This is a genomic window from Ornithinibacillus xuwenensis (assembly GCF_039614845.1).
In the GTDB taxonomy this organism is placed as follows: Bacteria; Bacillota; Bacilli; order Bacillales; family Amphibacillaceae; genus Ornithinibacillus; species Ornithinibacillus xuwenensis.
Genome location: NZ_JBDIML010000002.1, coordinates 1 through 115,343, shown reverse-complemented (window position 1 = coordinate 115,343; position 115,343 = coordinate 1). Strand labels below are relative to the sequence as shown.

The window sequence follows — 115,343 nt, the reverse complement described above, 5'->3', positions numbered from 1 at the left end:
TCATTTCCTAATTATGAAAGAAAGCTGACTCAACATGATACACTCTTGAGCCAGCTTCTTCTATCTTTTGTTATTTATTATTAGTTTAAATAATCAAGTGGGTTCTGCAATTGACCATTCTTGTATACTTCAAAATGCAAGTGAATTCCAGTAGAATTTCCGGTTGAACCCATAATTCCAATTTGTTGTCCTTGTTGAACGGTTTGACCAACACTTACATTAATAGAAGAAAGATGTGCATAGATTGTTTTCATTCCATTGTTATGGTTAATTTCAATCTTATTACCAAATCCACCTTGGTATCCAGCAAAGACTACTGTTCCATTATCTGCAGCCTTTATAGTACGATTGGATGGACCTGCAATATCAATTCCCTTATGGAAGGAGCCCCAACGATAGCCAACATGACTTGAGATATATCCTCCAACCGCTGGCCAGCTTAATGTTCCTGTTCCACGTGATGGGATGACCTTAGTTCCTTTTACAATCACTTTATTAACAGGCTCTTTCACAACTTCCTCTTCTACTACATTTCGTTCGGTGACTTGTCCATTGCGAATTTCGATTGCATAATGGACAACCTTCTCACCATCTGATCCTTCTTGTGTAACCTCTTGGTCACCTTTAAATAATTCATCTGATTCCACAACCTCTGTTTCATATGTGATGGTTTCTTCTTTCTTTTCTTCCTTCTTCACCACAACATCAACAAAAGGCTTTAATTCGGTTACGTTTAATTCCTGACCGATTTGGATTAGCGTATCCTCATCAATAGAAGGGTTTAATTCTAGTAACGTATCGAGGGATAAGTCATACTGAGATGCAATAGCACCCAAGACTTCTCCTTCTTTAACAGTATGCTTCTCTTCTTCAAGCGTACCTTTTTCTAATAATTCAAGTCCCGCTTCTACATCTAGTAGTTCCTTTGGATCTACTTTTTTCTCGGAAAATGAAACTTCCTCTGATAATACAACGTCTAATATAACAGAGTCACCAACTGCAAGATCTGCTGGTTGAACTGGAGCATCAGCGACTTGGGGATCGTCTGATTCTTCTTCAGTAGATTTTGCAGATTCTACTAATTCCAATGTCTTACTATCGACATATTTTAATTTATAGTCCTGAATTACTTTTTCGGCTTCTTCTTGGCTTTCAAAGTATCCAACTACTTTATCACCTATTGTTAATTCAATTGCTTGTGCTTGGACAGCAAGGTTATCTTGTAAGTAATCACTAATATAAGAATTATCATATGTAGGATTAAATACGACCTCTGATACATAATCAACTTTTTGATTGATTGTTAGATTAACATCCTCATACTGTTCTCCTGATTCACGAAGCTTGGATTCGATAATTTGATCAACAACCTCTTGATCATTTACCTGACCAATATGCTTTCCGTCAACATATACGTGGTACACCGTCTCCACATTATTCGATTCTTCAGCAAAAACAATTCCTGTAGTCAATATCGTTACAAGTCCTGTACTAATTATCGTTCTTTTAAGCAGGTTCTTGTTGTCTTTAACTTGTTGTGCTTCCTTAGCTTTCCAAAAGACCACTTGCTTCCCCCCTATTACCAATTTTATATATGATAGAAATGATTATGTTCATAGATTAAAAGACCTATTTAGGTCCTCTATAAATCTACCATAATTTAATTTGGTTAGGAACAGAATCCGTGCTTTTGTAAACAAAATGTATAATAAGTAACATTTTTTTACGAAAAACCGTTGTTTCACATGAAAATAAGTGAAAAATATGTAGTTTTTCAGTTATTTATTCCAATTTTATACAATTATTTTACATTCATGTAACAACAATGTAATTCAATGACGAAAAAAGAGAGCAGAAATATTCTGCTCTCCTATCATTTTTAGTTACTATAGACACTTCTTACCACATTTGTTTGTGATCTGTCTGGTCCAACGGAAAATACGGATAATGGAATTTGTGTTAATTGAGCGATTCGCTCTAAATAATGACGCGCATTTTCTGGCAGTTCATTTAAGCTTTTTACATTTGTAATATCCTCAGTCCAACCAGGCATTTCCTCATATACTGGCTCACATTCAGCTAGTGACTTTAGACTAGCTGGAAATTCTTCTATGATGTTGCCCTTATACTTATAAGCTACACAAATTTTTAATGTTTCAATTCCCGTTAATACATCTAGTGAGTTAAGTGATAAATCCGTAATCCCACTAACTCTTCTCGCATGTCGAACCACAACGCTGTCGAACCAACCTACACGACGAGGTCTTCCTGTGGTCGTACCATATTCACGACCAACCTCACGAATTTGATGGCCGATTTCATCGTGAAGCTCTGTAGGGAAGGGACCATCACCAACTCTTGTTGTATATGCTTTTGATACACCCACAACGTGCTTGATTTTCGTTGGCCCAACACCAGAACCGATGGTCACGCCACCTGCAATTGGATTGGATGATGTAACAAAAGGATATGTCCCTTGGTCAATGTCTAGCATAACACCCTGTGCACCTTCAAATAATACTCGTCTTCCTTCATCGAGAGCATCATTTAAGACCACAGATGTATCACATACATATTTCGCCATTGCTTGTCCATACTCATAATATTCCTCTAGTATATCCTCAACATTTAATGGTTCCACTTCATATACCTTTTCAAAAAGGCGATTTTTCTCTTTTAAATTCTGTTCTAGTTTTTGTCGGAAAACATCCTTGTCTAATAAATCCGCAATACGAATTCCCGATCTTGCTGCTTTATCCATATAAGCCGGCCCAATACCTTTTTTGGTTGTGCCGATTTTGTTTTCGCCCTTTTCTTCTTCCTGCAATATATCTAATTTTAAGTGGTATGGTAGGATGACATGTGCTCTGTTACTTATTTTCAAATTATCAGTCGAGACATTTCTTTCATGTAGGTAAGCAATCTCCTCTATAAATGCTTTTGGATCAATTACCATTCCATTACCTAATACACAAATCTTTTCTTGAAAAAATATTCCCGATGGGATTAAATGCAACTTATAGGTTACACCATCAAATTTAATCGTGTGCCCTGCATTATTACCACCTTGATAGCGAGCAACTACTTCTGCGTTTTGCGAAAGAAAGTCCGTTATCTTTCCTTTACCTTCATCGCCCCATTGCGTTCCAACTACTACTACTGAGGACATTGTGCACCTCCAAGATTATTTCAATCATTATATGTTTTTTATATATTACCCTTCGTTAGTTTATCAGTATTTATGTAAATAGTCAACGTAAACACGAATATTAAATTGTAATGCAATCTAATTGTTCGTTATTTTGCTATTTTCATAGATTCGTATTTCAAACCAAACAAAAAAACAACCTGATAAAAACTATCAGGCTGTTTTTGCTATGCGTGAACTGGTTCAGGTGGCACATCGCTTTGTTGATAACGATGATCTAAATCAACGAATTTATTATATTCCTTCACAAAGGCTAATTCGACAGTTCCAACTGGACCATTACGTTGTTTTGCTAGAATGATTTCTATAATATTTTGTTTCTCTGATTCTTTATCATAATAGTCATCACGGTATAAGAACCCAACAATATCAGCATCCTGCTCAATACTTCCAGATTCACGAAGGTCGGACATCATTGGTCGCTTGTCCTGACGTTGTTCAACACCACGTGAAAGCTGTGATAAAGCAATTAGTGGAACATTCAGCTCACGAGCTAGTCCTTTTAAGGAACGGGAAATCTCTGAAACTTCCTGCTGACGGTTTTCACCAGATTTGCCACTACCTTGAATTAACTGAAGATAATCAATTAAGATCATTCCTAAGCCATGCTCCTGCTTCAATCTTCTACATTTTGAACGGATTTCATTGACACGAATTCCAGGTGTGTCATCGATATAAATTCCTGCATTTGAAAGGCTTCCCATTGCCATGGTTAGCTTACTCCAGTCATCTGCCTCTAATTTTCCGCTACGTAAACGCTGTGCATCGATATTTCCCTCTGCACATAGAATACGTTGGACGAGCTGGTCAGCACCCATCTCCAAACTAAATATCGCTACATTCTCATCTGTATTGACGGCAACATTTTGCGCTATATTTAAGGCAAATGCCGTTTTACCTACTGACGGACGAGCCGCTACAATAATGAGGTCATTGCGTTGAAATCCAGATGTAATCCGATCTAAATCACGGTAACCAGTTGGAATACCTGTTACATCGGCACTACTTTGGTGAAGCAATTCGATTTTATCGTACACATCAATTAAGACGTCTTTGATTACTTTAAAGCTTCCGGTATTTTTCCGTCCAGAAACATCTAAGATACTTTTTTCCGCTTCATTTAGGACATCCTCTATTTCATCTTCTCTCGTAAAGGTTTCTGTCACAATGTCTGTAGCGGTACGAATTAAACGACGGAGAATTGCTTTTTCTTCCACAATCTTACTATAGTATTCTATATTTGCAGCAGTAGGCACACTCTCCGCTAATTGCGTTAAGTATGATACTCCCCCTGCTTCTTCTAAATGCTTGCTATTGGAAAGATCAGACGTTACGGTTACTAAGTCAATCGGTTCTCCTCGATCAGCAAGCTTTAACATCGTTTCAAAAATTCGTTGGTGACTTGCTCGATAAAAATCACCTGGCATCAATAGTTCTGATGCTGTTGAAAATGCCTCTGGTTCAAGAAAGATAGCACCGATAACGGCTTGTTCAGCTTCAATATTATGTGGTGGAGTTCTATCATTCCATTCACTCATGATCTAGTTTCCCCCTTTTACTTCAGAGACGCGAAATTGCTTATTGTTCAACAACATGTACTTTTACCATCCCGGTAACCTCAACATGAAGTTTAATTGGAACATTCGTATAGCCTAAAGCACGTATTGGCTGGTCTAATTCAATCTTGCGTTTATCAATCTTTATTCCGTGATCTTTATTTAAAGCATCTGCAATTTGTTTGCTAGTAATAGAGCCAAATAATCTACCACCATCACCAGACTTAGCCTTTAAGGTAACCTCTAGGCTTTCAATTTTATTTTTCAATTGAACAGCTTCGTCCTTCTCTTCTTGTTCTAGCTGCTTATCTTTACGTTGTTTCGCTTCTAACGCCTTCATATTTCCTGCTGTTGCTTCTTCTGCTAAATTATTTTTTAATAAAAAGTTTCTAGCATAACCGTCCGAAACGTTCTTTACTTCACCTTTTTTACCTTTTCCTTTAACATCCTTTAAGAATATTACTCTCATTCTGTTTCTCTCCCCTCATAGTACTCATCCAGTATTTCTTTTAATAATAGTTCTGCTTCTTCTATAGTCTTACCTTCTATTTGTGTGGCAGCATTTGTCAAATGACCTCCGCCATCCATTTTCTCCATAATAATTTGGACATTGATCTCGCCTAATGATCGAGCACTAATGCCAACTTTTCCATCACTTCGCTCCGCAATAACAAATGAGGCAGAAATGCCTGTCATCGTTAATAACGTATCAGCTGTCTGAGCGATTAATACAGGACTGCAGATATCACCAGGGTCAGCTTTTGAAATAGCAATGGAGTGACGATAGAGCTGAGTCTTTTCAATAAGTTTACTACGTTTTATATATAAGTCTAGGTCTTCTTTTAAGAATTGTTGAACTAACACCGTATCAGCACCTTTGGCACGTAAATAGGATGCTGCATCAAATGTACGTGATCCGGTTCTTAAGGTGAAGCTCTTCGTATCGACAATGATACCAGCTAATAATGCCGTTGCTTCCAGCATTTTTAGCTTTTGACCTTTTGGTTGGTATTCCAATAATTCCGTGACTAATTCAGCAGTAGATGATGCATATGGTTCCATATAAACCAAGGTAGGATTTTCAATAAATTCTTCTGCACGTCTATGATGATCAATCACGACCTTATATTCTGTTTTGCTTAATAGTCGTTTACTTACCACCATCGTTGGCTTATGTGTATCAACGACTACAATTAAACTACGACCTGTTATCAAATCTTCAGCCGCTTCTGGGTCAATAAAGTGCTGCCATATACTAGATTCCGTTTTGATTGCGTCTACTAATCTGTGCACACCAGTACTCACATCATCTGGATCAAATACAATATAACCATCAACACCATTTGTTTGCGCTATATTTAAAATACCAATAGCAGAACCGATTGAATCCATATCAGGCGCTTGGTGCCCCATAATAATAACTCGGTCACTAGCTTTTACTAAATCTTTTAATGCATGAGAAATAACTCTGGCTCTAACACGGGTACGTTTTTCCATTGGATTTGATTTTCCACCGTAGAAACGAACCTTTCCAGAGTCATCCTTAATGGCAACCTGATCGCCACCTCTACCTAATGCTAAATCTAAGCTTGATTGTGCCAAAACACCTAATTCTGGTAAAGGTGAATCACCTACACCAACTCCAATACTTAAAGTAATTGGAATATCTAGTTCTGAGTTGAGCTCATGCATTTCATCTAATATATCAAACTTCGTCCGTTCTAATTGATCTAAGATCTCTCTAGTTCCAACAGCTAAAAATCTATCTTGAGAAGTACGTTTTAAATATAAACCATTATCATGGGACCACTGATTTAAAAACGACGTCACTTCTGAGTTAAGCTGGCTTTTTAACGTATCATCCATGTTTTGGGTGATTTCATCATAATTATCGAGAAATATAATGAATAACACTGTTTTATCATTCTTATAGAGCGTTTCAAGTTCTCCTTGTTCCGTTCTATCAAATAGATAAATTAGTCTTTCTTCTTTTCGTATCATTGCTTGAAATTCATATTCCCCGAGGACAATACGAAATTCATCATTATTTTCCCTAATCATCGGAATCAATTCTTCCGATATAATATTTAAGGATTGCCCAACAATCGTATCTTCTTCTGCGAACTGATTCATATATTGGTTTGTCCATTCTACATTATAATCTTCACTAAATAGGACAATACCAATTGGCATTTCAAGAAGGGCTTCTTCTCCAACCTTTTTAACACGATAAGATAAAGTTGAAATATATTGTTCCGTTTCATCGGTTAATTTTCTTTCTACCTGTACGGTATAGTAAAAAGACACCGCTAATAATACTGTCATAATACTACCGAGAATCCATTCGAAATACCATAGAAATCCAAGGAGTATGATGGCTACCATGTAGATAAACAATAAATGTTTACTTAGCTTTGGTCTTTTAAAAATATCTGACATTAAATATTCAGCTCCTACTGCTAGATACTATCAACCATTCCATTATTTGAAAAGACAGTATCTCTCTTGTCCCTTAGGATCAATCGCAATTGATAACTTATGTTTTTGGACAATACGGTTTTTCAATTCCAAAATGATTCATGACTACCTATATCCGATTTTTGTACCCACTTTATTCGCAGAGGCTTTAATTGTACGTCTTCAATCGGATAACGTTCGATTATTTCTTGATTAGACTTCTGAGTCCAAACCCTATATCAATTATACCTAAGATTCGCACCAATGGAAGGAGTATTGGTGCAAAAAACACAGTTAATACAATAGCAATAACTGGTATTGCTTTTGATAAATGTTTATGATGCACATAAAAGAAAATGAATGAAAAGCCTTGAATAATCATGAAAAGACCAACAAGTGTTAAAATATTTTGTAGCGCAATGACAACAGGTTCATTTAAATCGGCTTGAAATAATGAAATAATAATAGCTAATAAATAGATCCATATTAATCCTGTTGGAAAACGCAAATTGCGGAACCTTGGAAAGTGTAATTGCTTTCTCTCCAAACGATTTAATAATTTATAGCTTAACCACTGATTTAGTAATGCTAATAGAATAGATGCCAAAACAATTCCAAATGGTACTAGGTTTTTAAACATCTCCACTTGCTGTTCTAATAAAGTAAATTGCGCTTCATATTCTTCATCCATCCCTAAATCCATTATCATCTCATGGCTCATATCCATAATTTGATCAATTTGTTCATTAAATACATCTAAATAATTCACATCTACTACATATAGATTAAATACAAAAGAGAATAGAATACCAAGAACAAACCCTACTGTTCCTCTGGCCCATGTTTCATATGGAGAGTAATCGTGATAGATTGCCGAGCCTATCATAATTCCCCCTAATGCTGCCATAATTGGCACTGGTAAAGCGATTAGCGATCCAAATAACATCGATAAAGTAGCTGCAACTACTAACATAATTAAAGAAGATTTCCAGTCATATTTAGCTGAGAACAGGATAAATGGAACAGCTAATAGTAATGCTGTAAATAGTGATATTCCTGGAACATACATAGAAACAAGAAAAAGCACGATAAATACTGCTGTTAATAATGCTCCATCGATTAGTTGTTTCGAATTATTCATTAAATTGCACCTCATAACATTGTAAAGAGCTTATTATATTATGATAACATGATTAATTGGGTTGATGGTATTAGAATGAGTACGTGTTTTCAAGTAAACCATTCTATGGAGGAAGCCTAGGAAAAAGATAGAAGTATGGAAGAAGCTGATGATTAGAGAGATTCTTAAAGCTTTATCGACTAATTTCCATTATAATATAAATGAATTGTTAATAAAAGGATTGAAAAATATGGTTTTTTGGCAGACATTTTTATTAAGTATCAAGCTACCATCAAAACAAGCAGTATTTAAATTGAATCGAATTGCAATGGATACGACCATCTTCTATATGTTTCTATTATTATTGATTGTTTCCATTCCTTCATTAGTTGATCAGTTATCAAATACTACTGGTATAGGTTCTGATATGAACATTGTTTTTCAGTTAATCTATTTCTTTATGTTTTATTATTTAATATTAACCATTATGGTATTTGTCATGATTACCGTATTGGCATATATTTTCACATGGATTGCAAAGGTGATGCACCGTAAATTAAAGCTACAAATCCTATGGAAGATGATTGCATATACAGCAACAATCCCATTCATGTTGTATGCGATCTTTGCTATTTTCTTCCCAATTTCAGATGCATATTTATTAATGACCATGGTCTATACCATTATTGTTCTGACACGAATAATCGTTGTATATCCAAAACGAAACTAATTCTGTAAAAAGATGTTATGGATGTTCTGTAGCTATATTACAGTTATTTCCAAGAATGGTGTTATCCATTACATGTTAATCGTATTATATGATTCGCAATTAGTAGTATTACCTCACTAGATGAGTTTACTTATTCATACCTGCTACGTTCTTGAACCAGAAGATAAAAAAGAGGTTATCTTGATTAAGATAACCTCTTTTCATATTACTCAGCAACATATGGCAATAATGCCATTTGACGAGCACGTTTAATAGCAATTGTAAGTTTGCGTTGATATTTCGCAGAAGTTCCAGTTACACGACGAGGAAGAATTTTTCCACGTTCAGAAACGAAACGTTTTAGAAGATCAACGTCTTTGTAATCGATGTGTGTAATTCCATTTGCTGTGAAGAAACACACTTTACGACGCTTAGCGCGTCCACGACGAGCTGCCACACGAATCCCTCCTTACTTATTTTATTTTATATTTTTCAAGTTCAATTATATTAAAATGGTAAATCATCATCAGAGATATCAATTGGTTGACCATTATCTTTAAATGGATCATCCTCAAATTGATTCTGATTTTGGTTTTGGTTCTGATTTTGTTGGAATCCTGGTGAATATGAGTCTTGTCCTCCTCTATTTTGAGAAGAGCCTTTTGACTCTAGGAATTGTACACTATCAGCAACAACTTCAGTGACATATACCATTTTTCCATCCTGACCTTCAAATGAACGTGTTTGAATGCGTCCATCAACACCGATCAACCCGCCTTTTTTCATGAAATTAGCAAGGTTTTCTGCTGGTCGTCTCCAAATTACACAGTTAATAAAGTCAGCTTCTCTATTACCTTGTTGGTTAGAAAAAGGACGATTAACCGCAACTGTAAAATTGGCTACTGCTACTCCATTTGGTGTATAACGTAAATCAGGATCCTTCGTTAACCTGCCGACAAGAACGACACGATTTAACATCAGAACCACTCCTTATTATTATTCATCTTCTCGAACTGCAATGTGACGAATAATATCTTCAGAAAACTTAGCTAAACGATCAAATTCATTAATTGATTTTTCATCGCCTGTAAAGTTAATCACAACATAATATCCATCACGGTAATCGTTGATTTCATAAGCTAGGCGTTTTTTGCCCTTTTCGTCAACTTTTTGAATCTCCGCCCCATTATCAGTTAAGATACCATTGAAACGCTCGATTAAGCTAGTTTGCGCTTCCTCTTCCATGTCTGGGCGGATGATGTACATGATTTCATACTTTCTCATCCGTTACACCTCCTTTTGGTCTTAGCGGCCCCTATTTATTGAAAGCAAGCTTTCACAACAAGAGCAAGGAGTAATTTAAATTCATTACTCACAATAGTGTATTATAACAAACATTATATGAAATAACAAGTCTTCGAGAGATCCTTTTTACGTTATGCTACCGTAATTTAGTTGTAGTAGCAGTTTTTTTTAAACCCTTATACATTAAAACGGAAGTGAATGACATCGCCATCTTTTACAATGTATTCTTTTCCTTCTAATCGCACCTTACCTTTTTCACGAGCTTGTACCATCGAACCAGCTTCCACTAAATCATCATATGATACTGTTTCAGCACGAATAAATCCTCTTTCAAAATCAGTATGAATAATTCCAGCTGCTTGTGGTGCTTTAATTCCTTTTCGGAAAGTCCAGGCACGAACCTCTTGTTCACCTGCTGTGAAATATGTAGCAAGACCTAAAAGGCTGTAAGAGGCTTTAATAAGTTTATCAAGACCAGATTCAGCGATGCCTAATTCTTCTAGGAACATCTCTTTTTCCTCTTGATCGAGCTCAGCTATCTCTTCTTCAATTCTCGCACAAATGACAATGACCTCTGCACCTTCATTTTCTGCGTATTCTTTTACTTTTTGTACATTAGGATTATTTTCTGGTTCTACAACCTCATCTTCACCAACATTGGCAACATATAACATTGGTTTGCTCGTTAATAGATGTAATCCTTTTACTATTTTTTGCTGTTCATCACTAAATTCAATCGCACGTACTGGTTTTTCTTCTTCTAATCCAGATTTTAGCTTCGATAGAATATCAAATTCAACTAAAGCTTCTTTATCCTTTTGCTTTGCAAGCTTTTCAACTCGTTGGTAACGCTTATTGACGGTTTCTAAGTCTGCTAGAATTAATTCTAAATTGATGATTTCTATATCATCAATTGGATCAACTTTACCAGATACATGTGTAATATTTTCATCTACGAAGCAACGAACAACCTGACAAATTGCATCTACCTGACGAATATGTGAAAGGAATTGGTTTCCTAATCCTTCCCCTTTACTTGCACCTTTTACAATCCCAGCAATATCTGTAAATTCAAATGTAGTTGGTACTGTTTTCTTCGGATTAACTAATGCTGTTAATTTATTTAATCGTTCGTCTGGCACTTCCACCATACCGACATTCGGATCAATCGTAGCAAATGGATAATTTGCTGCCTCTGCTCCTGCCTGTGTAATTGCATTAAATAAAGTAGACTTACCTACGTTTGGAAGTCCGACGATTCCTGCTGTTAAAGCCATTCATTTCCACTCCTTAAGGATTCCATTCAACTCTGAACGCGTTCAATATACCAATTATAGATTTTAGAAAAGAAAAAGACAAGCAAGCAAAAAGTAAAAATAGGCATCATAATGAGGCCTATTTTTACTTTTTTACCCTATTATTTTTTGTTCTCTCTCTCTATCTATTACTAATTTTACCATTTTATTACAATTCAGTCTATTATAAAATCTTACTCTGACGCTTTTTCTAAAACCTTTTTTAGCTTTTTCGTAAAGTCTTTACGAGGTATCATAACGCTATGATCACACCCTAAGCATTTAATTCGAATATCCATTCCCATTCTGATTATTTTCCAACGATTTTCCCCGCATGGATGAGGCTTTTTCATTTGAACAACATCATGTAATTGAAATTCCTTATCTACCATTGTCTGTTCCCCTTATCCTTTATTTAATTGTTATTTTTCCATATTATTCCAAATAGGGAATAGTAATAGTCTTGTTAATACGTATAAATTCAGTAACCCATATAATGGATATAATATACTAATTAAGGTTGAAAATCCTACTGTTGTTAATGGTATCATTGTAGCTAAAATAAGGATGACTAGCAACCAAAATGGTAGCTTAAAATAGTCCCGAATTCTAGTTGTAATCCCTAGTATTCCGGATGCTGCCGTTGTAAAAATTGCAAACCATAGTAACACAGACATAAATAATACCATATTAAATGGATAATTACTTAGTATTGCAAATAACGGAATCTCATATAGTAACAGCTCGTCTGCAATTTGAATCAAGCTATTATTATAGATATAAGTCACTACTCCAAGTATTAGCCCACTTCCAATACTGGCTACCCATATTTCTTTCTTTGAAGTTACCTTATTACCTACTGCTCCTAATACAGCAATTAAAGGAAGTATGTTTAAGGCTGTAAAAGGGAAAGCTGCTGTCCAATTATTTTGCTCGCGCCAATGCGAAAATAAGTCCAGTTTCTCATCAATTGTAAACGATAGTAAAACGTATAGTAATCCAATAATTAGAACCGGTAAGATAATCTGGTTAATGGAAAGTAAACCACTTATATCTCTTAAAAATAATATGATGAGCATTATAACAATAAACGCAATCCCCCACGAATAGGAGAAATTAAAGGCTTGTCCAGTAGCACCACTGCCCGACAACATCACTACTGTTGTTGTATACAGATATAATAGTACCATTAAATCATAGATTGGTAACAGCTTCTTCCCTACGATTACTTTTAACACGGGTCGGTATTCCGTTGTAGCTTTTTTATGACTAATCGTCATAATTACATTACAGGATACCGTGAAGAATAAAACAAATAGTACAATAGCTAGTCCACTTCCATGACCAAAAAACTCCCATAATTCTCTACCTGATGCATAGCCAGCTCCTATTGTTGTCCCTATTATTAAGAACATCCATTTGAATCCTGATTTCCACATTTGTTCTCCTCCATTAATGATCTATGTATAAAATCTATATTTAATCCGTATACTATTATCAATATGTATGTGGAGGAGAACCTATGAATCTAAAGAGTCGTTTAACGCCAAAAATTGAATCCTTTAGGATGCTTCATACGGACACAAACCTTTGTGAGTCGATGAGTGAGCAGCTTATTGCCTGGTTTCCAAATGTTCCAAAAGAATATGTAATTGTTTGTGTAGGAACTGACCGTTCTACCGGAGATGCTTTAGGTCCATTAACAGGTACATATTTACAAGATAAAAAGTTGAAGCATATGTCAGTCTATGGAACACTACAAGATCCTGTACATGCAACCAATTTACAGGACTATATACAATTAATTAATCAGCAGCATAAAAATCCTTTCATTATAGCTATTGATGCATGTTTGGGAAAGACAAGTTCCGTTGGACAAATCATCGCTTGTGAAGGTGCACTAAAGCCTGGGGCAGCATTAAATAAACCTTTACCTCCTATTGGTGACGTTCATATTACTGGCGTCGTTAATATTAGCGGATTTATGGAGTACTCTGTTTTACAAAACACACGCCTCTCCATTGTTGTTGAAATGGCTAAAAACATTGCAAACTTACTTGATTATGTTGATCAACAGCTTATCTCAAGTTATATGACACCTGCAATTGTCTTACCACAAATAAAAGAAAAATTATTATAAAAAGGATAGTGGTTCACGTCTCGGCTTGCCTGTATATAACGTAATTTACAAGTTCGGCTCTTTGGATGTGAATACAAGCTATTCTATCTGTTCATTCTAGTATTTTTAAGTGGTACAATCCTGTTTCCCAAATAAAAAAGAGCTTTGTGTGTTTACAAAGCTCCTTGTGTATTCCTTAGAATAATTGATAGATATAATAGACAAGTACCACTGTAAGGATAGAAGGTAATAGATTTCCAATCCTTATTTGGACAATCTTTAACATATTTAGCCCAATTGCAACAATTAATATTCCACCAACAGCAGTTAATTCTACAATTAAACCATTTAAAAAGGTATCAGGAATCCAATTTTCAATTTGTGTTGCTAATAAAGCAATTGATCCTTGATACAATACAACTGGTATAACAGAGAGAACAACACCAAAACCTAATGTAGTCGTTAATACAAGTGCTACAAATCCGTCTAGAATTCCTTTTGTAATCAGTACTTCATGATCTCCTCGAATTCCACTATCAAGGGCACCTATAATTGCCATTGCACCAACAACAAATATTAGAGAAGCTGTAACAAATCCCTGTGAAATTGATCCACTGTCCTCTGCTACTGTGAACTTGCTACCAATCCAATGTCCTAAGTCATTAAGCCGCTCTTCCACCCTTAATAACTCACCTACAATTGCGCCTAATAGCAAGCTTAATAATACGACAATGATGACCTTTGTTGAGAACGCCATTTGCAGCCCAATTAATATTACAGCAAGTCCAATTCCGTGCATCACTGTTTCTTTATATCGCTCCGGTATTTTCGTAAATAATAAGCCAAGTAAAGAACCAACTATTATTAACCCACCATTAACAAATGTTCCATATAAAGCCATATCCATTTCCCTCTCTATCTATCTCTAGCTATACTTTTCTCCAATGTTCCACGTGAAACATTCCCCTATTTGCTCTTCTCGATATTATCAGTAAAGAAAAAAGACTGGAGTATGAAAACTATCCAGCCCAATCATTAATTAACTATTGAATCATCCTTCTAAGACCTCAATGATTCGTTCTAAGTCATCGTCTGTGTAAAACTCAATCTCAATCTTACCTTTTCGTTTACCTCGTTGAATGTTAACTGCCGTTCCAAGTTTGTCCCTTAATACAGATTCTCTTTCCTGTAAAAAGATATCTTTCTTTGGCTTAACTTTTTTCTTAGATGGTTTTTCATTTAATAAAATTATTAATTTTTCAACCTGTCTTACATTTAACTTCTCGGAGCGAATTTTCTTCACTAAAGGATTTACCTTTTCTTTATCCTTCAGTCCTAAGAGTGCTCTCCCATGCCCCATTGATAATTCTCCATTATTAATATAGGCAATAATTGGCTCAGGAAGTCCAAGGAGTCTTACAAGATTGGCGATATGTGAACGACTTTTACCTAATCGTTTGGATAACTCTTCCTGTGTAATATTCAGCTCTTTCATGAGATTAGCATATGCTTGTGCTTCTTCAATTGGCGTTAAATCCTCGCGCTGAAGATTTTCTAACAATGCTAATTCCATCATTTTTTCATCTGTAAGCTCTTTTACAATTGCCGGGACTTCAGAAAGACCAGCTTCTTTAGCTGCACGAAAACGTCTTTCCCCTACTACTATTTCAAAGCCCTTTATACTTTTACGAACAATCAATGGCTGTATAATACCGAATTCTTGGATGGATTCCTTCAGTTCCTCAATAGCATCGGTGTGAAATGTTTTTCTAGGTTGATAAGGATTTGGTCTACATTCTTTTATCGGTATTTGTTGAACAACATCATCATCTTTTTCCTCTATTTCAGGGAAAAATGCATCAAGTCCTCTACCCAACCCTCGCGCCATTGGCCATCACTTCCTTCGCTAACTCTAAATATACTTCAGCACCCTTAGACTTTGGATCATACGTAATAATCGGTTGACCATGACTTGGTGCTTCACCTAAACGAATATTTCTTGGAATAACAGAATTATAGACTTTATCTTGGAAGTACTTTTTAACTTCTTCAATTACCTGAATACCTAAATTTGTTCTAGCATCAAGCATTGTAAGTAATACTCCCTCAATCATTAGGTCCTTATTCAAATGTTTTTGAACTAGACGTATCGTATTCAATAATTGACTTAAACCTTCAAGCGCATAATATTCACATTGAACTGGAATTAATACAGAATCCGATGAAGTAAGAGCATTTAATGTTAGTAAACCTAGTGAAGGAGGACAATCAATAATAATGTAGTCATACTTATTACGAACCTCTTCTAATGCCTTCTTCAAACGTATTTCACGTGAAATAGTTGGTACTAACTCAATTTCAGCACCTGCTAATTGAATTGTTGCTGGAATTATATCAAGATTATCAAGGCTAGTTGGAACACATACTTCACTCGCTGGAAGATCTTCTACTAGCACATCATAAACACATTTGCTCATATCTGCTTTATTTATACCGACTCCACTTGTTGCATTGCCTTGTGGGTCAATGTCCACTAACAATACTTTATTGCCTAAGTGAGCTAAACATGCACTTAGATTAACGGATGAAGTCGTTTTACCCACGCCACCTTTTTGGTTCGCGATGGACATAATCTTCCCCATGATTTCACCTACCTAAAACGATATACTATTTATTTTATCACTTTTTCTATTGTAAAAACTATTAAATTTGCTATTTTTTATAGAAATGAAATGTTTTTACGCGTAATTTCTACGAATACTAGCAAAAATCCATAATAATCCCCCATCGATGATGATGGGGGTAGCCAAATTTATCGTATTCTATTTTTTCTTCGGTATTTTAATGGTTATTTGATAATAGTCATCTAAGTCCTGTTCGTCAGACTCAATATCAATTCCAGTATCAGACACCATATTTAATGATTGCCTTATTGTATTCATTGCAATTCTAATGTCTTTATTAATCCCTTTTAATACTGGCTTTTTTCGCTTCGGTTTTTCATTTGTACTATTCAAGTTTTCAATACGTTCTTCCGTTTGCTTCACATTAAGCTCATGCTCAATTATTTCTTGAAGTAGTTTTAATTGTACGGGTTCTTCTTTTAATTTTATAAGTGCTCTCGCATGTCTTTCCGTAATCTGCTTGCTTAATAATGCTTGCTGGACTGGTTCAGGTAATTTAAGGAGACGAAGCTTATTTGCAATTGTAGATTGATTTTTTCCAAGCCTTTGCGCTAATGCTTCTTGTGTTAATCCTTGTAATTCTAGCAACTTCGCATAAGCAACAGCCTCTTCAATTACAGTTAACTCTTCTCGCTGTAAGTTTTCAATTAAAGCTACGGATGCAGTTTGCGTATCATTCATATCACGAACAATTGCTGATACATTCTCCCAGCCCAATAATTGAACTGCACGCCACCTACGTTCACCAGCAATAATCTCATAATGTTCATTATCTATTTTACGAACTACGATAGGCTGGATAATTCCATGCGTATTTATCGTTTTAGCAAGCTCCGTTATCTTCTCTTCATTAAAGATTGATCTTGGTTGATACCTATTTGGTTGTATTTGTTTAACTGGAAGCTGTATGACTTCATCTGGATGATAGGATTCTTCCTCGACTTCTCCATTTCCATTTTCTTTTTCACCAATACCAAAAATGCGGTTAAATGGACTTACCATCATCAGACACCACCTTTTATAATAAATAAATAGATTGATAGATGTTTCGTACACATATCTCTCTTTCTATTAAAATGTTTCACGTGAAACATTTTGAAAAACTGTTATGTAAAACACAGTAAAAATGCCTTAGTAAGCAAGCGCAATCTATTATAGTTTACCACAGATTTCACCTTAAGCCTATTTTATCATACTCCTGAATAGATGGATATGTTCTATTAAATAGAAATAAATAAAAAATAGGAAAAACGCTTGTTTTCCCTATTAGTATGTTATTCGATTGGCTCTTTATTTGGTGTTCCAGGTTTTCTTGGATACTTCTTAGGTGTTTGTCTCTTCTTATCAATGAGAATAATGGAACGTTCACTCTCTTCCTCTGGAAGCGTAAAAGTATGAATGGAATTCACCTGACCACCGAGAACTTCAATAGCTGTGCTAGCTACGTCTAACTCCTCTTTTGCTTGTGCACCCTTCATGGCAATAAATACACCATTTTTCTTTACAATTGGTAAACATAACTCACTTAATACCGACATTCTTGCAACAGCTCTTGCCATTACCGTATCATAGGATTCTCGGAACTTACTGTTCTTACCAAATGTTTCAGCACGATCATGGTAGAAAGCAACATCTGTAAGCTTTAGTTGTGCAGCAAGATTATTTAAGAAGCCAATACGCTTTTGTAACGAATCAACAATGGTAACCTTTAACTGTGGAAAACATATTTTGAGCGGAATACTTGGAAAACCTGCACCAGCACCAATATCACAGATATGCTGTTCTACTGTAAAATCATGATAGAACGCTGCAGATATCGAATCATAAAAATGCTTTAAATACACGTCTTCTTCAGCTGTTAATGCAGTAAGATTGATATTCTCATTCCATTCGACAAGTGTTTTGAAATATATATTAAATTGCTCTAATTGCCAATCTGTTAATTGGATACCCTTTTTCTCTAATTCAACTGCAAATTGCATGGCATTCATTTGATATCTCCTTCATCATCCGTTATGTATGTTCAAAAAGTCGACTACATAAGATGTCGACTTTTTGAAAACAACTTCAATTAATTCGCTACTTTAGCGATTTTTCCATGCTCAATATAAACAAGTAAAATGGATATATCTGCTGGATTAACGCCAGATATTCTAGATGCCTGCCCTACTGATAAAGGTCGTACTTGCTTAAGCTTTTCTTTCGCTTCTGTAGCAATACCACCGATTGCATCATAATCAATATCAGCAGGAATCTTCTTATCTTCCATCTTCTTCATACGGTCTACTTGTTCATTCGCTTTTTTAATATACCCTTCATACTTAATTTGTATTTCCACTTGTTCTTTCACATCTTCAGGTATACCAGCAGTTTCGATTACTTGTTCTAGAAGACGATAGGTTAGTTCTGGGCGTTTTAATAAATCATAAGCTTTCACTGCATCCTTTAATGGAGTAGCATTAGCACTCTCCAACATGCTTTGAACATCTTCAGTTGGCTTTAGAACAATTTTTTGGAGACGTTTCTTCTCTTCTTGTACAAAATCCTTCTTATCTAGAAACTTTTGATAACGCTCCTCCGAAATTAGTCCAAGCTCGTATCCGATATCAGTTAATCGTAAATCAGCATTATCATGACGTAGCAGAAGACGATATTCTGCTCGTGATGTTAACAGACGATATGGCTCTTTAGTACCTTTCGTCACGAGATCATCAATTAATACACCGATATATGCTTGCGAACGATCCAGAATAACAGGGTCTTTGCCAAGCACTTTTGCTGCTGCGTTAATACCTGCCATAATTCCCTGTGCAGCTGCTTCCTCATAACCAGAGGTACCGTTAATTTGGCCAGCAGTGTATAAGCCTGGCACCTTCTTCAGTTCTAGCGTTGGCCATAATTGCGTTGGAACAATGGAATCATATTCAATTGCGTAACCAGGTCGCATCATCTCAGCATTTTCTAATCCAGGAACAGAACGAAGCATTTCATGTTGAATCGATTCAGGCAATGATGTTGATAAGCCTTGTACATATACTTCTTCTGTATCTCTTCCTTCTGGTTCTAGGAAAATTTGATGACGAGGCTTATCATTAAACCGCACGATCTTATCCTCTATTGATGGACAATAACGTGGTCCAGTGCCTCGTTTCATACCAGAATACATTGCAGATAATCCTAAGTTCTCATTAATAATATTGTGCGTGAACTCATTCGTGTACGTTAACCAGCATGGAATCTGATCTGAAATAAATTCCGTAGTCTCATATGAAAATCCTTGTGGCTTATCATCGCCTGGTTGAATTTCTGTTTTGGAATAATCAATCGTATGACTATTCACACGTGGAGGTGTACCCGTTTTAAAACGCACCAATTCCACACCTAATGTCTCGAGATATTCAGAGAGTTTAATAGAAGGTCGTTGGTTATTTGGTCCACTTTCATATTCCAAATCACCCATTAAGACTTTTCCACGCATAAATGTTCCAGTTGTGATGATAACTGTTTCAGCATGATATGCTGCACCAGTTTCCGTTAACACACCTTTACAAACTCCGTCCTCCATAATTAAACTGTCAACCATCCCTTGACGAAGTGTGAGATTTTCTTGATTCTCTAGTGTTTGTTTCATTTCTTTAATATAAATAGGTTTATCTGCTTGTGCACGTAAAGCTTGAACAGCAGGACCTTTTCCTGTATTAAGCATGCGCATTTGAATATAGCTTTTATCGATTGTTTTAGCCATCTCGCCACCAAGGGCATCAATTTCACGAACAACAATACCTTTAGCTGGTCCACCAACTGAAGGATTACATGGCATAAAAGCAATCATATCAAGGTTTAATGTCAGCATTAAGGTTTTTGCACCCATTCTAGCTGCAGCAAGGCCGGCTTCTACACCTGCATGGCCTGCACCAACAACAATCGTGTCATAATGCCCTGCATTATATACCATAATTACTCATCCTTTCTATATCATTCATTTTATCTATTTTCCTAAACAAAATTGCGAGAATAATTGATCGATCAAACTATCACTAGCAGTATCGCCAATAATTTCACCTAGAAACTCCCATGTTCTCGTTACATCAATTTGCACGATATCTAGTGGCATTCCCATTTCAAGACTAGCAATTGCATCTTCAAGAGCTTGCTTCGCTTGTTTTAGTAACTGAATATGTCTTACATTTGATACATACGTTAAATCACCGGTATCAATATCACCTGAAAAGAATGATTTTGCAATAGCAGATTCTAATTCATCAATGCCTTCTTCCTTTAATAAGGAGGTTGAGACAATTGTATTGTCACCGACTAACCTTTGCACTTCATCAATATTTAATTTCTGTTCGAGGTCTGTCTTATTAATAATAACAATATACTCAAGACCTTTTATTGCTTCAAATAATCGTAAATCCTCTTCAGACAGCTGCTCATTATGATTGAGTACAAATAAGATAAGATTCGCTTCTTTTAACGCTTGTCGTGAACGCTCTACACCGATTCGTTCAACAATGTCCTCGGTATCACGGATTCCAGCTGTATCCACTAATCGTAAAGGAATACCTCGAACATTTACATATTCTTCAATAATATCCCTTGTCGTTCCAGGAATGTCCGTAACAATTGCTTTATTTTCCTGTACTAAAGCATTTAATAAGGAGGATTTCCCTACATTTGGACGACCAATAATGGCTGTGGCAATCCCTTCACGCAAAATCTTCCCTTGCTTCGCAATACTTAATAGCTCCTCGATTTCAGCAAGTACTTCTTTTGTTTTTTGTCGCATCATATCCTGTGACATTTCTTCTACATCATCATACTCTGGATAGTCGATATTTACTTCAACATGTGCAACCGTTTCAAGAAGCGATTGGCGATACTTTTTAATTAAATTTGATAACCGTCCATCCATTTGTTTTAAAGCAACATTCATTGCTTTATCCGTCTTTGCACGAATTAAGTCCATTACTGCCTCAGCTTGTGATAAATCAATTCGTCCATTGAGAAAAGCACGTTTTGTAAATTCTCCTGGCTCTGCTAGACGTGCGCCTTGACTAAGCACAATCTCTAACACTCTATTCACCGACACCAATCCACCATGGCAATTCACTTCTACGACATCTTCTCTTGTAAATGTTTTCGGACCACGCATTACCGTAACCATTACTTCTTCTGCCACTTCATTTGTTAATGGATCAATAATCTTTCCGTAATGAATCGTATGTGAGTCTACTTCAAGTAAGTTCTTTCCTTGAAATATTCTTGCTGTCATATCAATTGCATCAGGCCCGCTTAATCGAACAATTGATATCGCACCCTCACCTATTGGCGTTGATATAGCCGTAATTGTTTCTGTTTCCATTTCTGATTCACCTCCAACACATTGTTTACTTTATCTATTTATAACCATCATTAATTATCAATCAAAAGTAGCAACACATAATTTAGCGTCACTAACTTAATAGAATAACACAACTCATCACAAAAATAAACTTATCCACAATAATATTTTTTGAAACTTTATATAAGCAGTTATCCACATGTGCATAAGTTTATTTCACTCAATATTATTTCACTTATCCATAAAAAAAAGCCTTAACCAAGTTAAGACCTTTTTCATGTAATTACCTGTGTATATCTTCACCATTATGGCTCTTCAATTCACCTTGTTCATCTAATTCATCAATTTTCGCTTCAATTGTTCCTTCTGTATAGGCATCTGTAGCTTGTTCATGTGTAATGGCCATTCCTTTTTCTACCTGATTACTACTTTGGTAACCCGTCACATCATATTGCTTTTCTGCAACTTCATTTGCACCGCTATTTCTTTTCTTATCATTCATATTGGTTACTTCCTTTCCTTATTAAGATAAAATACTTACGATTGCTTTTAAATCTTGCAGCAAATGATTCATATCTTGCTCATTTAATAACATTGGGATTTGATCATTAACTGTTATCGTGCAGGATTCTTTTTGTGCATTCAAATATTCCGTAAGTTTGTTTATATGGTCAATTGATAAAGAAGAAGCGGTTGGAATATTCTTCACTTGTGTCAGATAGAAGCTACCTGGTTCGATTTCACCATTAAAAATTGCACCGGAAAATTGCTCCACGTCATCTTCTCCTTTTTACAACTAGCTATTCGTTAGTATGAGGCAGATTTTTAGAAACATACTTAAAAAACAATTGATTAGGAGCTCATACAAAAAAAACCTCTGGTTTTCCCAGAGGTTTTTAAAATTCTTACCATTATGGTTTTATGACGACATGTCGATGTGGCTCTTCTCCGTCAGAATAAGTTGAAATACCACTCTCATCCTGCAATACACTATGAATAATTTTCCGTTCATATGCAGGCATCGGCTCAAGCGCTACTTTCTTACGAATACGCTTTGCCTTTTCAGCCATTCTCATGGCAAGATTTTCCAGTGTTTCCTTACGGCGTTCACGGTATCCTTCTGCATCTACTGTTACCGTATGGTATTGATTACCTTCTTTATTCACAACAAGATGAACTAAATATTGCAATGCATTTAGAGTTTGACCGCGTTTGCCAATTAACAATGCAATCTTTTCACCACTTAAATTAATACTGACATGATTTCCTTCTACAGTTGTATCAATTTCAGCATCAACATTCATATTCTTGATGACATCACGTACAAACTTTTCAGCTTCTTGGATTGGATTTTTCGTGATTGCAACTTTGACAATAGCACGTTTTGCACCAAATACCCCAAGAATACCTTTTTTACCTTCATCTATAATCGTAACTTGCACTTGGTCCTTCGTCGTGTTTAACTGCTCTAAAGCTGATTGGACCGCCTCATCAACTGTTTGACCGGTAGCAGTTATTTCTCTCACTTTTTGTCTCCCCCAGTATTCGTATCCTTCATCATTGGCTTACGAATAAAAATGGTTTGTGCAATCATAAATAAGTTACCAATTACCCAATAAAGCGCTAATGCTGCTGGGAACATGAAAGCAAATACAGTAATCATGATAGGCATCATATAAAGCATCACTGTCATTTGTGGGTTATTTGCACCAGCACTTCCAGACATCATCAGCTTTTGCTGTAGGAATGTCGTTAAACCAGCAATAAATGGAAGGATTAAATCCTTTTCATCTAATGGGAACCATAAAAATGAATGGCCATCAATAGCATCTGTACGCATAATTGCATGATAGATCGCAAGTAGAATTGGCATTTGGATGAAAATCGGTAAACATCCAGCTAATGGGTTTACACCATGCTTTTGGAATAATGCCATTGTTTCCTGCTGTAGCTTTTGCTGTGTATTTGCATCCTTTGAGCTATATTTTTTTTGTATTTCCTTTAATTCTGGTTGGATATCTTGCATTGCTTTTTGACTTTTTAACTGCTTAATATTTAATGGAAGTAAAACTGTACGGATAATAACTGTTACGAGAATAATCGATAACCCAAAGTTTTCATTAAATAGTTCAGCAAAATACATGAGTAACTGTGATAATGGATATACAAAATATGTATTCCAAATCCCTTCACTTTCTGATGTTATCGGTTCATTGATTTCCGTACAACCAGATAAAATTGCAACCAAACCGATTAACATGACAATTAAAAATAACTTCTTTCGCAACTTTTGCTCCTCCTAACTAATCCAAAACAAATAAATCTTGTCCAAACTTCAACAAGTTACTTTCTTTATGCAAACCCTATATATAACACATATTTTACAATAAACCTCATACACATTCTATCCTAAACTTAGTTGAAATTACTTTTTTAACAGCCTTTCTTTCGATAACAAATGATTTAGGCTTTTTTTAATAGAGATTAGATCCATATCCTTGGTTGGTTGTCTAGCTATTACGATAATATCATATGGAGACTGAATCTTATCCTCTAGCTCGTGGAATGCTTCTCGTAAATATCGCTTAATACGATTTCTTACTACAGCGTTTCCAATTTTTTTCCCAACAGATAACCCTATTCGAAAATGTGCTTGATCCGGTTTTTTCATATAATAAATAACCAATTGTCTATTCGCAAAGGACTTTCCTTTTTTAAAAATCAATTGAAATTCTTTATTATCTTTCACACGAAATGCTTTCTTCATTTTCATCACCTTACGCCAAAAAGACACTTCTTTATGTAAATAAAAAGCAATGGACTCCTTTTATCTACCATTTTGAACCACTGCTTACAAGTTTATTCCATTTATTAAATTTATCCCTATAAAACAAGTTTATAGATTTAACCGGAAAAAAGACCACTGATATTTCAGTGGCCTATGCAGACAATACTTTTCTTCCTTTACGACGACGACGAGCTAAAACTTTACGACCGTTTTTTGTGCTCATACGTGCGCGAAAGCCATGTACTTTTTTACGTTTACGATTATTTGGTTGAAACGTTCTTTTCATTATGTTGCACCTCCCCGAGGGATCAATATTTTACGCTGCTATTCACTAATTAGCAAATACCATCGTTATACTTAAGCAGAGAAATCAAAAACTTTCTTATCTGCTAAATAAAACATCTAACCAATTAGACAGTCTTCGTAATTATACTTAAAAATCATGCTATCGTCAACATTCCATTTTAAATTAACTTATCCACACAACCTGTTTACACAATTTCTCACTTAAAATATTATCCACAGTATTTGTCGACAAGATAATCACAAAATATAGTAGTGTGAATAAAAATTGTCTACAATAGATGGATATTGTGGATAACTGTCGAAAAACCATTGCAGAACTGGGATTTTTTTGATATTATAGTTGTGTTTTAACATGTTAGTAAGTTCTATCACCATAAAACTTATACACAATTTGTGGATATCCTGTGGACATTTATTCACATGCCTGTTTTTAACGTTATCCACAAATTTTCGTAATCTGCGAATAACTCTATTGAATGCTTAGTAATTAAATGCTTAATTATCCACAGCAGCTCTTAATTATTTTTTTCTATTAGAATAAAAAAATATAATAGATTGCTTACCTTTCCATCTTTATGCTGCAGTTAACCAAAATATGCAACATCAAGATAGAGAGAGGTTTTTTATTCTTTAAATAGTCTATTCTATTAGGTTTCTTTTGAAAGGGGGGAAAATAAATTGGAAAATATTCATGATCTTTGGAAAGCTACTCTCGTTAAGATAGAAGAAAAAATTAGTAAGCCAAGCTTTGATACATGGTTAAAAAACACAAAGGCCGAGTCACTAGAAGGCAGCACATTAACCATTTCAGCTCCTAATGAATTTGCTAGAGATTGGCTAGAAGAACAATATACACAACTAATTTCCAATATCGTATTAGAAATTACAGGATCAAAACTTGCGATTAAATTTATTATTCCGGAATCCATTATTGAAGAGGATGATATAAAGCCTGAACCAAAACCAATTCCTCAAATCAATGATGCGCATGATGGAAAAACGATGTTAAATCCGAAATATACATTTGATACGTTTGTTATCGGTTCAGGAAACCGTTTTGCTCATGCTGCTTCACTTGCAGTTGCAGAAGCGCCGGCAAAGGCATATAATCCCCTATTTATATATGGTGGAGTTGGATTAGGAAAAACACACTTAATGCACGCGATTGGTCACTATGTATTGGAGCATAATAAAAATGCAAAAGTGGTCTATTTGTCATCGGAAAAATTTACGAATGAATTTATTAATGCCATTATGGACAATAAAACGATAAATTTTCGTAATAAATACCGAAATGTCGATGTGCTATTAATTGATGATATACAATTTATTGCTGGAAAAGAATCGACTCAAGAGGAATTTTTCCATACCTTTAATGCACTTCACGAAGAAAATAAGCAAATTATTATCTCAAGTGATCGTCCTCCAAAAGAAATACCAACCCTGGAAGACCGATTACGCTCTAGATTCGAATGGGGATTAATTACAGATATTACTCCTCCAGATTTAGAAACCAGGATTGCTATATTAACGAAAAAGGCTAAAGCAGAGGGGCTAGATATACCAAACGAAGTTATGCTTTATATAGCAAATCAAATCGATACCAATATTCGAGAGCTAGAGGGCGCTTTAATTCGAGTTGTCGCTTATTCATCACTAGTCAATCAGGATATCGATGCCGCACTTGCAGCAGATGCCTTAAAGGACATTATTCCAAACAATAAGCCTCGTATGATAACCATTCCTACTATTATGGAGGTTGTCGGGGAAAAGTATAATGTGAAAACAGACGATTTCATTGCTAAGAAACGTACAAAATCGATTGCGTTTCCTAGACAAATAGCGATGTATTTATCTAGGGAATTAACGGATTACTCCTTACCAAAAATCGGTGAAGAGTTTGGTGGACGTGATCATACAACCGTCATACATGCGCACGAGAAAATTAGCAAAATGATGGAGAATGATTCCCTTCTAAGTAAAGAAATTGAAGAAATTAAGCAGCAATTACATTCGCTATAAATGAAATTACCTGTTAATAACGTGGATAAGGCATACACACTTATATACAACTTATACACATGTGGATAACTAATAATCATCAAGCTTTTTCCTAGTTATCCACATAATCACAGCCCTTATTACTATTATTACTGTTTTTTTTTATAAATAAAATAAATATATATAACATCCTTTAGGAGGATTTTTTTCATGAAATTTATTATTCAACGTGATCAATTAATTGATAGTGTTCAGGATGTAATGAAAGCAATTTCTTCAAGAACAGCAATTCCAATACTAACTGGTATGAAAATTGAAGCGAAACAACATGGTATTACATTGACAGGTAGTGACTCTGATATTTCCATTGAATCCTATATACCTGCAGAGGAAAATGGAATTGTTAATGTGGAAGAGATTGAAGAAGGCAGTATTGTATTACAAGCGAAATACTTCCCGGATATTGTTCGTAAATTACCTGAGAAAACCGTTGAAATCGTTGCAGATGAAAATTTAAAAGTGACGATTCGTTCTGGTAAAGCAGAATTCAATTTAAATGGCCAGGATGCTGAAGAGTATCCACATTTACCAAAACTTCAAACAGATGATAGCTTTGAAATACCAACTGATATTTTAAAAAGTCTTATAAAGCAAACTGTATTCGCTGTATCAACAATGGAGACTAGACCAATTCTAACTGGAGTAAATATTTCACTTGAAGATGGTAAATTAACCTTCACTGCAACAGATAGTCACCGTTTAGCAGCGAGAGAGGTACCTGTTAACACATCAAATGTGAAGTTCTCTAGCATTGTCGTTCCAGGTAAAAGCTTAAATGAGTTGAATAAAATTCTGGATGATACAGAAGAAACGGTTGAAATTAGTGTGACGAGTAATCAAATTTTATTCCGTACCAAGCATCTAAACTTCTTATCTAGAATATTAGATGGCAACTATCCAGAAACTTCTCGATTAATTCCAGAGCAAAGTAAAACGGTATTACATGTAAAAACAAAGGAATTAATAAGCAGTATTGATCGTGCTTCTTTACTTGCACGAGAAGAACGAAACAATGTAGTAAGGTTATCCACAAAAGAAAATAATGAAGTAGAAATTACCAGTAATTCTCCAGAAGTAGGAAGAGTATCAGAGGAATTGACGGTTAAATCCATTGATGGAGAAGAGCTGAAGATATCTTTCAGTTCTAAATACATGTTGGATGCATTAAAGGTAATGGATGTTGAAGAGGTTAAAATTGATTTCACAGGAGCCATGAGACCATTTATCATTCGTCCTGAAAATGACCATTCTATCTTACAATTAATTCTACCTGTTAGAACGTATTAAATTTTAAAAAATGACTTTTACCATCTGTAGAAATGATAAAAGTCATTTTTTATGTCTATAGAAAGCATTTTTAAGTATGTAGAAACGTTTAAAATGCTTTTTTAGTATCTTACCTTTCCTAAAGCTAAAAACTTTAGTAAAATGGTTATTAGAGATAATTATTAAATACACAATGGAAAATTGGTGAGAAATTTGCATACATCCATCGAAATTAGCACGGACTATATTACACTAGGTCAATTTGTTAAGCTTTGCAATATATTGGAATCTGGTGGAATGGTAAAAGCATTTTTACAAGAGCAAGGTGTTCTTGTAAATGGCGAAATGGAACATCGGCGTGGAAGAAAGCTATACCATCATGATGTCGTTGAAATTGAGGGTGCAGGATCTTTTATTGTTGAAAAAAAAGACTAAGTTCCCAAAATGAGGAATTCTAAATGCATATTGAAGAATTAAAATTAAAGAATTACCGCAACTACCAAAATTTGGAAATTCGGTTTGATGATAAGGTCAATGTAATTATAGGTGAAAATGCTCAGGGTAAAACAAATCTTATGGAAGCAATCTATCTTCTTGCATTCACGAAGTCCCATCGAACATCAAAGGAAAAAGAATTAATCCGATGGGATGAGGAATATGCTAAAATAGAAGGTAGGGTTAAAAAGAGAAATCAAACAATTCCACTAGAATTTGTTATATCTACTAAAGGGAAAAAAGCCAAGTTAAATCATTTAGAACAACGAAGATTAAGTGATTACATTGGTAATTTAAATGTTGTGATGTTTGCACCAGAAGATTTAACTTTAGTCAAAGGACCTCCTCAAATACGCAGAAGATTTATTGATATGGAGTTAGGTCAAATACAGCCTCGGTATATCTATCATCTAGGGCAATACCAGAAAGTATTAAAACAACGAAATCATCTACTGAAACAAATGCAGCGAGACCGAACGATAAATCGGGTAATGCTTGGTGTCCTGACCGAGCAATTAGTTGAACATGCCAGTATAATACTAGAACGTCGCTTTGCCTTTTTAGAGCTATTAAGAAAGTGGGCAAAGCCAATTCATCATGGAATTAGTCATGAATTGGAAGAGCTTGAAATCGTGTATTCACCAACGATTGAAGTATTAGAAAGTACAACTAAGGAAAAAATAGAAAGTAATTATCAGGAGAAATTCAAGCAAATAGAAGAAAAAGAGATTGAACGTGGAACGTCTCTAATTGGACCACATCGAGATGATATTCTTTTCTATGTAAATGGTAAGGATGTCCAAACCTATGGTTCTCAAGGTCAACAACGTACAACTGCTTTATCGATAAAGCTCGCTGAAATTGATCTTATCTATAATGAGGTAGGTGAATATCCAATACTTCTACTTGATGATGTGTTAAGTGAATTAGATGATTTTCGACAATCGCATCTTTTAAATACCATCCAAGGAAAAGTTCAAACCTTTGTATCGACTACTAGTGTTGACGGAATTCATCATGAAACATTGGAAAAAGCTGAAATTTTCCGGGTTAAAAACGGAACAGTTACGTACTAAAATCGTTCTGTAAATGACAGAGGTTTTGAAAAATGGTGGGGGAATAAAATTTGTTTATTCATATTGGTAATGGAAATGTTATTCGTTCAAACGATATTGTCTCCATAATCGACTATAGTATCATTTCATCATCTACGATTATGGAGGAAATGATGGCCAATAATCATGAAAAGGTAATTGGACCTGAGATTGATGCAAAATCAGTCGTCATAACGAATGATTTATTATATATAAGCACGCTATCCGTAGCAACGCTAAAAAAGCGGGCAAGCATGATTTCAACAATAAGCAAACTTGATGATTATTCAGACGAGCTCGAAATAGAATAATTCAAGTAGAATGTAGGTGGAATAATGGCAATGGAAGAAAAATTACAATCAGAGCAATCATATAACGCCGATCAGATTCAGGTTCTTGAGGGCTTAGAAGCGGTACGTAAGAGACCAGGTATGTATATTGGATCAACTAGTGAGAAAGGTTTACATCACCTTGTATGGGAAATCGTAGACAACAGTATTGATGAAGCATTAGCTGGGTACTGTGACCATATTCAAGTTATTATCGAAGAAGATAATAGTATTACTGTTATTGATAACGGACGTGGTATTCCTGTTGATATCCAGAAAAAAACAGGGAAGCCTGCAGTAGAAGTTATTATGACTGTATTACATGCCGGAGGTAAATTCGGTGGTGGTGGATATAAAGTATCTGGAGGACTTCATGGAGTTGGTGCATCCGTTGTAAATGCATTATCTACTAATTTGGAAGTTCACGTTCACCGTGATGGAAAAGTTCATTATCTAGCATTTGAACGTGGTGTTCCAGTTGAAGAATTAAAAGTAGTCGGTGAAACAGACCATACCGGTACGACTACTCACTTTAAACCAGATCCTGAAATATTTACGGAAACAACTACTTATGATTTAGAAACACTCGTTCAACGTGTACGAGAACTAGCATTTCTTAATAAAGGTATTCGCATTTCCATTCAAGACAAGCGTACGGATGATGAGCCAATGTCATTCTTCTATGAAGGTGGAATTAGTGAATACGTTGAGTACATCAATCGTAATAAAGAAGTATTACATGAGCCGTTCTATGCTGAGGGTGAAGATCAAGGGATTGCTGTGGAAGTTGCTATTCAATATAATGAAGGATTTTCAAGCAGCATCTATTCCTTTGCCAATAACATCCATACGTATGAAGGTGGTACACATGAATCTGGCTTTAAGACCGGATTAACACGTGTCATTAATGATTATGCCCGCAAAAACAATTTAATTAAAGAAAGTGAAACGAATTTAACTGGAGACGATGTGCGAGAAGGAATTACCTCTATTATCTCCGTTAAACATCCAGATCCACAGTTTGAGGGACAAACCAAAACCAAATTAGGAAATAGTGAAGTCCGTACAATTACAGATTCTATCTTCAGTGAACTGTTTTATAAATTCTTATTAGAGAATCCTTCTGTTGGTAAAATTATTGTTGAGAAGGGCTTAATGGCGTCACGTGCACGAGCAGCTGCAAAGAAAGCCAGAGATTTAACAAGAAGAAAGAGTGCACTTGATATTTCGAACCTTCCGGGTAAGCTGGCGGATTGCTCTTCTAAAAATGCGGAAATCAGTGAATTATATATCGTTGAGGGTGACTCTGCGGGTGGGTCGGCAAAGCAGGGAAGAGATCGTCACTTCCAAGCAATTCTTCCATTACGTGGTAAAATTCTAAACGTTGAAAAAGCACGTTTAGATCGTATTTTATCGAATAACGAAGTACGTTCGATGATAACAGCACTTGGCGCTGGAATTGCAGATGACTTTGATATCTCGAAAGCTCGTTATCATAAAATCGTTATTATGACGGATGCGGATGTCGATGGCGCGCATATCCGTACGTTACTCTTAACATTTTTCTATCGTTTTATGCGTCCATTAATTGAACATGGGTATGTGTATATTGCACAACCACCACTCTATAAAGTTCAACAAGGGAAAGCCGTTCATTATGCTTATAATGATCAAGAGCTAGACAGAATCCTAGGAGAATTACCACAAGCTCCAAAGCCAGGAATTCAACGCTATAAAGGTCTTGGTGAAATGAATGCAGAGCAGCTTTGGGAGACTACTATGGATCCTGAAAATCGTACCTTGCTACAAGTTGAATTAACGGATGCAATGGACGCAGATCATGTATTTGATATGCTAATGGGAGATAAGGTTGAGCCTCGTCGTAACTTTATTGAAGAAAATGCCCGTTATGTTAAAAACTTAGATATTTAATATTCGATAACTGAATTTAAAATAAAACGTGATTTTTTGTTTTCAAGTGCTGGCATGTCTTAACGTCGCTTAAGGCTTGCCTACGCACGTTATTAGGAGGTTTAATCTATGGCGGATCAGGAACGTCGAAGTGTACAAGAAATTAATATAAGCCAGGAAGTTCGTACGTCCTTTCTTGACTATGCAATGAGTGTTATTGTCGCACGTGCTCTACCAGATGTCAGGGACGGAATGAAACCTGTACATCGAAGAATATTATATGCAATGAATGATTTAGGTATGCATTCGGATAAAGCATATAAAAAGTCAGCCCGTATCGTTGGGGAAGTTATCGGTAAATATCACCCACATGGTGACTCCGCAGTGTACGAGGCAATGGTACGTATGGCACAGGACTTTAGCTATCGAAATCCGTTAGTAGATGGTCATGGGAACTTTGGATCAGTGGATGGTGACTCCGCTGCCGCAATGCGTTATACGGAAGCAAGAATGTCAAAAATATCAATGGAATTATTGCGTGATATTAATAAAGATACGATTGACTATCAAGATAACTATGATGGATCAGAGAGAGAGCCAGTAGTTTTTCCAGCAAGATTTCCTAACCTACTAGTGAATGGTGCATCTGGTATTGCGGTTGGTATGGCTACTAATATTCCCCCACATAACCTTGGTGAAACAATTGATGCCGTATTAGCTGTGAGTAAAAATCCAGAAATCTCAATTGATGAGATTATGGAAGAGCATTTACCAGGACCAGACTTCCCTACTGCCGGACAAATTTTAGGCAGAAGCGGAATTAGAAGAGCCTATGAAACTGGTAAGGGGTCTATTACGGTTCGTGCGAAGGTGCAAATTGAAGAGCATGCAAATGGTAAATCAACGATACTTGTAACGGAATTGCCGTATCAGGTAAACAAAGCGAAGCTGATTGAAAAGATTGCAGAGCTAGTTCGTGATAAGCGAATCGAAGGAATTACAGATTTACGTGACGAGTCAGACCGTAATGGTATGCGTATTGTAATGGAGCTACGTCGTGACGTAAATGCAAATGTTTTACTAAACAATCTCTATAAATACACAGCACTACAAACAACATTTGGTGTGAATACATTAGCACTTGTTGATGGTGTGCCAAAAGTATTAAATATTAAACAATGTCTTGAATATTACTTAGAACATCAAAAAGTAATTATTAGACGTCGAACTGCTTTTGATCTCAAGAAAGCAGAAGCACGTGCACATATCTTAGAAGGCTTGCGAATTGCACTAGACCATTTGGATGAAGTGATTGCGTTGATTCGTAATTCCAAAACGGCTGATATTGCAAGAGAAGGTTTAATCGAACGCTTTAAGCTAACCGAAAAACAAGCACAAGCAATTTTAGATATGCGTCTGCAACGTTTAACGGGCTTAGAACGTGAAAAAATTGAAAATGAATATAGCGAGCTTTTAAAACTAATTGAAGAACTAAAAGCAATCCTAGCAGATGATGAAAAAGTATTAGAAATCATCCGTGAGGAATTAACCGAGATTAAGGAAAAGTATGGCGATAAGCGACGTACGGAAATCACGGTTGGTGGTGCAGACTTCTTCGAGGATGAAGACCTTATCCCGGAAGAAAATATTGTTATTACCTTAACCCATCAGGGCTATATAAAACGCCTTCCTTCGTCTACATACCGTACACAAAAACGTGGTGGACGAGGCATCCAAGGTATGGGAACAAATGAAGATGACTTCGTAGAGCATTTAGTATCTACCACAACACATGATACGATTTTATTCTTTACCAATAAAGGTAAGGCTTATAAAGTAAAAGGCTATGAAATTCCAGAATATAGTCGTACGGCTAAAGGAATTCCACTAATTAACCTCTTGCAAATTGAAAAAGGAGAATGGGTAAACGCAGTCATCTCTGTTAATGAGTTTAGTGATGATTGGAATTTCTTCTTTACAACAAGGCAAGGGATTTCCAAACGTACTCAATTATCACAGTTTGCGAATATACGTAAAGGTGGATTAATTGCGTTAGGGTTACGTGAGGATGATGAATTAATTTCAGTACGTTTAACAGATGGTACGAAAGATATTATGATTGCAACGAAGAATGGTTCTCTCATACGCTTCCCTGAAGAACAGGTTCGATTAATGGGTAGAACAGCAGCTGGTGTTCGTGGAATATCCTTACGTGATGACGATGTAGTTGTGTCAATGGAAATTTTAGAGCCAGGATTACAAATCTTACATGTAACGAATAAAGGTATTGGTAAACGTACACCGGAGGATCAGTACCGAATAACAAATCGTGGTGGTAAAGGTATCTTTACGGCTAAGTTAACAGAGGATACTGGCCATGTGGTATCGGTACAAGCGGTAACCGGTGAAGAAGATATTATGCTTATAACAGCAGCTGGTGTACTAATTCGAATTCCTGTAGAAGGAATCTCACAAACCGGAAGAAACACACAAGGGGTTCGTTTGATTCGTTTGCAAGAGGATGAGAGTGTGGCAACAGTAGCAAAAATAGATCATGAAGATGATGAGGAGCTTGATTCTGCTCAAGCTGATGAAGAAATTGATCAATCTATTGAAAATAGCAGCGATGTAGAATCAGAGTAAAAGAGAATGCTTATCTTGAGGTGACTCTAAAAATATCGGTAATCGATTTTTAGAGTCAGCTTACTCATGAAAGGGAGGGGAAGAAATGCGTGTTTCACCATCACAATTAGTCCCTGGTTGTGTCCTTTTACGAGATGTGAAAGGAAAAACGAACAAGCCAATTATCCCACAGAAAACAGTATTAACAGAAAAGCATATCATGATCTTATCCAAGTTTTTAATCGAAGAGGTCGATGTATCTGAAAGGCTTGCAGAAGGAACGGTCTTTAAACCAAAAGGAAAAAAAGAGGAAATCACCAAGACAGATCACAAGATTGAGGATTCTAATCAACCAATCACTAATCGATCATTTGAAGAACATTACTTATATGTGGTAGAGAATTTTAAGAAGCTGTTTAAGGGATGGCAAAATACAGTTCCAATTGATAACTTAGCTGTTCGAAATCTAATCTTACCGCTCATTGATCGTATGGATGATATCGGCTCCGCAGTATATGCATTGCATCAATATGCCGATAAAAAGGATTATTTTTACCATCATTGTGTATCTGTATCGATTTTAAGCGCATATTTGGGTAAAAAGATGGGCTATCAAAAAGGTGAATGGTACCAAATTGCATTAGCTGGATTATTAAGTGATGCTGGTATGGCAAGGCTAGAGGACTTTGCTTTCATAAAAGAGGGTATTCTAACCAAAGAAGAAAAGCTCGAGATTCGGAATCACCCAACCTATTCTTACCGAATGGTCGAAAATATTTCCTCTATTCCTTATACAGTAAAATTAGCGGTATTACAGCATCATGAGCGAATTGATGGTAGTGGATATCCACTAGGTTTATCCCATGAAAAAATACATGGATATGCGAGAATAATTGCTGTCAGTGATATTTATCATGCCATGACGAGTGATCGATATTATCGTAAAAAGCAATCCCCTTTTCAAGTTATTGAGGAGCTTCAAAAAGAGCAGTTTACAAAGCTTGATCCGAGAGTAGTACAGGTTTTTGTTGATTCCATTGCTAAATTCTCCATTGGAACAAGGGTCTCTCTATCCAATGAACAGGTTGGCGAAATTGTGTTTATTGAGCATAAACATCCAACAAGACCAATTGTACGTCTGGATAATGGAGAAATTATTACGCTTAGCAATAATAAAAATCTTTTTATTAATGAAATATTATCTACTTAAGGCCCAGCTAAGCTGGGTCTTTATTTATTTTGATAAAGAAGGTTACCAATTAAAAGTGGTATTTTTGATTGTGTAATGGAAAGAAACGCTTTGATAAGTGGATAATCTAAATCAGGCTTCGCTGTAAGTAAATCTCCCCACCACTCTGCTTCATAGCGTGAAAGCATACTTAGATTATATAGCAATAGATAATGAATCATAATTTCAGATAATGGATAAAAATATTCTCGATCTTTCGGAATATAAATAGATTGATTCGAATGGACAAAAAATGGCCCTTTCACATCCAAAAATGGCTCATTCAACTGAATGGTAATATCGTTTGCGTTACTCTTCATTGTTTCGATGGAAGGTAGATATCCTTCTAAACGCTTCATAAATGCATTCTCTGTTAAGTTTAAGTCATCACAGATCGATTTATGAATGGTAATCGTTGTATCCCCAATCTCTCCAATATGCATCAATGATTCATCTTGTTCAAATTGAAATAATACGATTAATTCGGGAATTAACTTTAATAATGCGTTCATTGTGATTTTTTCAAACGGAATGTTTTTCATCTTAAAAAGATGCTCAGAGAAGTATGGAAACAAACCATTATGCTGAATTTTCACTTCGTCCTCTAAAAAAGTATAATTTTTCTTTTTCCGTTTTCTCGTAGAAACACCATGTGCCAACACCGTTGTAGATTCTGGATAGTTTGGGCGTATGGTTAAAATACTAGCTTTCAACAGATGTGCCATCCCATAAAAAAACATAACAGGTTTAATGACCATATCCAGCTGTTTTCCTGCCTCATAATAGTGCCTACCATGCTCTAAGTAATAAAGAAACACATTACAATTTTCATAGCTCTTCACCTCTGCATCTACCCCATCTATCCGTTTATAACAATTCAATAAGTATTTTTGGGCAGTCTGCTGCGATTGTAAATAAGTATAAAAAGAATCTATGTCATGAAATTGCATTTAAAGTCCTCTTTTCTAAACATCCAAAAAACAATTAATAAATGTTTTACCCAATGAATAAACAGGTAGGAGAGCAGTTGTATTTTATTAGAAAAATTTGAATACATTTACTTTTTATTTCAATAAATAGGTTATTGAAAATATCCTATTGTTCACGTATTCTAGATAACAATAGATTTACCTACTAGCTTTTCCAGAAAGAGAAATGATTATTCTATTACATGTTTTTCCGGCTATTTATAAAAAGAGGAGGATTCATATGAGAGCTGATAAATTTGCAAAAGAAGGGTTAACATTTGATGATGTCTTATTGTTACCAGCAAAGTCGGAAGTATTACCTCGTGAGGTAAGCATCAGTACAGTATTAAGTCCAAACCTTACATTAAATGCACCGATAATTAGTGCTGGAATGGATACTGTTACAGAAGCACCGATGGCTATTGCGATGGCAAGACAAGGTGGTTTGGGAATTATTCACAAAAATATGTCGATAGAAGAGCAGGCAGAGCAAGTTGATCGTGTAAAACGCTCTGAAAGTGGCGTTATTACGAATCCATTCTTCTTAACACCAGAGCATCAAGTATATGATGCAGAGCATTTAATGGGTAAATACAGAATTTCTGGTGTGCCAATTGTTAATAATGAAGCGGAGCAAAAGCTTGTAGGTATTTTAACGAATCGTGATTTGCGTTTTATACAAGATTATTCCATCACTATTTCTGAGGTCATGACAAGTAAGAATTTAGTAACTGCACCAGTGGGTACAACCTTAGATGAGGCTGAAAAAATACTTCAGCAATATAAAATTGAAAAGTTACCATTAGTTGATGAAAATAATGTATTAAAAGGGCTTATAACCATTAAGGATATTGAAAAAGTTATCGAATTTCCAAATGCTGCAAAGGACAAACAAGGAAGACTGCTTGTTGGAGCGGCTGTTGGTGTAACGGGGGATTCATTAAAACGAATTGAATCCTTAGTACATGCTGGTGTGGATGTTATTGTAATTGATACAGCGCATGGCCATTCACAAGGTGTATTAGATCAAGTGAAGCATGTCCGTGAGGCATATCCTGCGTTAGATATTATTGCCGGTAATGTTGCAACTAAAGAAGCAACAAAGGCATTAATTGAAGCAGGTGCAACCATCGTAAAAGTGGGAATTGGACCAGGTTCAATTTGTACAACAAGGGTGGTTGCTGGTGTTGGTGTTCCACAAATAACAGCTGTATATGATTGTGCAGTAGCGGCTGCTGAATATGGCGTTCCGGTCATTGCAGATGGTGGAATTAAGTATTCTGGCGATATTGCCAAGGCTATCGCAGCTGGTGCACATGCGGTTATGTTAGGTAGTCTATTTGCTGGTGTATCGGAAAGCCCTGGGGAGACGGAAATTTATCAGGGTCGACGTTATAAAGTATATCGAGGAATGGGTTCAGTTGGTGCCATGAAAGCAGGCTCAAAGGATCGGTATTTCCAGGATGCAGAGGATACTAAAAAGCTAGTTCCAGAAGGTATCGAAGGAAGAGTAGCCTATAAGGGTCCACTAGTTGATACCGTACATCAATTACTTGGTGGTTTACGTTCAGGTATGGGATATTGTGGTACGCCAACGATTGAATCCCTTCGTACAGAGGCACAATTTGTTCGGATTACCAATGCAGGCCTAAGAGAGAGCCATCCACATGATGTCCAAATTACAAAAGAGGCTCCGAATTATTCAATAAAAGGTTAAATTATGAAAATAGATGGGCAATATTGCCCGTCTATTTTTTTAGCTGATTTTATGATAAAATACTAGAGGTGTACAACCAGTATAGATAAAATAAGTTTACTAGCATAAGGTGGAGGTAAAAACAGTGAAACAGATCTATTCAAAACTATTTATTTTGTTACTTGCTGTATTAGTAACGACAACAACGTTTATCACACAACCATTGACTACACATGCAGCAGGGTTGGAATTAGATGCTGAATCAGCTATTCTAGTTGATGCGCAGACAGGGAAAGTTTTATATGCAAAGGACCCTGATATCGCACTTCCACCAGCGAGCATGACAAAGATGATGACAGAGTATCTTGTCTTGGAAGCAATAGAAGAAGGGAACATTACTTGGGAAACAAAGACCCAAATTAATGACTACCCATACAGTATTTCTGCAAACAAAGAATTCTCAGGAATTGGTTTAACGCAGGATAAACAATATACTGTCAAGGAACTATATGAAGCAATGGCCATTTTCTCTGACAATGGAACAACGATTGCTTTAGCAGAATTAATTGCTGGTTCTGAAGGTGAATTTGTTAAATTAATGAATCAAAAAGCTGATGAAATGGGACTTCCAGATGCTACGTTTGTAAACAGTACAGGACTAGAAAATAGTTCACTTGGTGATAATTATCCAGAAGGTACGGATCCGGATGGAAGCAACTTATTATCAGCAAGATCATTAGCTTTACTAGCATACAATTTAGTAAATGATTTTCCTCATGCGTTAGATATTTCTAGTCGTATTGAAGATGATTTTGAAGGATATACGGTTGAAAACCTTAACTGGATGCTACCACATGAAGCATCCTATCTAAAGCAGTATTACTATGAAGGAATTGACGGTCTAAAAACTGGTTATACTGGTCTCGCTGGTTATACATTTACTGGTACTGCAGAACGTGATGGTAGAAGATTAATTTCGGTTGTTATGCGTACAGAAAGTAAAGAAGCACGTTTTGAACAAACTGCTATCCTGATGGACTATGGATTTAATCAATTTGAAACGAAAGAGCTTTTCCCTGCTGGTTATCAACTAGAGGATCAAAAAACACTTCCAGTAGCTAAAGGGAAAGAGGATACAGTTGAAATCTCAATTAGTGAAGGATTTACTGTTCCAATTGCAAAAGGTGAAGAGGAACAATATAGTATTGCATACAAAATTGATAAAGATTTGCTAAATGAAGATGGCGAGTTAGTTGCACCAATTAAAAAAGGTGAAAAAATTGGAACCGCTGAATTAGTTTACAACGGGGAAGATAACTTTGGGTATATCTTCAATGCAGAACATCTCAATGTTGATATCGTTGCAGACGAGTCTGTTGAAAAATCCAATTGGTTTATGCTTGCGTTAGGAGCAATTGGTGATTTCTTCAGTGGAATCTTCTCATCGATTGTTGATACAGTTAAAGGCTGGTTCTCTTAATAACTATTTTTAGAAGATAACTTGCATCGAACGAAAAAATTAGCTATGATATACAATAATTAAAGTGAAATGTCATGATAGGAAATAGTAACAATAACCCTTTCTTAAAGAGAGTCGATGGTTGGTGTGAATCGATGAAAGCTTATTGTGAATCCATCCTTGAACTGGTTTATGGAATATAAGCTAACCCTTATTAGTAAGTAAACCCGGTAGTGTACCGTTAACACATGTTGAGCCGGAAGAGGTAACTCTTCAATAAGGGTGGTATCGCGGGAATTTAAACTCTCGTCCCTATTATATAGGGATGAGGGTTTTTTTATATTTATAAACAATTAGGAGGTTATGTAGATGTTAGACATGAAGTATTTACGCAATAATTTTGAAGAAGTGAAAGCAAAATTAAATCATCGTGGAGAAGATTTATCCGAGTTAGACCGATTTGGGGAGTTGGATGAGCGACGTCGTGATTTAATTACTAAAACAGAACAACTTAAAGCAAAACGTAATGAAGTAACAAAGCAAATCTCTCAGCTCAAAAAGGAAAAGAAAGATGCAGACGCAGTGATTAAGGAAATGCGAGAAGTTGGCGATCAAATCAAAGAATATGATCAAGAGCTAAGAGAAATTGAAGAGACACTAGAAACAATCCTGTTATCAATTCCAAATATTCCACATGAAAGTGTACCTGTTGGAGAAAGTGAAGATGATAATGTCTTAGCACGAGAATGGGGAGACGTACCTTCATTTGATTTTGATGCACAGGCACATTGGGATGTCGCTACAAATTTAGACATTCTTGACTTTGAAAGAGCTGGAAAGGTTACCGGTAGCCGATTTGTCTTTTATAAAGGGTTAGGCGCTAGACTAGAACGTGCCCTCATGAGCTTTATGATGGATCTGCACGCTGATCAGCATGGCTATGTCGAAATGCTACCTCCATCTATGGTAAATCGTTCTAGTATGACAGGAACTGGACAGCTACCAAAATTTGAAGAGGATGCCTTTAAATTAGAGGGATGGGACTATTTTATGGTACCTACTGCTGAGGTACCAGTCACCAACTATCATCGAGAGGAAATATTAAGTGTAGAAGCTTTACCAACAAAATATGTTGCATTTAGTGGTAGCTTCCGATCTGAAGCGGGTTCTGCTGGACGAGATACACGTGGATTAATTCGTCAGCATCAATTCAATAAAGTAGAGCTTGTTCAATTTGTGAAACCGGAGGATTCTTATGAAGCATTAGAAGTCCTTACTAGCCATGCTGAAAAGGTACTACAGCTTCTTCAATTGCCTTATCGTGTAATGAGTATGTGTACTGGTGATTTAGGCTTCACAGCAGCGAAGAAATACGATATTGAGGTATGGATTCCAAGTCAAAACACATATCGTGAAATATCTTCTTGTTCTAACTTTGAAGACTTCCAAGCGAGACGTGCGGGTATTCGCTTTAGAAGAGAAGTCAATGGTAAACCAGAATTTGTCCATACCTTAAATGGATCTGGACTTGCAATCGGACGTACTGTAGCAGCCATTCTAGAGAATTATCAGCAAGCGGATGGATCTGTAAAAGTACCTGAGGTGCTAATCCCTTATATGGGTGGAAAAGAAGTCATCAAATAAGTATGCAAGCTACTCTTAGGAGTAGCTTTTTTTCTCATGAATAGTTATAGTAATTTCTATTATTTTCCTATAAAATAAAGACAAACTACTGTCGGAAGGAGTAATAGAAATGAATCGAATTAATCTACTAACACTTGGTGTAGAGAATATCCAAAACTCACTCAAGTTCTATCGCGATGGATTAGGATTTACGACTAGTGTAAAAGAGGATAATCCTGGTATTGTATTTTTCAGTAATCAGGGTACGCGGCTATCATTGTACCAAATCGATGAGCTAGCAAAAGATATTAATCAAGCAAATCCTCCAAAAAGGGATGGGTTTTCAGGGATTACACTTGCGTATAATGCAAAATCAGAAGAAGAAGTAGATCAAGTAATTGAAAAAGCAAAGCGAGCGGGTGCAAGTATTATTAAGACGCCTCAGCGTGTATTTTGGGGTGGATATAGTGGCTATTTTTCCGACCCAGATGGGTATGTATGGGAAGTTGCCTATGGGGAAAATTGGAGCTTCGATGAAAATGATATGCTAGTGATAGACTAGTAAGGATGAAAAGCATTGGTACCTATGCCAATGCTTTTTTAGTAGAGTGGCGCGGGTAAGTGAATATATTTAAGGTGAAAATTTTTAAGAAATTATTGAAAAGTATTATATTTTATTTCCTAGCAAAAAAGTACAAAATCTAATTGACATTAAAAACTAAATCCTGTATATTAATAAATGTTGCTACGGAGGTATACCCAAGTCTGGCTGAAGGGATCGGTCTTGAAAACCGACAGGCGGGTCAAACCGCGCGGGGGTTCGAATCCCTCTACCTCCTCCATTTAAAAAGCGCATAAATATTGGAGATATGGAAACCGCTACTTCTAGTAGCGGTTTTTTTAATGGATTATTTTTTTAGAAAGGATTCTAGAAGGGAAAGTGGTAAGTGAAACTTATTATCGTCAAGCTCTAATAGATTTTCATTATCTTTCATCATTTCTTCTTCTTTTATTTCCTTCATTTGCTTATGAAGCTTTTCCATTCGGTAATCCAACTCGGTCGCAACTTTGGCTGCATCCTTTAATTCACTGGATAGGTCTTGTGGGATATCCTTCTCATATTTATAGTATATTTTATGCTCCAGACTTGCCCAGAAATCCATTGCAACGGTTCGGATTTGAATTTCAACATTTACTGCTTCAACACGATCAGATAGGAAAACTGGAATGGTAAGGATGAGATGAAGACTTTGATAGCCGTTTGGCTTTGGATTCTGGATATAATCCTTACAGTCTACAACTGCTATATCCTCTTGTTTTTGGATCATTTCACTAATCTTATATATGTCAGAAACGAATGAGCAAACAATACGAATACCAGCAATATCATGAATGTTGTCCCGTATGCTGTCTAAAGAAAGCTCCAGATCTTTACGATAAATTTTATTCAAAATACTCTCTGGTGATTTAAGGCGGGACTTCATATGTTCAATTGGATTATAGTCATGGATATGTTGGAACTCTTCTTTCAGTATTTTGAGCTTCGTATTTATTTCATCTAATCCGAATTTGTATGTCATCATAAATCTAGTCAGTTCATTACGAAATAATTTCATTTGCTCTAATTTAGTTTGTTGTCTGTCCAAGCTGTTTCTTCCTTTCTATCTGCATATCCCCATTATACAATAAGTAATTTCGAAACAAGGAGTAGGAGCTAGCAAAAATAAAAAAGGGTACATCTTAGATGCACCCTTCGGAAAGTATTATTTAATTAGTTCACGTGTTTCCCATCGTCTAGATTGCTGAATAAAGTGACCGATTTTCTCTAAAATAGGTTCAATCGATGTTTCATCATTCATTAAGTCATAATCAGATATATTAATACGTAAGATAGGACATGCATTAAAGTTATTAATCCAATTTTCATAACGATTGTACATTTCTTCCCAATACGTTATTGGAGTACTTTTTTCCATTTCACGTCCACGCTCTTGAATTCGATTTAATACTTCATCAAAAGAACCTTCTAGATAGATTAATAAATCGGGATGTGGAAAGTATGGTGTCATGACCATTGATTCAAATAGACTTGTATAGGTATCATAATCTGTTTTGGACATTGTACCATTTTCATAATGCATCTTTGCAAAAATGCCAGTATCCTCATAAATGGATCTGTCCTGGATGAATCCACCACCATATTCAAAGATTTTCTTTTGCTCTTTGAAGCGTTCTGCAAGAAAGTAAATTTGCAAATGGAAGCTCCAACGTTCAAAGTCTGCATAAAATTTTTCTAAATATGGGTTTGTATCAACTTTTTCAAATGAAGTTTTAAAATTTAATGCATTTGCTAATGCATTTGTCATGGTTGATTTTCCAACCCCAACAGTCCCAGCAATAGTAATAATACTATCATTAGGAATATGGTATTTTTCTCGTAAGTTCATTACTTAATCTCCTTTATAACTGGGTATGAATAATATGCTAACTATTATTTCGTCACACTTATAAAATTACTTAGCTGTTCTTGCACTTGGGCAATAATGGCATCTAAATCATCCTGATGCTTTACAAAATCAAGCTGATCGCCATTGATTCGTATTACTGGGATTTCTGGATGCATAATTTCAAATTCATTCATATACGACTCATAGTCCTCGGAAAGCTGTGCTAAGTAAGATGCTTTTATATTTTGCTCAATTTCCCTACCACGCATCTGGATACGATTTAAAATAGTATCTAAACTAGCATGTAAGTAAATCATCATATTTGGCACAGGCATGTCTGCCGTTAAAATGTGATAAATTTGCTCGTATTTTTCAAATTTATCTGCTTGAAGTGTACGCTTTGCAAAAATCATATTTTTCGATATATGATAGTCTGCTACGACTGGTTTTTGCTGATTTAGATATTTTCTTTCAATATCTTCTAGTTGCTTAAAACGATTGCACAAGAAAAACATTTCCGTTTGAAAGCTCCACTCATCTATATCATCATAGAATTTCCCTAGAAATGGGTTTTCTTCAACGATTTCTTTTAATAATTGAAAATTAAACCGTTCAGCTAGTTTTTTCGAGAGTGATGTTTTACCAATACCGATTGGCCCTTCAATTGCAATAAATGGGACCTCTGCCATTCTAGTTCCCCCAATCAAAATGAATTCTGACAGATATCTTATAATTTTATCATACTAATAGAATCTCTTCTATAACAGTTTCATATCGTCTTCAAGTAATATTTGGTACGCGTCATTATGTGGTTAATTCCTTTGATTTTTTAGACAGTTTTTGTATAATTATGGTTGTTCCTATTTTATATGCCTTCGTAGCTCAGGGGATAGAGCATCGGTTTCCTAAACCGTGTGTCGCAGGTTCGAATCCTGCCGTGGGCATTAAGTAAAACCTTGCTTTAGCAAGGTTTTTTGTTTTTAGAATTAATTAAAAGGGATTTAAGAAGTATGGGGACAAATGCTACTTATTTAATTAATACAAACCCCAAAAACTAACAAAAAAGTATTTGATTTACTAGTAAATGGGTACAAAGTAATGATAGTGAGGTATGGTAAGCGTAAGTGTATGGGGGAAATTCCTTATCTTAACGATTGAATTCATTGGTTCCTTAATCTAATGAACTGCAATTTCAATCGATATTATTTCAGTCATTTACTGATCGAGGAATTTTGGAGTTAATATCATTAATGCTTTTATAATTCCAAAAAGCATCTATCTGAAACTTGAGAATCAAATAGATGCTTTGGTACAAAAATGAAGAATAAGATAGTCCAATCAATTAGGTATTGATAAGTAAATTGCCCAACAGTAGTTTCGGAAATTAGGTAATTAATTTGTGCAGAAATATAATAAAATTACTTTTTTGATGGTGCAGATTTAAACAATAATTTTTATTCCAATCAAATGAATAAGAGTTTCTAGAATAATACGATATACCTTATTTATGAAAGTTCGTATTTTAATTTGTTGTTTTAGCTAACAGAATACAACATAGAATAATATTCTATAGAAACAAAAAATCATTCGTTAACTAATAGCTGGTTTAGGTAAGATACTTCTTTATTGCTGCATTAGCTCTAAAAGCGCCAAATATTTTTACTGTTTTTATAGTTTTTCTTACTAAGTCTAAGTCGATATCATTATCAAAAACCAACATTCCAACAATTTTAATGTCTAATACCTTATTTTTTTCTAATAAACTTTCGAGCATTTTTTTACTATAACGACTAATACCAATTACAAAGGATTTTTCATTAATGACCTTTTCAATAACATTTGAATGACTTGATATTTGATTACGAATTGATGTTTTAATAAAATCTGTACGATTTGAATAAAAACCCTCTTCAACTAATAAATCAATTTTTCCTAAATCCACCACATTTGAATTAATTGTAATTTTCTCTGTTTCTGCCATCCATTAACCATCTCCTTGCCATCTATATATTTATAACCATATATTATCACGTAAAAAATAAATAGTAAACATCTAAATACCATCTGTATAGATGGTAAACGTTTTTTTGTGGTAACTTATATAATTATCTTCCTATCTAATTTGGGAGGACATCATTTTATACATCTAGAGTTAGTCTAGAAATATCTAAAGGGCAAATTTTATAAATAGGTTTGCAAAGTAAAGTTTGTAAATTCGGATTAGAAAACTACTATAAGAATTTTAGTAATAAATCGATTTAGCCAATAAAATATTTATTTTGAGTTTATAAGGTTCTCTGGAGATTGTTTCATACTTCATGAAATTATATATAGTAATAAAATTTTATACATACTTCCAAAGGGATTTAAGCATAATTTGTATATAATATTAGTAAGGATGGGAGAGCGGGAATAATCCTCAATCCTTGGGTGATGTTAAGACTTTCGCTTGCTAGAGTAGGGGATTAGTTATTTTAAAATATATAATAAGGATTTATCTAACGAAATTACTTTCAAGTGCTTAGTTTTAGAGCTTTTGCCAAAGTGGGCAAGATTAGACAAATTTGACTTATAAAGATAACATATCCCTTGTGGAATGATATATTAAATTATTTTATACAATATAATCTAATAAGACAGAGCTTTATAATCGGTTTCCTAAACCGTGTGTCGCAGGTTCGAATCCTGCCGTGGGCATTAAGTAAAACCTTGCTGTAGCAAGGTTTTTTGTTTTACATCATAAGTGGAAATTAGAATTTTTTTCCTGCGCAAGTAAAAGTGATGGAGCATGTTCGATATGTTTATAGCTGTCGTCATTGCGAACGAAATGAAATAGAAACACCTATTACAACAGCATCGATGCCTTCTCATGTTTTTCCGGGAACATTAGCTTCTCCGCTTATCTTTGTGTTTTTTCTTATTTTAATTGATAATTAGTATGTTAGTAGTGTTGTGAATTTAGCTGTCTTTGCGTTGCGTTTTCTAGTTTTCTCCACGTATCTGAACTACTTAATCAATAATGAGGTTCTTTTATATGCGGATTTTTGGAACACCTTATATAAGTTGTGATTTTTTGTAATATTTTGCAGAAATATGTCGAATCGATAAATAACCCTCAAAATTATACTGAACTTTCCCAATATCACTATCTCCCTTATGCGCTAATATTGAGATGAAGGGAGAATGGAGAAGAATTATATCGATAATAGTCTAAATATTATAATAAATAGGGGTCTGAAATGAAGAAAACAAAAGTGATTGTATTTATTAGTCTCAGCTGTAGTGATGTTTATATCTACTACACATATTTCCGCACAAAATATTGATTTTAAATTAGATGGAGAACAAATCGATCAGGATGTTTTAAAGGATAGTCAAGCCGAGATAAACACTGTACTTCCAAAGATAGCGAAGTTTCTTGCTAAACATTAATAAATTATATTACTAATTTACCCATGGGAAGTCACCCCGGTTCTGTAATTCATCAAGGTGGGGGAGACTACCATGTAACACATCCTTCAGTAGACTTTAATAAAGGTAAAGGAATTAATACCACAGTAATTAAAAGTGCTACGGGTTATGGACAAGACATCTTTAGACCATACATGCAAAAGAATGGGCTTTTCGGACTTGGTACTGCTGGCATTGAAATTTTCAGAAATGGTGTCCAACTTGATGATAGATTAGTTAAAAGTAATCAAACATTCGATTACAAAATTCCGGGCGGATACAATACAGAATATGGGGGTTATGAGATTCACTATTCTGTTCACGATAGTCAAAGATGGACCCCAAAAATGTATTATATCAATATAAATCCTCCATGCACTCAATGTCAGCCTTCTTTTGATGGAGAAATCAATGACATTACTACTAATCATGTAATGAAAGATAATCGCATCTATGTAAAGCAAAGTGAAAACACTGCCAGCAAAAATTCAGTGAGTTATAGCCCAATATTAACAATGGACGAATTATATACAGAGTTTTACGATAATAAGACAAAAGAACTTACTAACCAAACAAAAACGATTGCACCAGGTTCTCAGATAGTAATAAATGATGTGATTATAGGACTAACTTACAATAAAGAAAAAGAATTCACTACACTTAACTTTAACTCAGAATATCCTGAACTAGATTACCATAGTATCTATTTTAAAGGAGATCTTTCAAGCGAATATGAAATAGGAGATTCATTGACATTAGTATTCGAGCTTGTGAAAACAGAAGAAATAAACGGGAACACCTTTGTTGAATTGGATTACAACTTACAAGCTGAGAAAAATGATGAATATCCAAGTCTCGATGCTTTTGTAAAAAAGTGACAACACTAGAAAAGGGGAGCGTTACCTTCCGCCCCCTTTTCTGTTATTTTGTATACTATAATAAAAGTTAAATAAAAAGGATGATTTAATGCATAATATAAAAAGGCATTACTGGATAATTTTTATCTTTGTGTTATTTGCTATCTCCTACTTAAACTATTTATTGGCTATTGAATTTCAAATCTGGAGTGCTACGCTAGGCATTTTCGCTAACGTTTTGATTTTTCTTGTAGTCATAATTCCATTTACGGCGTATCTATCTAATCAGATTCATACGTTCACACTATCTAGAAATATACAAGAAAAAAGTGCTTTTAAGTTCCTCCTCCTAGTTCTGATTGTACTCCCAGTCGTAATAGTCTCTTTAACGATTTATAACGAATATAAAGAAAAGAGTTTAATAAATATAATAGGCTATGATTCAGAACAAGTAGAGTCATTAGAATTTCATTTAGATGGAAGTAAATATTGGAGGAACACCAATGAAGAAGCTATTGAGGAACTATTTGATTTTTTGAGTCAATATAATGTGAAAAAAATAAGCAATAATGATTGGAATAGTGATGTTTCTAAAGTACTAAGTTTTAGATTTACTATGTTTACTAAAAATGACGTAATTGCAGTCTCTATTCATGAAGACCGCTTATCTTTCCATGGCAACAATAACAGTGGCTATTATTCAGTAATAAATGGACCAGTTAATACCCAGTGGGTTAAGGTTTTTAATGAAAAATATAACGGAAACTGAGTAATAAACAGTAGCAACTAGAATACAAAGTTTATCTAAGGATACTTTAATAACTATAATCGTTGTGCTAAATATTAAAAAAGATAGCCCTTAACAATAATGACTATCGGGAGAGGTCTACTTTGTTAAGGTTTTTTATGCCAGACTATTAAATATAGTATTTTTCGACTTCCTTAAATAGGGTTATAGTTAGATAACTACAAATTACTTAAGAAATACAAAAACATCCAAACCAATTTATTTAATCTCCGAGTTTTGCCACCGATGAATTAAATATTACAAAGAACGCACAGAAAAGCTTGAAATGGAAAAGGAAGAGCTGGAGGCAAAATTAAAATGGTACCAGGAGCAATTCCACTGTTGAAGAGCCAACGGTTGAAACGATTACTCATAAACGTAAGTAAAAGAGTGGCCATCGTGAACGAATTTGAAAACCTGCCTACGGAGACGATTGAATACCATTTATCCGATGAGGACCAGGTTTGTTCGTGTTGCGGTGGTACGCTGCATAAAATGAGCACGGAAGTGCGTAAAGAATTAAAAATTATTCCAGCACAAGTAAAAGTGACGGAACATATTCCTGTTTTCCTGGGAAGTCTAGCATCTCCATCGGCAATGGCATATAGATGACACAAAAGTATCTAGAGGTTATGCCTTTGTATCGCCAAAAGAAACATTTGGAACGCAGCCAGCCAGTGTTGGAGGATTTTTCAGTATGTCTTCGTGAACAAACGCCTCGTGTACTGCCAAAAAGCGCACTTGGCCAAGCCGTTAAATAGTGTCGTAACCAGTGGGAAAGATTAGAGGAATTCCTAAAGGATGGTCGTTTGGAGATAGATAATAACCGTGCAGAACGGTCAATCAAACCTTTTGTGATGGGACGCAAGGCCTGGATTATTAGTAACACTGCAAAGGATGCAATTCAAAAGCCCCTTTAGGGCTAGTTGGTAAAGTTTCCTTCTAGGGCGAAAATAAAACCGCCCGTTTTACGGGCGGATATTTATTTAAGGCTTATCAAAAAAAATTACGATGATTGTTGGACAAGTGTCCTCGCCATCACAATTGCATATTCTGTAGCTTTCTCCACTCCAATTAATGTCGTCATAGAGGTTGTTCCCTCAAGCAATAATGTAAGTTGGTTTGCTAAATCTTGTTGATTATCCTTTCCGTCACGTTGCGCTAACTGCTGGAAATATTGAAGTAATTTATATTTATGGTTTCGTGCAATATTTTCAATTTCATTATCCGTTCCCGCATAATCCTCAATCGCCCTTAGAAACATATCCCCTTTATAGGATTCTTCCTTTAACCAACGGCAATGCGCTTCTACAGCAAGAATGAAAGTGGAATCTGAGTCTTTTTCTATATGTGCATCCAAATAAGACCAATAGCGTTCCTCGCGTTGTCGAAGTACTTCTTCAACCAGTTTATTTTTTGAAGGAAAATGATTATAGAGCGTCATCGTTGCGATATCTGCTTCCTGTATAATTTGCTTTAACCCTACTCCACGAAAGCCATGCTCATAGAATAATCGTTCCGCTACTTCAAGCAACTTATCCTTTTTTGTAGATCGACTCATATAATCAACTTCTCCTTTTATCCAAAATGAATCCACTTTTTTACTTCACATTATCAATTTACTGCTTCTATCGTCAACCTTTTAGCGAAGGGATTTCCTTATTTGTTATTTTGAGTGTCTTATCTTAAATACTACATTAGTAATCTAGTTATCAAGGCGACATTCTAATTTCCCTATCGGTTGAATACTTCCTAACTTTATGTAAAAATAGAAAGGTCGTTCTATATAATATGGTGAAATTGTTCCATATTTTTGTACAAAAATAGGAATAGCTGCTTTTGAAAAAAATGAGGGAAATCAATTATCAATGAACAGTATTTCTCTTTCAGCAATAGCAATTTACCAGCAAGTTTATACATAAATCAATAAAGGAGTTATTATATGGGTAAAATTGGGAAGGTCTTTTGGATATCATTGATAGTATCCGCTATTTTTGTTTTATGGGGAGTGCTAGCACCAGCTAATCTAGAGTCTATTACATCTAGCATTCAATCTTTCCTTACCTCAAAATTCGGTTGGTTCTACATTCTTTCTGTTGCCATATTCTTAGTATTTTCTATCTATCTAATATTTAGCCGTTTTGGTAGTATGCGTTTAGGAAAAGAAGGAGATAAACCAGAGTATAATAAAATCACATGGTTTGCCATGCTGTTTAGTGCTGGAATGGGGATAGGACTTATATTCTGGGGAGCTGCTGAGCCTCTTGCTCACTTCGCTGCTCCGCCATCAGCAGAACCAGAAAGCATTGCAGCTGCAAAGGATGCGCTACGATTATCTGTTTTTCATTGGGGATTACAAACATGGGCTGTTTACACCATCATTGGATTATCAATTGCTTATTTTAAATTTCGAAGAGGTGCACCAGGCCTAATCAGCTCTACGTTTCAGCCTCTAATAGGTACGAGAACAAACGGTTGGATTGGAAATCTTATTGATATTATCGCAGTATTTGCGACCATATTTGGCGTTGCAACCTCTCTTGGGTTGGGAGCCACTCAAATTAGTGGAGGTTTATCCTTTGTTACGGATATAGAAAATACCTTTACCACAAAACTAGTCATTATTATTGTAGTCACGGTATTATTTATGATTTCAGCTTGGTCAGGGTTAAGTAAAGGGATTAAATATTTGAGTAATACAAATATCGTCTTGGCAGTATTGCTTCTTTGTTTAACTGTTATATTAGGTCCAACTATTTTCATTATTAATACATTCTTTTCTACAATTGGAAGCTATATCGATTCTCTGCCGTCCCTTAGTTTTGAATTAGCATCATTCGATAGTAAACATAATGAATGGATTCAAGACTGGACTGTCTTCTATTGGGCTTGGTTTATCGCATGGTCTCCTTTCGTAGGAAGTTTTATTGCTCGTATTTCTAAAGGAAGAACAATTCGTGAATTTGTCACAGGCGTCTTATTTATTCCAACGATATTCTGTGCAATCTGGTTCATTGTATTTGGAGGTACTAGCTTATTTCAAGAAGTAAATGGTATCAATACCGGCTTGACGGAGTTAGCCAAAGAGGAAACTTTATTCGGTCTATTTGAATCACTTCCTTATGGATCCATACTGATTGTTGTTGCTATCCTACTAATTGGTACATTCTTTATTACATCCGCTGATTCGGCGACCTTTGTTCTAGGTATGCAAACGACAAACGGCAGTTTGAATCCACCTAATAAGATAAAATTGGTTTGGGGAGTTATTCAAGCAGCTACTGCTGCTGTATTGCTTACCTCAGGTGGACTTGAAGCATTACAGACAGCGTCTATTGTCTCTGCATTTCCATTTACCTTCATATTATTAATAATGATTGTCTCGCTAGTGAAAGCTTTAAAAGAAGATTTTCAAGAGCAAAAACAATTAAAGACAACTGATAAAGTATAGTGCACTTTATAGTTTTACTAAAAAAATCCTCCCCAAGTAGTATTCGATACTTACCAGGGAGGATTTTTTAAAATTTTTTGTTTAGGTACAGGGTTATTGCTAAATAGTTGAGTTTATAATTTAGTATGGTTTACAATAAGTACTATTGTGTTGCGTACAAACTGTGGAGTAATATTTTCTAATATAACGCAACATCATAAAAGAGTTTTAACCGGTAACTTAGGTTTTGATTCCACCGAAGTGCCAACGTATTCTGTTATGCCATCCTACATCTTCCATCGACCATTCAATTTTTTGCAAGTCCACAAAACAAGACTCATCGCACATTTGACAACAAGAAGGGAGCAACTCTATGAATCTAACAAAAAAAATAATTATTGCATTAATTTTAGGTATTGTAGTTGGAATCGGATTTAGTTTTACATCTACTAGTTTATTCTCCTCCATTGATTATTGGGTATTACATCCAGTCGGACAAATTTTCCTTAATTTAATTATGATGATTGTTGTCCCAATTGTATTTATCTCAATAGTTTTAGGGACTGCGGGTTTAGGAGATCCAGCTAAACTAGGGAAAATAGGATTAAAGACCATTTCGTTTTACTTAGTGACAACAGCTATCGCTATCATGATTGGTTTAGGGGTAGCCTATCTATTAAATCCTGGTAAAGCAGGAATCTTTGATGTTAGTACGGTAGATTATGAGGCAAAAGAAGCACCACCAATTATGGAGACATTGGTGAATATTATTCCTTCTAATCCGATTGAAGCACTGTCTTCTGGAAACATGCTCCAAATTATTGCATTTGCAATATTTATTGGGATAGCGCTTGCTGTTCTACGGGAGAAGACTAAGGGAATCCTTCAGTTATTTGAACAAGCTAATGAGCTATTTATGTGGTTAGTGAATACTATTATGAAGTTTGCCCCATATGGTGCTTTTGCATTAATAGCATCTGCGATTGGAAATGCAGGATTAGATGCAGTGGGATCAATGGCAATGTATATGATTGCTGTAATCGTTGGGTTAGTTATTCATGGTGGTATTATTTACAGCCTAGCAATTTGGTGGTTAGGTAAAGCAAATCCTATTCACTTCTATAAAGAATTTTTCCCAGCAATGTCTGTTGGCTTTAGTACCTCGAGCTCTAGTGCTACCTTACCTGTGGCGATGCAAATTGCGCAAGAAAAACTTGGTGTAAAGAAATCCATTAGTAGTTTTGTTCAACCACTTGGAGCTACGATAAATATGGATGGTACTGCCATTATGCAGGCAGTAGCAACTGTGTTTATTGCACAGGTCTATGCGGAATCTCTTGGATTTAACGACATTATTATCATTATTCTAACCGCAACTCTTGCAAGTATTGGTACTGCTGGTGTTCCGGGCGTAGGGCTAGTCATGCTAGCAATGGTACTTAGCCAATTAAACTTACCTGTTGAAGGGATTTCTTTAATAATTGGTGTCGATCGAATATTGGATATGCTACGAACCTCTTTAAATCTAACTGGTGATGCAGCATGTGCTTATATCATTTCAGAAAGTGAAAAACGACAAGAACATAAGATGACTTAATGAACGAACCTCTCTAATAGACTTATTAGAGGGGTTCTTTTAGAAGGAAAATATAACTTGGTATTTCATTATATTCACTATTGCGTTCAAATTAATGTGAAGATAGTTTAAGCAAATGGAAATGATCGAAAGGAAAAAATAATATTACTAGATTCGAGAAATGCGTCTTTTCAAAACCAATTAATTATTAATTGGTATTCTTGTATTAATAAATTCATCAAGAGCAGAATTTAAATTTTTTACGAGTTGTGCTTGGTTTTCTTTTGGCTTTATTGGATCACCAACCTTAAATAGTTGTTCTGAAGCTTTTTCTATATTATGGAGCAATGTAACTTCATCTTTATCTGTTGATAGAGCGGCGAAATGTTTTGAGTAAGAAGATATCCATCTTGCAACATCTAATTGCCATAGCTCTCTAGATGGGTCAGCGTAAGTTGGTGGATTAGAATTCAATTCATGTTTAGCAGATAATACAAAGTCTTCTACCGACTTATATTCACTTTTTCTTAAAATATCTGGATTACTTTTGTCTATTGCAAGGATTTCATTGATGTTGTCTAAATCAATTATTTCATCCATCGATTCTGTTACCGTACCTGCGTTATGATGGAATAAATCTAATTTATCTACCAAAAAATAACCTGATCCTATTAAGAAAAAGCACGTTATACTAATACTGAGTAGGGTCATCAATATTGGTTTTAAATGAGAAACTTTCCTTTGGGATGAGTGGTATAAAGACTTTCTAATATTGGCTTTGCTTTCCTCGCTTAAGTCAATATCTTTAAGTACAGATCTATCCATGATTTCCTTCAAATCATTTAATAGTTGATTCATTAAATCCACTCCTCTCAAATAATTTATGTAATTTAAGCCGTGCTCGATAAAGACGAGCCTTCACGGTTTGTAGACTTATGCTTAGTGTTTCCGAAATTTCGATATATGACATTTCTTCATAGTAATATAGAATTATGACTTCACGATATTTTACTGGTAGTGCTAAAACGAAATCTGCAATTGTTCTGTTTTTCTCTACCGTTATAACTTCTGATTCAGGTGATTCATTGGTAAACATAGATTTTGAAAAAAGGTCTGAGATTGTAATATGTTTATATGTCCAACTCCTAAAATAATCTTTGCATAGGTTAATGGTTATACGAAAAATCCATGTCTTATAAGAAGATTCATGGCGAAAAACATCTATATGTTGATAACATCTAATGAAAACCTCTTGTGCAATATCTTCAGATAACTGTCTTTGTTTTGTATATGTAAAAGCCAGTCGGATAACATCTTTCCCGAACTCACTCATTAACCACTCAAGCTGTTGATCTTTAGTTAATGGTTTATTGACTTTCTCGTAGTTCTTCAAATATCCTCCACCACCCTTTCATCTATTAGACGGCGCATCTATAATTTGGTTGTATAAAAATATTTAAAAATTCTTGTCTTTATCTATTCTAACAGTATAAAAATTCTAATAATTTGTGATAAATGCTTTCAAAAAATCATAAAATGTTCTAAAATATAAATCAAATAAAAGTTTAAATATTTTATAATTTAAGAATTGTAATCGGTTGCAAATATTTTCAAATGAGGTGATTGGATGGACATGCAGCGCATACCTGCAAGAGAAGGAAACCATAACTTGAAAAATGTACAAGAAATGCGAGCTTCCTTTAAGTGGGAGGATTTAAAGAAAAACTTTACCTGGAATGAAACTGGAAAAGTAAATATTGCATATGAAGCAATTGATCGCCACGCAGAAAATCCAGCTAAGAAAGATCAGATTGCACTACTGTATTCAGCACCTGGAAGAGAAGAATCATTAACATTTGAACAAATAAAGCGGGAAAGTAATAAGTTTGCAAACGTCCTGAAGAAACATAATATTCATAAAGGTGATCGCGTCTTTTTATTTATGCCAAGAAGTCCGGAATTTTATAGTAGCTTCTTTGGAATATTGAAAACAGGAGCAATTGCAGGTCCTTTATTTGAAGCATTTATGGAACAAGCGGTACGTGATCGTTTGCAGGATAGTGAAGCTAAAATGCTCATTACAACACCAGAATTACTTGGTCGAGTACCTCAAGAAGACCTTCCAAACTTAGAAAAAATTATCTTGGTTGGAAGTGATGATGGGACTTCTGGAGACTATATAAATTATCAAAGTGAGATGGAATCTGTAAATGATTCCTTTGAAATTGAATGGGTTGATTTAGAGGATGGAATGCTTCTTCATTATACATCTGGATCTACCGGAAAACCGAAAGGCGTCTATCATGTACATAATGCCATGATTCAGCATTATGCAACAGGTGAGTGGGTGCTTGATTTAAAAGAGGATGATATTTATTGGTGTACAGCTGATCCAGGTTGGGTAACGGGTACTAGCTATGGAATCTTTGCCCCTTGGCTGCATGGTGTAACCAATGTTATTCGCGGGGGTCGTTTCACACCAGAGGATTGGTATCAAACACTAGAAAAAAATAATGTTACCGTATGGTATACGGCACCTACTGCACTAAGAATGCTTGTTAGTGCTGGAGAAGAATTGGTGAAGAAGCACAATCTAACTACACTTCGTCATATCATGAGTGTAGGAGAACCATTAAATCCAGAGGTTATCACGTGGGGATTAAAAGCATTTAATTTACGAATACATGATACTTGGTGGATGACTGAAACGGGAGCACAGCTTATTGTCAACCTTCCATCTGAAGAAATCCGACCAGGTTCAATGGGGAAACCAATACCCGGTATTGAAGCATCAATTGTTGATAATGAAGGAAATGAAATTCCACCAAACCAAATGGGGAATTTAGCAATTAAAGCAGGCTGGCCTTCTATGATGCGTGCCATATGGAAAAATCCAGGGAAATATGATAGTTATTTTGTAAATGGCTGGTATGTATCTGGAGATAGTGCGTATCGAGATGAGGATGGGTACTTCTGGTTCCAAGGACGTTTAGATGATGTCATTAATACCTCGGGAGAACGAGTCGGCCCATTTGAGGTGGAAAGTAAGCTAATTGAACATCCTGCTGTTGCAGAAGCAGGTGTCATTGGTAAACCTGATCCACAACGAGGAGAGATCATTAAAGCATTCATTACGCTAAATCCTGGACATCAGGAATCTAGTGAGCTATTAGAAGACATTCGTCAATTTGTTAAAACAGGATTAAGTGCACACGCTGCACCACGAGAGATTGAGGTTCGTGAATCGATTCCAAAGACCCGAAGTGGGAAAATTATGCGACGTTTACTGAAATCCTGGGAGTTAGGGTTGCCTACAGGGGATACGTCAACATTAGAAGAATAAACTAATAAACCTCCAGTTCAGGATTTGAACTGGAGGTTTATTCATTTTGTTTAGGATGATTTTGATATCGTAAAGTTATCTTGCAATAATAGCCAGTTTTGTGGAAATGCTAAGCCTAGCTTCCAGTAGCTTATACCGCGTAACCCGAGCTCTTTAATTAAATCAAACTTAGCCTGAATAGAGCGTGCATCCTCAAACCATACTTCATGCTGCTTCCCTTCAGCATCCCAATAATTAAAGAATGGTGCCTGTGCAGTAGTATCATATTGAATCGCTACATTATTTTCTCTCGCAAGTGCAATTGCCTGCTGTGGACTTACAGCTTTCGCATATTCTCCTCCTTCAACAAATGGGAGTGTCCAATCATATCCATACAGGTTTTGACCTAATAGGATTTTATTAGCTGGCATTTCTGTTAAGGCATAATTGACAACCCTGCGTACTTGATCAATTGGCGATACTGCCATCGCAGGACCTCCACTATAGCCCCACTCATATGTCATAAGCACGACAAAATCAGCGACAGAACCATGTGCACCATAGTCATGTGCTTCATACCATGCTCCTTCTTGTGTTGCACTGACCTTCGGAGCAAGTGCCGTTGACATGAGTAATCCTTCCTGTGATAAGCGCTCCTTGGCTTTCGCTAAAAAGCTGCTATAAGCATCACGGTCCTCAGGCGGTAAAAATTCAAAATCAAAATGTACATCACTAAAACCAACCTGTTTTGCGGTATTCACAATATTATCTAATAACGTATTTTGTACTGCTTGAACGGTTACGATAATATGTCCGAGCTCTGCACTAAATGCTCCTTCTTCTAAGGTTGTAATAACCATCATAAGCTTTGCATTATTTGCATCTGCAATTTGTTTGAAATTGTTTAAAGGTGGGGCATTTAAGGAACCATCACGATTGACCTGATAACTAAAGGGTGCAAGGTAAGATAAAAATGGAGCGTTTTTTCTTGCGGAATTTTCTAGTTCTTGGGAAACAGAACCTCCTATTGGTTCAACGTATGCATTTGCAATAATTTCGGGTTTAGGGCCAGGTGGAATATATAAACGCAATCCAACCGTTAAAGGACCATTAACCGGAATACTGTTTACTCGTGCTAGTTCTTGGTACGATATATTAAAACGTTGCGCTATAGAATAGAGGCTATCACCAGGTTGAACAAAATAAAATTGCCCAACAATTGGAATGACGAGTGCTTGCCCGACAACTAAATTATTTGGAGCTTCCAGTTCATTGGCGTTAATAAGTGCATCTGTTGTAGTACCATATGTACTAGCAATGGTGTACAAGGAATCTCCACTTGAAACAACATGAATTTGCATAAAACTCCCTCCTTCTGATTCAATCTTCAAGCTATAAACTTGATATTGTCTCTATATAAATCTTTATGAAGGGAGTATGCAGGTTATGTCTTTTAGATAGGTTCAATATTTGCTTTCATAACAGTGTTCATTAAGTAAAGCGCGTAATCATTGCCTTCCTTTTCTTCAGAGGCCATACAATTTTTGGGGATATGCATCGTAAAATTGTACATATAGGCATCCTTTGCTGTGAAAAGAATACAAATATCTCCAGCAATTCCTGCAAGTATTACATGCGATTTCCCTAAATCAGTTAACAAGGATTGTAACGGCGTTTGAAAAAAAGCAGAATGCTGTGGTTTAATTAGAAAGTAATCTTGATTTCTAGGTTTTATTTTATCAATAATATGCTTGCTCTTATCGTTTCTGCAGTGATTGATAATAACCTCAGGATCAGATTTCCAAAGCGTATAATGATCATTTACATAAATAATTGGAAGATGATTTTCTTCTGCAAAATGACGTAGCCGTATTAAATTTGGTAGAATTTCCGCTGTATGAGTACATAGTTTGTCTCCGCCATGGAAGTTAAAATCATTTATTACGTCAACAAATACAATCGCTGTCTTCGTTAGCTTATCTTTCAAATGGAATCACCTCCAAGAAGGCTGTGAACTATTAGTATTAAGAAGAAAGAGAGAGATTATTCAACTATTAAAGAGAGCAGTGATAACAATGAATGATGAATATTATATGCGTTTAGCATTGGAACAGGCTGATAAAGCAAAGGAAAAAAATGAGGTGCCAATTGGGGCCATAATCGTTTATCAGGATGTCGTCATTGCAGCTGGTTATAATATGCGGGAAATGTCCCAGGAGACATTATCACATGCCGAGCTTATTGCCATTCAGGAGGCAAATCAAAAAATAGGTAGTTGGCGTCTAGAGGATTGTACATTATATGTAACCCTTGAGCCATGTCCAATGTGTGCAGGAGCAATTGTTCAGTCCAGAATAAAACGGGTCGTTTTTGGTGCCTATGATCCAAAAGCAGGTTGTGCGGGTACTTTAATGAATTTACTAGATGAAAATCGATTTAATCATCAGGTTGAGACTACCGGTGGAGTTTTGGAAGAAGTATGTCGTGAACGATTAACGAGCTTTTTCAAATCACTGCGTGATCGAAAAAAACAGTAGGTTTCCATATAATCTCAACTGGATCAGCATTGCATTTTCTTTTCAACATGTTATAATGGGTATTACCGTGCTAAGCGGGGAGGTAGCGGTGCCCTGTACTCGCAATCCGCTATAGCGAGGCTGAATTCCCATCATGAGGTGAGTGACCGTGTGGTCTGCCTTAAGGGATTGGTGTTGACGTTTAGGTCCTGCGCAACAGAGACCCACGAACCCTGTCAGGTCCGGAAGGAAGCAGCAGTAAGTGGTCATTTCTGTGTGCCGCAGGGTTACCTAGACTGAGCCATGAACTTAAGTAACGCATGGGGTCACTTCATCGACGATGGGTGCACGGCTTACATAGTGACTTTTAAACCTCTTGTATCAACAAGAGGTTTTGTCGTACCTCATCCAATAATGGAACACTAACCTCTGTTAGCTTCTTTTTTCAATCTTCTAGCGATAATCTTTTTTGTAATATACGATATCTTGGTTCACATTCCATCTTAAAATCGGTATAATTAGGTAGAAATCATAGAGGGGAATTTATTATGAGCTATCAAGCATTGTATCGCGTATGGCGCCCACGAACATTTCATGATGTTGTTGGACAAAGCCATATTACACGAACACTACAAAACGCAATTGTTCAAGAAAAATTCTCGCATGCCTATTTGTTCTCAGGACCAAGAGGAACTGGGAAGACAAGTGCTGCAAAAATTTTTGCTAAAACAATCAATTGTGAACATGCCCCAGTGAAAGAGCCATGTAACGAATGTGCAGCTTGTCGTGGAATCCAAGACGGTTCTATTTCTGATGTAATTGAAATTGATGCTGCGTCTAATACTAGTGTTGATGACATAAGAGAAATTCGTGATAAAGTAAAATATGCTTCTAGTGTTGTCCCATATAAGGTATACATCATTGATGAGGTTCATATGATTTCTGTTAATGCATTTAATGCATTACTCAAAACATTGGAAGAACCTCCAAAGCATGTTGTATTTATATTGGCAACCACGGAACCACATAAAATTCCATTGACCATTATTTCAAGATGTCAACGCTTTGATTTTAAACCTATTTCGAATCAAGCAATAGTTGAACGTATGCAAACGATACTAGATGGTGAAGGGTTAACGGTTGCGAAAGAAGCATTAGATGCCGTCGCGTTAGCCGCTGAAGGTGGAATGCGTGATGCACTTAGTATACTAGACCAAGCCATTTCCTATAGTGAGGACAGTGTGCAACTAGAAGATGTTCTTGCAGTAACAGGTGGCGTATCACAGCAAATACTAACAGAAATTATTGCGGCGATGACTCAAAAAGAAGTCCAAACTGCATTAAAAATGTTAGATGAACTCATCCAGCATGGTAAGGACCCAGCTAGATTTGTTTATGATATTATTTATTTCTTACGAGATCTCTTATTGTATAAAAGTGCACCTGCACTTGAAGGGGTTTTAGAGCGTGCTATTATTGATGATGCATTTAAGGAATTAGCACAGAACGTAACGGAACAATGGATTCAGCATGCAATTATGCAATTAAATCAATGCCAGCAAGAAATGAAATGGACGAATAATCCAAAGGTGTTTATTGAAATTGCGATTATTACCATTACCAATCAATATCCAGAAGCGGCTGGCTCAGCAGATATTGCCTCTTCAGATGCTGTGATGCAATTAACTACTAAGTTAGCGCAACTAGAGAAAGAAATAACGACATTAAAAGAAGTACCTGCACAGACAAATACAGTAGCTCCTCAGCCAGAGCGAAAGAGGCAGCAGCAACGACAATCGAAAAACAGTTATAAAGTTCCATATGAAAGAATTCGTAACGTACTAAAAGAGGCACAAAAGCCTGCTTTGAAAGAGATTCAATCACAATGGGCATCATTTTTAAATAAACTAAAAACAACAAGTGCACCAGCACATGCAACGATTCAGGATTCAAAGCCTGCTGCCGCATCAGATTCGTCACTTGTCGTTGCTTTTAAGTACGAAATCCATTGTGCATTATTTTTAGATAACCGTGAACTAGTTGAATCTGTATTAAGTAGTGTATTAAATAAACAGCTAACTATTATTGCAATCCCCGAACAGGATTGGCAGGAACTACGGAATGATTATTTGAAAAATCAAGAGCAATCTACTCCAGAGCAATCAAATGCGAGTGATCCTCTAGTGGAGGAAGCAAGAAAGCTTTTTGGAGATGACTTGATCGAAATACATGACTAACAAAATTGGAATTTAAAGGAGGCGTTTTCCATGAAAGGTATGGGAAATATGGGTAATATGATGAAACAAATGCAAAAAATGCAGAAGAAAATGATGCAGGCACAGGATGAGTTACATGAAATGTCTTTTGAAGCATCTGCTGGTGGCGGTATGGTAACCGTTGTAGCAAATGGTAAAAAAGAAATTACAGATGTACAAATAAAAGAAGAAGTAGTTGATCCAGATGATATCGATATGCTACAAGATTTAATTCTTGCTGCAACAAACGATGTCCTAAAGCAAATTGAAGAAAAAACCAATGATACAATGGGTCAGTTTACGAAAGGATTAAACATGCCAGGAATGTTCTAGGGGGAAACTTCATGTATTATCCAGAACCGATTTCAAAGCTGATTGACAGCTTTACAAAATTGCCAGGTATTGGGCCAAAGACTGCAGTCCGTCTGGCTTTTTTTGTTTTAAATATGAAAGATGATGATGTACTTGATTTTGCAAATTCACTTGTGAATGCGAAACGAGAGCTGACGCATTGCTCAGTATGTGGGCATATTACCGATCAGGATCCATGTGCGATTTGTTCCGATTCATCTAGAGATAGCTCTATTATCTGTGTTGTACAAGATCCAAAAGATGTTATCGCAATGGAAAAGATGAAGGAATATAATGGTAAATACCATGTGCTTCACGGTGCGATATCTCCAATGGATGGAATTGGTCCTGAAGACATAAATGTTCCAGATTTGTTAAATCGTTTAAAGGACGATGAAGTGAATGAAATTATTTTAGCAACAAACCCTAATATCGAGGGAGAAGCAACTGCAATGTATATTTCGCGCTTGGTGAAGCCTTCTGGTATAAGAACAACAAGAATTGCACATGGATTACCAGTTGGTGGCGATTTGGAATATGCAGATGAAGTTACATTATCTAAAGCGTTAGAGGGTAGGAGAGACTTATAGAAGTAAGGTGACATTTGTGGGAAGAAAGAAAAAGAAACGTAGGAAACGAGAGGTTGACGAGTTATTATTAGATGCTATTTTCTCCATTGAACACGAATGGAAACAAATAAAATCAATTGTCGGTAAAAGTATTGAGCCGACTTTCAATGGGAAAAGCACCGAAAGAATTGCGCAAGCTAAATATCTATTTTTACTACGAGAAGCAAAGCACCGAAAGATTAGTGCTGTGCGGTATAGTAAGTAATGATGAAAACACTTCACCATACAATTTTGTGGTGAGGTGTTTTTCATATAAATAAAAAAATCAGTTCTTTTTTAACGCCTTCCGTCATATTTACATATATAAGGGACAAGTTAAAGGAGTTGATTTAGTTGGATTCCACAATTGTTATTTCGATTATGGTTGCAGTTATTGTCATATTGCTTTTTGCTGGCACATCCTTCAAACCAATGCGATTTCTGGCACAAGGTACGGTTAAACTAGGAATAGGTATATTATTTTTGTTCTTTTTTAATATCATTGGCGGATCTTTTGGGTTACATATCCCGATTAATTTATTTACAACAGTTGTATCAGGATTCTTAGGCTTATTTGGTGTTGCATCACTTGCAGCAATTCATTTAATTATTATTCCATAAGAAAGAAAAGTTTCAAAGATTTCTAGTATATTCTCCGTTAAAGTAGGACAAACTAGTTACTAGTTTAACGGAGGTGGGGAAAATGGAAGAAAGAATAGTAGAATTGGAGCATTGTGGTATTTGTGAGGAGAAAAAGCACCAGGGAATTCATGTATACAATATGTTTATTTGTACGGAATGTGAATATAATATGATTCATACAGAGCCTCGAGAGGAAAAGTATAACTATTACCTTCAAAAATTAAAAAATATTAACCAGCCCTCTATATTTTCATAGATTTCGTAATTGGGTCTTTGCATTCTTACTTGCAAAGGCTTTTTTTGTTGATAAGATAAAGATAATAGCAATGGAAAGGGAAAGATCATGAAAAATAAACAGCAACAAATGCCCTTATTGGAACAGTTAATTCATTTTACCAAGCAAAATCCAACTTCATTTCACGTACCTGGTCATAAAAATGGAACGGTTTTTGTAGAGGATGCGAAGCCTTATTTTGAGCACCTTTTACCAATTGATCTAACGGAGTTATCTGGTTTAGATGACCTGCATGCGCCACAGGGCGTGATAGCCGAAGCGGAGCAACTAGCAGCAGAATTTTTTACTGCTAATCATACGTTTTTTTTAGTTGGAGGAAGTACAGTTGGAAATTTGGCAATGATACTTAGCACTTGTTCCATAGGTGACGAGATTATTGTGCAACGAAATAGTCATAAGTCCATCATGAATGGACTTGAATTGAGTGGAGCAAATCCAAGGTTTATTCGTCCAGAATATGATACAGCACTGCAGCGCTATACCGCACCAAGCTATGATACCGTAAAGAAGGCTATTGACCTGTATCCTAACGCAAAGGGGCTAGTGTTAACATACCCTGATTATTTTGGGAATACTTATGATATCAAGAAAATAATTGATTTAGCACATCACCATGACATACCAGTTCTAGTAGATGAAGCACATGGTGTTCATTTTTCAATTGGAAATCCTTTTCCAGCATCAGCATTAAAGCTAGGAGCAGATATGGTTGTTCAATCTGCACATAAAATAGCTCCTGCCATGACAATGGCTTCATTTTTACACATAAATTCTGATCGAATAAAGAAAGAACAAGTGGGCCATTATTTACAAATGCTACAATCAAGTAGCCCGTCCTATCCATTAATGGCATCCTTGGATATTGCAAGGTATTTTCTTGCTACTTTAACAACGGAAGACTTAGCTGACATCATTTCCAGTGTTAATCAATTAAGGGACGTGTTTGAAAAAGGGGAGCATTGGGAAATTTTAAGTAGTCACGATCCATTAAAAATTACGATTCAAGTGAGAGATGGATTATCCGGCTTTGCGGTTGCCCAATATTTTGAGGAGCAAAGCATCTATCCTGAACTAGCAACGGATAAACAAGTGTTATTTATTCATGGCTTACAGGGAGTTTGTGACATCGAAAAAGTGGAAAAAACAATAAAAAGCCTAAATGAACAATTAAAATATATGTCAAACCATGCTACAATAGATAGTAGAGGACTATTTACAGATTCTGTTCAGGAATTAGCTGTTACGTATCCTGAAATGCGTAGCTTGCCTAAACAGGTAGTTGCAATGCAGCAAGCAAAAGATTTCATTGCTGCAGAATCCGTAATACCATATCCGCCAGGAATCCCTGTTATTCTTAAAGGAGAAAAAATAACAGAAGAACAAATTAGCCTATTACGGCATTTAATACAACAAGGAGCAACCATACAGCACCAGGATATTGAACAAGGCATCCAAGTGTTTGACTTAACAGACAGAAAGGCATAGATTTTTCAGTCAGTGTTCTAAGCTGAAGCTTCCTACTTGGACAGCCGCTGTCTACTAACTAAAGGAGAAGAATTACGTGAGTGGTTATTTTATAACATTTGAAGGTGGCGAAGGGGCAGGAAAGACTTCTATACTTCATTCATTAGGAAAAAAATTACAAGACCAAGGGTTCGATGTTGTGATTACTCGTGAACCTGGTGGAATAGACATTGCAGAGAAAATTCGAAACATCATTCTAAATCCAGAGCATACCGCAATGGATGGACGAACGGAAGCATTGTTATATGCTGCTGCTAGAAGACAGCATCTCGTTGAAAAGGTACAGCCAGCATTAGAAGAAGGAAAAATAATACTATGTGATCGTTTCATTGACAGTAGCTTAGCCTATCAAGGCTATGCTAGAGGGCTTGGGATTGATGAGGTTTTTTCAATTAATCAATTTGCTATTCAAAATTCTATGCCGGATTTAACATTACTTTTTGATATAGAACCAAGAAAGGGATTAGAACGAATTGCTGCAAATAAAGACCGGGAAAGAAATCGTTTAGACTTAGAAACAATCGCTTTTCATGAAAAGGTCTATGAAGCATATCAAATCCTTGTCAAAAGGTTCCCAGAACGAATTCAAGTCATCAATGCCGATCAAGTTTTTGATGATGTTGAGAAAGACAGCCTATCATTAATAACCCAATATTTGAATAATCATAATGTAAAGGGGGGTTTTTTATGAAACTAGTAATGGCAGTCATACAGGATAAGGATTCCAATCGTTTAACGGAGGCACTAGGAAAGAACAACTATAAATCTACAAAGCTTGCAACGACAGGCGGATTCCTAAAAGAAGGAAATACGACGTTAATTATTGGTTGTGAGGATGAGTATGTAGATGATGTGCTCGGAGTTATTAAAGATAATTGCTCACAGCGTGAACAAATGGTAGCGCCTATTTCACCAATGGGCGGAAATGCAGATTCCTATATTCCGAGACCTGTTAAGGTTGAGGTTGGTGGAGCGACTGTATTTGTATTACCAATTGAAACGTTTATTCAATTCTAAACAGACTATAACAAGGGGGCTGAATCGATGAAGATAAGCCAAGAGCTTCTCAAGCAGGTAGATACATCACAGAAGAATATCCGTAGATCGAATACAGGAAATCAATCATTTGAAGCTATCGTTCAGTCCCAATCACAAAAAATGCAAAAGACTGAATTACAAAAAATGATGAGTGATATTACCTTACAAGGTGATCGTTTAGCACGTTTTCGCTCATTTAAGGATTTAGTGAAATTTAAACGACTAATCAAGCGATTTTTAGAAGAAGCTGTTTCAAACGGAATGGATTTACAAAAGTCACATAGCTTCAGTTATACAGGAAGCAGTCGTCAATTAACCATTGTAAAACAGATTGATGATAAATTAATGGAATTAACAGAAGAAATTATGAACCAGGAAAAAAAGACAGTAGATTTACTAGGTCTTATTGGAGAGATTAAAGGTCTACTGATTAATTTATATACGTAGCGATTTGGGACAAGTAGGATGACAAAAGGTAATACACCATTTATTCCCTGAGAAAACTACATGATGACTTTTCTCAACGCTGGTGTCGTATCGCAATAATCCCAAATGACAAGCCCGCTTGTGCGAGCACTTATGCTTAATAAGGAAGGATATTATGAATACGTGGTCTGATATTGCAGCAATACAACCAATGGCAAGCCAAATTATTACGAATAGTATTATTAAGGACCGCATTTCACATGCTTATTTACTTCAGGGTGCGCGCGGAACAGGTAAGGAAGATATTGCCATCTTAATTGCAAAGGTCTTATTTTGTGAAAACAAGTCAGGCGCTAATCCTTGTTTGGCCTGTAATGCATGTAAACGGATTGACTCTGGTAATCATCCTGATGTGCATTGGATTGAACCAGATGGCCAATCCATTAAAATTGAACAAATTAAAAACCTTCAAAAGGAATTTACCTATTCAGGTCTTGAGTCCGATCAAAAGGTTTATATCATAAAAGGTGCAGATACATTAACAGCAAATGCTGCTAACCGAATATTAAAGTTCTTAGAAGAACCAAGTAAGAAAACAACCGCTATTATGCTTACCGAAAATAGTCAATCAATCCTACCTACTATACGGTCAAGATGTCAGATTATCGATTTAAAACCGTTAAACCCACTTCACTTCCAGCAGAAATTGATTGATGCAGGATTAAATGATGCAACTGCAAAATTGATGAGTGCCCTCACAAATAATCTCGATGAAGCCATTAAATGGAGCCAAGATGAGTGGTTTGCCGGTGCACGAAAATTAATGGTACAATTAGTAGAAGCATTTACTGATAATGTCAGTGATGTCTATTTATTTATTCATAATCACTGGATGCAGCATTTTAATGAGAGAAAGCAAATGGAGCAAGGTCTAGACTTATTGCTACTAGCTTTTAAGGATATACTTTATTATCATATTGATCATGAAGATGCATTGGTTATTTTTGCTCCAGATGAGCGTCTTGAGAAACTAGCAATGTATTATTCGCAGGATAAGCTAATTTCAATCCTACAAGATTTACTCGAGGCAAAACAAAAATTGAAGCAAAATGTTCATCCAACACTGGTGATGGAACAGGTGACACTTCAAATAAAGAGGTGATATACGTGATAGAGGTAATAGGTGTACGCTTTAAAAAAGCGGGTAAAATATATTATTTTGATCCCTCAAACCTTTCGATAGAGTTAGATAACTATGTTATTGTAGAAACGGTAAGAGGAATTGAGTTTGGGAAGGTCGTTATTGCAAACAAACAAGTAGATGAAGAGGATGTTGTACTTCCGCTTAAAAAGGTTATCCGTGTTGCAGACGACAAGGACAAGTTATCGGTTGTTGAAAATAAGGAATACGCCGATAAGGCATTCACAGCTTGTTCTGAGAAAATAGAAGAACATCATTTAGATATGAATTTAGTGGACGTTGAGTATACATTTGACCGAAACAAAATTATCTTTTACTTTACAGCCGATGGTCGCGTTGATTTTCGTGAGCTTGTAAAGGATTTAGCAGCAATGTTCAAAACAAGAATTGAACTTAGACAAATTGGTGTTCGTGATGAGGCGAAAATGCTAGGCGGTATAGGACCTTGTGGGAGAATGCTATGTTGTTCAACTTTTTTAGGAGATTTTGAGCCAGTTTCTATTAAAATGGCAAAAGATCAAAATCTTTCCCTAAACCCAGCGAAAATTTCAGGTTTATGTGGACGTTTAATGTGCTGCTTGAAGTATGAAAATGATGAATATGAAGAAGCCAAACGAGATCTTCCAGACTTAGGTCAGCGTGTCCATACACCTCATGGAAAAGGTCATGTTGTTGGTCTTAATATACTTGATCGCGTGATACAAATAGAAATTCCAGAAAAAGAACGTGTTATAGAATATACCTTGGATGAACTCATCGAAGAAGGAATTGTGACAGCACAGGGCCAAGAATAATGGAGTGAGTCGAATTGAATAAAAGACAAATATTTGATCAAGTATCAGATATGGAAAAACAAATTGGCGAATTATATGAACAACTTGGTGACTTAAAAGGGAAACTAAGTGATTTGCTTGAAGAAAATCATCGCCTCTCCATGGAAAACTTACATTTACGTAATCGATTGGATTTAACCGAGTCCGAGCAAGATTCATTACCTGAGGGAACTAAACTAAAAGAAATGCCAAGTGAAGGCTATGATAATTTAGCTAGACTATATGAAGAAGGATTTCATATTTGTAATTTGGAATTTGGTAGTCCAAGAAGAAACGAGGATTGTATGTTTTGCCTAGATTTTCTTAGCAAAACAAAATAACGTATAATGTAGCTGTCTGGTAATCGATATTCCAGGCAGCTTTTTTCTTGTTTTGTATTTCTTACATAAGAAAGGATTTTCGAATTGGTTCAACTATATGATGATGAAAGACTTGATTATTTAGTGGCAGATGAAAGCATGCAAATTATTCAGAGTCCTACTGCATTTTCGTTTTCACTAGATGCTGTATTATTAGCAAATTTCGCTTCTATACCAATAAAGAGAGGTTCAATATTAGATTTATGTAGTGGTAATGGAGTGATACCACTTTTGCTTTCAAGGCATACGAATGCTAGTATTGTTGGAGTAGAAATACAAGAACGAATACTTAGCATGGCAAAAAGAAGTGTCGAACTTAATCATCTAACAGAACAAGTAACAATGCTGCATGGTGATATTCGAGAACTGAAAGCGATCATTGGACATAGTAGCTTTGATGTGGTGACATGCAATCCTCCATATTTTAAAACACCCTCTAAGAATGAACATAATCAGAATGAACATTTAACCATTGCGAGGCATGAGGTTTACTGTACGTTAGAGGATGCGGTGAAAGCCTGTAAACTACATGTAAGACCTGGAGGTAAGGTTGCCATGGTGCATCGTCCAGGAAGACTGGTGGATATACTGACGGCATTTCGGGAGTACAAATTAGAACCGAAGCGGTTACGTCTTGTCTATCCTAAAAAAGGTCGTGAAGCAAACATGCTCCTAATTGAAGGAATTCGTGATGGAAAACCAGATTTACACATTCTACCACCCTTATATATTTATCAAGAGGATGGTTCCTATACAGATGAAGCAAAGGAGATTATCTATGACTGAGATGGAGCATACCGTTTACATGCTAAAATGCGCGGATGATACATTATATACGGGCTACACCAACGACTTAGAGAACCGGTTAAGAACACATGAATCTGGAAAAGGTGCTAAATACACAAGAGGACGCGGACCGTTTCAAGTCATGTTTGTGGAAAAATTTCCTACCAAAGAGGCAGCATTGAAGCGAGAATATGAGATTAAACAGCTAACTCGTAAAGGGAAATTTCAATTAATCCGAGATAAATTGAAAGAGGTTATGCAATATGATGATACAAAAGAGCTATGAACAACGTGAAGAAGGATCCTTATATGTGGTTCCTACTCCGATAGGTAATCTAGAGGATATTACCTATAGAGCACTTACCATTTTAAAAACAGCTTCCGTAATTGCAGCCGAGGATACTAGAAATACCAAGAAATTGCTCAATCATTTTGAAATCTCAACCCCGCTCCTTAGCTATCATGAGCATAATAAAATGGAGCGGGAAAAACAGCTGCTTGAAAAACTGTCAAATGGTGAATTGATAGCCATCGTGAGTGATGCAGGTATGCCAGCAATCTCAGATCCGGGATATGAAATAGTAGAAGCAGCAATTCAGAATAATTATGCTGTCATCGTATTACCAGGAGCAAATGCAGCTTTATGTGCTTTAGTCGGATCAGGCTTACCAAGTAAGGAGTTTCTATTTTATGGATTCTTACCTCGGAAGAAAAAGGAAAAAGAAGCGGAATTAAAACGTTTAGGAATGCAAAAAGCAACCTTACTATTTTATGAATCTCCTTATCGAATAAAAGAAACCTTAAAAGATATTCAACAACATCTCGGAAATCGACAAGCAACAATTGCTCGAGAGATTACAAAGCGCTTTGAGGAGTATGTTCGTGGTACTGTTGGGGAGTTAATAGAATGGGCAGAAGCACAGGAACTTAAAGGTGAATTTTGCCTAGTAGTAGAGGGAACTAGTGAAGAGAGTCACATCGAAACAGAAGCGTGGTGGACGAATTTAGCTATTCGTGAACATGTTATGTATTATATAGAAGAGAAACAACTTTCTAGTAAAGAAGCGATTAAAGAGGTTGCCAAGGAACGAAGCTTACCGAAAAGGGAAGTCTACCATTCTTATCACATTGAATAGGAAAATTTTCATGAAAAGGTATTAAAAAAGAGCTCAACCATTGTTGTAGCTCTTCTTTGATGCCTTTTTACTTGAAACGAGATTCAATTTCTTCCAATAATTGCTTAGCTCCCTCAGGGCTTAATACAATTTTACCATTTGCCAATGATAGATTTTCATCAGAGGAATCGCCAGTAATTTGGCAGGCCATATTTGGCTGATACTTTTTCAAGATTACTTTGTCGTTATCAACGTAGATTTCTAGAGGATCCTTAATATTAATATCTAAGGTTCTACGTAATTCGATTGGAATAACAACACGTCCTAATTCGTCAACTTTTCTTACAATACCAGTAGATTTCATAACTGTAACTTCCCCTCCTCCTACAACCTCTTTTTCGTCAAAAATCGACAGTTTCGTTTGCTTTATCGTAGCAATTTTTCCTATTTGTGTCAATTGCTTTGCATAAATAATAGGAAAATTTTATGAATTTACATACTTTTATTACCCTAACGCGAAAGTCTGTAAACCAATTTTTTTAAGAAAAACGAAAAAAATACTAGCTATGATTAGAACAAGCCGTTCGATAGCTTCAATTTTCACTAGAAAAGTATGCTATGATAAAAAATAGGTTAGACCGTATATAATACGTATTAACTGACTATTTTATTGGTGTGAAAAGTGAGCTGTTTGATAATAAATTTAGGGATAGAGGTCTTTCGAATAGTATTGAATGGAAATCTAAAGTAAAAATAGATACAATAGAAGAATCATTGAATATGTGCGAGGAGGCAATGCGATGAGTGAACAGAAAACATTTTATATAACAACACCAATTTATTATCCAAGTGGTAAATTACATATTGGTCATGCTTATTCGACGGTGGCAGGCGATGCCATATCTCGTTATAAGCGCATGCGTGGTTATGATGTCATGTATTTAACGGGTACTGATGAACATGGTCAAAAAATCCAACGTAAAGCAGAGGAAAAAGGATTATCTCCTCAAGCGTATGTGGACGAAATTGTAAGTGGTATTCAGGATCTATGGAAGAAGCTAGAGATTACAAATGATGATTTTATACGAACCACACAAGAACGACATAAGAAGGTTGTCGCAAAAATATTTGATCAGTTAGTGAAGCAAGGAGATATTTACTTAGATGAATATGAAGGATGGTATTGTACATCTGATGAGTCCTTCTTTACAGAAAGACAATTGGTAGATGGTCAGTGTCCTGACTGTGGTGGAAAAGTTGAAATGGTTAAAGAAGAATCTTACTTCTTTAAAATGAGTAACTATGTAGACCGTCTTGTACAGTACTATGATGAACATCCAGAATTCATTCAACCGGAAAGTCGTAAGAATGAAATGCTAAATAACTTTATCAAACCAGGATTAGAGGATTTGGCAGTTTCTAGAACGACATTTGATTGGGGAGTTAAGGTCCCAGGTGATCCGAAGCATGTGATATATGTATGGATTGATGCTTTAAGTAACTATATTACAGCACTTGGCTATGGAACTGAGAATGAAGAGAAGTATAAAAAATATTGGCCGGCTGATGTGCATCTCATGAGTAAGGAAATTGTCCGTTTCCATACGATATATTGGCCGATCATGCTCATGGCGCTTGATCTACCTCTTCCAAAGAAAGTATTTGCCCATGGTTGGATATTGATGAAGGATGGAAAAATGTCTAAATCAAAAGGAAATGTAGTTGATCCAGTTAGCTTAATTGATCGCTATGGTTTAGATGCTCTTCGATATTATCTACTTCGCGAGGTACCATTCGGCTCAGATGGTGTATTTACACCAGAAGGATTTGTGGAGCGTACGAATTTTGATTTAGCAAATGATTTAGGTAACCTGTTAAATCGTACCGTTGCTATGATTGAAAAATACTTTGATGGGAAGCTTCCGGAATATCGTTTAGCAGAAACGGAAGTAGATGCATCCCTTGAGCAAACAATTAACGACACAATTAAGCATGTAGAAGAATCACTTGAAAATATGCAGTTCTCTGTTGCGCTATCATCACTATGGCAACTAATTAGTAGAACGAACAAATATATTGATGAAACAGAGCCTTGGGTTCTAGCAAAGGATGAGGCAAATAAAGCTAGACTAGGAAATGTGATGGCACATCTAGCCGATTCACTTCGTATCGTGGCTGTCATGCTGCAGCCATTCTTAACCAATGCACCAACTGAAATCTTTAAGCAATTAGGGGTTCAGGATGATTCATTGAAAGAATGGGATAGTGTTTATGCGTTAGGGCAAATAAAAGCTGGTACAATGGTAGAAAAAGGTGCTCCATTATTCCCTCGTCTTGAAGTAGAAGAAGAGGTTGCTGCCATCAAAGCTATGATGCAAGGTCCTCAAGTAGAGGCTAAAGAAGAACCACAAGAAGAGAAAAAAGCAGAAATTGTCTATGATGATTTTATGAAGCTTGATATGCGAGTTGCAGAAGTCATTCATGCAGAAAAAATGAAAAAAGCTGATAAGCTTCTGAAGCTTCAATTAGATTTAGGAACCGAGAAACGCCAAGTTATTTCGGGGATTGCAAAATATTACACACCTGAAGAGATGATAGGAAAGAAAGTTATTTGTGTAACCAATCTAAAACCAGTTAAACTACGTGGCGAGATGTCAGAAGGAATGATTTTATCTGGTGAGGATGCAAATGGCGAGCTATCACTAGCAACTGTAGAAGCAACATTACCAAATGGCTCCATTGTAAAATAAGTTATCCTATATGAATAAGGTCAGCAGGCTACGATTGTAGAGGTTGGCCTTTTCTATTCTATTTGGATATGAATAATAAACGAGTAAGGAAGGATACACATGTTATTTGATACACATGTTCATATGAATGCAAGACAATTTATAGAGGACCGTGACGAGGTTATTAAACGTGCATTTGAGACAGGAGTTACCCATATGGTCGTAGTAGGATTTGATCGTGAAACAATCCCACTAGCAATCGAAATAGCGGAGCAATATGAAACAATCTACGCAGCTGTTGGATGGCATCCAGTAGATGCGATTGATATGACAGATGAAGACTTAGCTTGGATAGAGGATTTATCCGCTCATCAGAAAGTAGTTGCAATAGGTGAAATGGGGTTAGACTATCATTGGGATAAATCTCCAAAGGAAATTCAGAAGGAAGTCTTTCGAAAACAAATCCAATTAGCGAAAAAAGTAGAAATGCCAATTATTATTCATAATCGGGAAGCAACAGAAGATATTATTGAAATTCTAAAAGAGGAAGGGGCATCTGAGGTAGGAGGAATTATGCACTGTTATAATGACTCTGTCCAATATGTTCAGACCTGTCTCGATATGAATTTTTATATTTCACTAGGTGGTCCCGTTACGTTTAAAAATGCTCCGTTGCCAAAGGAGGTAGCAAAAGAGGTTCCGCTTGATCGCTTACTTGTTGAGACGGACGCACCATTTTTAGCTCCTCATCCAAATCGAGGGAAGCGAAATGAACCCGCCTATGTTAAATTAGTTGCTGAGAAAATTGCCGAGCTAAGGGAATTATCTTTTGAAGAATTGAGTAAAAAAACCACTGAAAATGCCTTCTCTATTTTTAAAATAAATGCATAGAATAGTAAATATTTACTAATTGTTTCATATTTTATTCATAAATTAGACCGAAAAGACTAGAAAAGATCTAGTCTTTTTTTCTATTCTTGTAAACGTAGTAAATCCTTTAATAGCAACGATTCGGGTGATTTTATTTATTCTATCGTATCTTCTATCCCTTCGTTTGTAATGAAATTGTAAAACAAACGTAATCCTATAAGTATTTACTTTGCATAATAGTGTTTATATAATCAATTCGAATAAGGAGGCAAGATGCATGCGAATTTTTTCAAAGCTATTGCCGGCCTCGAGACAGAAGCTGGTTATTTCAAGTATTGGCATTGTCGTGCTTGTGGCATTTGCTAGTTTCATGCTATTTCAGGTGACGCAAAAAGAAGTAGTATTAGTGGAAAATGGCAAAGATAGTACTATTGACACACATGCAAATACCGTAGAAGAACTGCTTGAAGAAGTAGGAATTACTGTTGCAGAACATGATCAATTATCCCATGATATAGATGTAACAATTGTAGACGGTATGAAAATAGAATATGATACTGCACATAAAGTGACTGTTGTAGTAGATGGAAATGAGAAAGTTTACTATTCAGTAGCCGATACAGTTAATGGATTTTTAGAAGAAAATAAACTTTCGATTACAGAACGAGACGAAATTTCTCATAATCTAGATGAAGCCATTAATGGTGATTTAACGATTACGATTAAGCAAGCCTTTGAAGTGGCCATTCAAGATGGTGGTAAAGAAGTAAAGGCTTGGTCTACAGGTGGTTCTGTTCAAGATTTATTGGCAGTGAATAATATTACATTGTCGGAATTAGATAAAATTGAACCTGCAATAGACGAAGCTGTAACAAAGGATACGACGATCTCTATTGTTCGAGTTGAGAAGAAGACCGAAGAAGTAACCGAGTCTATTGCTTTCCAAACCGAAACACGTACCGATAGTTCGATGGAAAAAGGCGAGGAGACAGTGCTTGCTTCTGGTACAGATGGTTCTGTCGTGAAAACCTATGAAGTTACCTATGAAAATGGTAAAGAGGTTACTCGTGAGTTATTGGAAGAAGAAGTAACAAAAGAAAGTGAAAATCGTATCGTTGTGGTTGGTACAAAAGAGCCAGCACAAGATTTAGTCACACTTTCTTCCGGTAAAGAATTGACAATGACTGCAAGTGCTTTTACAGCGAACTGTTCAGGGTGCTCTGGGTACACTGCAACAGGAATAAATCTTAAAGCAAATCCGAACCAAAAAGTAATTGCGGTTGATCCTAGTGTTATCCCTCTAGGTACGAAGGTATGGGTAGAGGGTTATGGAGAAGCGATTGCTGGAGATACTGGTGGTCATATACAAGGATTCCGCATTGATGTCCATGTGCCAACAAAGGCAGATGCCTATCAATGGGGTGTGCGAAAAGTAAAGGTCAAGATTATCGAATAATGAAATCTATGCTCTTACCATGTTATAGTGGTAAGAGCATATTTATTTTTTTCCGGAAAAGTGAGGAGCATCTATTGAAGATTAAGGAAATAATTGTTGTAGAAGGCAAAGATGATACCGTAAAAATTAAGCTGGCTGTGGATGCAGATACAATTGAAACAAATGGTTCTGCCATCAATGATAGAACACTACAGCAAATAAGGCATGCAAAGGAAAAGCGTGGCGTTATTATTTTTACAGATCCTGATTATCCTGGTGAACGGATTAGGCATATCATTGATCAGGCGATACCAGGATGTAAGCATGCTTTTTTAACAAAGGAAAAAGCAAGAGCAAAGCATCCAGAGAACAGAAGTCTTGGTATAGAACATGCCTCAGTTGAGGCAATTAGACAAGCTCTAAAAGATGTATATGAACTAACCGAGTTGGAACAAACTGAAATTACAAAGGAAGATCTAATCCATCATCAGTTAATTGGCGGGTTAGGTGCAAGTAAAAAACGTGAAAAACTTGGGGAGCTATTACAGATTGGGCATACGAATGGTAAACAATTATTAAAAAGACTTACCATGTTTCAAATAACCAAAAAGCAGTTTGAAGAAGCGATGAAGGTTATCGAGCAGGAGGACATGCATGGATAAAAAATATATTGCAACACCGATTCGAACAAAAGAGATATTACAAAAGTATCATTTTACGTTTAAGAAAAGTCTAGGACAAAACTTCTTAATCGACGTGAATGTTTTAAAGAATATAATCGGGCATGCAGGTATTGATGAAACAACAGGAACAATAGAAATTGGCCCTGGAATTGGTGCTTTAACAGAGCAACTAGCAATTCATTCTGATAAAGTGGTTGCATTTGAAATTGATCAACGCTTGTTACCAATTCTACAAGATACACTAGCTGATTATGATAATATTAACATCATTCATGCGGATATTTTACAGGCAGACGTGAAGGAAGTAATAAAGCATAACTTTCCTGATGGACAGCAAATACATATTGTTGCTAATTTACCCTATTACATTACAACACCAATATTGATGAAGCTATTACGTGAACGCCTTCCAGTCGGAAGTATAACCGTCATGATACAAAAAGAAGTAGCAGATCGAATGGCAGCAAAGCCTAATACAAAAAGCTATGGGTCACTTACGATTGCGGTTCAATACTACACAGAGGCGAAGGTAGTAATGAATGTACCAAAAACAGTGTTCATGCCGCAACCAAATGTTGATTCCAGTATATTAAATTTAGTTGCTCGAAAAGCACCACCAGTTCAAGTAGAGGATGAAGACTACTTTTTTACTATTGTCCAAGCATGCTTTGCACAAAGAAGAAAAACATTGCGAAATAATTTATCGAGCCATTTTAAGGGAGAGTTCGATAAAGAGAAAATTAATGACATATTAGAATCCATTGAGATTGATGGAACAAGACGCGGCGAATCGTTAGATATGCAGGAGTTTAGTATGCTTGCAAATGCGTTTTATCGACTTCAACAGCACGAATAATTAGAATAATGGTATTTTGAATTCGCTAACAGAAAGCTATTGCTAACAAGAAGCAATGGCTTTTTTTTACGAGTAAATGTATAACCAGCCCATACACTTCCTCTAGAGCGCTTGCACGTAATTCATAGCTGAAAGCACGTATAAGCGACTTTCCTCATAGTCTATAGCGTAGGAATGCTTTCATCATGATGAAGGCTGTGAGGTGGATATATGGAACGAAGAACAGCAGGAGAGTTAGTAACACGAAAATCGTATAAGCATGATTTATTATTTCGGATTGCAACCGTCAGTCAGGATAGAGCGATATTGCATGGTGAAGATATTCGTCTGGAAGCGGATGCGCCATTAGATGATTTAACGAAAGTTGAAGAAAGAGATTTAGAAAAAAGAAGGCAAAAAGGCAAAGAACAAGAAGAATTTTCTTATCGTTTATTCCGTCAAGATTATCAACTAATGAAGGAAAAACGTGACTTTCAATCAACCGATGGTTATCAATATGCAGAATATTTTCAGTTGCCTGCGCGCGTTCTTCATTTAGACGGCGATCAGTCCTATTTAAGAAAATGTATTGCCTTATATCAACGATTAGGACTACAAGTTCATGGAGTTCATTTACATGAAAAAGAAATGTCTTTTCAAATACGTGGCTTAATTGAAAAAATACAACCAGATATCATTGTGATAACAGGCCATGACTCCTTTTCTAAAAGTAAAGGAACGAAGGATGATATCCGCGCATACCGGCATTCAAAATATTTTGCCGAAACAGTAAGAGAAGCGAGAAAAGCGGTGCCGAGTTTAGATCAGCTTGTCATCTTTGCTGGAGCTTGTCAATCGCACTTTGAATCGCTAATTCGTGCAGGTGCGAATTTTGCTAGTTCACCATTTCGAATTAATATTCATGCACTAGATCCAGTCTATATTGCAGCAAAGGTTGCCTATACGCCATTTATGGATAAAGTAAGTGTTTGGGATGCATTGCGCAATACCATGACCGGAGAAAAAGGAATGGGTGGTGTCGAAACAAAAGGATTGCTTCGTACAGGACTTCCTTACTTAAAGGAGGAAGCGGACAGTTCGGATGAGCCATCAGCTCCAACAGAATATATGTAGAAATTTTTACTCGACTAGCGTTTGAAGCAGGTCGAGTTTTATTTTTTCCATTGCTGTAAGTTATATAAAAAACATACATATTTTGTTAACATTTTGCCATAATAAGACCAATAGGCGAAATTTAGTTGTTGACATCAAAAAACATATCTTGTTATAATATAAGATTTTATTTGACTCTAATACAAGCTTATGTTATACTGAGACTACAGTGAGGTGGAGTGTATTGGCTAAAACATTAATCGAAATTAAGCAAGGTCTTGAAGGTCAGATTGGAAAGCGATTGACTTTAAAAGCTAATGGTGGCAGAAGGAAGACAATTGAACGATCGGGAGTATTAGCAGAGACATATCCTTCTGTTTTTATTGTTGAGCTAGACCAAGATGAGAATGCTTTCGAACGTGTTTCATACAGCTATGCAGACGTACTAACGGAAACAGTAGAACTAAACTTCAATGATGAACGTACAAAGGCAATTTTATTGGATCAGTAACCAACTAGGTTTACTGATCTATATTTTTGAATTGAATTATTTGATTATTTAAATAAAAACATGAGGAAGAAGAAGATGGACATACTAGAAAAAGGTAATATTGATGAGATTATGGAACAGATTGCAGGTATCTTAGAAGCTAATAAAGAGCCCTATGCTTCTTTCAATTGTACATATGAAATACAGCTACTAGATGAAAAGCTATCCTATCAACTTCAATTTCATAATGGCGTGGCTACTGTCATGAATGACCTGGTCGATAAACCTGATTGTGTACTGAAGATGGAAAGTAAGCTATTTCGTAAGTTTCTAAATGGCAATTTAAATAGTATGACAGCATTTATGACAGGAAAACTAAAGGTAGATGGCAATATCGGACTCGCCTTAAAGCTAGAAAAGCTGTTAAAGGAATATCAGTTCTAAACATATATTTCCTTATTTGCCTATAAATAACGCGGCTACTTTTGAAGAAAACGCAGAAAATAAGTGTGTCGTAAGAAGTTTTAACACGGAAAGGGGTTGTTCTTTCGTGGGGAGACGTAGAGGTATCATGTCTGACCAACTGAAAGAAGAAATTGCAAAAGAGTTAGGCTTTTACGACACGGTTCAAAAAGAAGGCTGGGGCGGAATTAAGGCAAGGGATGCCGGGAACATGGTAAAACGTGCGATTGAAATAGCCGAGCAAAACATGCAGAGCAGATCATAAGAGATCTGCTCTGTTTTTTTAGTGTTTTCATTGGAGATGAGCGTACATATAGCGAATACTTCAAACAGTCGCTTCCAATTTTAATATATGTTACAATTTTCATACATGAAAAAAGTAGGTGACGGATATGACTCATTTTGAGAAGGCGCCTGCTAAAATCAACTTATCCTTGGACGTTATAAGGAAACGTAGTGACGGTTATCATGATGTCGAAATGATTATGACAACGGTTGATTTAGCAGACCGAATTGAGTTGAATACCTTACAGGAAGATCGAATTGAAGTGTCCTTATGGAGTAGGTATGTACCGAATGATGAACGGAATTTAGCCTATAAAGCAGCGAAGGCTTTTAAATCAAGATACAACATAACCAAAGGAGTCCAAATAAAAATTGAAAAAGTCATTCCTGTATCTGCAGGATTAGGTGGAGGTAGTACAGATGCTGCTGCTGTTTTGCGTGGATTAAACAAGCTCTGGGACTTGAATATTCCCATTCAAGAGCTAGCAGCACTTGGCGCGACAATAGGTTCGGATGTACCCTTTTGTGTTTACGGTTCAACAGGTATTGCAAAAGGATTTGGTGATATCATTGAAACGTTACCACCGCCACCACCCTTTTGGGTTATCTTAGCTAAACCAGATATTGGTGTTTCTACAAAAACAATCTTTCAACGTGTTGATATTAATGAGGTCATCCACCCGAATACAAATAAAGTTATCGAAGCATTATATGAAAAAGACTTCAAGAAACTTTGTCAAAACATTGGAAATTCACTAGAGCCGGTAACAACCTCACTTCATCCAGAGGTACAACGGATAAAAGAAAAAATGCAACAGGCAGGGGCTTCCGGTGTCCTGATGAGTGGAAGTGGGCCAACCGTGTATGGAATTGTAGAGCAGCAAAGTAAGGCGCAACGAATCTACAATGGTATGAGAGGTTTCTGTCACGAAGTGTATTTAGTAAGATTAATTGGCTAGCACTTGCTAAAGTCGTATAATGATGGTATCTTAATAGGAAATAATTCGGTTTTTGAGGTGGGCTCATGAAGAGAAGTGCACGTTTAGTAGCAATAACAAACTTTTTTCTGGAAAATCCAAGAATTCATAAAAATTTACCATCATTCTCTGAGAAGTATCATGCAGCAAAGGCTTCTATTAGTGAGGATTTAGACATTATTGATCAAATGTTCCAAGCAGAAGGTCTAGGCTATTTGAAACGAACAGCAGGATCAGCGGGCGGAGTGATGTATATTCCAGAGTCAACATTAGAAAATGGCGTGGAATTTGTTAAACAATTGTGTGAGCGACTAAAGGATCCAGTTCGTATTCTTCCAGGTGGATATCTTTATATGAGTGATATTTTAGGAGAACCTAGTACGGTTCGTGAAATTGGACGGGTCTTCGCATCAAGCTTTGCAAAGCTTGATATTGATGTAGTCGTAACGGTCGCTACAAAAGGAATTCCACTTGCATATGCTGTTGCATCCTTTTTGAATGTGCCAGTTGTCATTGTCAGAAGAGATCCAAAGGTTACAGAAGGGTCTTCTGTTAGCATTAACTATGTGTCAGGTTCTTCTAGAAAAATACAAACAATGGTACTACCGAAGCGTAGCTTAGAGGAAGGTGCTAATGTTTGCATCATTGATGACTTCATGAAAGCCGGTGGAACGATCAATGGCATGGTCAGCTTACTAGCGGAATTTAATGCAAATGTAAAAGCAATTGGAGTACTTGCGGAAGCAGATGATGAAGAGGAAGAACGTGTTGTAGAAGATTATACGTCACTTATTAAGATTTCGAATGTTGATTTAAAAGAAAAATTGATATCGGTACAACGTGGGAATTTCGTGCAGAAATCCTGATTCTATAAGACCTTTCTAATTGGAAAGGTTTTATTTTTTTTACTTTTTGTGTAAATTATTAAACTTTTTTCAAATTTAAGCAGGAATTCTATAATATTTGTAGAATTAGAATAATTAACTTAAATACGAAAAGGTGGTGAAACAGCATGGAAGTAACTGACGTAAGATTACGCCGTGTGAATACGGAAGGTAGAATGCGCGCAATAGCATCCATTACGTTGGATCAGGAATTTGTCGTTCATGATATCCGCGTTATTGACGGTAATAATGGATTATTTGTTGCAATGCCATCCAAACGAACTCCTGATGGTGAGTTCAGAGATATTGCACATCCGATAAATTCTAATACTCGTTCTAAGATTCAAGATGCCGTATTAGAAGAATATCGCCGTGCAGGTGAAGAAGTGGAATATGAGGAAGCCGGAGCTTCCTAAAATGAAACCCTTTACAACTAGAGGTCTAATCTCCTACAGATTAGCCTTCTTTTTTTGTGCCCCATATTATCCCTTTCAAAAGGCTCTCTATTGGTTGAAATCAACAGTTTTTTAGGATATAGTCATAATGGATAATGGATATGTTAAAAGACTGGTTTATTAATTTAAATATTGGAGGGTCCCCTCGTGACAAACAGATATGCAATCATTCTTGCTGCTGGTCAAGGTACCAGAATGAAATCAAAGCTATATAAAGTGCTTCACCCAGTTCTTGGAAAACCGATGGTACAGCATGTACTAGAACAAGTACAAGTAGTCGGTCCAGAGGATATTGTTACCGTTGTTGGATTCGGTTCAGATAAAGTAAAAGACCACCTTGGTGAAGCTTGTAAGTTTGTTCTTCAGGAAGAGCAGCTAGGAACTGGTCATGCGGTTATGCAGGCTGAAGAATTACTACAGGATAAAGAAGGAACAACGATTGTTGTTTGTGGGGATACACCACTTATAACGGGTGAAACCTTTCAGCAGCTCTTTGACCACCATGAAAAGGAAGGTTCAAAGGCTACTATCTTAACTGCAAAAGCTCCTAATCCTTCTGGTTACGGTAGGGTAATTCGTAATGAAAAAGGTAATGTAGAGCGAATTGTTGAGCATAAGGATGCTAGCTCCGATGAATTACTGGTAGATGAGATTAATACAGGTACGTACTGTTTTGATAATAAGGCATTATTTGAGGCACTGAAGGAAGTTTCGAATGATAATGCACAAGGTGAATATTATTTACCAGATGTTATTGAAATTCTTAAAAATAAATCTGAAAAGGTAAGTGCATTTTTAACCTCAAACTTCGATGAGACATTGGGTGTTAATGACCGTATTGCATTAGCGCAAGCGGAAAAAACCATGAAATTACGCATCAATGAACAGCATATGCGTAATGGTGTAACGATTATTGATCCTGAAAACACATATATTCAGCCAGAAGTGGTGATTGAGCAGGATGTTGTGATTTATCCTGGTACGATCATTAATGGCCCCTCCATTATTAAAGAAAATGCTATTATTGGTCCAAATAGTGAAATAGCTAACTGTGAGGTTGGTAGGGATACCGTCATTAAACAGAGTGTGGCAACGGATAGTAAGATTGGCGAACGCGTCAATATTGGTCCATTTGCGCATATTAGACCAAATGCAACAATTGGTGATGAGGTGAAGATTGGAAACTTTGTCGAAATTAAGAAAACTGAAATCGGTGAGGGTAGCAAAGTTTCACATTTAAGTTACATAGGTGACGCACTTGTTGGAAGCAATGTGAATGTTGGTTGTGGTACAATAACAGTGAACTATGATGGTAAAAATAAATACTTAACCACAATTGAAGATGATACATTTATTGGCTGTAATTCTAATCTTGTTGCACCTGTAACAATTGGAAAAGGATCGTATGTTGCTGCGGGATCTACGATTACAAAAGACGTACCAACAGATGCATTATCTGTCGCTCGTGCTAGACAAGAAAATAAAGAAGGCTACGCATCTAGACTTAAAAACAGATTAAAGGATAAATAATAACGGAGGGTTTATTTCATGTCTCATTACCAGAATTCTAATATGAAGGTTTTCTCACTTAATTCAAATCCAAAGCTAGCAGAAGAAATTGCTAACCACATCGGAATTTCTTTGGGGAAATGTACGGTTACATCTTTTAGTGATGGAGAAATTCAGATTAATATTGAAGAGAGTGTTCGTGGCAGTGATGTTTATGTAGTGCAATCAACGAGTACTCCAGTAAACCAACACATAATGGAATTGTTAATTATGTTGGATGCATTAAAGCGAGCTTCCGCAAAATCTATTAATGTTGTGATGCCATATTATGGTTATGCAAGACAGGATCGTAAGGCTCGAGCAAGAGAACCAATCACAGCAAAACTAGTAGCAAACCTATTAGAAACAGCTGGTGCCGATCGCGTTATTACACTAGACTTACATGCCCCGCAGATTCAAGGGTTCTTTGATGGCCCAATCGATCACTTACAAGGTGTACCGTTGCTCTCCGATTACTTTGAAGCGAAAAACTTTGAAGATATCATCATCGTTTCACCTGACCATGGTGGTGTAACCAGAGCTAGAAAGATGGCAGAACGCTTAAAAGCTCCGATTGGTATTATTGATAAGAGAAGACCACGCCCTAATGTTGCTGAAGTAATGAATATTATTGGTAATATTGAAGGTAAGACGGCAATCCTAATCGACGATATTATTGATACAGCTGGTACGATTACGTTAGCTGCAAATGCTTTAATCGAAAATGGTGCAACAGATGTGTATGCTTGCTGCACACATCCAGTATTGTCAGGACCAGCAATAGAACGTATTTCAAATTCAAAAATTAAAGAATTGGTTGTTACCAATTCAATCCCTCTACCACAAGATAAGATGATTGATAAAATCACTCAGCTATCAGTGGCACCGCTTATTGGTGAGGCAATAATCCGAGTTCATGAAGAACAATCCGTTAGTATTTTATTCGATTAACGTTTAAGCAAGCTGTTTTAAGGGAACATACTATATTAGGCACCAAGATTTAGATAAAAATTTCATATACGAGAAAGTTTGTCACAGAATTATTGGATGATATCGAGTTTATAATTGGAAGGATGATAATTATGTCAGTAACCTTAAATGCAATGAAACGAGAAGATCATGCAAAATCGACAACCAAACAACTCAGAAACAGTGGACAAGTACCTGCTATAGTCTACGGAAAAGAAAAGGCATCTAAATCAATTTCTGTTGATAGTATGGAGCTACTAAAAACAGTACGTGATGAAGGAAAGAATGCGATTATTTCACTAACAGTACAAGGGGACTCCCCTGTAGATGTGATGCTTCATGAGTATCAAACGGATAATATTAAAGAACAAATTTTACATGCAGACTTTTATATCGTTAATATGACAGAAGAAATGGATACAACTGTACCAGTACGACTTGTTGGTGAACCAGAGAATGGTGTTGTTCAGCAGCCTTTATACGAAGTACAAGTTCGAGCGATGCCAAGTAATATTCCAACTGAAATTACAGTAGACATTTCCACACATAGTATTGGTGATATCATTTCAGTAGCCGATCTGCCTAAAGCGACAGCTTATCAAGTAACGGAGGATGAAGACACAGTTATTGCTAGTGTTTTAGCTCCAAATACAAATGCAGATATGGAAGGTACTGAAGAAACAGGTGAAGAACCAGAATTTACTGGTGAAGCACAATCAGAAGCAAATGCAGACTAAATGAAATGATACGTTCTTGTAAAGAATAAATAGAGAAACCCTCCATATAATTCTTTTATATGGAGGGATTATTATATTTAGATAAGGGAAGAAACTGGGATGAAATGTATTGTAGGATTAGGAAATCCAGGAAAAAAATATCAAACTACTAGACATAATATTGGCTTTATGGTCATTGAAGAATTATTAAATCGTCATCATTGGCAACTGAACAAAGATAAATTTAAGGGTAAGTATGCTTTAGAAAATTTAAATGGTGAAAAAATAGTATTGTTAGAGCCACAAACCTTTATGAATCTTTCAGGTGAATCACTTCGTCCCATTATGGATTACTATAATATTGAACTTGAAGATGTGTTAATCATTTATGATGATCTGGATCTTCCACCAGGTAAAATTAGGCTGCGCCAAAAAGGAGGACATGGTGGTCATAATGGTATTCGCTCCATTATTGATCATGTAGGTACCAAGGATTTTAAGCGCATTCGTATAGGTGTTGGGCGGCCAACATCGCCATTATCTGTAGTAGATTACGTACTAGGTTCTTTTTATAAAGAGGAGCAGGAATTAGTCAGACAAAGCATTGAAAAGGCTGCGGACGCCTGTGAACGTTGGATGGAGAAACCATTTGAAGAAGTCATGAATGAATATAATGCGTAAACGAATAAATTAATCGGAAGAAATTGCTGTATTTCGTATAAATTAGTACTTTTCGGATAAACCTATTAACTAATATTCCATGTTTATTCGAGGAGGTTTTTCTATGTCTATTGTCTATAAATGTAGACATTGTGGGCATGTTATTGGTGAAATAAATCAGCAAGTAGTGGATACTTCCATTTTAGGATGGAATAAGCTAACAAACGAGGAAAAAAGAGAAATGATTCAATACAAATCAAATGGAGATGTGCAGATTCAAGCAATTTGTGAAAATTGTGAGGAGTCATTAGGACATCATCCAGAATATCATGAATTAGATTTTTTTATCCAATAATAGGTAAAGATAGCTTTGGTTTTTCAAGCCAAGGCATTTTTGCGCTTGCTTAATAGAGAGGAAAGAAGCTATTAAGTTAGCATTGGTTTTGTTGCTCATAGGGAAAGCATAATGGGGGTTATGATGTGAAAGGTTTCAATCAGTATTTACAAGCAAAGGAAGATATACATTCGATAATTAGTGGAGTTAATAGTGGACTCAAGGAGCAACTAGTTGCGGGATTATCCGGATCAGCCAGAAGTATGCTGGTATCTGCGGTAGAGGCATCTACGAGTCAACCAATTCTCCTCATCACCTATCAATTAGTACAGGCACAGCAATTATACGATGATCTAACCGTATTATTGGATGAAGATCATGTGCATTTATATCCAGTAAATGAGTTAATTGCTTCAGAAGTCGCGATTTCTAGTCCAGAACTAAGAAGTCAGCGAATTGAAGCATTAACGAAATGGTCAACGATGAATTCCGGGATATTAATAGCACCTGTAGCAGCATTAAAGCGGATTTTACCCCCTAAAGGCTATTGGAGTAAGTATCAGCTTATTTTCGCTGAAGGAGAAGAAATAACAATCGATACCTACTTAAAATCTTTAGTAGATATGGGTTATGAGCATGCTTCCATGGTTACATCTCCAGGTGAATTTAGTCGCCGAGGTGGAATCATTGATATCTATCCAGTCACTGAAGCACACCCGGTACGTATTGAGCTATTTGATGATGAGGTGGACTCGATCCGTTATTTTGACGCGGATACACAGCGTTCATTAGATAGACTGGAGCATATCAGTGTTGGTCCTGCTACCGAGTTACTATTATCAGATGAAGATATTTTAACTGGAGCAGAGAGATTAGAAGAGGCTTTTGCAACTACATTAGGTAAGCTAAAATCTGACTCCGCAAAAGAGACGCTTATGGAAACGATTGAGCCAGAAATATCTCGATTGAAAAATTTAGAGCGTTATCAAGAGATGCAGAAATATATCGGATTTTTCTATAATGATCCTGCTAGTTTATTAGATTATTTGCCTTCTAACGGGATTATCATACTGGATGAGATGAGTAGAATACAGGAGACCGCAACGAATTTAGATCATGAAGAAGCAGAGTGGTACAGTAGCCTATTAGAAGCAAGTAAAATGGTAGCAAATAGTAGTTTCTCATTTGATTGGCATACCATTTGGGGAAATATGCACGCTCGTCGTATCTATATGTCTGTATTTTTACGTCATATTCCAAATACGAATCCGCAGAATATTATCAATCTCTCCTCGAGGGCAATGCAGGAGTTTCATGGGCAAATGCATTTATTCAAGAATGAATTGCAACGATGGAAAAAAGGTGATTTCTCCGTTGTAATCATGGCACCAAGTGAGGATAGAGCGGAAAAAGTACATGCTATTTTATCGGATTATGATATTGAAGCAACCGTGACCAATAATTTAAAACTACCAGTTGACATTCCAACCATTGTGGTTGGAAATTTAAGTGCTGGAATAGAATTACCGATGCATAAGCTTGCTCTGATTACAGAGAATGAGCTGTTTAAAAAACGCTCGAAGCGCACAAGGAAGAAACAGAACATCTCCAATGCAGAGCGTATTCAAAACTATCAGGAATTAAAGGTAGGAGACTATGTGGTCCATGCCAATCATGGTATTGGTCGTTACTTAGGAATTGAAACATTAGAAGTAAGTGACAAGCACAAGGACTACATGCTCATTAAGTATTCAGGTGATGACAAATTATTTGTACCAATTGATCAAATTGATTTGGTACAAAAATATGTAGGTTCTGAAGGCAAGGAACCAAAGCTATATAAATTAGGTGGTAGTGAATGGACGAAGGTTAAGCGAAAGGTCCAATCCTCTGTTGAAGATATAGCCGATGATCTTATTAAGCTGTATGCAGAAAGAGAATCTAGAAAAGGCTTTGCCTTCTCAACAGATGGAGAGCTACAAAGAGAATTTGATGCATCTTTTCCGTACCAAGAGACAGAGGATCAATTGCGTTGTATTGAGGAAATTAAACAGGATATGGAAAAAGAAAGACCAATGGATCGCTTATTATGTGGTGATGTTGGATATGGAAAAACAGAGGTTGCCATTCGTGCAGCATTTAAAGCGGTAGCGGACGGAAAGCAGGTTGCTATCTTAGTTCCGACAACGATTTTAGCCCAGCAGCATTATGAAACAATTCGAGAACGGTTTCAGGATTATCCGATTAATATCGGTCTATTAAGTAGATTTCGAACACCAAAGCAACAGAAGGAAACGACCGATGGCTTAAAACGTGGATTAGTAGATGTGGTAATCGGCACACATCGTTTGCTTTCAAAAGACATTCACTATCATGATCTTGGACTACTCATTGTAGATGAAGAACAACGCTTTGGAGTGAAGCATAAAGAGAAAATTAAACAGATGAAATCCAATATCGATGTATTAACCTTAACAGCAACACCAATCCCTCGTACATTGCATATGTCAATGCTTGGGGTTCGTGATCTATCCGTTATTGAGACACCACCGGAGAACCGTTTTCCTATCCAAACCTATGTTTTGGAATACAATCCGGTTTTAATACGGGAAGCAATTGAAAGAGAGATGGCACGTGGTGGCCAAGTGTTTTTCTTATACAACCGAGTAGAGAACATTGATAAAATGGCTCGGGATATTGGTATGCTTGTTCCAGATGCAAGAGTTGCTATTGCGCATGGTCAAATGAATGAAACGGAATTAGAAAATGTCATGTTTGGATTTTTAGAGGGTGAATTTGATGTCCTAGTTAGCACAACCATTATTGAGACAGGAGTAGACATCCCGAATGTGAATACGTTGATTGTATATGATGCAGACCGCATGGGATTGAGCCAGCTTTATCAGTTGCGAGGACGTGTAGGGCGTTCGAATCGGGTTGCCTATGCATATTTCACCTACAAAAAGGATAAGGTGCTCACAGAGGTTGCGGAGAAAAGACTTCAGGCAATTAAGGAATTTACTGAATTAGGTTCTGGGTTTAAGATTGCAATGCGGGATTTATCGATTCGGGGTGCCGGTAATTTACTTGGTGCACAACAGCATGGATTCATTGATTCTGTAGGTTTTGACATGTACAACCAAATGCTAAAAGATGCAATAGAGGCGAAGAAGCAAGGCAAGGATATTGAGGAAGTAAAGCCATTTGATCCAGAGCTTATTCTGTCAATTGATGCTTATATTCCAGAAACGTATATAGCAGATGAAAAGCAAAAAATTGATATGTACAAACAATTTCAAACTATCACATCCTCCTCAGATGTGATGGAGTTGAAGGATGAATTGCTTGATCGATTTGGTGATTTCCCAACTGAAGTAGAGAACTTATTCATTGTTTCGGAGCTTAGATGGTTATCCAAACGTGAACGAGTAGAGTCCATTTCAGAAAAAAATAATAAAATTGAATGGTTGCTCTCAGAAGATAGAAGTCAGCTTGTTGACGGAGCAAAAATATTTGAGCTAGCAAATGAATTTGGCAGAGAAATAATGCTAGGTACAGAACAGAATAAACTCAAGGTAATTTACCGATTTAATCGAGAAACAAGCTATAAGCGCTATGAAGTGGTAAAAGAATTCATTAGTAAATTGGAAAATGTTAATCGTTAACGCGGTAAAGTCAATCAAACAGTGGGTAATTACCCACTGTTTTTTTTATGTAAAACGTCGATTTTATAGTCGACTTATACAGGTTTTTTTCATAAAGATTGAAGGTTATTCTGTGAGAATATGGTATTTCATGTATAGTTCTTCCAAGATGATTAATACTATAAAACACAACTGGCGTTTTAGGGACATCAAAAAACATAGCAAGAAAACAAAGGTTGTAGAACTTGTACTTAGGTTATGGATTCTACTTAGATGAACCTAACCAGAAACTCTATCACCATTATTGCGACACATATCAGGCTAAGCTTCTAAAACAAATTGCACTAGAAATCATCATAAGAAAGCGAGGCTTCATTCAATGAAGGCAACAGGAATTGTAAGACGGATTGATGATTTAGGTAGAGTAGTCATCCCGAAAGAAATTAGAAGAACTTTACGAATTCGAGAAGGAGATCCACTGGAAATTTTTATTGACCGTGAAGGCGAAGTTATTTTAAAAAAATACTCTCCAATTAATGAGTTAGGTAACTTTGCAACGGAGTATGCACAAGCATTGTTTGATTCCTTACATTTTCCGGTACTTATATGTGACCGGGATGAAATCATTGCAGTAGCAGGCGAATCAAAAAAAGATTACTTAAATAAAAACATTGGTTCAAAAATTGAAAAAGCAATCGAAAACAGATCACAAACCATCGAGACAGAGGCAACCACAATAGAATTATTACCTGGTAAAGAAGAGGAGGTAAATTCGTATTGTGCAAGCCCAATTATTGCTAATGGAGATCCGATAGGGTGTGTGGTGATGTTTTCAAGAGATGGAGAGAAGCTTAGTGAAGTAGAGCAGAAGGCTTTAGAAACAGCAGCAAGCTTTTTAGCAAAACAGATGGAATAACGGTACACATATGGAATGGGCAAAAATTAGTATGCGATACTGATTTTTGCCCTTTTTAAAATTCATTACCTCTTCATGGTTACAGTGACAACTATGCTATAATAAAGTGGAATTTTATGGGGAATCCCCTTCAGGTTAAAGGACGTCATTTATGGAATCGAATACATATGTTAAAGGGGCATTATTACTTACATTAGCTGGTATTGTGAGTAAGATTTTGAGTGCTGGATACCGAATACCGTTACAAAATCTTACTGGTGATGTAGGGTTTTATATTTATCAGCAAGTTTATCCAATCGTTGGTATAGCATTAGTATTAGCTTTGTACGGATTTCCGACAGCTGTCTCGAAGCTATCTGCAGAATCAGAAGAACTATCATATAAGCATTTTGCACTTCCCATTTTCATCATTTTAATGGGAATTTGCGGAATAGCGTCAGTATTGTTGTACGTTAATGCAACAACATTAGCGTCATGGGTTGGTGATGAAAATTTAGTTACTCCCTATAAAATAACGAGTATCGTATTTTTGTTCGTCCCTTTTTCTGCTTTATTAAGAGGGATTTTTCAAGGGAAATCAGATATGAAGCCCACAGCCTACTCGCAGGTTGGCGAACAGCTTATTCGTGTTGCCATTATTATTACAGGAGCATTCATGGTTGCTATCTATGGATGGGATATTTATGTAGTTGGATCTTTAGCAGGTATTGCTGCAATTGCTGGCGCATTCGTGGCAATAATAATCCTGCTAGTTTTTATCAAACAATATAGACATGTACCAAAGCTAGACAAAGCTATACCGTGGAGATATTATGTGAAAACTATCCTTACATTTGGCTTGATTGCATCTATTAATCATATGATTCTCTTGATTATTCAATTTGCAGATGCGACAACAATTGTTTCTGGTTTAGTGGCGCATGGCTATTCCTCACAAGAGGCAATGGAGGCAAAGGGAGTTTTTGATCGTGGACAGCCATTAATTCAAATCGGTGCGGTATTTGGATCCGCATTTGGATTAGCATTAATTCCCCAGGTATCCCGGAATGTAACTACAAAACAATTCCATGAACAGATTAACCGAGGAGTTAGCTTAAGCTTTTACCTTGCTGTAGGTGCAACCGTTGGGATTATATTCCTATTTCCAGAAGTAAATAAACTTTTGTATCAAGATAATCAAGGAGATACCAGCTTAATGGTTCTTATGATTGCAATCCTATTAAGTGCTATGGCTATTACTTCCTGTTCTATCTTACAAGGGATGGGCTTTTTAAAGCGGACTGCACTAATTATTGTTGGTTCTTTTATGATAAAATGGGCTGCTAATTATATATTAGTCCCTCTGCTAGGGATTACTGGTAGTGCAATCGGTACGATCGTGAGCTTATTAGGTTTAGTTATCGTTTCATTCCTAGAATTGAAACGAAATGTAGTCGGTATTCGTTTACGAAAGCACGTCAATTGGAAGGCTTTGTTGATTGCTTGTTTGAGTATGATTGTTTTTCTAATAGCAGTTGACCTTATCGCTAGCACAGAAACATTTTCGCGATTTGAATTGCTTTTATATGTCCTCTTTGTATCATTTACTGGAGGTATTATTTATTTTCTATTACTAGTGCGTTATCAAGCATTTTCGGATAAGGAGTTATCCATGCTACCATTTGGTTCAAGATTGTTACGAAATAAGTAGGAGGAGTAATACATGGAACAACATATTGAAGTCATCGGCTTAGGAGCAGGTGATATGGAACAACTACCATTAGGAATATATCGCAAATTGAAGGATACTTCTCGTACTGTTTTTGTGCGAACCATCGATCATCCTGTCATCCAGACACTGGAGCAGGAGGGTGTTTCATTCTTTGCTTTTGATTATTTGTATGAACAGGAAACGGAATTTGAATCTGTTTATCATGAAATCGTAAAGGTTCTTATGGAAAAATCGAAGTCAGAATCAATTATTTATGCGGTGCCTGGTCATCCAATGCTCGCAGAGAAGACCGTACAGCTCTTGTTGGAGCAAGGGGAAGTTCAGGTGGACTTGGTTGGTGGACAAAGCTACCTAGATGCCTTATTTACTTCACTTCGGATTGACCCGATTGAAGGGTTTCAATTTGTAGATGGGACAGGCTTTAGTCGAAGCCAGCTTGATTATCGGCATCATATCATCTTTTGCCAGGTGTATGATCGATTTATTGCTTCTGAGGTTAAGATAGCGTTACTAGAGGATTTACCTGCTGAATATCCCGTTACCATTATTGATGCCGCAGGAAGTAAGGATGAAAAAATAACGACAATTCCATTAGAAGAATTGGACCATTCCATGGAGATTAGTAATTTAACGAGTGTTTACATACCACCAATAGCAGCAGAACGATTAAATCACACCTTTGCAAGGCTTAGAGAAGTAATTGCAACACTAAGAGGTCCAGAAGGCTGTCCGTGGGACAAAGAACAAACACATGAATCACTAAGAGAATACGCAATTGAAGAGGTTTATGAGTTAATTGATGCAATCGATGAGCAAGATGACCATGGAATTATTGAAGAGCTTGGAGATGTCTTATTACAAATAATGCTCCATAGTCAAATTGGTGAAGATGATGGCTATTTCACAATTGATGATGTGATACAATCTATTACCGATAAGATGATATATCGACATCCACATGTATTTTCTACTGTGCAAGTAGAATCGGTAAATGACGTAACAACAAATTGGGAAGATCTAAAAAGAAAAGAAAAGGGAGAAGCTAGGAAATCAATTCTTGACGGGATACCGAGAAATCTACCATCTCTAGCAAAGGCTTATAAATTACAAAAGAAGGCTGCAAAGGTAGGGTTTGACTGGAGTGATGTCGGTGATATTTGGAAGAAGCTGAATGAAGAAATAGAGGAAGTGAAAGAGGCAATTGATACAAACAATGCAGTAGAGCTAGAAAAGGAATTTGGAGATGTATTATTTGTACTTGCTAATTTAGCAAGATATTATAAAATCAATCCAGAGAATGCACTAAATCAAACAAATCAAAAGTTCATCAGTCGATTTTCCTTTATTGAGGAGCAATTAGAGGCTAACGGAAAAGACATCATGCAAACGGAAATAGAAGAGATGGACTATTACTGGGAAAAAGCAAAGGAAAGAGAGTGAAGAAAATTGCGTTTAGATAAATTTTTAAAAGTGTCACGCTTAATTAAAAGACGTACTTTAGCAAAAGAGGTAGCGGATCAAGGGAGAATCTCCATTAATGGAAATCAAGCGAAAGCATCTTCAATCGTAGCCATTGGAGATACGCTAGAAATTAAATTTGGGCAGAAGCTTGTAACGGTTGAAGTAACCTCCCTAAAAGAAACCGTTCGAAAAGAAGAAGCAGACTTGTTATATAGAATTATTAAAGAAGAAAAAATTGAGGTGCAATAGTTCTATACTTGTCCCTCCTTTCATAAATTATTACTGATAAGGAGGAAGCGGATATGAACTATTATGAAAAAGAAAATACGACAAGGGTCCAACAGCAGGATCATCAGTTAAAAATTAACAATCGCAGACTAATAGAGATTACAGGTGTGAAAGAAGTCGATAGCTTTGATAATGAAGAATTTTTATTAGAAACGGTAATGGGCTATTTAATCATTCGTGGTCAAAACCTACAATTAAAGAATTTAGATGTTGGCGAAGGTGTTGTCTCTATTAAAGGAAAGGTTTACGAGATGTCCTATGTAGATGAACACCAGCAGGAGAAGGCTAAAGGATTCTTTAGCAAGCTATTTCGATGACACTTAGTGTCCAGTTTTATACGATGGTTTCCATGGTAGCTGGAGGCTTTTACTTAGGGACTGCTTTAGATACCTTTCGTCGATTCCACAGGCATTGGAAGCACCATATATTTTTAGTATATCTTATGGAAATTAGCTTTTGGCTCACTCAGGTATTCATTTTATATTATGTATTATTTCTTGTGAATTCTGGGGAGCTAAGGCTATATGTCTTTGCCGCTTGCTTGTTAGGCTTTGCAATCTATCAAGTACTAGCTGCCAATCTATATAAACGCCTATTAGAACGAATTATTAGCATTTTATTACGAATCCTACAGTTTGTGAATAAGCTAGTGAAGACAATTATTATTGCACCAATTCAATATATTATAGCGTTACTCGTTGCTTGTATAATCTTCCTTGTGAACACATGTATTGTCGTATTGCGGTTTGTATTAAAAACGATATTTCTTCCAGTAAAATGGATTTTACAGTGGTTATACAGCCTGCTACCAAAAAAATTCAAATTATTTTTACACAATTTAGCAGGAATTTATAGTAAAATACAGAATATATGTAGAAAGTGTTTACAGTATATATCATCTAAGAGGAGGTGACGCTATGCAAACGAAAAAAACCGTAACAAGGTTAAATTCTAATTATATGGATCAATATGATGCTCATGTCGAAAGGCAAAAAAGAAAAAAGCAGCGCTTATTTCGCCGTTTAATACTTTTCGCAACACTTGTAACACTTGTTATTGGTTGCATGGCGGCATATCATTTTAAGCAACGAGCACTGCAAGCAGAAAAAGTTGAAGAATATAAACTCCTTCAGGAAGAACTAGCAAGTTTAAAGAAAGACGAGAAAGATTATAAAGAAGAGATAGAGTTATTAAACGACGAGGAGTATATTTTGGATATTGCTCGTACAAAATATTTTCTATCAAAAGAAGGCGAGTTAATTTTTAAAACACCTGATGATGACACGTCTTATTGACACACTTTTAACAGCTTCGCTATAATATATAAGTAAAGTATATTTAAATCTTAAGGAGGAGCATTTTTTTTATGTCAATTGAAGTAGGCAGCAAGCTGCAAGGAAAGGTAACCGGCATCACTAATTTTGGTGCTTTTGTTGAACTTGGAGAAGGAACAACGGGGCTTGTTCACATTAGTGAGGTTGCCGACAACTATGTCAAAGACATTAATGAACACCTATCAGTAGGAGATCAAGTTGAGGTTAAAGTAATTAATGTCGAAAAGGATGGCAAGATTGGTTTATCTATTAAGAAAGCAAAAGAAAAAAAACCAGTTCGTCAGAATCCAAGAGAACGAACTGAAACGTTCGAATCGAAAATGAATCGTTTTCTTAAGGATTCTGAAGATCGTTTAGCCTCTTTGAAGAAGCACACAGAATCTAGACGTGGGGGTCGAGGTGCTAAAAGAGGATAGAATTTGCTGTCTACCCGATAATGCTCTAAAATTTTCAACATAAAATCCTAATAAAAACAGCTATCTATTGCAATAGATAGCTGTTTTTATATGTTTATGATTTCTAAATCAGTCGGTCTAACAAAAAAACCTGTTATGCAGTAGGCTTGCTACTAGATAACAGGTTTTTAAATGATAGCGGCGGAGGGGATCGAACCCACGACCTCACGGGTATGAACCGTACGCTCTCGCCAGCTGAGCTACGCCGCCATAATGTGCAACAAAAATCATATTACAGTATGGAACGAATTGTGTCAATATCTTTCTCCAAAAAGGATATTTTCCAATAATCTAGAATTAATTAAATTATGAAAATAAAAAACAAAAGAGGTGGGTTATGAAAAAACGCCATGATGTATTATTTACCAGCTGAAAACATATCGTAAGGAAACATTAGGCTTGGTAGAAGGTGTTACGGATGAAGAAGCGGATGTAATCCCAGAGGGATTTCATAATAACATTAGGTGGAATCTTGGTCATATCTATTTAGACCAGTTTCTTTGGATTCAAGCTATTACGAAAGAAACAACAGCTATAGCGTCATTAAACAAATGGTTTGGGTTTGGAACGAGTCCAAAAGATTTTACAAAGGATACGCCAACCCTACAAGCGCTAAAAGAAATGCTGTATGATCAACCAGACGAAATACGTGAGAAATATGGAGAAAGACTGGAAGAAGAATTCGAACCAACAGAAATGGGGATGTACACGATTGAGCAAGTATTAGCTCGTACCATCTATCACGAGGGTTTACATGCTGCAGCAATCCAATTTATAAAACGGAATATCTAGACTAAATTGTCATCCACATGGTGGGTGGCTTTTTTATTTCTTAGTACGATGAATTGATAATAGTGAAGGAAAATGTAGAAATGAGCTTGACCCACTAGATTTCAGTCGAACGATTTTTGGAAACTGCTCTCTTGTTTTGACAAAAAAAAATGACATTCTATGGTTTACTGATAGGAAATGTATTGTCCATTTAAATGAAGAATGGTTATTAGAGAAAAGAATGAGTGGCCAATATACAATACCATATCAAGCTTTATCTGAATATAACAATTCCAGCCAGTATTGCTTCCGACTTTCAGGAGTTACCCGCAAGCAATGTCCGACATGTTCATGCTACATACAAATGGGAAACACCCCCTGCACGATGTTTCAGTATACTATCCGTCAAAGAGGAGTGGTTTTTATGGAATCAGTTACAAGAGCTCAGACGAAAGCAATCGCTGTCGAAAGTTCAATTTTCGAAAATATGCGGATGAAGATCTATACACAAGGAAAAAAGATTCTGCTTGATAAAGGGTTACTGTACGTATTTGTTGGCTTCTTACTAGGAAGAGCGATTATCTTATCAGTTGTTTCTCCATTTGCAGTAGCGTTTCTAGCAACCCTATGGTTTATGCAAAGAGAGAATACAGCAAAAACATTGCTGGCAACAATGATAGGTGCCTTTACCGTATCGCTATCACATGGACTATTTGTTGGTATTGCAATGTTTTTCTTTGTCATTGTTGCATCTATATTTAAAAACACGAAAAGCCAACAAAGCAAAATACCGATCTATGTGTTTTTATCAACAGTTGGACCAAGGGTTTTCCTTTATTCCATTTATGGACAACTTACGTCATATGAGTGGATGCTGTTATTTGTAGAAGGCGTTTTGGGTGCAGTTCTAGTATTAATCTTTATGCAGAGTGTCCCGCTTTTATCACAAAAAAAGTATCGTCCAACATTAAAAAACGAAGAAATTGTTTGTATGATTATTCTCATTTCATCTATATTAACCGGTACGGTTGGCTGGGAGATTTATGAAGCATCGATTGAACAAGTATTCTCTCGGTATTTTGTTTTACTTTTTGCATTTGTAGGAGGGGCGGCAATTGGTTCAACGGTAGGAGTTGTTGCGGGGTTAATTCTATCACTAGCAAATGTAGCGAACCTCTATCAAATGAGTTTATTAGCTTTTTCAGGATTACTCGGTGGTTTATTAAAAGATGGGAAAAAAATTGGTGTTGGTGCTGGCCTTCTGGTCGGAACCTTTCTCGTTGGAATCTACGGTGATTCCAGTACGTTAATACCATCATTAGTCGAATCATTCCTAGCAATACTGTTATTTTTACTGACCCCTGCAAGTTGGTTTAAGAAGCTTTCTCGATACATTCCTGGCACAGAAGAACACAATCATGAACAGGAGCAATATTTACAAAAGGTTCGGAATGTAACTGCCAAAAGGGTCGAGCAGTTTTCCGAGGTATTTGAAGCATTATCGAAAAGCTTTATTACTGCAGAAAACTATTCTTATGAGGATGAGGAGTCTCAGCGTGATACCGATATGTTTTTAAGTAATGTAACGGAACGAACATGTCAAAATTGTTTTATGAAAGAGCGGTGCTGGCAACAGCAGTTTGATACAACCTATTCCTTAATGGGCATGTTAAAGAATGATGTTGAAACAGGGAAAGAACCAGGCAGGAAGTTAGTCCGTGAGTTTGAAAATCATTGTATCAAATCTCGCAAGGTAATCGATACGATGAAAGAAGAAATCTCCTATTTTGAAGCGAATAGAAAGCTACGGAAACAAGTGATAGAAAGTAAAAAACTAGTTGCTGAACAGCTTCAAGGAGTCTCCGATGTAATGGAAGACTTTGCGAAGGAAATCTTAAAAGAGAGAGAACATCATGATAAGCAAGAAATACAGATTATTGACGCTTTGAAATCAATTGGTATCGATTTAGAAAAACTAGATATATACCAATTAGATAAAGGAAATGTAGATATTGAAATGACAGTTTCATTCTATGATTACCACGGGGAAGGGGAGAAATTAATTGCGCCTATATTATCTGATATATTAAATGAAACAATTGTTGTAAAACAGGAGGATATATCACCATTTCCAAATGGATACTCCTTCATAGCGTTTGGTTCTGCAAAGGAATTTATGGTTGAAACCGGGGTTGCTAATGCTGCGATGGGAGGTGGCGTCATCTCCGGTGATAGCTATACCATGATTGAACTAGGAGCAGGAAAATATGCAATGGCAATTAGTGATGGCATGGGGAATGGTGTCCGTGCAAATGAAGAAAGCAAGGAAACCTTAAGGCTACTGCAGCAAATTTTGCAAACAGGCATACCAGAGAAAGTAGCCATTAAATCAATCAATTCGATTTTGGCACTCCGAACGACGGATGAGATGTTTGCCACCTTAGATTTGGCTGTTATCAATTTGCATAATGCATTTGTTCGCTTTCTCAAAATTGGGTCCACGCCAAGCTTTGTGAAGCGTGGCGATCAATTATTAAAAATTGAAGCAAGTAACCTGCCAATGGGAATTATTCGGGAGTTTGATGTCGATATCGTAAATGAACAGTTGCAGTCTGAAGATATATTAATTATGATGAGTGACGGCATTTTTGATGGACCAAAGCATGTTGAAAATACAGATATTTGGTTAAAACGCAAGATTCGGGAAATGGAGACGGATGATCCACAAGAAATAGCTGACCTGCTGCTTGAAGAGGTTATCCGTACACGTTCTGGAATGATAGAAGATGATATGACCGTATTGGTTGCGAAAATTAAAAAGAATATCCCAGAATGGGCTACTTTTCCAATCTATCAAAACAAAGCACAATAAATTTCGTTATTTTAATAGATTCCTTCTTCTAGATGTATACGCGCCAACTTTTTTGTCAATGATGGTAGTGGAATAAGTTGGAGGTGTTGAGATATGAAGAAGGGGACTTTAAAACAAATTCTATTAATTACGGATGGGTGTTCCAATAAAGGAGAAGACCCTGCTGCAACTGCCGCTTTGGCATATCAACAAGGAATAACAGTAAATGTAATTGGTATTTTAGAAGATGATCAAACAGAAGATCCAGATGGTTTACAAGAAGTAGAAGAAATTGCGTTAGCTGGTGGAGGTGTCAGTCAGCTTGTTTACAAGCAAGCGCTGTCTCAAACTGTTCAGATGGTAACCAAACAAGCGATGACACAGACTTTACAAGGATTTGTTAATATGGAGCTTAAACAAATTCTTGGTAATGAGCAAACAATGGAAGACCTTGATCCAGAAAAGCGCGGAGAAATTATGGAAGTAGTTGAAGATATGGGAGAAACATGTGACTTAGAGGTGCTAGTCTTAATTGATACGAGTGCAAGTATGCATGATAAACTCCCAACGGTAAAAGAAGCATTAATTGATTTGTCGATTAGTTTAAACGCAAGGGTTGGAAGAAACCGTTTTTCCATTTATAGCTTCCCTGGTAAACGGAAGGATATTGATAAAGTACTAGACTGGTCTCCGAAGTTAGATTCCATTTCTTCTGTATTCCCAAAACTTACAAGTGGAGGGATTACACCTACTGGACCAGCAATTCGAGAGGCAATGTATCAGTTTGGCAAAAAAAGCTTGTTAAGGAGCTTTAGAAAAGACCATGAACAAGACATCGAAAACGCATGATTCATTTCTAACACCGGGGATGACCATTACCGGTAAATGGCATCAAAAAAGTTACTTTATAAAAAGAAAGCTAGGAAATGGTGCAATTGGATCCGTTTATTTATGTGATGCAAATGGTAAGAAAGCCGCTTTAAAGATTAGTGATAAAAGCTCTTCCATGACAATGGAGGTCAATGTTCTAAAGTCACTAGCAAAGGTCCAAGGTAAACGACTTGGACCTTATTTGTTGGATGTGGATGATTGGGTAACACCCCAAGGAACGAAATTTTCCTTCTATGTAATGGAATATATTCAAGGTAGATCGTTAGCCGAGTATATCAAACAGCATGGAAATGAGTGGATTGGCGTTTTCATGCTGCAGCTTTTAGATGATTTAGAACAGCTGCATCAATCTGGCTGGGTGTTTGGTGATTTAAAAGAAGAGAATTTATTAGTATCGACAACACCGATCCGTTTGCGTTGGATTGATGTAGGTGGAACGACACAGATTGGCAGGGCAATTAAAGAATACACAGAGTTTTATGACCGAGGATATTGGGGATTAGGCTCTAGAAAAGCGGAGCCGAGCTATGATTTATTTGCTCTAGCTATGGTATTCTTGAGTATCTATTATCCGAAAAGATTTTTAAAAGGAACCAACTCAAAGGCAACATTATATAAGCGAATACAGGATGTAAAAGCATTAAAACCTTATAGTACTTGTCTGTATAAAGCAATTTTAGGAAAATATCAAACCAGTACTGAAATGAAAACTGAAATTGCAAATGTAATATACCACGTTCAAAACCAAACTCGTGTAGGACATAATAGAAACTCGGATAATGTACCATTTGCTATGGAGTCAATAGGATTTCTTTTCATTGCCCTCGGTTATTATCTTTCTTCACTATTAATCCCTTAAGGTAGATCGTTAACTTATATGAAATTACGCTAAATTAGGGAATGTAGACTTCAAACTGAATGAAGTTTCAATTTATGTTAAAATGAAGTAATACGTAATGGAACGAAGAAAAGGTGGATCTGTTGGTGAAGGAAGCAGTAATGGATTTTATCCAAAAGCATAATTTATTAAGACCAAATGCTACTGTATTGGTTGCTGTATCAGGCGGACCAGATTCGATGGCGCTTTTGCATTTTTTGATGACGATAAGAGAAGAATGGAAGCTGAAGCTTATTGCCCTTTCTGTTGATCATCAATTAAGAGGAGAGGAAAGTAAGCAAGATCTCGAGTATGTCGAGCAAGTGTGCAGACAATGGAATATTCGCTTCATTGGAGCTTCTATTGATGTTCCGAGCTACAAGAAAAGTGAACAACTAGGCACACAAATTGCAGCTAGAAGACTCCGCTATAATTTTTTTGAAAAGCAAATGCATATCGAGCAAGCGGATTATTTAGCCTTTGGGCATCATGGTGATGATCAAACAGAAACCATGCTCATGCGCTTAGTTCGAACGGCTGATTCAAGTTCCTTTTCAGGCATTCCGATAAAGCGGGAATTTGCCAATGGAAAGATAATTCGCCCATTCCTATGTGTAACAAAGCAAGATCTTCAAAGGTATTGCGAGAAATACGGCATTAACCCAAGGATTGATCCATCTAATGAAGCAACGGATTATACAAGAAACTATTTTCGTAAAAAGGTACTTCCTTTATTAAAGGAAAAAAACAGCAATATACATACGACAATTCAATACTTGAGTGAGACACTTCAAGCTGATCAAAATTATATGGAAGCAGAAGCCAAAAAAATGGCTAAGAATGTAGTGGAATTCCAAGGAAATCCGAAATCAGCCCAGTTCGATATTGAACAATTTCAATCACATGCATCTGCTTTACAAAGGCGTGCCTTTCATCTAATATTAAACTATCTATATGATGGATTACCTGAAAATTTATCTTATATCCATGAGGAACATTTCTTTTCATTACTCGCGAATGACAAAAGTAATGTTCAAATTGATTTTCCCCGTCATTTAAAGGTAGAAAAAGCATATAATAAACTTATCCTTTATTTCCAAACTGATGAACATAAAATGCTTGAATATCATGAGGTGCTTTCTGTCCCAGGTAAGGTAATATTACCGGATGGGGCTGTGGTTACTGCTACATATTCAAATGAAGTAAAAACGCAAAGTAATCATACATATATTTGTTTGGCAAGTCATGTTGCGTTACCGTTACACGTTCGAACACGACGTGAAGGTGACCGCATGAGCTGGAATGGTTTAAAAGGAAGTAAGAAGGTTAAGGATATTTTTATTGACTTGAAAATACCTTTACAGGATCGGAATAGTTGGCCGATTGTAACGGATAATAAAGGGGAAATACTATGGCTTGTAGGATTGAAAAAGCGAGATCCTATTCCAAGTGACCAGGGTACCTCATATTTACAATTATATTATGATCAAGGCAATGTGTAGGAGGATTATTGTGCATAACGACATTAAAGAGATACTTATCACTCAAGAAGAAATTGCAGCTAAGTGTAAAGAACTGGGAGAACAGCTTACGAAGGAATATGAAGGTCGCTTTCCATTAGCGATTGGCGTATTAAAAGGTGCCTTACCATTTATGTCTGATGTGTTAAGAGAAGTTCAAACCCATTTAGAAATGGATTTTATGGATGTTTCTAGCTATGGAGGCACGAATATGAAGTCTTCAGGAGAAGTAAAAATCCTAAAAGACTTAAACACAAAAGTTGAGGGCCGTGACTTACTTATTATTGAGGACATCATTGATAGTGGCCTAACATTACGATATTTAGTGGACCTATTTAAATATCGTAAAGCAAAATCAATTACAATCGTAACGCTATTGGATAAACCTTCTGGAAGAACTGCTCAAATTAAAGCAGATTTAGTTGGCTTTGAAGTTCCGGATGAATTCGTTGTTGGTTATGGATTAGACTATGACGAGAAATACCGCAACTTACCATATATTGGTGTTTTAAAACCAGAAGTTTATGGTGGCGAAGAATAATTTCCTACCGTTTTGACTATCGGATTGACTAGGAAAAACAGAGAGTAATTAGTTGTAAAATTTAAATTTTATATGATACTATTGTTAATAGTTTTTCCCGCTTGGGAGGAGGTAAGCAATGAACCGAGTATTCCGCAGTGCGTTTTTTTACTTAATCATATTTTTGGTTATTATAGCCGTTATAAGTCTATTGAGTGGACAGCATGAACAAGCTGAAGAGATTGATGTCCGTGAGTTTATGCAAACTCTAGATAAAGGCGACATTAAAGAAATGACCATGCAACCTGTAAATGGAATTATGCGTATCACAGGTGAGCTAAAGGATGATAGCCAATTTATCGCTCAAGTTCCTGATAACGATGATATCATTTCCGATATCACTTCAAAGGCTACCGAGCAAAGTGTTTTAAATGTAGAACAAATGGATCAGCCAAGTATTTGGGTTACATTACTAACGACAATGATTCCATTTTTAATTATTGGACTACTATTTTTCTTCTTGCTTAGTCAAGCACAAGGAGGCGGCGGTGGCCGCGTCATGAACTTTGGTAAGAGTAAGGCGAAAATGTACAATGAGGAAAAGAAAAAAGTTCGTTTTACAGACGTAGCCGGTGCTGATGAAGAAAAACAAGAGCTTGTCGAAGTAGTGGAATTCTTAAAGGATCCACGGAAATTCTCCGCAATTGGTGCACGTATTCCGAAGGGTGTTCTTTTAGTGGGACCTCCAGGAACAGGTAAAACCTTACTTGCGCGAGCAGTTGCTGGTGAAGCTGGCGTTCCGTTTTTCTCAATCAGTGGTTCTGATTTTGTAGAGATGTTTGTTGGTGTTGGTGCATCTCGTGTACGTGATTTATTTGAAAATGCCAAGAAAAATGCACCATGTATTATCTTTATTGATGAAATTGATGCAGTAGGACGTCAGCGGGGAGCTGGACTTGGTGGTGGTCACGATGAACGTGAACAAACCTTGAACCAGTTACTAGTTGAAATGGATGGTTTTGGAGCTAATGAGGGAATTATTATCGTTGCTGCGACAAACAGACCTGATATTTTAGATCCTGCACTATTACGTCCGGGACGCTTTGATAGACAAATTACGGTTGATCGTCCAGATGTTAAAGGACGTCAAGAAGTATTAAAGGTACATGCGAAAAACAAACCTTTAGATGCTACGGTTGACTTAAAAACAATTGCAATGCGTACACCAGGCTTTTCTGGTGCAGACTTAGAAAACCTGTTGAATGAAGCTGCGCTTGTAGCCGCTCGTCAGGACAAGAAACAAATTGATATGACGGATGTAGATGAAGCAATTGACCGTGTTATTGCTGGTCCTGCTAAGAAAACAAGAGTTATATCAGATAAGGAACGCAACATTGTCGCCTATCATGAAAGTGGCCATACCATTATCGGAATGGTTCTGGATGATGCAGATATTGTTCATAAGGTTACGATTGTACCGCGTGGTCAAGCTGGAGGATACGCTGTCATGCTTCCGAAAGAAGACCGTTACTTTATGACGAAACCGGAGCTCTTCGATAAAATCACTGGCTTATTAGGTGGTCGAGTAGCAGAGGAAATTATCTTTGGTGAAGTAAGTACTGGAGCATCAAATGACTTCCAGCGAGCAACCAATATTGCTCGTAAAATGATTACCGAATATGGTATGAGTGATAAGCTAGGTCCATTACAATTTAGTAGTGGTGGTGGAGAGGTCTTTCTTGGAAGAGATATTAACAATGAGCAAAACTATAGTGATGCAATTGCTCACGATATCGATAAGGAAATGCAGAACTTCATTAATCACTGTTATGATCGAGCGAAAACAATCCTTACTGAAAACCGAGATAAGCTTGAGTTAATAGCAAAAACATTATTAGAAGTTGAAACATTAGACGCAAAACAAATAAAATCACTCTTTGACGAAGGTGTTTTACCTGAACCAGATGAAGTAACTGAGGATGAAAATTCAGAGGTAAAGGTTAACATCCAATCTAAGCAAGAAGAAGCTGTGGACTCTTTTGAGGAAGCGAAAGAGAAGGCAGATCAAAAGCTTCTTGAAGAAGAATCAGAAGACGATTCCAAAAAAGAATAGATTTTATACCAATAAAGCAGTCTCATCAGTGAGACTGCTTTTCTAATTTCCATTACGTTTTTTATTTTGGTATATTATTAAGTGAAATCTTGATCGATTTGGTTTACCTAATCATTGAAAAATAGGCAACTGGCTATCGGCTTGATTTCCCCGTGCAGAAAAAATTACATGGAAGCTACTCGTTACGTCATTGACGATAACCAATTTATGTAGGAAGGAATAATAACATGCTTTTTGTACTAGACGTTGGTAATACAAATACAGTATTAGGTGTCTTCGATGATGATGAATTAAAGCATCATTGGAGAATAAAAACAGATCGATATAAAACGGAAGATGAGTTTGGTATGCTTATCAAATCATTATTTGATTTTAGTAAGATAGATTTCAATGATATACACGGTGTTATTATTTCATCAGTGGTACCACCAATTATGTTCTCACTGGAAAAAATGTGTCAAACCTACTTTAAAATTGATCCGATTGTAGTCGGAAAGGATACTGTGAAAACAAATTTAAAAATGTGTTATCCGAATCCAAAAGAAATTGGAGCAGACCGTATTGTGAATGCTGTCGGTGCGATTAAAGCACACAAAGCGCCATTAGTGGTTATTGATTTTGGAACAGCAACTACCTATTGCTATATCAATGAATCTCAAGAGTATTGTGGGGGAATCATATCCCCAGGTATAAATATTTCAGTTGAAGCGCTCTATCAACGAACTTCGAAGCTTCCTAAAATAGAAATTGAAGCACCTGAAAATGTTATCGGAAAGTCGACAGTAGAAGCTATTCAGTCTGGTGTTTTTTATGGATATATCGGACAGGTAGATGGAATTGTAAATCGGATTAAACAAACGGTTGGAAAAGATGCCAAAGTTATTGCAACTGGTGGATTAGCCTCACTAATAGGTGATGCATCCGAAACGATTGATTATGTCGACCCCTATTTAACCTTAAAGGGACTATATGAAATCTATAAAGATAATCAATAAAGGAGTTTTTACATCATGTCAGATTATTTAATTAAAGCAACCACCTATGGTGGGATGGTTCGTGCCTATGCCATTCAATCTACCGACTTAGTTGAAGAAGCTAGACGACGCCAAGATACTTGGGCGACAGCTTCTGCTGCTATGGGTCGTACGATTACAATTTCGGCGATGATGGGTGCAATGTTAAAAGGAAATGATTCCTTAACTGTAAAAGTAGAGGGCGGTGGCCCAATCGGTGTTATCGTTGCGGATGCCAATGCAAAGGGAGAAGTAAGGGGCTATGTAACGAATCCACATGTAGATTTTGATCTTAATGCGAATGGGAAATTAGATGTCGCACGTGCAGTCGGTACTGAGGGTGGTTTAAGTGTTGTAAAGGATCTTGGACTACGTGATTATTTTACTGGACAAGTACCAATTGTATCCGGTGAAATCAGTGAAGATTTTACGTACTATTTTGCCACATCAGAACAAGTACCTTCGGCAGTAGGTGCTGGGGTATTAGTAAACCCAGACCATAGTATCCTTGCTAGTGGAGGATTTATTGTACAGGTGATGCCTGGTGCCGATGACGTGATCATTGATAAATTAGAAAAAAGAATACAAGATTTTCCTGCTATATCTTCACTTGTGCGAGAAGGGAAGACACCTGAAGAAATATTAGAGCGTTTATTTGAGGGTGAAGAATTAAAAATACATGAGAAACTACCGGTCGTTTTTAAATGTAAATGCTCGAAAGAAAGACTTGAACAGGCTATTATCGGTTTAGGCGAAGAAGAAATACGGAAAATGATTGAAGAGGATCATGGTGCAGAAGCATCCTGCCATTTCTGTAATGAAAAATATGTATTCACAGAAGAGGAGCTTAAGGAACTAATAGAAGCTTAGCGGATAGGAACTACGGTTCTAGGGAGGAGTAAAACTATGACAAAAAAACTATTGCTCAGCATAATTGTTGTACTCCTTATAACAAATGTTGCAACAATGATTTTTTGGAAGAATGATGGATCAGATAAAGTAGCGGATGATGATACAGAGATTGATGTGAATAAACCGGTTGCTACCATTGATGGACATGATGTAACCTACGAGGACTGGATGACTTCTTTGCGAAAAAACTATGGCAAGAAGGAACTGAAAGCTCTTATCAATCATCAGGTTGTGAAGAAGCTAGCGGAGGAACAAAACATTACGATTAGTGATAAAGTAATTGAACGCGATATAGCTTTTTTGACAACGATGCAAGGATTAACATCTGAGAAGAAGATGAATGATTTAGAAGAACAATGGAGAGAGGATATTACTTATCGTTATCAGCTTGAAGCCCTGTTGGCTGATGGAATTCAAGTGTCTGATGCAGAAGTTCAATCATACTACACTAAGTATGATCGTCAATATCAATTTTCAGAGTCCATGCAATTATCGCATATCGTAGTACCTGATATGGATACTGCTGAAAAAGTATGGGAAGAACTTCAGGATGGTGCGACATTCCAATTATTAGCGAAGGAATACTCAATAGATGAGGATACGAGAGATAATGGTGGGTATTTAGGTTTTAATTCTTCTGAAACGGAGTTTTTACCATCCGAATATTTTGAAGTTGCGGAAGGACTTGAAGATTACTCCTATAGTGAACCATTTGCTATAAATAGTGGAGTTGCCATTCTATATCTTCATAAAAGCTTGCCGGATATCACATTTAGCTATGAAGAATTACAGCCATATATTCGTAATGAGCTAGCACTGCAAACAACAAACCAGAATTTAATTGCGGATCCATTATGGGAGAAATTAGATATAGAATGGGTTTATGATGAATAAAATAACACTATCCATGAATCTTTGGTGAAAGCTAGTAACGAAGTATTAAATGCCCATTTTTAGGCATTATAGTTGACAGTAGCACGCGCCTAGAATTACATTAGTTATAAATCCTATAGAAATACTAGGAATTATGAGGAGGAATTTTACATGAGAGTGGCAGATAACATTACTGGGTTAATTGGAGAAACGCCAATCGTAAAATTGAACCGCATCACAGATGATGATAGTGCAGATATTTATGTGAAATTAGAATTTATGAACCCTGGAAGCTCGGTTAAGGATCGTATCGCTTTAGCGATGATTGAAGCTGCAGAAAATGATGGTACCCTTAAAGAAGGGGATACAATTGTTGAGCCTACAAGTGGAAATACTGGGATTGGTTTATCCATGGTTGCTGCAGCAAAGGGTTATAAAGCAGTACTTGTAATGCCGGATACAATGAGCCAAGAGCGTCGTAACCTGCTACGTGCATATGGAGCACAATTAGTTTTAACTCCTGGTGCAGAAGGTATGAAAGGTGCCATTAAGAAAGCAGAAGAATTAGTTGAAGAAAATGGTTATTTTATGCCACAGCAATTTACGAACCAAGCGAATCCAGAAATACATGCTCGTACAACAGGGAAAGAAATTGTGGAGCAAATGAATGATGGATTAGATGCGTTTGTTTCTGGTATAGGAACAGGCGGAACGATAACAGGTGCAGGTAAAGTACTGAAAGAACATTTTAATGATATTAAATTGTATGCTGTTGAACCAACTGACTCTCCAGTTCTTTCTGGTGGATCACCTGGGCCACATAAGATCCAAGGTATTGGTGCTGGGTTTGTTCCCAATGTACTCGATACACAAGTTTATGATGAAGTCATTCAAATTTCAAATGATGAAGCTTTTGAAGCTTCTCGACAAGTAGCAAGAACGAATGGAATTTTAGGTGGAATATCTGCAGGAGCTGCTGTTGCTGCTGCTAAAAAAGTTGCCAAAGCATTAGGAAAGGGTAAGAAAGTGCTTGCTGTATTTCCTGATAATGGTGAAAGATATCTATCCACACCACTTTATCAATTTGATGAAGAATAATTATAAGTATTGTAAGGCTAGCATTATTTTCAGATGCTAGCCTTTTTCTTATGTGATAGGATGGAACTAGATTATTATAATGAAGGGAATTGTGACAGCATGTTACTTAAAACTTCTTCAAAGGTATATGATTTATCTGCCCGTACACATATTATGGGAATTTTAAATGTTACACCAGATTCATTTTCAGATGGTGGAAGCTACACGACTGTAGAAAGGGCTGTAAAACAAGCTGTTGAAATGGAGCGATCTGGTGCGGATATAATTGATATTGGAGGAGAGTCGACTCGCCCAGACCATGAACCAATATCGGTAGAGGAAGAGCTATCTCGAGTTTTGCCGATGATTGATGCGGTAAAACAAGCGGTGCATATACCGATTTCAATTGATACGTATAAGGCAGAAACAGCAAGAAAGGCAGTAGAAGCCGGTGCTGAAATAATTAATGATGTATGGGGTGCTAAAAAGGAGCCAGAAATTGCTTCTGTTGCTGCAGAATACAATGTGCCGATAATACTCATGCATAATCGTATGAACGATAACTATACATCTATTATTGATGATATGAAGCGGGATTTACAAGAGAGTATAGAAATAGCTTTAAAAGCAGGTGTACCAAATGAAAATATTATTCTAGATCCAGGAATAGGCTTTGCTAAGGATGCGAAGGACAACCTTATCGTTATGAATAATTTAGAACAGCTAGCAGAACTGGGTTACCCCCTTTTGCTTGCCACGTCAAGGAAACGCTTTATAGGTAGTATACTAGATGTTCCTCCAGTTGAACGGGATAACGGAACAGGTGCAACTACATGCCTAGGTATCACAAAGGGAGCAAATATTGTTCGTGTTCACAATGTGAAGTTAAATGTGGAGCTATCTAAAATGATGGACGCGATGATAAGAGCGGAGGAAAAGTAATGGACAAGATATTATTAACCAACATGCAATTCTATGGTTTTCATGGACTTTTACCAGAAGAAAATAAATTGGGCCAACGATTCAATGTTGATCTAGAGCTCTTTTTAGACACGAGAAACGCTGGACTATTAGATGAAATGGAACAATCAATTGATTACAGCAAGGCATATCAGCATGTAAAGAAGATTGTAGAAGGCAAAGCTAAAAATTTAATTGAAGCAGTTGCGGAAACGATTGCGGAGGATTTACTTACGTCTTTCCATTTGTTGCAGGCTTGTCGAGTAAAGGTTATTAAACCAGATCCCCCAATTCCTGGACACTATGAATCTGTAGCAGTTGAAATCTATCGGGAGAAAAATCATGAATAAATCATATATTGCACTAGGGACTAATATCGAACCTAGAAAAAAATACTTAGATGATGCACTTCGATTACTTGGAAATTATGAAGAAATACGTATAACAAATAAGTCGTCTTTATATCAAACTCCACCTGTTGGGTATACAGACCAAGCTGACTTTTTAAATATGGTTATAGAAGTTCAAACTAGTTTCTCTTCGGAAGAATTATTAACGATTTGCCAGAAGATTGAATTGGGATTAGGAAGAAAAAGGGAAATTCGTTTTGGTCCAAGAACAATTGACCTTGACATTTTAATCTATAATAAAGAAAATAAGGAAACGGAACGATTAACGATTCCTCATCCAAGAATGCATGAAAGAGGATTTGTGTTAATTCCGTTAAATGAAATTGCCCCAGATTTAATTATTCCTTCCGTGGATAAAACAGTTAAGAACTTATTAGCTGAAATTCCTGAGAAGGATAAAAAGGATATTCACAGATGGAACGAAGTAGAATCGGTAGACGAATAAAAGCTTATCGTAAGCTGAAGGGATATACACAGGTGGATTTTGCAAAAGTTATTGGCGTATCACTTAATGAGCTTGGATCGATCGAACGAGGTACTCGGGAAATATCGGAAGAATTACTAGAAAAGATAGCGGAAACGCTAATAATAGATAAGGAAGAAATCCTTGGATAAGGTGGAGGAGCAATAATGTGGAATATTGGTGACATAACCATTCCGAACCGTGTAACATTAGCACCGATGGCTGGTGTTAGTAACTGGGCATTCCGCCTAACAGTGAAGGAATTTGGTGCTGGACTAATTACAGCTGAGATGGTTAGCGATAAAGGGATTTTAAATCGAAACCAAAAAACGATGAAAATGCTATATATAGATGAACAAGAAATGCCAATGAGCTTACAAATATTTGGTAGCGATAAAGAAACGCTTGTTCAGGCTGCGCAATATGTGGATAACAATACGAACGCATCCATTATTGATATAAATATGGGTTGCCCAGCTCCTAAGATTACAAAAGTTGATGCAGGATCTCGTTGGTTGTTAGATCCAGACAAGATATATCACATGGTAAAAGCGGTTGTTGAGAACGTCGAAAAGCCAGTTACTGTGAAAATGCGTACTGGATGGGATGATGATCATATCTTTGCAATTGATAATGCGAAGGCAATTGAATCTGCTGGTGGTAGTGCAATTGGTTTACATGGGCGTACAAGACAACAAATGTATGAAGGCTATGCAAATTGGGACATTATTAAGCAGGTTAAAGAATCAGTCAATATCCCTGTGATAGGTAACGGGGATATCGATAGCCCTGAGATTGCGAAGAAGCGACTTGATGAAACCGGTGTTGATGCAGTGATGATTGGTCGTGCGGCATTAGGGAACCCATGGATAATTTATCAAATAGCGAAATACCTTGAAACGGGTGTGCTAGTTGCGGATCCAACGCCACAAGAAAAGATTGATGTTTGTATCTTGCATATGGATCGCTTAATTAAGTTAAAAGGCGAAAAAGTCGCGATAATGGAAATGCGGAAGCATGCAGCCTGGTATTTAAAAGGAATTAAAGGAAATGGTAATACAAGAAAGCTGATTAACCATGCTGAAACTCGTGATGAATTAATGAATATATTGTTTGAATTCGTTAAAGAGGTAGAAGCGGATATTATTGCTTCCTAAAATGAGAGGATATTCAAAAATCTGCTGGTTATTTACTAGCAGATTTTTATAATATAGGAAGAATTAGTGTGAATAGTTGATGTGGAAGCCTTATGAGGTGTAAAATATAGGTTATGTTGAGATAATGATATAGTAAAATTAAAAATATAGATACACCCTGAACTTATTCATACATAGAACAAATAAAATGGAGTGATGAGGAATGTCAGAAGAATTAAATGAACATATGCGTGTTCGGCGTGAGAAATTAGATACATATCGTGAAAAAGGTTTAGATCCTTTTGGTGGTAAGTTTGAGCGAACAAATATTGCAAAAGAACTACTCGAGCAATTTGAACAATTTTCAAAAGAAGAGTTAGAGGAAAAAGCACAACGCGTTACGCTTGCTGGTAGAATGATGACAAAAAGAGGTAAAGGGAAAGCGGGCTTTGCTCATATCCAAGACTTGAGTGGCCAAATTCAGCTTTATGTTCGGAAAGATGCTATCGGTGAGGAAGCATATGAAGTGTTTAATTCTACCGATCTAGGCGATATTGTTGGTGTAACTGGCGTTATGTTTAAAACAAATGTAGGAGAACTTTCTATAAAAGTAACGGAATTTCAACTGCTATCTAAATCATTAAGACCACTTCCGGAAAAATATCACGGATTAAAGGATGTTGAACAACGCTATCGTCAACGTTACTTAGACCTTATTACCAATATGGAAAGTAGAGAAACGTTTGTTACGAGAAGTAAAATTATCCGTGCTATGCGTAATTATTTGGATGCACAAGGTTTTCTTGAAGTAGAAACACCTATGATGCATAGTATTCCTGGTGGTGCATCAGCAAGACCATTTATTACGCATCATAATGCACTAGATATTCCATTATATATGCGTATAGCTATTGAACTACATCTAAAGCGATTAATAGTGGGTGGGCTTGAAAAGGTTTATGAAATTGGGAGAGTATTTCGTAATGAAGGCGTCTCAACAAGACATAATCCAGAATTTACAATGATAGAACTATATGAAGCTTATGCAGATTATCACGATATTATGGCACTAACAGAAAATATGGTCGCGCATATAGCAGAAGAAGTACTTGGCACTACCACTGTTACGTATGGTGAATATGAAGTCGACTTAAAACCAAATTGGAAGAGGCTTCATATGGTTGATGCAGTAAAAGAGCATACAGGTGTTGACTTCTGGGAGCATATGAGTGATGAACGAGCAAGGGAATTAGCAAAGGAACATGGGGTAGATGTCAAAGAAAACATGACATTCGGACATGTTGTAAATGAGTTTTTCGAACAAAAAGTAGAAGAGAAATTAATCCAACCTACTTTTATATTTGGTCATCCTGTAGAAATTTCTCCGTTAGCTAAGAAGAATCCGGAGGATGAACGCTTTACAGATCGTTTTGAGTTATTCATTGTTGCGCGAGAGCATGCAAATGCGTTTAGTGAGCTGAATGATCCAATCGATCAACGAGAACGATTTGAAGCGCAAGTAAAAGAAAGAGCAGAAGGAAATGATGAAGCGCATCTTATGGATGAAGATTTCCTTGAAGCATTAGAGTATGGTATGCCTCCAACCGGTGGATTGGGAATTGGGATAGACAGATTGGTAATGCTATTAACTAATGCACCTTCAATTCGTGACGTACTTCTTTTCCCACAAATGAGAAACAGATAAACGTAAATAATAGAATACGATAAAAAGTCCCTTCCATAGTGAAGGGGCTTTTATTATAAGTGATAAACTGAATCCATATATTTCCTTGTATAAAAACTTGATTAATGGGTAAAATCATGTTAAATTATATTTCGTTGCTTGTTTTCAGAAGTGATATTGAATTATTAAATCATAGAATCAAGCAAAAAAAGATGTTGACTTTGAATTGTCAGCATGGTATATTAATAAAGTCGCTAATTTGAATTGCGACATAAAGCATGAAAAAACTTTTATAAAAAACTATTGACATGAAATGTTGAAAATAGTATAATATAAAAGTTGACGCAAAAAGCGTAATAACATTTTTGCTCCTTGAAAACTGAACAAAACAACCAGTATGTCAAGAAAAAACATACCCTGTTTTTTCGATAAAAGAAATACAGAAGCTAGCGCTTCTTTGCTAAGAAACAACCTATAATTGATTGGTGTCAATTATAGACAAACTTTTTTGGAGAGTTTGATCTTGGCTCAGGACGAACGCTGGCGGCGTGCCTAAT

At 36.4% G+C, this 115,343-nt stretch carries 117 protein-coding genes, 4 tRNA genes, 1 other RNA gene, 2 pseudogenes and 1 other annotated feature; of the genes and pseudogenes, 87 read left to right on the top strand and 37 right to left on the bottom strand.

Annotated elements, in window-relative coordinates:
• Nucleotides 1-80: 80 nt before the first annotated feature.
• The 6 genes from ABC228_RS06405 to ABC228_RS06380 form a co-directional block, all read right to left on the bottom strand.
• Entirely contained in the window at nt 81-1,565 is a 1,485-nt protein-coding gene (locus ABC228_RS06405; RefSeq protein ID WP_345824279.1) for a peptidoglycan DD-metalloendopeptidase family protein, read from the bottom strand.
• A 314-nt stretch (nt 1,566-1,879) separates the two neighbouring features.
• Nucleotides 1,880-3,169, bottom strand: coding sequence for an adenylosuccinate synthase (locus tag ABC228_RS06400; RefSeq protein ID WP_345824278.1), 1,290 nt, complete (start codon nt 3,167-3,169; stop codon nt 1,880-1,882).
• A gap of 206 nt (nt 3,170-3,375) precedes the next feature.
• A complete protein-coding gene (gene dnaB, locus ABC228_RS06395; RefSeq protein WP_345824277.1) occupies nt 3,376-4,746 on the bottom strand; it encodes a replicative DNA helicase in 1,371 nt (456 codons plus the stop codon).
• A gap of 40 nt (nt 4,747-4,786) precedes the next feature.
• Nucleotides 4,787-5,233, bottom strand: a complete 447-nt coding sequence (gene rplI / locus ABC228_RS06390) for a 50S ribosomal protein L9 (RefSeq protein ID WP_345824276.1) — start codon at nt 5,231-5,233, stop codon at nt 4,787-4,789.
• The gene (locus ABC228_RS06385) at nt 5,230-7,203 is read right to left on the bottom strand and encodes a DHH family phosphoesterase (RefSeq protein ID WP_345824275.1); all 1,974 of its coding nucleotides are present in this window, start codon (nt 7,201-7,203) and stop codon (nt 5,230-5,232) included. Before ABC228_RS06385 ends, rplI begins: the two co-directional genes overlap by 4 nt.
• Nucleotides 7,204-7,423: 220 nt before the next feature.
• Nucleotides 7,424-8,362: a YybS family protein gene (locus tag ABC228_RS06380; protein ID WP_345824274.1), complete on the bottom strand. Its 939-nt coding sequence runs from the start codon at nt 8,360-8,362 to the stop codon at nt 7,424-7,426.
• Between the two features lie 148 nt (nt 8,363-8,510).
• Between ABC228_RS06380 and ABC228_RS06375 the strand changes: the two genes are divergently transcribed.
• On the top strand, nt 8,511-9,071 hold the full coding sequence (locus tag ABC228_RS06375) for a hypothetical protein (protein ID WP_345824273.1): 561 nt from the start codon (nt 8,511-8,513) through the stop codon (nt 9,069-9,071).
• A gap of 205 nt (nt 9,072-9,276) precedes the next feature.
• Here the strand turns inward: ABC228_RS06375 and rpsR are convergent, their stop codons facing one another.
• The 6 genes from rpsR to ABC228_RS06345 all read right to left on the bottom strand — a co-directional run bounded on the left by rpsR (nt 9,277) and on the right by ABC228_RS06345 (nt 13,089).
• Entirely contained in the window at nt 9,277-9,507 is a 231-nt protein-coding gene (gene rpsR, locus ABC228_RS06370) for a 30S ribosomal protein S18 (RefSeq protein ID WP_345824272.1), read from the bottom strand.
• Between the two features lie 50 nt (nt 9,508-9,557).
• Nucleotides 9,558-10,028, bottom strand: a complete 471-nt coding sequence (gene ssb, locus ABC228_RS06365) for a single-stranded DNA-binding protein (RefSeq protein ID WP_345824271.1) — start codon at nt 10,026-10,028, stop codon at nt 9,558-9,560.
• 18 nt (nt 10,029-10,046) lie between these two features.
• Nucleotides 10,047-10,334 carry a 30S ribosomal protein S6 gene (rpsF, locus tag ABC228_RS06360; protein ID WP_345824270.1) on the bottom strand — a complete coding sequence of 96 codons (288 nt, stop codon included), beginning with the start codon at nt 10,332-10,334 and terminating at the stop codon, nt 10,047-10,049.
• Between the two features lie 197 nt (nt 10,335-10,531).
• Nucleotides 10,532-11,632, bottom strand: coding sequence for a redox-regulated ATPase YchF (gene ychF / locus ABC228_RS06355; protein WP_345824269.1), 1,101 nt, complete (start codon nt 11,630-11,632; stop codon nt 10,532-10,534).
• A 212-nt stretch (nt 11,633-11,844) separates the two neighbouring features.
• The gene (locus ABC228_RS06350) at nt 11,845-12,042 is read right to left on the bottom strand and encodes a DUF951 domain-containing protein (RefSeq protein ID WP_345824268.1); all 198 of its coding nucleotides are present in this window, start codon (nt 12,040-12,042) and stop codon (nt 11,845-11,847) included.
• A gap of 30 nt (nt 12,043-12,072) precedes the next feature.
• Entirely contained in the window at nt 12,073-13,089 is a 1,017-nt protein-coding gene (locus tag ABC228_RS06345) for a YkvI family membrane protein (RefSeq protein WP_345824267.1), read from the bottom strand.
• Between the two features lie 83 nt (nt 13,090-13,172).
• Here ABC228_RS06345 and yyaC point away from each other — a divergent pair, with 83 nt between their 5' ends.
• The gene (yyaC, locus tag ABC228_RS06340; RefSeq protein ID WP_345824266.1) at nt 13,173-13,790 is read left to right on the top strand and encodes a spore protease YyaC; all 618 of its coding nucleotides are present in this window, start codon (nt 13,173-13,175) and stop codon (nt 13,788-13,790) included.
• Between the two features lie 175 nt (nt 13,791-13,965).
• On the opposite strand, the gene ABC228_RS06335 is transcribed toward yyaC, so the two are convergent.
• The 13 genes from ABC228_RS06335 to rpmH form a co-directional block, all read right to left on the bottom strand.
• Nucleotides 13,966-14,670 (bottom strand): DUF554 domain-containing protein, encoded by a 705-nt coding sequence (locus ABC228_RS06335; RefSeq protein WP_345824265.1) that lies wholly within the window; start codon nt 14,668-14,670, stop codon nt 13,966-13,968.
• A 150-nt stretch (nt 14,671-14,820) separates the two neighbouring features.
• Nucleotides 14,821-15,657 carry a ParB/RepB/Spo0J family partition protein gene (locus tag ABC228_RS06330; protein ID WP_345824264.1) on the bottom strand — a complete coding sequence of 279 codons (837 nt, stop codon included), beginning with the start codon at nt 15,655-15,657 and terminating at the stop codon, nt 14,821-14,823.
• Nucleotides 15,638-16,411 (bottom strand): ParA family protein, encoded by a 774-nt coding sequence (locus ABC228_RS06325; protein WP_345824263.1) that lies wholly within the window; start codon nt 16,409-16,411, stop codon nt 15,638-15,640. Before ABC228_RS06325 ends, ABC228_RS06330 begins: the two co-directional genes overlap by 20 nt.
• A gap of 180 nt (nt 16,412-16,591) precedes the next feature.
• Nucleotides 16,592-17,455 (bottom strand): nucleoid occlusion protein, encoded by an 864-nt coding sequence (gene noc / locus ABC228_RS06320; RefSeq protein WP_345824836.1) that lies wholly within the window; start codon nt 17,453-17,455, stop codon nt 16,592-16,594.
• A gap of 272 nt (nt 17,456-17,727) precedes the next feature.
• Nucleotides 17,728-18,444 carry a 16S rRNA (guanine(527)-N(7))-methyltransferase RsmG gene (gene rsmG / locus ABC228_RS06315; RefSeq protein ID WP_345824262.1) on the bottom strand — a complete coding sequence of 239 codons (717 nt, stop codon included), beginning with the start codon at nt 18,442-18,444 and terminating at the stop codon, nt 17,728-17,730.
• Nucleotides 18,445-18,524: 80 nt separating this feature from the next.
• Nucleotides 18,525-20,408: a tRNA uridine-5-carboxymethylaminomethyl(34) synthesis enzyme MnmG gene (gene mnmG, locus ABC228_RS06310; protein ID WP_345824261.1), complete on the bottom strand. Its 1,884-nt coding sequence runs from the start codon at nt 20,406-20,408 to the stop codon at nt 18,525-18,527.
• Nucleotides 20,409-20,441: 33 nt separating this feature from the next.
• Complete coding sequence (mnmE, locus tag ABC228_RS06305; protein WP_345824260.1) at nt 20,442-21,818, bottom strand: tRNA uridine-5-carboxymethylaminomethyl(34) synthesis GTPase MnmE; 1,377 nt, start codon at nt 21,816-21,818, stop codon at nt 20,442-20,444.
• A 262-nt stretch (nt 21,819-22,080) separates the two neighbouring features.
• Nucleotides 22,081-22,299, bottom strand: a complete 219-nt coding sequence (locus tag ABC228_RS06300) for a YozQ family protein (protein WP_345824259.1) — start codon at nt 22,297-22,299, stop codon at nt 22,081-22,083.
• A gap of 21 nt (nt 22,300-22,320) precedes the next feature.
• Nucleotides 22,321-22,572 (bottom strand): hypothetical protein, encoded by a 252-nt coding sequence (locus tag ABC228_RS06295; RefSeq protein ID WP_345824258.1) that lies wholly within the window; start codon nt 22,570-22,572, stop codon nt 22,321-22,323.
• A gap of 136 nt (nt 22,573-22,708) precedes the next feature.
• Nucleotides 22,709-23,323, bottom strand: coding sequence for an RNA-binding cell elongation regulator Jag/EloR (gene jag / locus ABC228_RS06290; protein ID WP_345824257.1), 615 nt, complete (start codon nt 23,321-23,323; stop codon nt 22,709-22,711).
• Nucleotides 23,320-24,084, bottom strand: a complete 765-nt coding sequence (gene spoIIIJ / locus ABC228_RS06285; RefSeq protein WP_345824256.1) for a YidC family membrane integrase SpoIIIJ — start codon at nt 24,082-24,084, stop codon at nt 23,320-23,322. The genes jag and spoIIIJ overlap by 4 nt, the downstream gene beginning before the upstream one ends.
• A 138-nt stretch (nt 24,085-24,222) precedes the next feature.
• Nucleotides 24,223-24,564, bottom strand: coding sequence for a ribonuclease P protein component (gene rnpA / locus ABC228_RS06280; protein ID WP_345824255.1), 342 nt, complete (start codon nt 24,562-24,564; stop codon nt 24,223-24,225).
• A gap of 172 nt (nt 24,565-24,736) precedes the next feature.
• Nucleotides 24,737-24,871: a 50S ribosomal protein L34 gene (gene rpmH, locus ABC228_RS06275; RefSeq protein WP_010094630.1), complete on the bottom strand. Its 135-nt coding sequence runs from the start codon at nt 24,869-24,871 to the stop codon at nt 24,737-24,739.
• Nucleotides 24,872-25,569: 698 nt separating this feature from the next.
• Here rpmH and dnaA point away from each other — a divergent pair.
• The 8 genes from dnaA to ABC228_RS06235 all read left to right on the top strand — a co-directional run bounded on the left by dnaA (nt 25,570) and on the right by ABC228_RS06235 (nt 35,879).
• The gene (dnaA, locus tag ABC228_RS06270) at nt 25,570-26,913 is read left to right on the top strand and encodes a chromosomal replication initiator protein DnaA (RefSeq protein WP_345824254.1); all 1,344 of its coding nucleotides are present in this window, start codon (nt 25,570-25,572) and stop codon (nt 26,911-26,913) included.
• Between the two features lie 189 nt (nt 26,914-27,102).
• On the top strand, nt 27,103-28,239 hold the full coding sequence (gene dnaN / locus ABC228_RS06265; protein ID WP_345824253.1) for a DNA polymerase III subunit beta: 1,137 nt from the start codon (nt 27,103-27,105) through the stop codon (nt 28,237-28,239).
• A 192-nt stretch (nt 28,240-28,431) separates the two neighbouring features.
• Nucleotides 28,432-28,653 carry a S4 domain-containing protein YaaA gene (gene yaaA / locus ABC228_RS06260; RefSeq protein ID WP_345824252.1) on the top strand — a complete coding sequence of 74 codons (222 nt, stop codon included), beginning with the start codon at nt 28,432-28,434 and terminating at the stop codon, nt 28,651-28,653.
• A 23-nt stretch (nt 28,654-28,676) separates the two neighbouring features.
• Entirely contained in the window at nt 28,677-29,789 is a 1,113-nt protein-coding gene (recF, locus tag ABC228_RS06255) for a DNA replication/repair protein RecF (protein WP_345824251.1), read from the top strand.
• A gap of 50 nt (nt 29,790-29,839) precedes the next feature.
• Nucleotides 29,840-30,118, top strand: a complete 279-nt coding sequence (gene remB / locus ABC228_RS06250) for an extracellular matrix regulator RemB (protein WP_345824250.1) — start codon at nt 29,840-29,842, stop codon at nt 30,116-30,118.
• Between the two features lie 30 nt (nt 30,119-30,148).
• Nucleotides 30,149-32,068 carry a DNA topoisomerase (ATP-hydrolyzing) subunit B gene (gene gyrB, locus ABC228_RS06245; RefSeq protein WP_345824249.1) on the top strand — a complete coding sequence of 640 codons (1,920 nt, stop codon included), beginning with the start codon at nt 30,149-30,151 and terminating at the stop codon, nt 32,066-32,068.
• Between the two features lie 108 nt (nt 32,069-32,176).
• Nucleotides 32,177-34,690 (top strand): DNA gyrase subunit A, encoded by a 2,514-nt coding sequence (gyrA, locus tag ABC228_RS06240; RefSeq protein WP_345824248.1) that lies wholly within the window; start codon nt 32,177-32,179, stop codon nt 34,688-34,690.
• An 85-nt stretch (nt 34,691-34,775) separates the two neighbouring features.
• A complete protein-coding gene (locus tag ABC228_RS06235) occupies nt 34,776-35,879 on the top strand; it encodes an HD-GYP domain-containing protein (protein WP_345824247.1) in 1,104 nt (367 codons plus the stop codon).
• 20 nt (nt 35,880-35,899) lie between these two features.
• On the opposite strand, the gene ABC228_RS06230 is transcribed toward ABC228_RS06235, so the two are convergent.
• On the bottom strand, nt 35,900-36,847 hold the full coding sequence (locus tag ABC228_RS06230) for a YaaC family protein (RefSeq protein ID WP_345824246.1): 948 nt from the start codon (nt 36,845-36,847) through the stop codon (nt 35,900-35,902).
• Between the two features lie 259 nt (nt 36,848-37,106).
• Between ABC228_RS06230 and guaB the strand changes: the two genes are divergently transcribed.
• The 5 genes from guaB (at nt 37,107) to ABC228_RS06205 (ending at nt 42,485) form a co-directional block, all read left to right on the top strand.
• Entirely contained in the window at nt 37,107-38,582 is a 1,476-nt protein-coding gene (gene guaB, locus ABC228_RS06225) for an IMP dehydrogenase (RefSeq protein WP_345824245.1), read from the top strand.
• 124 nt (nt 38,583-38,706) lie between these two features.
• Nucleotides 38,707-40,041: a D-alanyl-D-alanine carboxypeptidase family protein gene (locus tag ABC228_RS06220; protein WP_345824244.1), complete on the top strand. Its 1,335-nt coding sequence runs from the start codon at nt 38,707-38,709 to the stop codon at nt 40,039-40,041.
• A gap of 65 nt (nt 40,042-40,106) precedes the next feature.
• Nucleotides 40,107-40,337: a binding site (T-box leader), on the top strand.
• Nucleotides 40,338-40,389: 52 nt separating this feature from the next.
• The gene (gene serS / locus ABC228_RS06215) at nt 40,390-41,664 is read left to right on the top strand and encodes a serine--tRNA ligase (RefSeq protein WP_345824243.1); all 1,275 of its coding nucleotides are present in this window, start codon (nt 40,390-40,392) and stop codon (nt 41,662-41,664) included.
• Between the two features lie 109 nt (nt 41,665-41,773).
• Nucleotides 41,774-42,205: a VOC family protein gene (locus tag ABC228_RS06210; protein ID WP_345824242.1), complete on the top strand. Its 432-nt coding sequence runs from the start codon at nt 41,774-41,776 to the stop codon at nt 42,203-42,205.
• A 187-nt stretch (nt 42,206-42,392) separates the two neighbouring features.
• Nucleotides 42,393-42,485 (top strand) — tRNA-Ser (locus tag ABC228_RS06205).
• A gap of 66 nt (nt 42,486-42,551) precedes the next feature.
• On the opposite strand, the gene ABC228_RS06200 is transcribed toward ABC228_RS06205, so the two are convergent.
• The 3 genes from ABC228_RS06200 to ABC228_RS06190 all read right to left on the bottom strand — a co-directional run bounded on the left by ABC228_RS06200 (nt 42,552) and on the right by ABC228_RS06190 (nt 44,779).
• Entirely contained in the window at nt 42,552-43,259 is a 708-nt protein-coding gene (locus tag ABC228_RS06200) for a GTP pyrophosphokinase (RefSeq protein WP_345824835.1), read from the bottom strand.
• Between the two features lie 147 nt (nt 43,260-43,406).
• Complete coding sequence (locus ABC228_RS06195; protein ID WP_345824241.1) at nt 43,407-44,090, bottom strand: deoxynucleoside kinase; 684 nt, start codon at nt 44,088-44,090, stop codon at nt 43,407-43,409.
• A 44-nt stretch (nt 44,091-44,134) separates the two neighbouring features.
• Nucleotides 44,135-44,779: a deoxynucleoside kinase gene (locus ABC228_RS06190; RefSeq protein ID WP_345824240.1), complete on the bottom strand. Its 645-nt coding sequence runs from the start codon at nt 44,777-44,779 to the stop codon at nt 44,135-44,137.
• 182 nt (nt 44,780-44,961) lie between these two features.
• Between ABC228_RS06190 and ABC228_RS06185 the strand changes: the two genes are divergently transcribed.
• Nucleotides 44,962-45,034: transfer RNA gene (locus ABC228_RS06185), tRNA-Arg, on the top strand.
• A 662-nt stretch (nt 45,035-45,696) separates the two neighbouring features.
• On the opposite strand, the gene ABC228_RS06180 is transcribed toward ABC228_RS06185, so the two are convergent.
• On the bottom strand, nt 45,697-46,071 hold the full coding sequence (locus tag ABC228_RS06180; protein ID WP_345824239.1) for a CopG family transcriptional regulator: 375 nt from the start codon (nt 46,069-46,071) through the stop codon (nt 45,697-45,699).
• 557 nt (nt 46,072-46,628) lie between these two features.
• Here ABC228_RS06180 and ABC228_RS06175 point away from each other — a divergent pair.
• From ABC228_RS06175 to ABC228_RS19085, 7 genes and pseudogenes are all read left to right on the top strand, one after another.
• Nucleotides 46,629-46,787: transfer RNA gene (locus ABC228_RS06175), tRNA-Ser, on the top strand.
• 66 nt (nt 46,788-46,853) lie between these two features.
• A pseudogene (locus ABC228_RS06170) lies at nt 46,854-46,988 on the top strand (IS66 family transposase zinc-finger binding domain-containing protein); the annotation flags it as partial.
• A 360-nt stretch (nt 46,989-47,348) separates the two neighbouring features.
• On the top strand, nt 47,349-47,522 hold the full coding sequence (locus ABC228_RS06165) for a hypothetical protein (protein WP_345824238.1): 174 nt from the start codon (nt 47,349-47,351) through the stop codon (nt 47,520-47,522).
• 23 nt (nt 47,523-47,545) lie between these two features.
• A complete protein-coding gene (locus tag ABC228_RS06160) occupies nt 47,546-48,418 on the top strand; it encodes a hypothetical protein (RefSeq protein ID WP_345824237.1) in 873 nt (290 codons plus the stop codon).
• An 88-nt stretch (nt 48,419-48,506) separates the two neighbouring features.
• A complete protein-coding gene (locus tag ABC228_RS06155; RefSeq protein ID WP_345824236.1) occupies nt 48,507-49,166 on the top strand; it encodes a hypothetical protein in 660 nt (219 codons plus the stop codon).
• Nucleotides 49,167-49,502: 336 nt separating this feature from the next.
• Nucleotides 49,503-49,796: an IS66 family transposase zinc-finger binding domain-containing protein gene (locus ABC228_RS19090; protein WP_427902211.1), complete on the top strand. Its 294-nt coding sequence runs from the start codon at nt 49,503-49,505 to the stop codon at nt 49,794-49,796.
• 155 nt (nt 49,797-49,951) lie between these two features.
• Nucleotides 49,952-50,086 (top strand): annotated as a pseudogene (locus ABC228_RS19085) (IS66 family transposase); the annotation flags it as partial.
• A 104-nt stretch (nt 50,087-50,190) separates the two neighbouring features.
• Here ABC228_RS19085 and ABC228_RS06145 read toward each other — a convergent pair.
• Nucleotides 50,191-50,745 carry a TetR/AcrR family transcriptional regulator gene (locus ABC228_RS06145; RefSeq protein ID WP_345824235.1) on the bottom strand — a complete coding sequence of 185 codons (555 nt, stop codon included), beginning with the start codon at nt 50,743-50,745 and terminating at the stop codon, nt 50,191-50,193.
• A gap of 381 nt (nt 50,746-51,126) precedes the next feature.
• Between ABC228_RS06145 and ABC228_RS06140 the strand changes: the two genes are divergently transcribed.
• Complete coding sequence (locus ABC228_RS06140) at nt 51,127-52,635, top strand: glycine betaine uptake BCCT transporter (RefSeq protein ID WP_345824234.1); 1,509 nt, start codon at nt 51,127-51,129, stop codon at nt 52,633-52,635.
• 352 nt (nt 52,636-52,987) lie between these two features.
• The gene (locus ABC228_RS06135; RefSeq protein WP_345824233.1) at nt 52,988-54,211 is read left to right on the top strand and encodes a dicarboxylate/amino acid:cation symporter; all 1,224 of its coding nucleotides are present in this window, start codon (nt 52,988-52,990) and stop codon (nt 54,209-54,211) included.
• Between the two features lie 180 nt (nt 54,212-54,391).
• On the opposite strand, the gene ABC228_RS06130 is transcribed toward ABC228_RS06135, so the two are convergent.
• Both ABC228_RS06130 and ABC228_RS06125 read right to left on the bottom strand, forming a co-directional pair.
• A complete protein-coding gene (locus ABC228_RS06130; protein ID WP_345824232.1) occupies nt 54,392-55,048 on the bottom strand; it encodes a hypothetical protein in 657 nt (218 codons plus the stop codon).
• Complete coding sequence (locus tag ABC228_RS06125) at nt 55,029-55,523, bottom strand: sigma-70 family RNA polymerase sigma factor (RefSeq protein WP_427902218.1); 495 nt, start codon at nt 55,521-55,523, stop codon at nt 55,029-55,031. The genes ABC228_RS06130 and ABC228_RS06125 overlap by 20 nt, the downstream gene beginning before the upstream one ends.
• A 294-nt stretch (nt 55,524-55,817) precedes the next feature.
• Here ABC228_RS06125 and acsA point away from each other — a divergent pair, with 294 nt between their 5' ends.
• Nucleotides 55,818-57,533 carry an acetate--CoA ligase gene (gene acsA / locus ABC228_RS06120; RefSeq protein WP_345824230.1) on the top strand — a complete coding sequence of 572 codons (1,716 nt, stop codon included), beginning with the start codon at nt 55,818-55,820 and terminating at the stop codon, nt 57,531-57,533.
• A 50-nt stretch (nt 57,534-57,583) separates the two neighbouring features.
• Here the strand turns inward: acsA and ABC228_RS06115 are convergent, their stop codons facing one another.
• Together ABC228_RS06115 and ABC228_RS06110 are read right to left on the bottom strand one after the other, a co-directional pair.
• On the bottom strand, nt 57,584-58,873 hold the full coding sequence (locus tag ABC228_RS06115; RefSeq protein WP_345824229.1) for a glycoside hydrolase family 18 protein: 1,290 nt from the start codon (nt 58,871-58,873) through the stop codon (nt 57,584-57,586).
• 92 nt (nt 58,874-58,965) lie between these two features.
• A complete protein-coding gene (locus ABC228_RS06110; RefSeq protein WP_345824228.1) occupies nt 58,966-59,499 on the bottom strand; it encodes a cysteine hydrolase family protein in 534 nt (177 codons plus the stop codon).
• Between the two features lie 88 nt (nt 59,500-59,587).
• Between ABC228_RS06110 and tadA the strand changes: the two genes are divergently transcribed.
• The 18 genes from tadA to rsmI all read left to right on the top strand — a co-directional run bounded on the left by tadA (nt 59,588) and on the right by rsmI (nt 71,482).
• Nucleotides 59,588-60,049, top strand: coding sequence for a tRNA adenosine(34) deaminase TadA (gene tadA, locus ABC228_RS06105; protein WP_345824227.1), 462 nt, complete (start codon nt 59,588-59,590; stop codon nt 60,047-60,049).
• Nucleotides 60,050-60,114: 65 nt separating this feature from the next.
• Nucleotides 60,115-60,380: signal recognition particle sRNA large type (gene ffs / locus ABC228_RS06100), an RNA gene on the top strand.
• 196 nt (nt 60,381-60,576) lie between these two features.
• Nucleotides 60,577-62,265, top strand: a complete 1,689-nt coding sequence (dnaX, locus tag ABC228_RS06095; RefSeq protein WP_345824226.1) for a DNA polymerase III subunit gamma/tau — start codon at nt 60,577-60,579, stop codon at nt 62,263-62,265.
• Between the two features lie 30 nt (nt 62,266-62,295).
• Nucleotides 62,296-62,616, top strand: coding sequence for a YbaB/EbfC family nucleoid-associated protein (locus ABC228_RS06090; protein ID WP_345824225.1), 321 nt, complete (start codon nt 62,296-62,298; stop codon nt 62,614-62,616).
• Between the two features lie 11 nt (nt 62,617-62,627).
• Nucleotides 62,628-63,224: a recombination mediator RecR gene (recR, locus tag ABC228_RS06085; protein ID WP_345824224.1), complete on the top strand. Its 597-nt coding sequence runs from the start codon at nt 62,628-62,630 to the stop codon at nt 63,222-63,224.
• A 16-nt stretch (nt 63,225-63,240) separates the two neighbouring features.
• On the top strand, nt 63,241-63,468 hold the full coding sequence (locus tag ABC228_RS06080) for a YaaL family protein (RefSeq protein ID WP_345824223.1): 228 nt from the start codon (nt 63,241-63,243) through the stop codon (nt 63,466-63,468).
• Nucleotides 63,469-63,596: 128 nt separating this feature from the next.
• Nucleotides 63,597-63,863, top strand: coding sequence for a pro-sigmaK processing inhibitor BofA family protein (locus ABC228_RS06075; RefSeq protein ID WP_345824222.1), 267 nt, complete (start codon nt 63,597-63,599; stop codon nt 63,861-63,863).
• Between the two features lie 82 nt (nt 63,864-63,945).
• Complete coding sequence (locus tag ABC228_RS06070; protein WP_345824221.1) at nt 63,946-64,140, top strand: sigma factor G inhibitor Gin; 195 nt, start codon at nt 63,946-63,948, stop codon at nt 64,138-64,140.
• An 87-nt stretch (nt 64,141-64,227) separates the two neighbouring features.
• On the top strand, nt 64,228-65,664 hold the full coding sequence (locus ABC228_RS06065) for an aminotransferase class I/II-fold pyridoxal phosphate-dependent enzyme (RefSeq protein WP_345824220.1): 1,437 nt from the start codon (nt 64,228-64,230) through the stop codon (nt 65,662-65,664).
• Nucleotides 65,665-65,740: 76 nt separating this feature from the next.
• A complete protein-coding gene (gene tmk, locus ABC228_RS06060; RefSeq protein ID WP_345824219.1) occupies nt 65,741-66,394 on the top strand; it encodes a dTMP kinase in 654 nt (217 codons plus the stop codon).
• Complete coding sequence (locus ABC228_RS06055) at nt 66,391-66,720, top strand: cyclic-di-AMP receptor (RefSeq protein ID WP_345824218.1); 330 nt, start codon at nt 66,391-66,393, stop codon at nt 66,718-66,720. Before tmk ends, ABC228_RS06055 begins: the two co-directional genes overlap by 4 nt.
• 27 nt (nt 66,721-66,747) lie before the next feature.
• Nucleotides 66,748-67,188 carry a YaaR family protein gene (locus tag ABC228_RS06050; protein WP_345824217.1) on the top strand — a complete coding sequence of 147 codons (441 nt, stop codon included), beginning with the start codon at nt 66,748-66,750 and terminating at the stop codon, nt 67,186-67,188.
• Nucleotides 67,189-67,342: 154 nt separating this feature from the next.
• Nucleotides 67,343-68,329, top strand: a complete 987-nt coding sequence (holB, locus tag ABC228_RS06045; RefSeq protein WP_345824216.1) for a DNA polymerase III subunit delta' — start codon at nt 67,343-67,345, stop codon at nt 68,327-68,329.
• A gap of 5 nt (nt 68,330-68,334) precedes the next feature.
• Nucleotides 68,335-69,162, top strand: coding sequence for a PSP1 domain-containing protein (locus ABC228_RS06040; RefSeq protein WP_345824215.1), 828 nt, complete (start codon nt 68,335-68,337; stop codon nt 69,160-69,162).
• 14 nt (nt 69,163-69,176) lie between these two features.
• Nucleotides 69,177-69,521 (top strand): DNA replication initiation control protein YabA, encoded by a 345-nt coding sequence (yabA, locus tag ABC228_RS06035; RefSeq protein ID WP_345824214.1) that lies wholly within the window; start codon nt 69,177-69,179, stop codon nt 69,519-69,521.
• 84 nt (nt 69,522-69,605) lie between these two features.
• Complete coding sequence (locus tag ABC228_RS06030) at nt 69,606-70,346, top strand: tRNA1(Val) (adenine(37)-N6)-methyltransferase (RefSeq protein ID WP_345824213.1); 741 nt, start codon at nt 69,606-69,608, stop codon at nt 70,344-70,346.
• Nucleotides 70,339-70,632, top strand: a complete 294-nt coding sequence (locus ABC228_RS06025; protein WP_345824212.1) for a GIY-YIG nuclease family protein — start codon at nt 70,339-70,341, stop codon at nt 70,630-70,632. The genes ABC228_RS06030 and ABC228_RS06025 overlap by 8 nt, the downstream gene beginning before the upstream one ends.
• Nucleotides 70,610-71,482 carry a 16S rRNA (cytidine(1402)-2'-O)-methyltransferase gene (rsmI, locus tag ABC228_RS06020; RefSeq protein ID WP_345824211.1) on the top strand — a complete coding sequence of 291 codons (873 nt, stop codon included), beginning with the start codon at nt 70,610-70,612 and terminating at the stop codon, nt 71,480-71,482. Before ABC228_RS06025 ends, rsmI begins: the two co-directional genes overlap by 23 nt.
• 67 nt (nt 71,483-71,549) lie before the next feature.
• Here rsmI and abrB read toward each other — a convergent pair whose 3' ends face one another.
• A complete protein-coding gene (abrB, locus tag ABC228_RS06015; RefSeq protein ID WP_345824210.1) occupies nt 71,550-71,825 on the bottom strand; it encodes a transition state genes transcriptional regulator AbrB in 276 nt (91 codons plus the stop codon).
• Between the two features lie 436 nt (nt 71,826-72,261).
• Between abrB and metG the strand changes: the two genes are divergently transcribed.
• The 26 genes from metG (at nt 72,262) to ABC228_RS05885 (ending at nt 96,676) form a co-directional block, all read left to right on the top strand.
• A complete protein-coding gene (metG, locus tag ABC228_RS06010) occupies nt 72,262-74,211 on the top strand; it encodes a methionine--tRNA ligase (RefSeq protein WP_345824209.1) in 1,950 nt (649 codons plus the stop codon).
• Between the two features lie 99 nt (nt 74,212-74,310).
• Nucleotides 74,311-75,081 carry a TatD family hydrolase gene (locus ABC228_RS06005; RefSeq protein WP_345824208.1) on the top strand — a complete coding sequence of 257 codons (771 nt, stop codon included), beginning with the start codon at nt 74,311-74,313 and terminating at the stop codon, nt 75,079-75,081.
• A 256-nt stretch (nt 75,082-75,337) separates the two neighbouring features.
• On the top strand, nt 75,338-76,516 hold the full coding sequence (locus ABC228_RS06000) for a resuscitation-promoting factor (RefSeq protein WP_345824207.1): 1,179 nt from the start codon (nt 75,338-75,340) through the stop codon (nt 76,514-76,516).
• Between the two features lie 74 nt (nt 76,517-76,590).
• Complete coding sequence (gene rnmV, locus ABC228_RS05995) at nt 76,591-77,157, top strand: ribonuclease M5 (RefSeq protein WP_345824206.1); 567 nt, start codon at nt 76,591-76,593, stop codon at nt 77,155-77,157.
• Nucleotides 77,150-78,034: a 16S rRNA (adenine(1518)-N(6)/adenine(1519)-N(6))-dimethyltransferase RsmA gene (gene rsmA, locus ABC228_RS05990; RefSeq protein WP_345824205.1), complete on the top strand. Its 885-nt coding sequence runs from the start codon at nt 77,150-77,152 to the stop codon at nt 78,032-78,034. Before rnmV ends, rsmA begins: the two co-directional genes overlap by 8 nt.
• 210 nt (nt 78,035-78,244) lie before the next feature.
• Nucleotides 78,245-79,147 carry a sporulation peptidase YabG gene (gene yabG, locus ABC228_RS05985; RefSeq protein ID WP_345824204.1) on the top strand — a complete coding sequence of 301 codons (903 nt, stop codon included), beginning with the start codon at nt 78,245-78,247 and terminating at the stop codon, nt 79,145-79,147.
• 223 nt (nt 79,148-79,370) lie between these two features.
• Nucleotides 79,371-79,637, top strand: coding sequence for a biofilm formation stimulator Veg (gene veg / locus ABC228_RS05980; protein ID WP_345824203.1), 267 nt, complete (start codon nt 79,371-79,373; stop codon nt 79,635-79,637).
• A gap of 75 nt (nt 79,638-79,712) precedes the next feature.
• Nucleotides 79,713-80,060 (top strand): SCP2 sterol-binding domain-containing protein, encoded by a 348-nt coding sequence (locus tag ABC228_RS05975; RefSeq protein ID WP_345824202.1) that lies wholly within the window; start codon nt 79,713-79,715, stop codon nt 80,058-80,060.
• A gap of 106 nt (nt 80,061-80,166) precedes the next feature.
• Nucleotides 80,167-80,343: a small, acid-soluble spore protein, alpha/beta type gene (locus ABC228_RS05970; RefSeq protein ID WP_345824201.1), complete on the top strand. Its 177-nt coding sequence runs from the start codon at nt 80,167-80,169 to the stop codon at nt 80,341-80,343.
• Nucleotides 80,344-80,470: 127 nt separating this feature from the next.
• Entirely contained in the window at nt 80,471-81,322 is an 852-nt protein-coding gene (gene ispE, locus ABC228_RS05965) for a 4-(cytidine 5'-diphospho)-2-C-methyl-D-erythritol kinase (RefSeq protein ID WP_345824200.1), read from the top strand.
• A 65-nt stretch (nt 81,323-81,387) separates the two neighbouring features.
• On the top strand, nt 81,388-82,206 hold the full coding sequence (gene purR / locus ABC228_RS05960; protein ID WP_345824199.1) for a pur operon repressor: 819 nt from the start codon (nt 81,388-81,390) through the stop codon (nt 82,204-82,206).
• A gap of 146 nt (nt 82,207-82,352) precedes the next feature.
• Nucleotides 82,353-82,640 carry a septation regulator SpoVG gene (gene spoVG / locus ABC228_RS05955; protein ID WP_047980716.1) on the top strand — a complete coding sequence of 96 codons (288 nt, stop codon included), beginning with the start codon at nt 82,353-82,355 and terminating at the stop codon, nt 82,638-82,640.
• A gap of 186 nt (nt 82,641-82,826) precedes the next feature.
• Nucleotides 82,827-84,209, top strand: a complete 1,383-nt coding sequence (glmU, locus tag ABC228_RS05950) for a bifunctional UDP-N-acetylglucosamine diphosphorylase/glucosamine-1-phosphate N-acetyltransferase GlmU (RefSeq protein WP_345824198.1) — start codon at nt 82,827-82,829, stop codon at nt 84,207-84,209.
• An 18-nt stretch (nt 84,210-84,227) separates the two neighbouring features.
• Nucleotides 84,228-85,178, top strand: a complete 951-nt coding sequence (locus ABC228_RS05945) for a ribose-phosphate diphosphokinase (RefSeq protein WP_345824197.1) — start codon at nt 84,228-84,230, stop codon at nt 85,176-85,178.
• 131 nt (nt 85,179-85,309) lie between these two features.
• Nucleotides 85,310-85,933, top strand: coding sequence for a 50S ribosomal protein L25/general stress protein Ctc (locus tag ABC228_RS05940; protein ID WP_345824196.1), 624 nt, complete (start codon nt 85,310-85,312; stop codon nt 85,931-85,933).
• A 99-nt stretch (nt 85,934-86,032) separates the two neighbouring features.
• Nucleotides 86,033-86,593 (top strand): aminoacyl-tRNA hydrolase, encoded by a 561-nt coding sequence (gene pth / locus ABC228_RS05935; RefSeq protein WP_345824195.1) that lies wholly within the window; start codon nt 86,033-86,035, stop codon nt 86,591-86,593.
• Between the two features lie 103 nt (nt 86,594-86,696).
• Nucleotides 86,697-86,927, top strand: a complete 231-nt coding sequence (fin, locus tag ABC228_RS05930) for an anti-sigma-F factor Fin (RefSeq protein ID WP_345824194.1) — start codon at nt 86,697-86,699, stop codon at nt 86,925-86,927.
• Nucleotides 86,928-87,052: 125 nt separating this feature from the next.
• Nucleotides 87,053-90,571, top strand: a complete 3,519-nt coding sequence (gene mfd, locus ABC228_RS05925) for a transcription-repair coupling factor (RefSeq protein ID WP_345824193.1) — start codon at nt 87,053-87,055, stop codon at nt 90,569-90,571.
• 358 nt (nt 90,572-90,929) lie between these two features.
• Nucleotides 90,930-91,466 carry a stage V sporulation protein T gene (spoVT, locus tag ABC228_RS05920; RefSeq protein WP_345824192.1) on the top strand — a complete coding sequence of 179 codons (537 nt, stop codon included), beginning with the start codon at nt 90,930-90,932 and terminating at the stop codon, nt 91,464-91,466.
• A gap of 151 nt (nt 91,467-91,617) precedes the next feature.
• Nucleotides 91,618-93,156, top strand: a complete 1,539-nt coding sequence (locus tag ABC228_RS05915; RefSeq protein ID WP_345824191.1) for a putative polysaccharide biosynthesis protein — start codon at nt 91,618-91,620, stop codon at nt 93,154-93,156.
• A gap of 12 nt (nt 93,157-93,168) precedes the next feature.
• Entirely contained in the window at nt 93,169-94,617 is a 1,449-nt protein-coding gene (gene yabN / locus ABC228_RS05910; protein WP_345824190.1) for a bifunctional methyltransferase/pyrophosphohydrolase YabN, read from the top strand.
• Between the two features lie 6 nt (nt 94,618-94,623).
• On the top strand, nt 94,624-94,887 hold the full coding sequence (locus ABC228_RS05905; RefSeq protein WP_345824189.1) for an RNA-binding S4 domain-containing protein: 264 nt from the start codon (nt 94,624-94,626) through the stop codon (nt 94,885-94,887).
• A 53-nt stretch (nt 94,888-94,940) separates the two neighbouring features.
• A complete protein-coding gene (gene yabP, locus ABC228_RS05900) occupies nt 94,941-95,243 on the top strand; it encodes a sporulation protein YabP (protein ID WP_345824188.1) in 303 nt (100 codons plus the stop codon).
• Nucleotides 95,240-95,839 (top strand): spore cortex biosynthesis protein YabQ, encoded by a 600-nt coding sequence (gene yabQ / locus ABC228_RS05895; protein WP_345824187.1) that lies wholly within the window; start codon nt 95,240-95,242, stop codon nt 95,837-95,839. The genes yabP and yabQ overlap by 4 nt, the downstream gene beginning before the upstream one ends.
• Nucleotides 95,840-95,843: 4 nt before the next feature.
• Nucleotides 95,844-96,221, top strand: coding sequence for an FtsB family cell division protein (locus tag ABC228_RS05890; protein ID WP_345824186.1), 378 nt, complete (start codon nt 95,844-95,846; stop codon nt 96,219-96,221).
• 71 nt (nt 96,222-96,292) lie between these two features.
• A complete protein-coding gene (locus ABC228_RS05885) occupies nt 96,293-96,676 on the top strand; it encodes a S1 domain-containing RNA-binding protein (RefSeq protein ID WP_345824185.1) in 384 nt (127 codons plus the stop codon).
• A gap of 175 nt (nt 96,677-96,851) precedes the next feature.
• Here ABC228_RS05885 and ABC228_RS05880 read toward each other — a convergent pair.
• Nucleotides 96,852-96,925 (bottom strand) — tRNA-Met (locus ABC228_RS05880).
• Between the two features lie 189 nt (nt 96,926-97,114).
• On the opposite strand from ABC228_RS05880, the gene ABC228_RS05875 reads away from it, so the two are divergent.
• From ABC228_RS05875 to lysS, 17 genes are all read left to right on the top strand, one after another.
• A complete protein-coding gene (locus tag ABC228_RS05875; RefSeq protein ID WP_345824184.1) occupies nt 97,115-97,507 on the top strand; it encodes a DinB family protein in 393 nt (130 codons plus the stop codon).
• Nucleotides 97,508-97,910: 403 nt separating this feature from the next.
• Complete coding sequence (spoIIE, locus tag ABC228_RS05870) at nt 97,911-100,358, top strand: stage II sporulation protein E (RefSeq protein WP_345824183.1); 2,448 nt, start codon at nt 97,911-97,913, stop codon at nt 100,356-100,358.
• A 93-nt stretch (nt 100,359-100,451) separates the two neighbouring features.
• Nucleotides 100,452-101,186: a hypothetical protein gene (locus ABC228_RS05865; protein WP_345824182.1), complete on the top strand. Its 735-nt coding sequence runs from the start codon at nt 100,452-100,454 to the stop codon at nt 101,184-101,186.
• Nucleotides 101,161-102,087, top strand: coding sequence for a protein kinase domain-containing protein (locus ABC228_RS05860; RefSeq protein ID WP_345824181.1), 927 nt, complete (start codon nt 101,161-101,163; stop codon nt 102,085-102,087). The genes ABC228_RS05865 and ABC228_RS05860 overlap by 26 nt, the downstream gene beginning before the upstream one ends.
• A 125-nt stretch (nt 102,088-102,212) precedes the next feature.
• Nucleotides 102,213-103,607: a tRNA lysidine(34) synthetase TilS gene (gene tilS, locus ABC228_RS05855; RefSeq protein ID WP_345824180.1), complete on the top strand. Its 1,395-nt coding sequence runs from the start codon at nt 102,213-102,215 to the stop codon at nt 103,605-103,607.
• Nucleotides 103,608-103,617: 10 nt separating this feature from the next.
• Complete coding sequence (hpt, locus tag ABC228_RS05850; RefSeq protein ID WP_345824179.1) at nt 103,618-104,166, top strand: hypoxanthine phosphoribosyltransferase; 549 nt, start codon at nt 103,618-103,620, stop codon at nt 104,164-104,166.
• A gap of 118 nt (nt 104,167-104,284) precedes the next feature.
• Nucleotides 104,285-106,258, top strand: coding sequence for an ATP-dependent zinc metalloprotease FtsH (ftsH, locus tag ABC228_RS05845; RefSeq protein ID WP_345824178.1), 1,974 nt, complete (start codon nt 104,285-104,287; stop codon nt 106,256-106,258).
• A 227-nt stretch (nt 106,259-106,485) separates the two neighbouring features.
• Entirely contained in the window at nt 106,486-107,253 is a 768-nt protein-coding gene (locus tag ABC228_RS05840) for a type III pantothenate kinase (RefSeq protein WP_345824177.1), read from the top strand.
• A gap of 15 nt (nt 107,254-107,268) precedes the next feature.
• Complete coding sequence (gene hslO, locus ABC228_RS05835) at nt 107,269-108,141, top strand: Hsp33 family molecular chaperone HslO (RefSeq protein WP_345824176.1); 873 nt, start codon at nt 107,269-107,271, stop codon at nt 108,139-108,141.
• A gap of 36 nt (nt 108,142-108,177) precedes the next feature.
• Complete coding sequence (locus tag ABC228_RS05830) at nt 108,178-109,077, top strand: peptidylprolyl isomerase (RefSeq protein ID WP_345824175.1); 900 nt, start codon at nt 108,178-108,180, stop codon at nt 109,075-109,077.
• A gap of 150 nt (nt 109,078-109,227) precedes the next feature.
• The gene (gene cysK, locus ABC228_RS05825) at nt 109,228-110,154 is read left to right on the top strand and encodes a cysteine synthase A (protein WP_345824174.1); all 927 of its coding nucleotides are present in this window, start codon (nt 109,228-109,230) and stop codon (nt 110,152-110,154) included.
• A 99-nt stretch (nt 110,155-110,253) separates the two neighbouring features.
• A complete protein-coding gene (gene folP / locus ABC228_RS05820) occupies nt 110,254-111,075 on the top strand; it encodes a dihydropteroate synthase (protein WP_345824173.1) in 822 nt (273 codons plus the stop codon).
• Nucleotides 111,075-111,443 (top strand): dihydroneopterin aldolase, encoded by a 369-nt coding sequence (gene folB, locus ABC228_RS05815; RefSeq protein WP_345824172.1) that lies wholly within the window; start codon nt 111,075-111,077, stop codon nt 111,441-111,443. The genes folP and folB overlap by 1 nt, the downstream gene beginning before the upstream one ends.
• Nucleotides 111,436-111,948 carry a 2-amino-4-hydroxy-6-hydroxymethyldihydropteridine diphosphokinase gene (folK, locus tag ABC228_RS05810; protein ID WP_345824171.1) on the top strand — a complete coding sequence of 171 codons (513 nt, stop codon included), beginning with the start codon at nt 111,436-111,438 and terminating at the stop codon, nt 111,946-111,948. The genes folB and folK overlap by 8 nt, the downstream gene beginning before the upstream one ends.
• On the top strand, nt 111,918-112,118 hold the full coding sequence (locus ABC228_RS05805; RefSeq protein WP_345824170.1) for a helix-turn-helix domain-containing protein: 201 nt from the start codon (nt 111,918-111,920) through the stop codon (nt 112,116-112,118). The genes folK and ABC228_RS05805 overlap by 31 nt, the downstream gene beginning before the upstream one ends.
• 15 nt (nt 112,119-112,133) lie before the next feature.
• The gene (dusB, locus tag ABC228_RS05800; RefSeq protein ID WP_345824169.1) at nt 112,134-113,123 is read left to right on the top strand and encodes a tRNA dihydrouridine synthase DusB; all 990 of its coding nucleotides are present in this window, start codon (nt 112,134-112,136) and stop codon (nt 113,121-113,123) included.
• A gap of 202 nt (nt 113,124-113,325) precedes the next feature.
• Entirely contained in the window at nt 113,326-114,807 is a 1,482-nt protein-coding gene (gene lysS, locus ABC228_RS05795) for a lysine--tRNA ligase (RefSeq protein ID WP_345824168.1), read from the top strand.
• The last annotated feature ends 536 nt before the right edge of the window (nt 114,808-115,343 follow it).

Excerpts from the sequence above, each read along its gene's own strand:
- ABC228_RS06400 (WP_345824278.1), bottom strand. The coding sequence starts at position 3,169 with ATGTCCTCAGTAGTAGTAGTTGGAACGCAATGGGGCGATGAAGGTAAA.
- dnaB (WP_345824277.1), bottom strand. The coding sequence starts at position 4,746 with ATGAGTGAATGGAATGATAGAACTCCACCACATAATATTGAAGCTGAA.
- rplI (WP_345824276.1), bottom strand. The coding sequence starts at position 5,233 with ATGAGAGTAATATTCTTAAAGGATGTTAAAGGAAAAGGTAAAAAAGGT.
- ABC228_RS06385 (WP_345824275.1), bottom strand. The coding sequence starts at position 7,203 with ATGTCAGATATTTTTAAAAGACCAAAGCTAAGTAAACATTTATTGTTT.
- ABC228_RS06380 (WP_345824274.1), bottom strand. The coding sequence starts at position 8,362 with ATGAATAATTCGAAACAACTAATCGATGGAGCATTATTAACAGCAGTA.
- ABC228_RS06375 (WP_345824273.1), top strand. The coding sequence starts at position 8,511 with ATGATTAGAGAGATTCTTAAAGCTTTATCGACTAATTTCCATTATAAT.
- ssb (WP_345824271.1), bottom strand. The coding sequence starts at position 10,028 with ATGTTAAATCGTGTCGTTCTTGTCGGCAGGTTAACGAAGGATCCTGAT.
- rpsF (WP_345824270.1), bottom strand. The coding sequence starts at position 10,334 with ATGAGAAAGTATGAAATCATGTACATCATCCGCCCAGACATGGAAGAG.
- ychF (WP_345824269.1), bottom strand. The coding sequence starts at position 11,632 with ATGGCTTTAACAGCAGGAATCGTCGGACTTCCAAACGTAGGTAAGTCT.
- ABC228_RS06350 (WP_345824268.1), bottom strand. The coding sequence starts at position 12,042 with ATGGTAGATAAGGAATTTCAATTACATGATGTTGTTCAAATGAAAAAG.
- ABC228_RS06345 (WP_345824267.1), bottom strand. The coding sequence starts at position 13,089 with ATGTGGAAATCAGGATTCAAATGGATGTTCTTAATAATAGGGACAACA.
- yyaC (WP_345824266.1), top strand. The coding sequence starts at position 13,173 with ATGAATCTAAAGAGTCGTTTAACGCCAAAAATTGAATCCTTTAGGATG.
- ABC228_RS06335 (WP_345824265.1), bottom strand. The coding sequence starts at position 14,670 with ATGGCTTTATATGGAACATTTGTTAATGGTGGGTTAATAATAGTTGGT.
- ABC228_RS06330 (WP_345824264.1), bottom strand. The coding sequence starts at position 15,657 with ATGGCGCGAGGGTTGGGTAGAGGACTTGATGCATTTTTCCCTGAAATA.
- ABC228_RS06325 (WP_345824263.1), bottom strand. The coding sequence starts at position 16,411 with ATGGGGAAGATTATGTCCATCGCGAACCAAAAAGGTGGCGTGGGTAAA.
- noc (WP_345824836.1), bottom strand. The coding sequence starts at position 17,455 with ATGGTAAGTCCATTTAACCGCATTTTTGGTATTGGTGAAAAAGAAAAT.
- rsmG (WP_345824262.1), bottom strand. The coding sequence starts at position 18,444 with ATGAATGCCATGCAATTTGCAGTTGAATTAGAGAAAAAGGGTATCCAA.
- mnmG (WP_345824261.1), bottom strand. The coding sequence starts at position 20,408 with ATGGTATATAATGCAGGGCATTATGACACGATTGTTGTTGGTGCAGGC.
- mnmE (WP_345824260.1), bottom strand. The coding sequence starts at position 21,818 with ATGGAAACAGAAACAATTACGGCTATATCAACGCCAATAGGTGAGGGT.
- ABC228_RS06300 (WP_345824259.1), bottom strand. The coding sequence starts at position 22,299 with ATGAATGATAAGAAAAGAAATAGCGGTGCAAATGAAGTTGCAGAAAAG.
- rnpA (WP_345824255.1), bottom strand. The coding sequence starts at position 24,564 with ATGAAGAAAGCATTTCGTGTGAAAGATAATAAAGAATTTCAATTGATT.
- rpmH (WP_010094630.1), bottom strand. The coding sequence starts at position 24,871 with ATGAAAAGAACGTTTCAACCAAATAATCGTAAACGTAAAAAAGTACAT.
- dnaN (WP_345824253.1), top strand. The coding sequence starts at position 27,103 with ATGAAATTTATTATTCAACGTGATCAATTAATTGATAGTGTTCAGGAT.
- recF (WP_345824251.1), top strand. The coding sequence starts at position 28,677 with ATGCATATTGAAGAATTAAAATTAAAGAATTACCGCAACTACCAAAAT.
- gyrB (WP_345824249.1), top strand. The coding sequence starts at position 30,149 with ATGGAAGAAAAATTACAATCAGAGCAATCATATAACGCCGATCAGATT.
- gyrA (WP_345824248.1), top strand. The coding sequence starts at position 32,177 with ATGGCGGATCAGGAACGTCGAAGTGTACAAGAAATTAATATAAGCCAG.
- ABC228_RS06235 (WP_345824247.1), top strand. The coding sequence starts at position 34,776 with ATGCGTGTTTCACCATCACAATTAGTCCCTGGTTGTGTCCTTTTACGA.
- ABC228_RS06230 (WP_345824246.1), bottom strand. The coding sequence starts at position 36,847 with ATGCAATTTCATGACATAGATTCTTTTTATACTTATTTACAATCGCAG.
- guaB (WP_345824245.1), top strand. The coding sequence starts at position 37,107 with ATGAGAGCTGATAAATTTGCAAAAGAAGGGTTAACATTTGATGATGTC.
- serS (WP_345824243.1), top strand. The coding sequence starts at position 40,390 with ATGTTAGACATGAAGTATTTACGCAATAATTTTGAAGAAGTGAAAGCA.
- ABC228_RS06210 (WP_345824242.1), top strand. The coding sequence starts at position 41,774 with ATGAATCGAATTAATCTACTAACACTTGGTGTAGAGAATATCCAAAAC.
- ABC228_RS06200 (WP_345824835.1), bottom strand. The coding sequence starts at position 43,259 with ATGAAATTATTTCGTAATGAACTGACTAGATTTATGATGACATACAAA.
- ABC228_RS06195 (WP_345824241.1), bottom strand. The coding sequence starts at position 44,090 with ATGAACTTACGAGAAAAATACCATATTCCTAATGATAGTATTATTACT.
- ABC228_RS06190 (WP_345824240.1), bottom strand. The coding sequence starts at position 44,779 with ATGGCAGAGGTCCCATTTATTGCAATTGAAGGGCCAATCGGTATTGGT.
- ABC228_RS06180 (WP_345824239.1), bottom strand. The coding sequence starts at position 46,071 with ATGGCAGAAACAGAGAAAATTACAATTAATTCAAATGTGGTGGATTTA.
- ABC228_RS06160 (WP_345824237.1), top strand. The coding sequence starts at position 47,546 with ATGGGAAGTCACCCCGGTTCTGTAATTCATCAAGGTGGGGGAGACTAC.
- ABC228_RS06155 (WP_345824236.1), top strand. The coding sequence starts at position 48,507 with ATGCATAATATAAAAAGGCATTACTGGATAATTTTTATCTTTGTGTTA.
- ABC228_RS19090 (WP_427902211.1), top strand. The coding sequence starts at position 49,503 with ATGGTACCAGGAGCAATTCCACTGTTGAAGAGCCAACGGTTGAAACGA.
- ABC228_RS06145 (WP_345824235.1), bottom strand. The coding sequence starts at position 50,745 with ATGAGTCGATCTACAAAAAAGGATAAGTTGCTTGAAGTAGCGGAACGA.
- ABC228_RS06140 (WP_345824234.1), top strand. The coding sequence starts at position 51,127 with ATGGGTAAAATTGGGAAGGTCTTTTGGATATCATTGATAGTATCCGCT.
- ABC228_RS06135 (WP_345824233.1), top strand. The coding sequence starts at position 52,988 with ATGAATCTAACAAAAAAAATAATTATTGCATTAATTTTAGGTATTGTA.
- ABC228_RS06130 (WP_345824232.1), bottom strand. The coding sequence starts at position 55,048 with ATGAATCAACTATTAAATGATTTGAAGGAAATCATGGATAGATCTGTA.
- ABC228_RS06125 (WP_427902218.1), bottom strand. The coding sequence starts at position 55,523 with ATGAGTGAGTTCGGGAAAGATGTTATCCGACTGGCTTTTACATATACA.
- acsA (WP_345824230.1), top strand. The coding sequence starts at position 55,818 with ATGGACATGCAGCGCATACCTGCAAGAGAAGGAAACCATAACTTGAAA.
- ABC228_RS06115 (WP_345824229.1), bottom strand. The coding sequence starts at position 58,873 with ATGCAAATTCATGTTGTTTCAAGTGGAGATTCCTTGTACACCATTGCT.
- tadA (WP_345824227.1), top strand. The coding sequence starts at position 59,588 with ATGAATGATGAATATTATATGCGTTTAGCATTGGAACAGGCTGATAAA.
- dnaX (WP_345824226.1), top strand. The coding sequence starts at position 60,577 with ATGAGCTATCAAGCATTGTATCGCGTATGGCGCCCACGAACATTTCAT.
- ABC228_RS06090 (WP_345824225.1), top strand. The coding sequence starts at position 62,296 with ATGAAAGGTATGGGAAATATGGGTAATATGATGAAACAAATGCAAAAA.
- recR (WP_345824224.1), top strand. The coding sequence starts at position 62,628 with ATGTATTATCCAGAACCGATTTCAAAGCTGATTGACAGCTTTACAAAA.
- ABC228_RS06070 (WP_345824221.1), top strand. The coding sequence starts at position 63,946 with ATGGAAGAAAGAATAGTAGAATTGGAGCATTGTGGTATTTGTGAGGAG.
- ABC228_RS06065 (WP_345824220.1), top strand. The coding sequence starts at position 64,228 with ATGAAAAATAAACAGCAACAAATGCCCTTATTGGAACAGTTAATTCAT.
- ABC228_RS06055 (WP_345824218.1), top strand. The coding sequence starts at position 66,391 with ATGAAACTAGTAATGGCAGTCATACAGGATAAGGATTCCAATCGTTTA.
- ABC228_RS06050 (WP_345824217.1), top strand. The coding sequence starts at position 66,748 with ATGAAGATAAGCCAAGAGCTTCTCAAGCAGGTAGATACATCACAGAAG.
- holB (WP_345824216.1), top strand. The coding sequence starts at position 67,343 with ATGAATACGTGGTCTGATATTGCAGCAATACAACCAATGGCAAGCCAA.
- ABC228_RS06025 (WP_345824212.1), top strand. The coding sequence starts at position 70,339 with ATGACTGAGATGGAGCATACCGTTTACATGCTAAAATGCGCGGATGAT.
- rsmI (WP_345824211.1), top strand. The coding sequence starts at position 70,610 with ATGATGATACAAAAGAGCTATGAACAACGTGAAGAAGGATCCTTATAT.
- abrB (WP_345824210.1), bottom strand. The coding sequence starts at position 71,825 with ATGAAATCTACTGGTATTGTAAGAAAAGTTGACGAATTAGGACGTGTT.
- metG (WP_345824209.1), top strand. The coding sequence starts at position 72,262 with ATGAGTGAACAGAAAACATTTTATATAACAACACCAATTTATTATCCA.
- ABC228_RS06005 (WP_345824208.1), top strand. The coding sequence starts at position 74,311 with ATGTTATTTGATACACATGTTCATATGAATGCAAGACAATTTATAGAG.
- ABC228_RS06000 (WP_345824207.1), top strand. The coding sequence starts at position 75,338 with ATGCGAATTTTTTCAAAGCTATTGCCGGCCTCGAGACAGAAGCTGGTT.
- rsmA (WP_345824205.1), top strand. The coding sequence starts at position 77,150 with ATGGATAAAAAATATATTGCAACACCGATTCGAACAAAAGAGATATTA.
- yabG (WP_345824204.1), top strand. The coding sequence starts at position 78,245 with ATGGAACGAAGAACAGCAGGAGAGTTAGTAACACGAAAATCGTATAAG.
- ABC228_RS05975 (WP_345824202.1), top strand. The coding sequence starts at position 79,713 with ATGGACATACTAGAAAAAGGTAATATTGATGAGATTATGGAACAGATT.
- ispE (WP_345824200.1), top strand. The coding sequence starts at position 80,471 with ATGACTCATTTTGAGAAGGCGCCTGCTAAAATCAACTTATCCTTGGAC.
- purR (WP_345824199.1), top strand. The coding sequence starts at position 81,388 with ATGAAGAGAAGTGCACGTTTAGTAGCAATAACAAACTTTTTTCTGGAA.
- spoVG (WP_047980716.1), top strand. The coding sequence starts at position 82,353 with ATGGAAGTAACTGACGTAAGATTACGCCGTGTGAATACGGAAGGTAGA.
- ABC228_RS05945 (WP_345824197.1), top strand. The coding sequence starts at position 84,228 with ATGTCTCATTACCAGAATTCTAATATGAAGGTTTTCTCACTTAATTCA.
- ABC228_RS05940 (WP_345824196.1), top strand. The coding sequence starts at position 85,310 with ATGTCAGTAACCTTAAATGCAATGAAACGAGAAGATCATGCAAAATCG.
- pth (WP_345824195.1), top strand. The coding sequence starts at position 86,033 with ATGAAATGTATTGTAGGATTAGGAAATCCAGGAAAAAAATATCAAACT.
- fin (WP_345824194.1), top strand. The coding sequence starts at position 86,697 with ATGTCTATTGTCTATAAATGTAGACATTGTGGGCATGTTATTGGTGAA.
- spoVT (WP_345824192.1), top strand. The coding sequence starts at position 90,930 with ATGAAGGCAACAGGAATTGTAAGACGGATTGATGATTTAGGTAGAGTA.
- ABC228_RS05915 (WP_345824191.1), top strand. The coding sequence starts at position 91,618 with ATGGAATCGAATACATATGTTAAAGGGGCATTATTACTTACATTAGCT.
- yabN (WP_345824190.1), top strand. The coding sequence starts at position 93,169 with ATGGAACAACATATTGAAGTCATCGGCTTAGGAGCAGGTGATATGGAA.
- yabP (WP_345824188.1), top strand. The coding sequence starts at position 94,941 with ATGAACTATTATGAAAAAGAAAATACGACAAGGGTCCAACAGCAGGAT.
- yabQ (WP_345824187.1), top strand. The coding sequence starts at position 95,240 with ATGACACTTAGTGTCCAGTTTTATACGATGGTTTCCATGGTAGCTGGA.
- ABC228_RS05890 (WP_345824186.1), top strand. The coding sequence starts at position 95,844 with ATGCAAACGAAAAAAACCGTAACAAGGTTAAATTCTAATTATATGGAT.
- ABC228_RS05885 (WP_345824185.1), top strand. The coding sequence starts at position 96,293 with ATGTCAATTGAAGTAGGCAGCAAGCTGCAAGGAAAGGTAACCGGCATC.
- spoIIE (WP_345824183.1), top strand. The coding sequence starts at position 97,911 with ATGGAATCAGTTACAAGAGCTCAGACGAAAGCAATCGCTGTCGAAAGT.
- ABC228_RS05865 (WP_345824182.1), top strand. The coding sequence starts at position 100,452 with ATGAAGAAGGGGACTTTAAAACAAATTCTATTAATTACGGATGGGTGT.
- ABC228_RS05860 (WP_345824181.1), top strand. The coding sequence starts at position 101,161 with ATGAACAAGACATCGAAAACGCATGATTCATTTCTAACACCGGGGATG.
- ftsH (WP_345824178.1), top strand. The coding sequence starts at position 104,285 with ATGAACCGAGTATTCCGCAGTGCGTTTTTTTACTTAATCATATTTTTG.
- ABC228_RS05840 (WP_345824177.1), top strand. The coding sequence starts at position 106,486 with ATGCTTTTTGTACTAGACGTTGGTAATACAAATACAGTATTAGGTGTC.
- hslO (WP_345824176.1), top strand. The coding sequence starts at position 107,269 with ATGTCAGATTATTTAATTAAAGCAACCACCTATGGTGGGATGGTTCGT.
- ABC228_RS05830 (WP_345824175.1), top strand. The coding sequence starts at position 108,178 with ATGACAAAAAAACTATTGCTCAGCATAATTGTTGTACTCCTTATAACA.
- cysK (WP_345824174.1), top strand. The coding sequence starts at position 109,228 with ATGAGAGTGGCAGATAACATTACTGGGTTAATTGGAGAAACGCCAATC.
- folP (WP_345824173.1), top strand. The coding sequence starts at position 110,254 with ATGTTACTTAAAACTTCTTCAAAGGTATATGATTTATCTGCCCGTACA.
- folB (WP_345824172.1), top strand. The coding sequence starts at position 111,075 with ATGGACAAGATATTATTAACCAACATGCAATTCTATGGTTTTCATGGA.
- folK (WP_345824171.1), top strand. The coding sequence starts at position 111,436 with ATGAATAAATCATATATTGCACTAGGGACTAATATCGAACCTAGAAAA.
- ABC228_RS05805 (WP_345824170.1), top strand. The coding sequence starts at position 111,918 with ATGGAACGAAGTAGAATCGGTAGACGAATAAAAGCTTATCGTAAGCTG.
- dusB (WP_345824169.1), top strand. The coding sequence starts at position 112,134 with ATGTGGAATATTGGTGACATAACCATTCCGAACCGTGTAACATTAGCA.
- lysS (WP_345824168.1), top strand. The coding sequence starts at position 113,326 with ATGTCAGAAGAATTAAATGAACATATGCGTGTTCGGCGTGAGAAATTA.